The organism is Citrobacter sp. Cb080 (assembly GCF_030334745.1).
GTDB lineage: Bacteria > Pseudomonadota > Gammaproteobacteria > Enterobacterales > Enterobacteriaceae > Citrobacter > Citrobacter braakii.
In genome coordinates, this window is sequence record NZ_JAOWDG010000063.1 from 57,537 (window position 1) to 152,933 (window position 95,397).

Here is a 95,397-nt window from a genome sequence, read left to right on the forward strand (position 1 = left end):
GGTAACGTTTATCTATGGCGTTTTTTCAGTACAATCAGCATATATTTATAACCCTAAACCCGACGTTACCTTCCGATACAGTGAGGTAATCGGGGCGAGAAGCCCGGCTTTTGCGATGAATTTAGAAAAAATCAATGAGTTAACCGCGCAAGATATGGCGGGGGTCAATGCGACAATCCTTGAACAGCTCAATTCCGACGTGCAGCTGATCAATCAACTGGGGTACTACATCGTTAGCGGCGGCGGAAAACGCATTCGCCCAATGATCGCCGTACTCGCCGCGCGTGCAGTTGGCTACCAGGAAAATGCGCACGTTACGATTGCAGCCCTCATCGAGTTTATCCACACCGCGACCCTGTTGCACGACGATGTTGTGGATGAGTCCGACATGCGCCGCGGAAAAGCCACGGCGAATGCGGCGTTTGGCAATGCGGCCAGCGTGCTGGTCGGCGATTTTATCTATACCCGCGCTTTTCAGATGATGACCAGCCTCGGTTCGCTGAAAGTGCTGGAAGTCATGTCGAAAGCGGTCAACGTCATCGCCGAAGGTGAAGTCTTGCAGTTGATGAACGTCAACGACCCGGACATCACTGAAGAAAACTATATGCGCGTTATCTACAGTAAGACTGCGCGTTTGTTTGAAGCGGCTGCCCAATGCTCTGGCATTCTGGCTGGTTGCAGCGAAGAACAAGAGAAAGGGTTGCAGGATTATGGCCGTTATCTCGGTACTGCTTTCCAGTTAATTGACGATTTGCTGGATTACAACGCGGATGGTGAGCAACTGGGTAAAAACGTCGGTGATGACCTCAACGAGGGTAAACCAACGCTGCCGCTGCTGCATGCCATGCGCCACGGCACCCCTGAACAAGCACAAATGATCCGTCAGGCTATTGAGCAGGGTAATGGCCGTCACCTTCTGGAGCCTGTTCTGGAAGCGATGAACGCCTGTGGTTCCCTGGAGTGGACTCGCCAACGTGCAGAAGAAGAGGCTGATAAGGCCATCGCTGCGCTGCAGGTACTGCCTGATACACCGTGGAGAGAAGCGCTGATTGGTCTGGCGCATATCGCCGTACAGCGCGACCGTTAATACCCTGCGGCATCTTTCATCATCCCGTGCCCTGCACGGGATGCTTTTATAAATTCCAATAAACACTTTCCCCTCTCTAGCAACCCTCGCATAAACTTGGCATATTCTGAATATACTCACACTTTACATGAACATTTTAGAACATTCGTTCTCCGGGTGTTATAGTGTCTCCACAACCGATCGTGGAACCAAAAGTCGATAACCAAAGGAGAGATGAGTTTATGGAAAACAAGCTGATTGACTGGCATCCGGCCGATATCATCGCCGGACTGCGCAAGAAAGGGACCTCAATGGCCGCTGAATCACGTAAAAATGGATTAAGCTCATCAACGCTGGCCAATGCGTTAACACGCCCATGGCCAAAAGGTGAGTTGATTATCGCCCGATCGTTGGGAACCGACCCGTGGGTGATTTGGCCGTCACGCTATCACGATGCAAAAACACATGAGTTTATCGACAGAACGCGGATGATGAGGGGACGCAAAGAGAAACAGAATCCTGAATGAACACTGATGAGTAGTAACCCCCGGTTCACAGAACTGGGGGTTACAAGAGACGTAGACGATTACTCGCCTTTCACGCGCTCAATGTTTGCGCCCAGCGCGCGCAGTTTATCTTCGATGCGCTCATAGCCGCGATCGATGTGATAAATACGATCGACTACCGTCGTACCTTCAGCAATACACCCAGCCAGCACGAGGCTTGCAGATGCGCGCAGATCGGTCGCCATAACCTGTGCGCCGGAGAGCGTTTCCACGCCGTGGCAAATCACGGTATTGCTTTCGATTTCTGCGTGAGCGCCCATACGGCTCAGCTCAGGCACGTGCATAAAGCGGTTCTCAAACACGGTTTCCGTGATGAAGCCCGTACCTTCTGCCACCAGGTTCAGCAACGTGAACTGGGCCTGCATATCGGTAGGGAACGCCGGGTGCGGTGCCGTGCGCACATTGACCGCTTTCGGACGTTTACCGTGCATGTCCAGGCTGATCCAGTCGTCACCGACTTCGATATCCGCTCCCGCATCACGCAGCTTCGCCAGAACGGCATCCAGCGTGTCAGGTTGTGCATTACGACAGATAATTTTGCCGCGAGAAATTGCCGCTGCGACCAGGAAAGTACCGGTTTCGATGCGGTCAGGCAGAACGCGATACACACCGCCGCCGAGGCGCTCAACGCCTTCGATAGTAATACGATCGGTACCCTGGCCTGTGATTTTTGCGCCCAGCGCAATCAGGAAGTTCGCGGTATCCACGATCTCCGGCTCACGCGCGGCGTTTTCGATGATGGTAGTGCCTTCGGCAAGCGTTGCTGCGCACATGATAGTGACCGTCGCGCCGACGCTCACTTTGTCCATGACGATATGCGCGCCTTTCAGGCGGCCATCAACGGACGCTTTCACATAGCCTTCTTCAAGCTTAATAGTCGCGCCTAACTGCTCCAGACCAGTAATGTGCAGGTCAACCGGACGCGCGCCGATGGTGCAGCCGCCCGGCAGTGAAACCTGGCCCTGGCCAAAGCGGGCAACCAGTGGCCCAAGCGCCCAGATGGATGCACGCATGGTTTTGACCAGATCGTACGGCGCACAGAAGACGTTCACGTCACGCGCATCAATGTGCACAGAACCATTACGCTCAACTTTCGCCCCCAACTGGCTCAGCAGCTTCATTGAGGTGTCAACATCCTTCAGTTTCGGGACGTTCTGGATCTCTACAGGTTCTTCCGCCAGCAGCGCCGCAAACAGGATCGGCAGCGCGGCGTTTTTAGCGCCTGAAATTGTGACTTCGCCCTGGAGCTTGGTTGGCCCCTGAACACGAAATTTATCCATTATTCTGTTCTCTGTTAAGAATTTATCTTCGCTACCGGCATATCACCCGTAGCTCAAAAACCGTTAAGTTTGCGATCGCGCGCCCATTCCGCTGGAGTAAACGCCTTAATCGACACGGCATGAATGCGGTTGTCCGCAATGTACTCCATCAACGGGCCATAGACCGATTGCTGTTTCTTGACCCGGCTCATGCCTTCAAACATCTCACCCACGGCAATAACCTGAAAGTGACTGCCGTCGCCAGAAACGTGGACTTCCTGGAGGGAGAGTGCATTCATCAGCACGCTCTGAATTTCATTATTTTCCATGGGCTCTTCATTCGTCAGATAGTGAAAACAGCCCAACATCTTAGAGCAAAGTGGCGCTGTCATAAATAAGCAAAAAGCCCCGCTGATAAATCAGACAAGGCTTTAGTGGCAGATCCCCCGCAGAGGAGTTGCCGGATGGCGGCACAAGACCTTATCCGGCTTACAAAAATTAACGCGGAAGAACGTCGTCAGGCAAATTGTAAAGCTGCGCCAGCGTGTACACTTTATCGTTAACGCCAGCGAGCGAAACGCTGTTCCCCTGCTGCTTGCCCTCATTAATCAGGTGCAGCAGTAATGCCAGACCACCGGTATCCACCCGGGAAATCTGGTTCAGGTCGATGCAGGATCCCCCTTTCATCGCCTCAACTCGCGCATCCCATAATGGGTTTAACACGTCCTGATCCAGCTCTCCCACCAGCACCAGCTTGTCGCCTTCACGCATCCAGGTGAGTGACTGCGTCATTATTTTTTCTCTTCCAGCGTGATTTTCTGCTGAGAAATAGATTTCAGCTGTGCCGTCAGGCCATCAATACCTTTCGTACGCAGCAGGTCGCTCCACTCATTCTGTTTGGTGGTGATCATACTTACGCCTTCAGCAATCATGTCATACGCCTGCCAGTTACCCGTCTGGGAATTTTTACGCCACTGGAAATCCAGACGTACCGGAGGACGACCGTTTGGATCGATGATGGTTACGCGGATAGGCACGATGGTCGCATCACCCAGCGGCTGCTCAGGGGCAATCTGATAGGTCTGGCCGTGGTACATCGCCAGCGCCTGACCGTAAGCCTGCTTCAGATATTCACGGAATGCGGCGAAATAGGCGTCACGCTGAGCCGGTGTCGCATCTTTGTAGTAGCGGCCCAGTACCAGTGCGCCTGCATACTTAACCTGCACGTAAGGCAGCAGTTCCTGATCGACCACCTGACGCAGGTAATCCGGGTTGGAACGGATTTTAGGTTGCTCGTTCTTCAGACGGTCAAACGTCTTCTGCGCCGCCTCATCCATCAGTTTGTACGGGTTCGTCTGGTCCGCTGCGGTTGCCGCGCTAAGTGGAGCAATCACCAGCATAGCCACCATCATCAATCGTTTAAACATACGTCGATTCTCCTGAGATTATTTCGTTGCGCCCGCAGGCGTAGTGGCTTCATTATTGCCTTCAGTTGCGGCTGGCGCATCGCCAGAATTCTTATTGTCATCACCTTTACTGTTGCTGTTGTAAAGGAACTGACCAATCATATCTTCCAGCACCATCGCAGATTTCGTGTCCTGAATCGTACCGCCATCTTTGAGGATAGACGTTCCCAGCTCAGGATCTTCAAAACCTACGTTCAATGCCAGATACTGTTCGCCCAACAGACCGGAAGTACGGATGCTCAGAGAACTGGTGTCAGGAATATGGTTAAAACGCGATTCAATTTCCAGCGTCACGCGCGGCAGGTACGTTTTCTGATCTAACGAGATGTCCGATACGCGTCCTACCACGACCCCGCCAATCCGCACCGGAGAGCGCTCTCTCAGACCGCCGATATTATCAAAGGTCGCATAAATCGTATAAGTCGGTTCAGTACGCATTGAGGTGACGTTCGCCGCCTTCAGGCAGACAAACAGCGCGGCCAGCAGCGCAACCAGCAGGAATAACCCGACCCAAATTTCATTTTTTTTCGTTTGCATGAACTCAATTCCCAAACATCAGTGCGGTCAGCACAAAATCCAGCCCCAGAACGGCAAGAGAGGCGTGCACTACGGTGCGTGTCGTTGCCCGGCTAATCCCGGCAGAGGTCGGGATAGCATCATAACCATTGAACAATGCAATCCATGTGACCGTAATGGCAAACACCACGCTCTTAATCAGACAGTTGACCAGATCCAGACGCCAGTCGACGGCATTTTGCATAGCCGACCAGAAAAAGCCTGCATCAATACCTTTCCAGCTTACGCCAACCAACGACCCACCCCAGATCCCCACCGCGACAAATATAATCGTCAGCAGCGGCAATGAAATCACACCGGCCCAAAAACGTGGGGAGATCACTCGGCGCAGTGGGTCGACGGCCATCATTTCCAGGCTGGAAAGCTGCTCGGTCGCCCGCATCAGGCCAATCTCTGCGGTTAAGGCCGATCCGGCCCGCCCGGCAAACAACAGCGCCGCAACCACCGGCCCCAGCTCACGTAGCAATGACAGCGCCACCAGCATACCGAGGCTGGTTTCCGCACTGTAGGTCGTCAGCACCAGGTATCCCTGCAACCCCAGCACCATGCCGATGAACACGCCAGAAACAATAATGATCAGCATCGATAAGACACCGACATTATAGAGCTGGCGTATCAGCAGCGGCGCATGTTTGCGAAACTCCGGCTTGCCGACAACTGCATTGAACAACATTAATCCGGCTCGCCCGAACGTCCTGAGGGTTTTTATTCCCCGATGTCCGAGTGATGCCAGCGCATTTAACAACATGGGTGGCTTAACTCCCTGTTTTGAGTAAATCGATGTGGTAGTCGCCCGCCGGGTAACGGAACGGAACCGGTCCATCGGCAATGCCATCGAGGAACTGACGCACACGCGGATCGGCATTTTCTTGCAGCGCCTGAGCACTACCGTAGGCCACTATTTTTTTGTCCGCCATAATATAGGCGTAATCCGCAATACTCAGCACTTCTGGCACATCATGGGAAACCACCACGCAGGTGACGCCCAGCGCGCTGTTCAGTTCAGAAATCAGCTTCACCAGCACGCCCATGGTGATGGGATCCTGGCCGACGAACGGCTCATCAAACATAATAAGGTCTGGCTCCAGCGCGATAGCACGTGCTAACGCGGCACGACGCGCCATCCCACCGGATAATTCAGAAGGCATTAATTTTGCCGCGCCCCGCAGGCCAACGGCCTCGAGCTTCATCATTACCGTGCTTTTCAGCAGCGGCGCAGGCAGTGTTGTATGCTCGCGCAACGGGTATGCAACGTTGTCAAACACATTCATATCAGTAAACAGCGCACCAGACTGGAATAGCATGCTCATGCGCTTACGCACGGTAAATAAACGCGAACGGGACATGGCCGGGACATTTTCGCCGTCAAACAGGATCTCGCCCTTATCGGGGGAGATTTGTCCGCCGATCAGACGCAACAGCGTCGTTTTGCCGATGCCTGATGGCCCCATGATCGCCGTCACCTTACCACGCGGCACCGTCAGGGAAATATTATCAAAGATGCAGCGGTCGCCTCGGGAAAAGCTGACATCGCGCATATCGATTAGATTCGCCACAGACTGACCCATTGATTCATCCTTTACTATTGCCTCGTTGATCGAAGAGCTTGGCGCTCAATTTAGCCCTGAACCCAGCATATTTACAGATTATTACCTGTCCTGGTTAGCGAAAGCTGGCATTTGTTTTACTTTTTAGCCGCATAAAGTCAAAATTAAGAATTCGTGACGGCTTCCAGAAATCCTTCAAGTGGACCGGCGAGTATACCTGAAGAAAGGACTTTAGATGCTTTTAGCGACGGCGCTGTTAATAATTGGTTTACTTCTGGTGGTCTACGGTGCCGACCGACTGGTATTTGCCGCATCCATTTTATGTCGAAACTTCGGTATTCCCCCCATTATCATCGGGATGACCGTGGTCAGCATTGGTACATCGTTACCCGAGATAATTGTCTCCGTTGCCGCATCGATGAACGGGCAGCTTGATTTAGCCGTCGGTACCGCCATTGGCTCTAACATTACCAACATTCTGCTTATTTTAGGCCTGTCGGCGCTGATTCATCCTTTTACCGTGCATTCTGATGTTCTGCGTCGTGAATTACCGCTAATGTTGCTGGTAAGCATCTTAGCCGCATCGGTCCTGTATGACGGGCAATTGAGTCGCAGCGATGGTTTCTTTCTTCTGCTTCTGGCCGTGCTATGGCTGTTATTCATTGTTAAAATCGCCCGTCTGGCTGAGCGACAAGGTAACGACAGCCTGACCCGCGAGCAGATCGCGGAACTGCCGCGCGAAGGCGGGTTACCGGTCGCGTTTTTGTGGTTGGGTATTGCGCTAATTATTATGCCAATGGCAACGCGTATGGTGGTAGATAACGCAACCGTACTGGCGAACTACTTCGCCATGAGCGAACTCACCATCGGGCTGACGGTTGTCGCCATTGGTACCAGCCTGCCGGAGCTGGCAACGGCAATTGCGGGTCTGCGTAAAGGCGAAAACGATATTGCCGTCGGCAACATCATCGGCGCGAACATTTTTAATATTGTTATCGTCCTCGGACTGCCGGCGCTGATTACGCCGGGGGAAGTTAATCCGATGGCCTTCAGCCGTGACTATAGCGTCATGCTGCTGGTGAGCGTAATTTTTGCACTACTCTGCTGGCGACGTCCGCGCCAGATTGGTCGCGGCGCGGGTGCGCTGCTGACCGGCGGTTTTATCATATGGCTGGCGATGCTGTATTGGTTATCGCCACTTCTCGTTGGATAACTGGAAACGCATTATGTCGCACTTAGAGTTGCAACCGGGTTTTGACTTTCAGCAAGCAGGCAAGGAAGTCCTGGCAATTGAACGTGAAGGCCTGGCGGAGCTTGATCAGTACATCAACCAAAATTTTACTCTCGCCTGCGAGAAAATATTCAGCTGCCCGGGCAAAGTTGTGGTGATGGGGATGGGGAAATCCGGACACATCGGGCGGAAAATGGCGGCCACATTTGCCAGCACCGGCACCCCCTCATTTTTCGTGCATCCAGGCGAAGCCGCACATGGCGATCTGGGCATGGTCTCGCCGCAGGATGTAGTCATCGCCATCTCTAACTCCGGTGAATCCAATGAGATAGCGGCGTTAATCCCGGTGTTAAAACGTCTTCATGTACCGCTTATCTGCATGACCGGTCGTCCGGAAAGCAGCATGGCGCGTGCGGCAGATGTGCATCTGTGTGTTAAAGTGCCTAAGGAAGCTTGCCCGTTAGGCCTGGCGCCGACCAGCAGCACGACCGCAACGCTGGTGATGGGCGATGCGCTAGCCGTGGCATTATTAAAAGCGCGTGGCTTTACCGCGGAAGATTTTGCGTTATCTCATCCCGGTGGCGCACTAGGCCGTAAGCTTTTACTGCGCGTTAACGATATTATGCATACGGGCGATGAGATCCCGCATGTGACTAAAAGCGCCAGCCTGCGTGACGCCTTACTTGAGATCACGCGTAAAAATCTCGGCATGACCGTCATTTGCGATGATGACATGAAGATTGACGGTATTTTCACCGATGGCGATTTACGTCGCGTCTTCGATATGGGCGTTGATGTTCGCCAGTTAGGCATTGCCGATGTGATGACCCCTGGCGGCATTCGCGTGCGTCCGGGCATTCTTGCCGTCGATGCCCTGAATTTAATGCAGTCCCGCCATATCACCTCGGTAATGGTTGCTGATGGCGACCGGTTACTTGGTGTGTTACATATGCATGATCTGCTGCGTGCAGGTGTAGTGTAAGAAACTCAAGGATAAAGAAAATGAGTAAAGCAGGTGCGTCGCTTGCGACCTGTTATGGACCCGTCAGCACAGACGTTATCACCCGGGCAGAGAACATCCGTTTGCTGATCCTGGATGTGGATGGCGTACTGTCTGATGGTCTGATTTATATGGGCAACAACGGTGAAGAGCTAAAGGCTTTTAACGTCCGCGATGGTTACGGAATTCGCTGTGCGCTCACTTCCGGTATCGAGGTTGCCATTATTACCGGACGAAAGGCTAAACTTGTAGAAGATCGCTGTGCCACATTAGGGATCACGCATTTGTATCAGGGGCAGTCAGACAAACTGGTCGCCTTTAACGATCTCCTTAGCAAACTGGCGATCGCTCCTGAAAATGTTGCGTACGTTGGCGATGATCTGATCGACTGGCCGGTGATGGCACAAGTGGGATTAAGCGTGGCGGTGGCGGATGCTCATCCTTTGCTGATCCCGCGGGCCGATTATGTCACCCGCATCGATGGGGGACGCGGCGCGGTACGTGAAGTCTGCGATTTATTACTCCTGGCGCAGGGCAAACTGGACGAGGCCAAAGGGCAATCGATATGAGCAAAACCAGACGTTGGGTTATCATTCTACTGTCGCTGGCTGTCCTTGTGATGATTGGTATTAATCTGGCAGACAAAGACGACACCGCTGAGGTCGTCGTAAATAACAACGAGCCAACCTATAAGAGCGAACATACTGATACCGTTGTGTATAGTCCCGAAGGCGCACTGAGCTATCACTTGATCGCGCAAAACGTTGAATATTATTCGGAACAAGCGGTTTCGTGGTTTACTCAACCGGTATTAACCACATTTGATAAGGATAAAGTACCGACCTGGACGATCAAGGCTGATAAAGCCAAATTGACCAACGATCGGATGCTATATCTGTACGGCCATGTTGAGGTCAACGCCCTGGTGCCCGACTCTCAACTACGCAGAATTACGACCGATAACGCACAGATTAACCTGGTGACACAAGACGTCACTTCCGATGATCTCGTCACGTTATATGGCACAACATTTAACTCCAGCGGACTGAAGATGCGCGGCAACTTACGCAGCAAGAACGCCGAGCTGATTGAAAAGGTTAGAACCTCATATGAAATCCAAAACAAACAAACTCAGCCTTAATCTTGTGCTTGCCAGCGCACTTCTGGCCGCCAGCATCCCGGCATTCGCCGTCACCGGCGATACCGAGCAGCCGATTCACATTGAGTCGGACCAGCAGTCTCTTGATATGCAAGGCAACGTGGTGACCTTTACTGGCAACGTGATTGTGACTCAGGGCACCATCAAAATTAACGCCGATAAAGTCGTCGTAACCCGCCCTGGCGGTGAAGACGGTAAAGAAGTCATTGATGGCTACGGTAATCCTGCAACCTTTTACCAGATGCAGGACAACGGTAAACCGGTTAAAGGCCACGCCTCACACATGCATTATGAACTGGCGAAAGACTTCGTCGTTCTCACCGGTAAGGCTTACCTGGAACAGCTCGATAGCAACATCACGGGCGATAAGATCACCTATCTGGTGAAAGAGCAGAAAATGCAGGCCTTCAGCGATAAAGGCAAACGCGTCACCACCGTTCTGGTACCGTCGCAGTTGCAGGACAAAAACAAGGCTCCGGCAGAGAAAAAAGGTAACTGATTCGTTATGGCAACATTAACTGCAAAGAACCTTGCAAAAGCCTATAAGGGCCGCCGTGTGGTGGAAGATGTCAGTCTGACCGTCAACTCCGGGGAGATCGTCGGTCTGCTCGGTCCTAACGGTGCGGGCAAGACAACGACCTTTTACATGGTGGTCGGCATTGTCCCACGTGATGCGGGCAACATTATCATTGATGACGAAGACATCAGCCTGCTGCCTCTGCATGCGCGCGCGCGTCGCGGCATCGGCTACTTGCCGCAGGAAGCGTCTATTTTCCGTCGCCTGAGCGTGTTTGATAACCTGATGGCGGTGCTGCAAATTCGTGACGATCTTACCAGCGAGCAGCGGGAAGATCGCGCCAACGAGCTGATGGAAGAGTTCCACATCGAACACCTGCGTGACAGCATGGGACAGTCGCTCTCCGGTGGTGAACGACGCCGCGTGGAGATCGCCCGCGCACTGGCCGCGAATCCGAAATTTATCCTGCTGGATGAACCGTTTGCCGGTGTTGACCCGATTTCCGTTATTGATATCAAACGGATCATCGAACATCTGCGCGACAGCGGGCTTGGGGTGCTGATTACCGACCATAACGTTCGCGAAACGCTGGCAGTGTGTGAGCGCGCCTACATCGTGAGTCAGGGCCACCTGATCGCGCATGGCACGCCAACAGAAATACTGCAGGATGAGCACGTTAAACGCGTATACCTTGGGAAAGACTTCAGACTCTGATAGGGTAGAAGACTTCACGTCACCGCAGGAGAGAACAACTCTGAACATGAAGCAAGGTTTGCAACTCAGGCTTAGCCAACAACTGGCGATGACGCCTCAGCTACAACAGGCTATCCGTCTGTTGCAGCTGTCCACGCTGGAACTTCAGCAAGAACTTCAGCAAGCGCTGGAAAGTAACCCACTGCTCGAGCAAACCGATCTTCACGACGAAATTGATACCCAGGAAAAACAGGACAGCGAATCCCTCGACACCGCAGATGCTCTCGAACAAAAAGAGATGCCAGAGGAGCTGCCACTTGACGCCAGTTGGGATGAAATTTACACCGCCGGTACGCCTTCTGGCACCAGCGGGGATTACATCGACGACGAACTGCCTGTGTATCAGGGTGAGACCACGCAATCGCTGCAGGATTACCTGATGTGGCAAGTGGAGCTGACCCCGTTCTCGGATACCGATCGCGCAATTGCGACATCCATTGTTGATGCGGTAGACGAAACCGGTTATCTCACCGTAACCCTGGACGATATTCTCGAAAGCATGGGCGATGACGACGTCGGCATGGACGAAATCGAAGCCGTGCTTAAACGCATTCAGCGTTTTGATCCCGTGGGCGTGGCGGCCAAAGATCTCCGCGACTGCTTATTGATCCAACTTTCACAGTTTGATAAAGCCACGCCGTGGCTGGAAGAAGCGCGCCTGATCATCAGCGATCACCTCGATCTGTTAGCCAACCATGACTTCCGCACGCTGATGCGCGTAACCCGGCTGAAAGAAGATGTGCTGAAAGAAGCCGTCAATCTTATTCAGTCCCTGGACCCCAGACCTGGGCAGTCTATCCAGACCGGGGAGCCAGAATACGTTATTCCGGATGTACTGGTGCGTAAGCATAACGATCGCTGGGTGGTCGAACTCAACGGCGACAGCATTCCACGGTTGCAGATTAACCAGCACTACGCCGCCATGTGCAACAGCGCGCGCAACGACGCTGACAGCCAGTTTATTCGTAGCAATCTGCAGGATGCAAAGTGGCTGATTAAAAGCCTGGAAAGTCGCAATGATACGCTGCTGCGCGTCAGTCGCTGTATCGTTGAACAGCAGCAAGCCTTCTTTGATCAAGGCGAAGAGTTTATGAAACCGATGGTGCTGGCGGATATCGCCCAGGCCGTCGAGATGCACGAATCGACCATTTCCCGAGTGACCACGCAAAAGTATCTGCACAGTCCGCGCGGCATTTTTGAATTGAAGTATTTCTTTTCCAGTCACGTTAACACTGAAGGCGGAGGCGAAGCCTCATCCACAGCTATACGTGCACTGGTGAAGAAATTAATTGCTGCGGAAAACCCCGCGAAACCGCTGAGTGACAGCAAGTTAACCTCTATGCTGTCAGAACAGGGTATCATGGTGGCACGCCGCACTGTTGCGAAGTACCGAGAGTCTTTATCCATTCCGCCGTCGAACCAGCGCAAACAGCTGGTCTGACCCAACCGATAAGGAAGACACTATGCAGCTCAACATCACTGGAAACAACGTCGAAATCACTGAAGCCTTACGCGATTTTGTTAATACAAAATTCGCCAAGCTAGAACAATATTTCGACCGGATTAATCAGGTCTATATTGTGTTGAAAGTGGAGAAGGTGACACATATCTCGGATGCAACACTGCATGTGAACGGTGGCGAAATTCATGCCAGCGCGGAAGGTCAGGATATGTACGCCGCCATTGACGGTTTAATTGATAAACTGGCTCGGCAGTTAACAAAACATAAAGATAAACTGAAACAGCACTAACTTGTCCGGGCAGTTAGCGGGTGCAGGACGGCCTGTTGTGTCGCACAACGGGCCATTTGTACAGTTAGCGCTTAGGTGAAATTATGACAAATAACGATACGACTCTACAACTGAGCAATGTTCTTAACCAGGAATGTACACGCGCTGGCGTTCACTGCCAAAGCAAGAAACGCGCGCTGGAAATCATCAGCGAACTGGCGGCAAAACAGCTCAGCTTGCCCTCTCAGGTGGTATTTGAAGCCATTCTGACGCGTGAAAAAATGGGCAGTACCGGCATCGGTAATGGAATTGCTATCCCGCACGGAAAGCTGGAAGAAGACACGATGCGCGCAGTTGGCGTGTTTGTGCAACTTGAAACGCCAATTGCTTTCGACGCCATTGATAATCAACCCGTCGATCTGCTTTTCGCCCTGCTGGTTCCGGCAGACCAAACCAAGACGCATTTGCATACGTTGTCGCTGGTCGCCAAACGTCTGGCCGATAAAACCATCTGCCGCCGCCTGCGCGCAGCACAGAGTGACCAGGAGTTGTATCAAATCATCACGGACACCGAAGGTGGACTGGATGAAGCATAACAACCCAATGGCATCCTTTTTTGTCGTTGTGAGGAGAAACAGTACATGGTACTGATGATCGTCAGCGGTCGTTCGGGGTCAGGAAAATCTGTCGCCCTGCGAGCGCTGGAAGATATGGGTTTTTACTGCGTGGATAACCTTCCCGTAGTGCTGTTGCCCGATCTGGCTCGTACTCTGGCCGATCGCCAGATTTCTGCGGCCGTCAGCATTGATGTGCGCAACATGCCTGAGTCCCCAGAGATTTTCGAGCAGGCAATGAACAATCTGCCTGAAGGCTTCTCACCACAGTTGCTGTTCCTTGACGCCGATCGTAACACCCTGATTCGCCGCTACAGCGACACGCGTCGCCTGCATCCTCTTTCCAGCAAGAACTTATCTCTGGAGAGCGCTATCGATAAGGAAAGCGATTTGCTGGAGCCGCTGCGCTCTCGTGCTGACCTGATCGTGGATACCTCCGAAATGTCCGTGCACGAACTGGCGGAAATGTTGCGTACCCGCCTGCTGGGCAAGCGTGAACGCGAATTGACGATGGTATTCGAATCCTTTGGTTTCAAACACGGTATCCCAATTGACGCGGATTACGTCTTTGACGTGCGCTTCCTGCCTAACCCGCACTGGGATCCGAAGCTGCGCCCGATGACCGGTCTTGACCGCCCCGTCGCCGCCTTTCTTGACAGGCACACAGAAGTACACAATTTTATCTACCAGACTCGCAGCTATCTTGAGCTATGGTTACCCATGCTGGAGACCAACAACCGCAGCTACCTCACCGTAGCTATTGGCTGTACCGGCGGGAAACACCGTTCGGTGTATATTGCAGAGCAGCTGGCAGACTACTTCCGCTCACGCGGTAAAAACGTACAGTCACGCCATCGTACGCTGGAAAAACGTAAATCATGACCGTGAAGCAAACTGTTGAAATCACGAATAAGCTGGGTATGCATGCTCGCCCAGCCATGAAACTGTTTGAATTGATGCAGGGTTTTGAAGCAGAAGTTTTGCTGCGTAATGATGAAGGAACGGAAGCCGAGGCAAACAGTGTTATCGCTCTGCTGATGCTGGATTCCGCCAAAGGGCGTCAGATAGAAGTTGAAGCCACGGGTCCACAGGAAGTGGAAGCCCTGGCAGCGGTGATTGCCCTGTTTAATTCAGGATTTGATGAAGATTAGTCGAGTACCTGAAGCGCTGCGCTCATCAGGCCTACACGGCAACGTCACACTCCCGTAGGCCGGATCCGTATCCGGCAATAAACCCGTTAATACAGCTTATTTTCCCGCATAAACGACTCACCGCCTAGCTGGCGCATTTGGCGCATAATCCACGCCTGACGGCTACGTACATAACCAGAAGGCGCATTCGCTTTAAAACGCAAAGGATTGGGTAATACCGCCGCCAGCAAGGCCGCTTCAGACAGACTCAGCCGACTGGCTGGCTTATGGAAATAGCGCTGCGCCGCTGCCTCCACGCCGAAAACCCCATCACCAAACTCAGCAATATTCAGGTAAACGGTCAGAATACGCTTCTTGCTCCAGACGGTTTCCATACCCAGCGTCAGCCCTGCTTCGAGACCTTTACGCACCCAGCTACGTCCATCCCACAAAAAGAGGTTTTTTGCCGTCTGTTGCGATAACGTCGACGCCCCGCGAATACGGTTTTCATTACGTTCGTTGTGTGCCAGCGCTTTCTCTATAGCGGAAACATCGAATCCCCAGTGCTCGGGAAACTTCTGGTCCTCCGCGGCGATCACCGCCAGTCCCATCCACGGTGGGATCTCATCCATGCTCACCCAGTCTGAGTGCGCCACATAACCGAAATCACCGGACAGCCATGCGCTCAGTTGCCGCTCGACCATCACGGCAGAGAAAGGGACTGGCATCACGCTGAAAAGTGCGATGCCCCCGCCCCAAAATACGGCGAGGACAACGACCGCCCGCAGAAAGATACGTCGCAGAAAGGCGGTAACTCCTTTTCTCATTCAGCCAGCACCAGCACACGTGATACCAGTTTATCGATACCACTCGCGGCCTGAGCGATATCCTGCGCCAGCATATAGGCGGGAGTAGTGACGATTTTGTTGTCTTCATCAACGACAATGTCATCAACCGGACAAGGCACATGTTCTGCGCCCATCTCTTCCAGCACCTCTGCCGTATCAATATCAGTACCGATGGTCAGACGCAGCGGAAAGTCAAAAATTTTAGGTAACATGGCAGGCGCAATGCACATAAATCCCAGCGGCTTACCCGCCTGATGCATAGCCACCGCCAGCGCAGCTAAGTCGCTATCAACCCGACACTCACTGCCCTGGCTGGCAAAATTGCTCAGATTTTTGGCCGCGCCAAACCCGCCTGGCACGATCAACGCATCCAGTTCCGTTGAGACTGCCTGAGCAAGTGGGCGAATATCACCGCGTGTTATACGGGCGGCTTCAATCAGCACATTACGCGTTTCCTGCATCGGCTCGCCGGTCAGATGATTAATCACATCCGCTTGTTGTTTATCCGGTGCGAAACAGACGGCCTGAGCGCCGTTGCGGGCAATCGCCAGAAGCGTGAGAACAGTTTCATGGATCTCTGCGCCGTCATACACGCCGCATCCGCTGAGCACTACACCCACTTTTTTCATCGTGATACTCCTTTCTCAACTGGCTGAAACATATTAGTTATTATGATTTAAATGCTACGCTTCACACATTTAACTGATTCATGTAACAAATTATTTAAGATTTGCTATCTTAACTGCGTGCGGCCTGAAAATTAGGGCTGCGCCCTTGTAAACAATGATAATAATTTACGGCGCAGCCACGATTTCCCTGGTGTTGGCGCAGTATTCGCGCACCCCGGTCAAGCCGGGGTCATTTTTTTTCCACGCTCGCCACCCAGGCCTTCAATACCGCCACGTCGTGCTGCCACTCCTGCTTCATCTCTTCAATCCATTCAGCAACATTATCTTCCCAGGCTGGAAGATCTGGCGACTGGATTTGCTGACCTAACTGTTGCAGGTGGCGCAGCCCCACGGAACCTGCCGCGCCTTTAATTTTATGGCCTTCCTCAACAACGCCTTTTTTATCCCGTGCGGTCAGATTGGACTCCAGCACGCTCAAATATCCCGGCATCATCTTCTCAAACACCGCCAGCCCGTCGGTTATTAACTTCGGTCCCACCAGCTCGAGGTATTGTTCCAACATAGGAATATCTAACAGCGCTTGCGATTTACTGCTCTCTTCAGATGTCACAGTGCTCTCCTCTTTGTTTCGGGTATCCCAGTATTTTTTGATCATGGCGGTTAACGCCGGAACCGACAGCGGCTTACTCAGCACGTCGTCCATTCCCGCGTCCAGATACTCTTTTTTATCTTTCAGAACGTTGGCGGTAAGCGCAACCAGCGGCGGCAGGTCCTCACGGGCGTATTTTTGCGTCAGCTCGCGCGAGATATCCAGACCGGTCATATCCGGTAGCTGAATATCCAGCAGCACCAGGTCATATTCGCCCGGCGTGAACATTTCCAGCGCGGCTTTCCCGGTCATGGCGACATCCACGCTGTTGCCCAGTTTTTCCAGCACTGAACGCGCGACAATAACGTTCAGTTCGATATCTTCCACCAGCAGCACATTCAGGGCTGGCAGCGGCATGTCGTCGTCTTCAAAGGCGTCTTCAATCTCTTCCGCTACCGCAGGCGCATGCACGGTCAGCGTAAAGATGGAGCCTTTGCCAGCCTGGCTGGAGACCGTAATATCACCGCCCATGTTTTTCGCCAGACGCTTCGATACGGCCAGTCCAATCCCGGTTCCCGTTGCCGGTTTGCCGCCATTGCTGTCCTTCACCTGATAATACATGGCGAAGATTTTATCTTGCTCATCCTGCGGAATACCGATCCCGGAATCTTCAACTTCGAAATGCAGTATATTCCCCTGGTCATAGCGCGCCCGCACGGTTACCTGCCCCTGCTGGGTAAACTTCACGGCGTTGCTGATCAGATTCCACAGAATCTGGCGCAAACGCGTGCCGTCGGTAATGACCTTATGCGGCAGTGGTAACGTCGGCTCAAGTACAAAACGCAGCCCTTTTTGCTGCGCCTGCAGGCCAGAGAGGTTTTCCAGATCCGCCATAAAGCTGGTGAAATCGATCGGCTGGTTATCGAGCTGAACTTTACGTCGCTCCATTTTATCCATGTCGATAATATCGTTGAAAATATTCCCCAGCGTCACGGCAGAGACGTGGATTGTTTTCAGGTATTTTTCCTGCTCAGCGGTCAGATCCGTATCCAGCAGGATCCGGCTTAAGCCGACAATGCCGTTAAGCGGGGTGAGCAGTTCGTGGCTGATGGTAGAAATGAAGGTGGTCTTATCGCGGCTGGCGCGCTCTAACGCATCCTGATAACGCTTACGCTCGGTAATATCGCGCCCAAAACCCATCAGACCATGCCGCTTACCTACGCGGTCATAGTAAGGTACTTTGCGAATTTCAAAGCAGGCTTTGCGCCCGTCAGGATAGTCCAGCCACTGTTCGTAGGTGAGCGAGACGTTATGACGGAACACCTTCTCGTCGGTTTCAATGACCTTTTCTGCCGCCTCAGGGGAGTAAACATCAGCCGGTTTTAAATTCACCAACTGCTTTTCGCTCTTGCCGGTCAGCAGTTCCATGGCACGGTTACAGCCGGAAAATTCTTTATCTTCATTACGATAAAAAACCAGATCCGGCGAGGCATCAAGGAAAGAGCGTAAAAAGGAAGACTGCTGCTCAAGCTGAATCTGCGCTTCTTCGCGCTCTTTGATTTCAACCTTCAACTGCTCGAACGTATCCTGGCGCTCCGCTTCGGCTTTTTCGCGCTCAACAATTTCCTGATTAAGCTGGGCAATATTATCTTTTAACTGCACATTGAGCTTGAGATCGCGCTCGCGCATCTCTTCCAGCTTTTGTACCAGTCGTGACAAGCGTTGCCGGGACTCTTCCAGTTGCTCCACCACCACTGACAGAAAATAGACGGCCCAGGGGGTAATCAACAGACCAAAAAAGATAGAGCGGATAACATCAATGCTTTCTACCTGGCCATGCAGCACCATGGTGACAGCCATCTGCACCACAATCGCCAACACGACCAGCGCCAGCGCCAATAACAGCGAAAAGCGCACCAGACCCAATTTCATCATCAGGTCGACGTAATATTGCGCCAGCATACGGATTTGCTTCATAGAGGGTTCCTTCACGACAACTTGGCACAATAATACTCAATTCTCAGCGTGACGTTGAAGATTGTGCAAGAAATGCGGAGGTTATCGGTGAAATGACCGAGGAGAGATTCAACGTGGGCCTGATAAGCGTAGCGTCATCAGGCAAGCAGGCGCAGATTGCCGGATGGTTAGCTCCCAGGCTGAATCCACGGAGTGCCAAGCGCAGAGCCTTGAACACCATGAGCATTGAGATAGCGATCCAGTTCGACCATCCCGGTCCAGCGGTTTTCACACCATAGCGGAGCCAACAGCATTGGGCGACGCGCGCTGGCAGAGATTCGATGATAAATCACCTCTGGCGGCGTATGGCGGATCATCTCCCCGGCGGTAACCGTGTAGTCGTCCAGTTCAATTCCGTTCAGCCGTCCGGCTTCCCAGGCCTTTGCCATCGTACTGCCTTTCACAATATGCAGCGGATGCAGCTTAATACCGTCAACGCCCGTCTCCACCACACGTTCCATGGTTTGCAGACAGTCTGCCTGTCCTTCGCCCGGCAGGCCAACAATCAGGTGTGAGCACACTTTCAGCCCGCGCTCGCGCGCCAGCCGCGTAGTGTTCTGATAGCAGGCAAAATCATGGCCGCGGTTAATCCGGTGCAGAGTTTTGTCATGCGCGGTTTGCAGACCGAGCTCCAGCCATACCTCATAGCCGAGGTCTTTATACTCACAAAGCAGATCGAGTACCGCATCCGGCACGCAGTCGGGGCGCGTCCCAACGCATAACCCGACGATGTTGGCCTGGCTGACCGCCTGTTGATACATCGAGCGCAGCACCTGTACTTCCGCAAAGGTGCTGGTATAAGCCTGGAAATAGGCCAGATAGCGTCTGGCGCGATTGACCAACTGCGCCTGATGCTCAAGCTGCTCGGCAATTGAATGGTGCTGCTGTGCTTCATCGGCAAACGAGGCGACATTACAGAAAGTACATCCGCCGCGTCCGATGGTGCCATCACGGTTTGGACAGCTAAATCCGCCGTGCAGCGTGAGTTTATGAACCTTTTGCCCATAACGGCGAGAAAGATCCCCACCAAACATATTGACTAATTTCTGTAACTGCATAATCTGGTAGACCGCGCCTTGAAAAGAGGCCAAAGCCTGCCATTTTTTGCCCCAGTCGGCGATGACCTGGATCAATCGCCCTGGCGAGCCTTTATTTATTGCATAACAAATCAAAATAATCGAAATTCCATTCACTCAAAATATAATTACTTTTCCTTATATCCAGCTGTTTTTTTTATCTTCTTATACTCTCAGCGTAAAAACAGTATCTTTAAGACGCCAAAACTCTAAAAACCAGCATAAAATGCCAAGTATATCGATAAACAAAGGGAGGACGAGAGATATCCGGCCTCTCTTACAGTGAGACAGATCACACTTCCCAGGGCATCCTACTCAGGTTATATCAATGTATAAAACCCTTTTATTTCAATATTTTCATAAAGTTAATTACCCAATAGCACATTTTTGCATAAATAAGATTGCCATTTGACCTGTGTGTGGATTCCCGATAACTTGGAAATCCGCTGGAAGCTTTCTGGATGAGCAGTCTGCTCATCATATTTATGCAGTAATTGAGATTCCCTCTGAAGCAAGTCCTCAAACTTGTTTGACCTGTGCGAAAAGGATAAAGAGGGCGAATGCGAGGTAAGCGTATGACACGCAAACCCCGTCGCCATGCTCTTGGTGTGCCCGTGCGCAACGGTCCAGATGGGAATCCCGCAGAGCCTGGGGAGGTTCACTGATATGTTGTACGATAAATCCCTTGAGAGGGATAACTGTGGTTTCGGCCTGATCGCCCACATAGAAGGCGAACCTAGCCACAAGGTAGTGCGTACCGCCATACACGCACTGGCCCGCATGCAGCACCGTGGCGCAATTCTTGCCGATGGAAAAACCGGCGATGGTTGCGGCCTGCTGTTACAAAAACCTGACCGCTTTTTCCGCATCGTAGCGCAAGAGCGCGGCTGGCGTTTAGCCAAAAACTACGCCGTCGGCATGATCTTTTTAAATAAAGACGCTGAGCTGGCAGCGGCTTCCCGTCGCATTGTAGAAGAAGAATTACAGCAGGAGACCCTGTCGATTGTCGGCTGGCGCGACGTGCCGACTAACGAAGGTGTTCTCGGTGAAATTGCGCTCTCCTCCCTGCCTCGTATCGAGCAAATTTTTGTTAATGCCCCTGCGGGCTGGCGTCCGCGTGATATGGAGCGTCGCCTGTTCATCGCGCGCCGTCGTATCGAAAAACGCCTCCAGGAAGATAAAGACTTCTACGTCTGTAGCTTGTCGAACCTGGTCAATATCTATAAAGGTCTGTGTATGCCGGCGGATCTGCCGCGCTTTTACCTGGACCTGGCGGACCTGCGTCTGGAATCGGCCATCTGCCTGTTCCACCAGCGCTTCTCCACCAACACCGTACCACGCTGGCCGCTGGCGCAACCGTTTCGCTACCTGGCGCACAATGGTGAAATCAACACCATCACCGGCAACCGCCAGTGGGCGCGCGCCCGTACCTATAAATTCCAGACGCCGCTGATCCCTGATCTGCACGACGCCGCACCGTTCGTTAACGAAACCGGCTCCGACTCCAGCTCGATGGATAACATGCTGGAACTGCTGCTGGCTGGCGGGATGGATATCATCCGCGCCATGCGTTTACTGGTGCCGCCGGCCTGGCAGAACAACCCGGATATGGACCCGGAGCTGCGCGCGTTCTTCGACTTTAACTCCATGCACATGGAGCCGTGGGATGGTCCGGCGGGTATCGTTATGTCCGACGGTCGCTTTGCCGCCTGTAACCTTGACCGCAACGGCCTGCGTCCGGCGCGCTACGTCATCACCAAAGACAAGCTGATTACCTGCGCTTCTGAAGTCGGGATCTGGGATTATCAGCCGGATGAAGTGGTTGAGAAAGGTCGCGTCGGCCCTGGGGAGTTGATGGTTATCGATACCCGCAGCGGGCGCATTCTGCATTCGGCTGAAACCGATGACGATCTGAAAAGCCGCCACCCCTACAAAGAGTGGATGGAGAAGAACGTCCGCCGTCTGGTGCCTTTCGAAGACCTGGCTGACGATCAGGTCGGCAGCCGTGAACTGGACGATGACACCCTCGCCAGCTACCAGAAACAGTTTAACTACAGCGCTGAAGAGCTGGATTCCGTTATCCGCGTGCTCGGTGAAAATGGTCAGGAAGCGGTCGGTTCAATGGGTGATGATACCCCGTTTGCCGTGCTCTCCAGCCAGCCGCGCATCATTTATGACTACTTCCGCCAGCAGTTTGCCCAGGTCACCAACCCGCCGATCGACCCGCTGCGTGAAGCGCACGTCATGTCGCTGGCCACCAGCATCGGTCGTGAGATGAACGTCTTCTGCGAAGCCGAAGGTCAGGCGCACCGTCTGAGCTTTAAGTCGCCGATCCTGCTGTACTCCGATTTCACCCAGCTTACCACCATGAAAGAGGAGCATTATCGCGCTGACCGACTGGATATCACCTTCGACGTGACCGAAACCACGCTCGAAGAGACCGTCAAAGCATTGTGCGATAAGGCTGAACAGATGGTGCGTAACGGCACGGTGCTGCTGGTGCTCTCTGACCGTAATATCGCAAAAAACCGCTTGCCGGTTCCGGCACCGATGGCCGTTGGCGCAGTACAAACACGTCTGGTAGAACAAAGCCTGCGTTGCGATGCCAACATCATCGTTGAAACCGCCAGCGCCCGTGACCCGCACCATTTTGCCGTTCTGCTCGGTTTTGGCGCGACGGCCATTTATCCGTATCTGGCGTATGAAACGCTGGGACGTCTGATCGACACTCAGGCGATTGCCAAAGATTACCGGACAGTGATGCTGAACTACCGTAACGGCATCAACAAGGGTCTGTACAAAATCATGTCCAAAATGGGCATCTCGACCATCGCCTCTTACCGCTGCTCGAAGTTGTTTGAAGCCGTTGGTCTGCACGATGATGTTGTGGCTTTATGCTTCCAGGGCGTGGTCAGTCGCATCAGCGGCGCGGGTTTTACCGACTTCCAGCAGGATCTGCTGAACCTCTCCAAACATGCCTGGCTGGCGCGTAAGCCTATCAGCCAGGGCGGTTTGCTGAAGTACGTCCACGGCGGCGAATACCACGCCTACAACCCGGACGTGGTGCGCACGCTGCAACAGGCAGTACAAAGCGGCGAGTACAGCGACTATCAGGAATATGCAAAGCTGGTCAATGAGCGTCCGGCGGCCACGCTGCGCGATCTGCTGGCGATTACACCTGGCGATGAAGCCGTAAGCATTAGCGAAGTAGAACCCGCAACCGAACTGTTTAAACGCTTTGATACCGCAGCGATGTCTATCGGGGCATTAAGCCCGGAAGCACACGAGGCGCTGGCCGAAGCCATGAACAGCATCGGCGGTAACTCGAACTCCGGTGAAGGCGGCGAAGATCCGGCACGCTACGGCACTAACAAGGTGTCGCGCATTAAGCAGGTGGCTTCCGGTCGCTTTGGCGTAACCCCAGCGTACCTGGTCAATGCTGATGTCATTCAGATTAAAGTCGCTCAAGGCGCGAAGCCGGGCGAAGGCGGTCAGTTACCGGGTGATAAAGTCACCCCGTACATCGCCAAACTGCGTTATTCGGTGCCGGGCGTGACGCTGATCTCCCCACCGCCGCACCACGATATCTACTCTATCGAGGACTTAGCGCAGCTGATTTTCGACCTGAAACAGGTCAACCCGAAAGCGATGATCTCGGTGAAGCTGGTTTCCGAACCAGGCGTCGGCACTATTGCGACCGGCGTGGCGAAAGCCTATGCGGATCTGATTACTATTGCCGGCTACGATGGCGGTACCGGTGCAAGTCCGCTCTCATCCGTGAAGTATGCGGGCTGCCCGTGGGAACTCGGTCTGGTGGAAACCCAGCAGGCGCTGGTGGCTAACGGTCTGCGTCACAAGATCCGTCTGCAGGTCGATGGCGGTCTGAAAACCGGCGTCGATATCATTAAAGCGGCAATTTTGGGTGCAGAAAGCTTCGGTTTCGGCACCGGCCCCATGGTCGCGCTGGGCTGTAAATACCTGCGTATTTGCCATCTGAACAACTGCGCAACCGGCGTGGCAACTCAGGATGACAAACTGCGTAAGAACCACTATCACGGCCTGCCGTTCAAAGTGACTAACTACTTTGAATTTATCGCCCGCGAAACCCGCGAGCTGATGGCGCAACTGGGCGTGAAACGTCTGGTGGATCTGATTGGTCGTACCGACCTGCTCAAAGAGCTGGAAGGGTTTACCGCCAAGCAGCAGAAACTGGAGCTGTCTCGTCTGCTGGAAACCGCTGAACCGCATCCAGGTAAAGCGCTGCATTGCACTGAAAACAATCCGCCGTTTGATAACGGCGTGCTGAACGCCCAGCTGTTACAGCAGGCGAAACCGTTTGTCGACGAGCGCCAGAGCAAAACCTTCTGGTTCGATATCCGCAACACCGACCGTTCCGTCGGCGCATCGCTGTCGGGCTATATCGCTCAGACGCATGGCGATCAGGGGCTGGCATCTGACCCGATTAAAGCGCACTTCAGCGGTACCGCAGGCCAGAGCTTCGGCGTGTGGAACGCGGGCGGCGTGGAGCTGTATCTGACCGGCGATGCCAACGACTATGTCGGTAAAGGCATGGCGGGCGGCCTGCTGGCAGTGCGTCCTCCGGTTGGCTCTGCTTTCCGTAGCCATGAGGCGAGCATCATTGGTAACACCTGCCTGTATGGTGCTACCGGTGGCCGCCTGTTTGCTGCGGGTCGTGCGGGTGAGCGTTTTGCGGTGCGTAACTCCGGCGCTATTACCGTGGTTGAAGGTATTGGCGACAACGGCTGTGAATATATGACCGGCGGCATCGTGTGTATTCTCGGCAAAACCGGCGTCAACTTCGGTGCAGGCATGACCGGCGGATTCGCCTACGTGCTCGACGAAGACGGTGAATTCCGCAAACGCGTGAACCCGGAACTGGTAGAAGTACTGAGCGTGGACTCGCTGGCTATTCATGAGGAACACCTGCGCGGTCTGATTACCGAGCATGTACAACATACCGGTTCTTCACACGGCGAAGAGATCCTGGCGAACTGGCCAGCATTCTCGGCGAAATTCGCGCTGGTAAAACCGAAATCCAGTGATGTGAAAGCACTGTTGGGTCACCGTAGTCGTAGCGCAGCAGAGCTGCGTGTGCAGGCGCAGTAAGGGGTAGCAGCAATGAGTCAGAACGTATACCAATTTATCGACCTGCAGCGCGTTGATCCACCGAAGAAACCGCTGAAGATCCGTAAGATCGAATTTATCGAGATCTACGAGCCGTTTTCCGAAGGCCAGGCCAAAGCACAGGCTGATCGCTGTCTTTCCTGCGGCAACCCGTACTGCGAGTGGAAGTGCCCGGTACATAACTACATTCCGAACTGGCTTAAGCTGGCGAATGAGGGACGTATTTTTGAAGCGGCAGAACTGTCGCACCAGACTAACACTCTGCCGGAAGTCTGTGGCCGAGTGTGCCCGCAGGATCGTCTTTGTGAAGGATCCTGCACGCTAAACGATGAGTTCGGTGCGGTAACTATCGGCAACATCGAGCGCTATATCAACGATAAAGCGTTCGAGATGGGCTGGCGTCCGGATATGACTGGCGTTCGCCAGACGGACAAGCGCGTGGCGATCATCGGTGCAGGTCCGGCGGGCCTGGCCTGTGCTGATGTGCTGACCCGCAACGGCGTGAAGGCGGTGGTATTTGACCGCCACCCGGAAATCGGCGGTCTGCTGACCTTCGGGATCCCGGCATTCAAGCTGGAGAAAGAGGTCATGACCCGTCGCCGTGAAATCTTCACTGGTATGGGCATTGAGTTCAAACTAAACGTGGAAGTGGGCCGCGACGTGCAGCTTAACGATCTGCTGAAGGATTACGATGCCGTGTTCCTTGGTGTAGGTACCTATCAGTCGATGCGCGGTGGGCTGGAAAACGAAGACGCTTCCGGCGTATTTGATGCCCTGCCGTTCCTGATCGCCAATACCAAACAGTTGATGGGATTTGGCGAAAGCAGTGACGAGCCGTACATCAGCATGGAAGGCAAACGCGTCGTTGTTCTCGGCGGTGGCGATACCGCGATGGACTGCGTGCGGACCTCGGTTCGCCAGAACGCGGCACACGTAATCTGCGCCTATCGCCGCGACGAAGAGAACATGCCGGGTTCCAAACGCGAGGTGAAAAACGCGCGTGAAGAAGGCGTCGAGTTCCAGTTCAACGTCCAGCCTTTAGGCGTGGAAGTGAATGCCAACGGTAAAGTGTGCGGCGTGAAAATGGCGCGCACCGAAATGGGCGAACCGGATGCGAAGGGTCGTCGCCGCGCGGAGATCGTCGCTGGTTCCGAGCACGTTGTTCCAGCTGATGCGGTGGTACTGGCGTTTGGATTCCGCCCGCACAGTATGGAGTGGCTGAAAGAGCACAGCGTCGAGCTGGATTCTCAGGGCCGTATTATTGCTCCGGAACGCAGCGATAACGCCTTCCAGACCAGCAACCCAAAAATCTTCGCAGGTGGCGATATCGTGCGTGGTTCGGATCTTGTAGTCACCGCGATTGCCGAAGGTCGTAAAGCGGCAGACGGTATCCTGAACTACCTGGAAGTGTAAGTAAGCATCTTCTGGCATCTCATCTTCAAACGCTGATGAGATGCCAGATTCCTCGCAACCCCCCTGCCCCTCCCCTCTATCAACACCGTGAAAGAGAACTAAAAAACATACGGAAACGTTTGCTTTATTCTGAGAACTGTATATTATGCGGCGGATTTTTTGGGCAAAATTCATGGAGGCGTTGTGTCGCAGGACAACAATTATAGCCAGGGCCCCGTCCCTCTGGCGGCGCGGAAGGGCGTGATTCCACTAACGTTTGTCATGTTGGGACTCACATTTTTTTCCGCCAGTATGTGGACCGGTGGCACACTCGGTACCGGTCTTTCCTATAATGATTTCTTCCTTGCAGTTCTCTTCGGTAATCTTCTCCTCGGTATTTACACTGCATTTCTCGGTTTTATCGGCGCAAAAACAGGGCTCTCAACCCACCTTCTGGCACGTTACTCATTTGGTTTGAAAGGTTCATGGCTTCCCTCACTGCTCTTAGGCGGTACACAGGTAGGCTGGTTTGGCGTTGGTGTGGCCATGTTTGCTATCCCGGTTGGCAAAGCGACGGGGATTGACGTCAATGTTCTGATTGCGGTTTCCGGTCTGTTGATGACCCTGACTATCTTTTTTGGCATCTCGGCGCTGACCGTTTTATCTATCATCGCCGTACCTGCCATCGTCGTTCTTGGCAGCTACTCCGTCTGGCTGGCGGTGAGCGATGTTGGCGGTTTAGACCATTTAAAAGCGATAGTGCCGCAGACACCGCTGAATTTCTCCACCGCACTGGCGTTGGTGGTCGGCTCATTTATCAGCGCAGGCACGTTAACCGCCGACTTTGTCCGCTTTGGCCGCAACGCCAAAGGTGCGGTACTGATTGCCATGGTGGCATTTTTCCTTGGCAACTCGTTGATGTTTATCTTCGGCGCTGCGGGTGCCGCCGCTGTTGGACAGGCGGACATCTCTGACGTAATGATTGCTCAGGGCCTGCTGCTGCCCGCAATTGTGGTGCTCGGCCTGAATATCTGGACCACCAACGACAACGCGCTCTACGCTTCAGGTTTGGGATTTGCCAATATTACCGGCCTTTCCAGCCGTTCGCTGTCGGTGGCTAACGGTATTATCGGCACACTGTGCGCACTGTGGCTTTACAATAACTTTGTCGGTTGGCTGACATTTTTGTCGGCAGCGATTCCTCCAATTGGTGGAGTGATTATCGCCGACTATCTGCTGAACCATCGCCGATATGCCGACTTCAGCAAAGCACAATTTATTTCCGTAAACTGGATAGCTATCCTGTCCGTTGCACTGGGCATTGCCGCCGGTCACTATATTCCCGGTATCGTGCCCGTCAACGCCGTACTCGGCGGCGTATTCAGCTATATCCTGCTGAACCCACTTTTCAATCGCAGCCTTGCTAAATCACCAGAGGTCAGCCATGCAGAATAATAACATCACCATTCGTCAGGCGCGTTTACAGGGACGCGAAGGATTGTGGCAGCTCACGGTTGAAAACGGACGCTTCAGCCGAATTGAGGCTCAGGACGCCGCTACGTTGCCACAGGGTGAAGTGCTTGATGCCGAAGGTGGCCTGGCAATCCCACCGTTCGTAGAGCCACATATCCACCTGGATACCACGCAAACCGCGGGGGAGCCGAGCTGGAACCAGTCTGGTACGTTATTTGAAGGCATTGAGCGCTGGGCCGAACGTAAGGCAATGCTCACTCACGATGACGTGAAAGCGCGCGCCATGCAGACTCTTAAGTGGCAGATGGCCAACGGCATCCAGTATGTCCGCACTCACGTTGACGTTTCCGACCCAACGCTGACCGCGCTGAAAGCCATGCTGGAGGTGAAGCAAGAAGTCGCTCCGTGGGTAGAGCTACAGATTGTCGCGTTCCCGCAAGAGGGCATTCTTTCTTATCCCAACGGTGAAGCGTTATTAGAGGAAGCCGTGCGTTTGGGGGCCGACGTCATTGGCGCTATCCCCCACTTTGAATTTACGCGTGAATATGGCGTGGAGTCGTTGCACAAAATTTTCGCCCTCGCGCAAAAATACGACAGACTTATCGACGTGCACTGTGACGAAATTGACGATGAGCAATCACGCTTTGTTGAAACCGTCGCGGCGCTGGCCCATCGCGACAATATGGGCGAGCGCGTGACCGCCAGCCATACTACGGCAATGCACTCCTATAACGGCGCGTATGCTTCCCGTCTTTTCCGCCTGTTGAAAATGTCCGGCATTAACTTTGTCGCGAATCCACTGGTGAATATTCACCTGCAAGGGCGCTTTGACACGTATCCTAAACGCCGCGGCGTTACACGCGTCAAAGAGATGCTGGAGGCAGAGATCAACGTATGCTTCGGCCATGATGACGTCTTCGATCCGTGGTATCCGCTAGGCACCGCGAATATGCTGCAGGTACTGCACATGGGGTTACATGTGTGTCAGCTGATGGGATACGGACAAATTAACGATGGCCTGAATCTGATCACCACCCACAGCGCGAAAACCCTGCACCTGCAGGACTACGGTCTGAGCGTGGGGAATTCCGCGAACCTGGTGATTTTACCGGCAGAGAATGGGTTTGACGCGGTTCGTCGCCAGACGCCTGCACGTTATTCCATTCGTCACGGGCGAATCATTGCCGAGACTGTGCCGAGCCAAACGACGCTGCATCTGACGCAGCCGGAAGCGGTGACGTTTAAGCGCTAGGTTGTAATATCCGGTGTCGGATGGCGCAAGCCTTGCCATCCGACACCGTCACTCTCATCGTCAGGTGTGTAATAAACTGGCGCGCACCTTGATCACCACCTTTTTGATGTCCATCGGAGCCTGTACCACGCAGCCCGGCTTATGCGGCTCGCCCGGCATAAAAATCACAAATCTTCCCGGCTTCAGTACCATCGCCTGCTCATCGGCAATCTGGCTACACAGCTGATAATCATCCTCCACGTGCATCTCTTCGCACTGACGAGCAGAATCAGTCATCCCGAACAGAATGCGTTCTTCACCAGATAACAGCACCTGAATATCAATGTACTCCCTGTGCAGTTCCGCTTTCTTTTGCTCCGGGCTCTGCGTTGCAAATTGCATGACATTCATAAAAATATTATCGCCCTGCAACTCGTAGCGCCCTGGCGTTTTCTCCTGCAGATTCGCCGCAACAGCCAGCGTTAACGCCTGCTGCAAAACCGGATGTAATCCGGCAGAAGGCAATGAACGCAACTCAGCTGACATCATAATCAATCTCCCTGGGCCAACAGCGCGGCCCCCAGTAATCCAGCGTCATGACGGTAATGCGCCGCCCGTAATTCTACGTGGTAAGCCGAAGGCTCTTGTGCCAGATAGTTTTCCACCAGCGCCAGATACCCTTCTGCCAGCCCCACGCTGCCGCCAATCACCACAATCTGGCAATCGATCGTGGCCTTCACATCGGCGACAAGCCTTGCCAAAGTACGTGCCGAACGATGGATCAACCGACTGGCCTGCTCATCACCCTGCCCGGCGCGGCTAAAAATGGTTTTGGCGTCGCATCCAGCAAGCGTGCCTTCGGCAGCCGACGCGATCCCACGACCGGAAGCGATCGCCTCGACACAACCCACACGCCCGCAACCGCACACCGGCCCATGCGGATCAGCCAGCGTATGTCCCAGATGCCCGGCCAGACCGCCAATCCCGGTCAGCAGCTTCCCATCACTTACCACCCCGCCGCCTACACCGGTGGAGACGGTGATAAACACCATATCGCGGTACTCGCCGCCAAGCGCATGATACTCAGCCCACGCCGCTGCCTGCGCGTCATTGACTGCCAGCGTCGGCAAAGCGGTGAGATCTTTTAGCGTTTGCACCAGAGGAAAATGCAGCAGCCCGCCGAGGTTGTGCGGGTTCAGCGCCAGTAGAGAACCGTCGCGGATAATCCCCGTTGAGGCGATCGCCACCCGCGTTGCCTGCCCCTGTAGCGGCGCAACCAGTGCTTGTAACGCGGCACGCAGAGCATCCGGTGTTTTGCTGGCGGGCGTCGGCAATTCATGACGCTCTTGAATTTGCAGGCTGCTGTCTACCAGTGCGACAGCCAGTTTGGTGCCGCCAATATCAATCGACAGCGTGGTCATAGCACCGCCTTTTTAAGCGCTGTGTTGTACCACTGGCAAATGTGCTCCAGCCGGGTAATGGCTGAGCCGACTGTCACCGCCCAAGCGCCATGACGCATCGCCTCAGCGGCCTGCGCTGGCGTGTTGTAACGTCCTTCAGCAATCACCCGACAACCCGCGTCGCTTAAAGACTTCACCAGAGCCAGATCCGGTTCTTCGGGCGTTTCTGGCGTGGTATAACCAGAAAGGGTAGTGCCAATGATTTCGGCACCGAGTTTCTGGCAGGCCATGCCATCCGCCATGGACGAACAGTCAGCCATCGCAAGGCGTTGGTGATGATGAATACGTGCCAGTAAGGTTTCTACAGGTACCGGACGTACGCGATCGGTACCGTCGATGGCGATGATGTCAGCGCCTGCCTGCGCTAACGCATCAACATCCTCCAGATATGCGGTGATGCGGACCGGAAAGTCATCAAGGTCACGTTTGAGAATGCCGATAATCGGCACCGAAACTACCGCCCTGGTCGCTTTCAGGTTTTCCACCCCTTCAATGCGTAACGCCACCGCGCCAGCCTGTTCTGCGGCCAGCGCCATCGCCGCAACAATTTCCGGTTTATCTAACGGGCTGTCAGGAACAGGCTGGCAGGAGACAATCAGCCCGCCGTTCGCGGCAATCTTGATATCCAGTTGTTCAAGTAACGACATGCTTATTCCCTTATGACTATTGCCCGGCGCAGGACCGGGCAAACGGATTAACTTTTGGATTTCACCATGGTGCTTTTGTCGCCGCCGAACGGCACGGCCCCGCTAAACGGTTTGCCATCAATGGCATCATGCGTACGCAATGCTTCAGGCCGCAGCCAGCGCTGTACGCGAGACGGCATATCGAGACCAATCAGCAGGATCACCACAAATGTCAGACCGAAAGAGAGCGATCCCAACGCGGTGCCCAGATCCAGTCGTTGGGCAATCAGCGCACCGATGATCGGTGCCAGCGCCCCGCCCAGTGCACCCACGTTGTAGGTGAAGCCCAGACCCGCCGCACGCTGGTCGGTATCGAAATAGCCGCCAATCAGTTTGGGTAAGATCCCGGAGATCCCCTGACCGAGCATTTGCTGGAAAAACAGCAGTAAACCCAGTACCCAGACGTTTGAGCCGCCAATCGCAAACACTGGAATAATCAGCAACTGCGAAGCCAGCAGACTGCAGACATAGGCCTTACGCGTGCCCAGCCAGTCGCCAAGAAAACCACCGACGCAACAACCGACCGCCGCGCCAAAGCCGCTAAAGAAGAGCACCCTGGCGACAGTGGAAGGGTCATACAGCAATTCGGTTTTCAGATAGGTTGGCAGCAGCGCCTGAATCGGCCACGAGTAAAGGAAGGCAAACAGCACAACCACCATCAGCATGACGCCCGTCGGCCAGCGTTTCCCGCTGCTTTGCACCATAAAACTAATGAAGATAAACGCGCATATCAGGCCAAGGACCGCCACGATAGCCGCATTTTGCAGGTTGCCTGCAAAGCAGAACCACAGCGCGGTTGCGGCGGCGAGAGTCATCACAATATTGATAACCCGATGTTCGCCCCGGTAGAGAATGTCCACCATCGTGCGTACCGGCGCTTTGCCTTCGTGTTTCTCTTTCCAGTCTTCCGCTTCCGGAATATTTTTACGCAGCCAGAGGGCGAAGATAATCGGCAAAATGCCGATGAAGAACAGCGCGCGCCATCCCCAGACCGGGACCACCAGGCTGTAGACCTGGGCGGCGATCACTGCGCCTACAGAGAAGCCGGAAATCAGGAAGCCGCTGGCTTTGTTTCGCAGGTGCCTGGGCCAGCTTTCAATAACATAAGTTGCGCTGGAGCCGTACTCACCAGCCATCCCCATACCGATAACCAGGCGGGCGATAAACATGGTGGTGTAGCCCGGCGCGAAGCCGCAGGCCAGCGTCCCCACAGAGAACAGAATGATACTGGTGACCATCGCCAGGCGGCGTCCATAACGGTCGCCCATCGCTCCCAGCATTAACCCACCAAACCAGCGGGAGATAAAAGCAGCCGAAATCAGACTGGCCGCTTGTACCGTCGTCAGTCCGAATTCGCCTTGTACTTCCGTCAGCACAAGGGCGATTAATACAAAATCAAAACCATCAAGCAAATATCCCAGCCAGGCGGCAGAAAATGCCCGCCATTGTGCCCGATTGAGATGGCGATACCACGGGATGCTCTGGGTAGAAGTACTCATTTTACTCTCCCGACGATCTTTATTTTCGTTGTGGTGCCGGATGGCGGATTCGCCTTATCCGGCCTACGAGTCTTGTTTTTGCAGGCCGGATAAGCATTGTGCTATCCGGCGTCCGATCAGTCGCGTTCCAGCATTAATTGCTGGGCCAGCGCTTTCAGTTCCGGCAGATATTGTTCATCTACCGGGGCAAATGGTTTACGGCACAGCGGAACAGAAACCACGTCCATATAGTGCAATACCGTCTTCAGGCCGCGGAACACGCCAACCTTAATGAGCAGATCGATAACCTTATTGCACTCGGTTTGCAGCTTTTGCGCCGTCCGGATGTCGCCTTCTTTGAGCGCTTTCACAATTCCCAGATAACGCCATCCCATAATGTTGTAAGTGCTACCGATACCGCCATCAGCGCCCGCCAGCAGACCAGAAGCGAAGATCTCGTCATAACCGTTATAAAGCACCAGATCGGGGTGAGCGCGGCGGATCTGTTCCATCTGATAGAGATCGCCTGAGGTTTGCTTCAGCGCGCCAACGCCCGGCAACGTCACCAGCGTGTTGATTTGATCCAGCGTCAGTTTTACGCCGCTCAGCGCCGGGATGTTATAGACCACCATCGGCAAGCCATCAGCGGAATCAATAATTGCGCGGTAGTGATCGCAGTGCTCTTCAAAGCTGAACGGATAGTAAAACGGTGTGACGGCTGAAACCGCATCAAAGCCGTAGCGATGCGCGGCACTCGCCAGCTGTTGGCTCTCTTCGGTACTCACTGTGCCAACGTGAGCGATCAGCGTCACCTTGCCTTTCGCTTCTTCGGCAACAATTTCCAGTACCTGCTCTCTCTCAACGCGGTTTTGGACAAATGCCTCCCCCGTAGACCCACCGACATAGAGCCCGTCGATCCCTTGCCCAATGTTGAAACGCACCAGGCGGCGCAGGCTCTCAATGTCCAGTCGCTGTTGGCTATCGAATGGGGTTAACAACGCTGGCATTACGCCTTTTAAATCTCTTGCCATAGCTACCTCTGATGATGATTAGTGTTGTCTGACTGCATACCTTTATACCTGTTATACCAGATCAAATAAGCAGCAATACAATACAGAACGCTTATAGTGCGATCTGCCTCACTAAACGATCGTCAGGATCGCGATTACTTACGCAATTTTTTACTTTTGCTGAAGGCGTGCCAGGTAGCGGAAACGCTGTTGAGATGTTCTTGCAGTGCGCGGTCAGCTTCCTCAGGGTCGCGCTGACGAATCGCGTCGACAATAGCGATATGCTGCTGATAACTCACGTTATTGTGCTCATATAACTCTTGGTCGGCCACGGTCGGACGGGCGGCAATCAGCCAGTCTAACAGCGCAACATGGATAGCCATAAAGATGGGATTGCCCGGGATCTCCGCCAGTATGCGGTGAAAATCAACGTCCGAGCGAATGAACAGCGTATTGTCATCGAGTGACTGGCTGTTGATCTCCAGTGCTTTCGCCAGTCTGTCGATTTGCTCATCCGTCGCATGTTCTGCGGCGTATCGTACCAGGCTGGATTCAAAGAACAGTCGCAGCTGTTCGAAGTGGGCAATGCCGCCGGGATGCGCGAGGAAATCTTTCGCCATACCGGACAGCTCGCTGATAATGGTATCAGCTGAAGGACGCGAAACGCGGGCGCGCTCGCCATTGTTGATTTGCACCAGACCTTTGCGTTTTAACGCTGCCAGCGCTTCTCGTACAGAAGGACGGCCCACGTTAAAGAAGGCCATCAGCTCCCGCTCAGACGGCAACTGTTCGCCCTCGCCAAATTCCCGACGACGAATCATCTGCTCCAGTTCTTCTTCAACCATTTCAGACAGCTTTTTACGCGCCAGCGGGCGATTGCGTAAGCTACGGCCAATGGTGGATGGAGAGTCTTCAGCTTGCGAATCAAATGCGTTCATAGGGCCCATTCAGCTAAGTCGTGGTGACAAATAACAGCGGGTTTATCCTAACACAGGATCGAAAGCAGGGTGAAATGATGGTCAATCAGACTGTCGGGCTTATTGGCGGTCTAACCCATCCGGATATTTTGTTACGCTAAAACATTCAGCTTATCTTTAATTGAAAACAATCATATTCGCTTCGTGAAATTTATGAATATGAACGTGATAAATTATCATAACCATCTATTTTATAACGATAAATAATTTAAATATCGAATTAAAAATAAGATATTCACTCCATAAAAATCGCCCGAAAAAATATAACATCCGTTTGGACAACAGCGTTATTACCGGATTTATCTTCTTCTCTGGCATGGAGTGAAACAATGTTCGGCATCATTATCTCTGTCATCGTTTTATTAACGATGGGTTACCTGATCCTCAAAAACTACAAACCGCAGGTAGTGCTGGCAGCCGCGGGGATCTTCCTGATGCTCTGCGGCGTCTGGCTAGGCTACGGCGCGCTGGTCGCTGACGACAAGAGCAGCGGATATTTACTGGTCGATATTTACAACGAAATTCTGCGTATGCTTTCCAATCGGGCGGCCGGACTAGGGTTATCAATCATGGCGGTAGGTGGTTATGCCCGTTATATGGACAGGATGGGGGCCAGCAGAGCGATGGTTAGCCTGTTAAGCCGCCCGCTTAAGCTAATCCGCTCACCCTATGTTGTTCTTGCCGCCACCTATGTGATTGGTCAGATCATGGCGCAGTTCATCACCAGCGCTTCCGGGTTAGGCATGCTGCTGATGGTGACGCTGTTCCCGACGCTGGTCAGTCTTGGCGTGAGCCGTTTATCCGCGGTGGCGGTCATTGCCACTTCAATGTCAATTGAATGGGGCATTCTGGAAACCAACTCTATTTTTGCCGCGCAGGTGGCGGGCATGAAAATCGCTACCTACTTCTTTCACTATCAGTTACCCGTCGCATCGTGTGTTATCGTCGCCGTCGCTATTGCACATTTTTTCGTTCAGCGGCAGTTTGATAAAAAAGCATTCCCGGAAAGCAACGGATTCGCTGAACAAAAGACGCTGGAAAACGTGCCACCTCTCTATTACGCCATTCTACCCGTCATGCCGCTGCTTCTGATGTTGGGCTCGCTTGCCCTGGCACATATGGGGTTAATGAAAACAGAGCTGAATCTGGTGGTGGTCATGCTGATGAGCATGACGCTGACGATGTTTGTCGAGTTCCTGCATAAACATAATCTGCGCGAAACGATGGATGACGTGCAGGCCTTCTTTGACGGCATGGGAACCCAGTTTGCCAACGTTGTCACGCTGGTGGTCGCCGGTGAGATCTTTGCGAAAGGGTTGACGACTATCGGGACTGTCGACGCTGTAATAAAAGGTGCAGAGCATTCCGGCCTTGGCGGTATCGGCGTGATGATCATCATGGCCGTGGTCATTGCCGCCTGTGCGATTGTCATGGGGTCAGGTAACGCGCCGTTTATGTCTTTTGCCAGCCTGATTCCAGATATTGCCGCCGGACTACATATTCCTGCGGTAGTGATGATTATGCCGATGCATTTTGCTACTACGCTGGCCCGGGCGGTATCCCCCATTACAGCGGTCATTGTGGTGACATCAGGTATTGCGGGCGTATCGCCCTTTGAGGTGGTAAAACGTACGGCCATTCCGATGGCGGTGGGATTTGTGGTCAATATGATAGCCACCATCACGCTGTTTTACTGATCCCGAAGGCAGAAAACAGAACAGGCCCCAAAGGGCCTGTTTTTTTATTTCACTACGCGTAGCGCTGGACGCCCACCGCGAGGCGGCGGCGGAGTGTCATCCGGATCGTTGTCGTCGCCATTGTCAGGCTTATCGCCATCAATGACCGACATGACCGTTTCACTCTCAAAACCAGGTGCGTCGTTGTCGTCATCATTTAAGCTGGCGACATCTTCGTCGTAGGCGGCTTCCGGCTCAAACATAGTACCGGCGCCATTTTCACGAGCATAAATTGCCAGAACTGCCGCCAGCGGTACAGAAACCTGACGCGGCACACCACCGAAGCGCGCGTTAAAGCGCACTTCATCGTTAGCCAGTTCCAGGTTACCCACCGCACGCGGTGCGATATTCAGAACAATTTGCCCATCACGCGCATATTCCATAGGAACCTGCACGTCCTGAAGCGTCACATCCACCACCAGGTGCGGCGTAAGCTGGTTGTCTAACAACCACTCATAGAATGCGCGCAGCAGATACGGACGGCGTGGTGTTAGCTGTGGCAAATCCATACAGGTTAACCCCGGCCCAGACGCATTTCACGTTCAGGCTCAGTCAGAGAAGCCAGGAAAGAATCACGTTCAAAGACGCGAGTCATGTACCCTTTCAGTTCTTTCGAACCTGCACCGTTGAATTCAATGCCCAGCTGCGGTAAACGCCACAGCAGCGGCGCCAGGTAGCAGTCTACCAGGCTGAACTCATCGCTCAGGAAGTAAGGTTTCTGGCCAAATACTGGTGCAATTGCCAGCAGTTCTTCGCGCAGACGCTTACGCGCGACTTCGGCTTCAGAAGCAGAACCGTTCACGATGACGTTCATCAGCGTGTACCAGTCTTTTTCAATACGCTGCATGTACAGGCGGCTTTCACCACGCGCAACCGGGTAAACCGGCATCAGCGGCGGATGCGGGAAGCGCTCATCCAGGTATTCCATAATGATGCGAGATTCCCACAGGGTCAGCTCACGATCCACCAGTGTCGGTACGCTCTGATTCGGGTTGAGGTCGATCAGATCCTGCGGTGGATTGTCCTTCTCCACATGCTCAATCTCGAAACTAACACCTTTCTCAGCCAGCACAATGCGGACCTGATGGCTATAGATGTCAGTAGGACCAGAAAACAGCGTCATTACCGAACGTTTGTTGGCAGCGACAGCCATGAAAACCTCCAGGTATATTCAGAATTTTTACTGCTACCAGCCACTAAGTGGCCAGCCAGAAGTGATGTCACCCATATTCGGGAAAGCCATTACTGTTCAAAATACAAACAAAAAATGAACGATACCGGACATTTGGGCAGAAAATTGGATGATAGTTTACCAGATTTTGTGACCTTTGTGGTGAGTCGATTCTTGAAATGGGGAAAAAGAGGTGGCAATCAGCGGATTACCGTGGTTATACGGAGAGCAGTAACGATAAAAAAACCCGCCGAAGCGGGTTTTTTCGCAAATTGTTGTCTGCCGAAGCAGAGTACAATTAACGTTTGGAGAACTGAGGACGACGACGTGCTTTACGCAGACCGACTTTCTTACGTTCAACCTGACGAGCATCACGGGTAACGAAGCCAGCTTTACGCAGTTCGCCACGCAGGGATTCGTCGTACTCCATCAGAGCGCGGGTGATACCGTGACGGATCGCACCAGCCTGACCAGAGATACCACCACCTTTAACAGTGATGTACAGATCCAGTTTCTCAACCATGTCGACCAGTTCCAGCGGCTGACGAACTACCATGCGGGCAGTTTCACGACCGAAGTACTGTTCCAGAGAACGTTGGTTGATTACGATTTTACCACTGCCCGGTTTGATGAAAACGCGAGCTGCGGAACTTTTGCGGCGACCAGTGCCGTAGTATTGATTTTCAGCCATTGCCTATAATCCCGATTAGATGTCAAGAACTTGCGGTTGCTGTGCCGCGTGGTTGTGCTCGTTGCCAGCGTAAACTTTCAGTTTACGGAACATAGCACGACCCAGCGGGCCTTTTGGCAGCATGCCTTTAACCGCGATTTCAAGCACACGCTCAGGACGGCGAGCAATCATCTCTTCAAAGGTCGCTTGTTTGATACCGCCGATGTGACCGGTGTGGTGATAGTACACTTTGTCAGTACGCTTGTTGCCAGTTACAGCAACTTTGTCAGCGTTCAGAACGATGATGTAATCACCGGTATCTACGTGCGGAGTATATTCCGCTTTGTGCTTACCGCGCAGGCGCAGAGCCAGTTCGGAAGCCAGACGGCCCAGAGTTTTACCGGTCGCGTCAACAACATACCAGTCGCGTTTTACGGTTTCTGGTTTAGCTGTAAAAGTTTTCATTAAAAGCTTACCCAAATAAATAAGTTACACGTTGGTGAACACCCAAACGTTTTGTCAGTTGAGGTTCACACGACATTGTCCAGCAAACCTACCCCTTCGAATAGCCTATGCCGGCGCATAGAAAGTTTTGGGAAAAAACTCTCTCGTAACGTGGGGTCGCAAGATTATAGAGAAGTCAGGGTCAAAGATCGACCCCTTTATGTGATTTGCGGCAGGTTTAACCGGCTAAATGTTCCCGCTTCAGATACTCTTCGCTTTGCATCTCCTGCAAACGCGACAAACAACGCTGAAATTCAAACTTCAGACGCTCGCCCTGATAAATTTCATAAAGTGGTGAGGCCGCACTGACCACCAGCTTAACGTGGCGTTCGTAGAACTCATCCACCAGTGCGATAAAACGCCGCGCTTCGCTCTCCATCAGCGTCGTCATGACCGGCACATCAGACAACAGCACCGTATGAAAAAGACGCGATAGCGCAATGTAGTCATGCTGACTACGCGCATCGACACAGAGCGTAGTGAACGACACCGCCAGCGTTTGGTTTTCGACGGCCAGCGTCTGCATCGGACGATGATTGATCTCCAGCGTCGGCGCATGTTCACCTTTCGTTCCCGCTAATGCCAGCCAGAGCTTGTCCATCTGCTGGCGGGTTTCCTCATTCAGTGGCGACAACCACAAATGCGCCTGCGTTAAGGTGCGCAGACGATAATCGACGCCAGCATCGACATTCATGATGTCACAATGCTGTTTGATGGCATCAATGGCAGGAAGAAAGCGCGTGCGTTGCAAACCGTTGCGATACAGCTCATCAGGCGGAATATTGGAGGTTGCCACCAGCGTAATACCACGGGCAAACAGCGCCTTCATCAGACCGCCGAGCAGCATGGCGTCGGTGATGTCAGAAACAAAAAATTCGTCAAAGCACAGCACGTCCGTTTCGGCCTTAAAGCGGTCGGCAATGATTTCCAGCGGATCGCTCTGCCCCTGCAGGGCCGTAAGCTCTTCATGGACGCGCAGCATAAAACGATGAAAGTGCAAACGCTGTTTACGCCCGCCCGGCAGGCTATGGAAGAACAGATCCATCAGCCACGTTTTTCCTCGCCCGACTCCGCCCCACATATACAGACCACGCACTGGCGCGTTGGTCGGTGACTCACGCTTTCCCAGCAATTTGCCAAAACGCGCCATCAGTCCGCTCTCCTGCGGCGCAGGACGTGCTGGCGTCGAAAACGCCTGGAAAATTGTTTCCAGTCGATTCACTGCTTCTTGTTGTACGTTGTCGGGCTGATGACTGCCGTCTTTGAGGGCTTGCTGGTAACGCGATGTAGGGGAAAGGCTTTGCATGATGTTATTGTTATTCCTTGAGAATCGATGTGCCGTCGCTCACGGTTGACGAAAAAAAGGCCGTTCTACATTACGTGATATAAACACGGGATTCCACTTCTACGGGATTAGCGGTTATAGTGGCATAATCAGGCGCAGGCATGGAGCCTAAAGCCAACACCCTACGGAAACACAAGACAACGGGAGATGTTCATGACCTGGGAATATGCGCTAATTGGGTTAGTCGTCGGTATCATTATTGGTGCTGTAGCCATGCGTTTTGGTAATCGTAAATTACGCCAACAGCAGGCATTGCAGTACGAACTGGAAAAAAATAAAGCTGAGTTGGAAGAATACCGCGAAGAGCTGGTGAGCCACTTTGCCCGCAGCGCTGAACTGCTGGATAACATGGCGGACGATTATCGTCAGATCTATCAGCATATGGCGAAAAGCTCCAGCTACCTGCTGCCGGGTATGTCACCGGAAAATAATCCGTTCCGTAATCGTCTGGCAGAATCCGAAGCGGGTAACGATCAGGCGCCGGTTCAGATGCCGCGTGACTATTCTGAAGGCGCATCTGGCCTGCTGCGTAGTGGCGCAAAGCGCGACTAACTGCACATCGTTAAGAAATTTATTGGGCGCAGCAATTGCGCCCTCCGCTTCTCTTCCTGTCCCAGCTATTATTTAGTCGTTAGCCTCATTGTGACCAAACCGAAAATTCAATAACATCAAACTGTTTTGAATCATCTTCCGTTTACTCAAGGTACGAGAGCAGGATCCATGAAAAAACACACCCAGCTGTTGAGTGCATTAGCGTTAAGTGTCGGGTTAACTCTCTCGGCGCCATTCCCAGCCGTAGCGTCGATTCCCGGCCAGGTTCCCGGTCAGGCTGCGCTCCCCAGCCTCGCACCGATGCTGGAGAAAGTGTTACCTGCCGTGGTGAGCGTAAGGGTCGAAGGCACCGCCGCTCAGGGGCAGAAAGTCCCGGAAGAGTTCAAAAAGTTTTTTGGTGATGAACTTCCCGATCAACCTGCACAACCTTTTGAAGGGCTGGGTTCCGGGGTCATCATTGATGCCGCCAAAGGCTACGTCCTGACCAATAATCACGTCATCAATCAGGCGCAAAAAATCAGCGTTCAGCTTAATGATGGCCGTGAGTTCGACGCTAAGCTTATCGGCAGCGACGACCAGAGCGATATCGCTCTGCTGCAAATTCAACACCCCAGCAACCTGACGCAAATTGCCATTGCCGACTCCGACAAACTCCGCGTCGGTGATTTCGCGGTGGCCGTGGGTAACCCGTTTGGTTTGGGGCAAACGGCCACCTCCGGCATCGTATCGGCTTTAGGTCGCAGCGGGTTGAACCTGGAAGGTCTGGAAAACTTTATTCAGACCGACGCCTCCATCAACCGGGGTAACTCCGGCGGCGCGTTGCTTAACCTCAATGGTGAGCTGATTGGCATTAACACCGCGATTCTGGCCCCCGGCGGCGGTAGCATCGGTATTGGTTTTGCGATCCCGAGCAATATGGCACGCACGCTGGCGCAGCAACTGATGCAGTTTGGTGAAATCAAACGTGGTCTGCTGGGAATTAAAGGCACCGAAATGACCGCCGATATCGCCAAAGCGTTCAAACTGGACGTGCAGCGCGGCGCGTTTGTCAGCGAGGTTCTGCCTAACTCTGGCTCCGCAAAAGCAGGTGTGAAGTCTGGTGACGTCATTACCAGCCTCAACGGCAAACCGCTCAACAGCTTCGCCGAACTGCGTTCACGCATAGCGACAACCGAACCAGGGACCAAAGTCAAACTGGGCCTGCTGCGTAACGGTAAACCGCTGGAGGTTGAAGTAACCCTGGATACCAGTACATCATCGTCCGCCAGCGCGGAGATGATTGCTCCTGCGTTGCAAGGGGCTACGCTCAGTGACGGTCAGCTTAAAGACGGCACCAAAGGCATCAAAATTGATAACGTTGAAAAAAGCAGCCCAGCCGCGCAGGCCGGTCTGCATAAAGATGACGTTATCATTGGCGTTAACCGCGATCGTGTAAATTCGATCGCCGAAATGCGTAAAGTGCTGGAAACGAAACCGTCGATCATTGCTCTGCAGGTAGTTCGTGGTAACGAGAGTATTTACCTGCTCCTGCGTTAACGCATGCAACCGGACATCAGCCCCCCGTGTGATGTCCGGTAAACTCGTGATATGCTGCTGCCGTTCCCTTTATTAATGACGCCGCCATCATGTTTGTGAAGCTTTTACGTTCGGTCGCGATTGGTTTAATCGTCGGCGCTATTCTGCTGGCCGCGATGCCCTCTCTGCGAAAAATAAATACGCTTACCGCGCCACAGTTCGACAGTGCAGATGAAACGCCCGCCAGCTATAACCCGGCGGTTCGCCGTGCAGCGCCTGCCGTCGTTAACGTTTATAACCGTAGTATGAACAGCACAGCGCATAACCAGCTTGAGATCCGCACACTCGGCTCAGGTGTTATCATGGATCAGCGCGGCTATATCATTACCAATAAGCACGTCATTAATGATGCCGACCAAATCATCGTCGCGTTGCAGGATGGGCGTGTATTCGAAGCGCTGCTAGTGGGTTCTGATACGTTAACCGATCTTGCGGTGCTGAAAATCAACGCGACTGGCGGACTGCCGACAATTCCAATTAATAACAAACGCGTGCCGCACATCGGCGATGTCGTCCTCGCCATTGGTAACCCGTACAACCTTGGGCAAACCATCACTCAGGGGATTATCAGCGCCACCGGTCGTATTGGCCTGAACCCGACTGGACGGCAAAACTTCCTGCAAACGGATGCCTCCATCAACCACGGCAACTCCGGCGGCGCGTTGGTCAACTCGCTGGGCGAGTTAATGGGTATTAACACGCTGTCATTTGATAAGAGCAACGATGGTGAAACCCCGGAAGGGATCGGCTTTGCTATTCCGTTTCAGTTGGCAACCAAAATCATGGATAAGCTGATTCGTGACGGGCGCGTGATTCGTGGCTACATCGGCATCAGCGGTCGCGAAATTGCGCCACTGCACGCCCAGGGCGGCGGGATGGATCAAATTCAGGGGATTGTAGTTAACGAAGTAGCCCCAGACGGTCCGGCAGCACAGGCTGGAATTCAGGTTAACGATCTGATTATTTCGGTCAATAACAAACCGGCGGTATCTGCGCTGGAGACCATGGACCAGGTGGCAGAGATTCGCCCTGGTTCGGTTATCTCTGTTGTCGTGATGCGTGATGACAAGCAGTTGACGCTGCAGGTAACGATTCAGGAATACCCGGCTACAAACTAAATCACAAACGAAACGATGTAAAAAAACCGGAGATAGCTCCGGTTTTTTTATGCGTCAAATTCGCGATATTTGTAGGACGGATAAAGCGTTAAACACCGCCATCCGGCCTACATAAAGGCGTTATTTAACGAACTCTTCACCCAGGGTGATATCTTTCTTCAGCGTATCCAGCATACCTTCCAGCGAGCTCTGCTCAAATGCGCTCAGCTTGCCGATAGACTGGCGTTCTTCTACGCCGTTTTTACCCAACAGCAGCGGCTGAGAGAAGAAGCGAGCATACTGGCCGTCGCCTTCAACGTAAGCACATTCAACCACGCCTTTTTCGCCGCTCAGCGCGCGAACCAGTGACAGGCCGAAACGTGCTGCAGCCTGACCCATAGACAGGGTTGCAGATCCGCCACCGGCTTTAGCTTCCACAACTTCAGTACCCGCATTCTGGATACGTTTGGTCAGGTCAGCCGCTTCTTGCTCAGTGAAGCTCACGCCAGGGATTTGTGACAGCAGCGGGAGAATGGTCACGCCAGAGTGGCCGCCAATAACCGGGACTTCAACGTCACCAGGCTGCTTGCCTTTCAGTTCCGCAACAAAGGTGTTGGAGCGGATGATGTCCAGCGTGGTCACGCCAAACAGTTTGTTCTTATCGTATACGCCTGCTTTTTTCAGCACTTCTGCAGCGATAGCAACGGTCGTGTTCACCGGGTTGGTGATGATACCGATACATGCTTTCGGGCAGGTTTTAGCAACCTGCTGCACCAGGTTCTTCACGATACCGGCGTTAACGTTGAACAGGTCGGAACGATCCATACCCGGTTTACGTGCGACACCCGCAGAGATCAGTACCACATCAGCACCTTCCAGTGCAGGGGTAGCGTCTTCGCCGCTGAAGCCTTTGATTTTCACAGCAGTAGGGATATGGCTCAAATCAACGGCCACGCCAGGCGTTACTGGAGCGATGTCGTACAGGGAGAGTTCTGAACCTGAAGGCAGTTGGGTTTTTAACAGTAATGCTAGCGCCTGACCGATACCACCAGCAGCGCCGAGGACTGCAACTTTCATCCTAAACTCCTTATTATATTGATAAGCAAAGTGTCTATTGCTCCGCGGCGGCGACCTTAATTCACAAATCCAACGAATACAACAACCACGCGTCAAGAATGCGTAGTCACGCAAATTTGGCTTTTATGCATTTAACTTACGTAAAATAAAACCTAAGTTACGTAATTCAAAACCACCCGCACAGTAGAGCAACTTTCCAACAGGTGCTGACAATATACCCTACCCACCTCTCAAAACAACATCAATTTGATAACATTTAATTTACTTTTAACCTTATTTGCGAGCCGTGACACAGGCATGTTTCTTGATAACGAAATTTGATAAAATTCCGCTCTTTCATAACATTATTTCAGCCTTGAACAAGGCAGACTGTTTGCATAAAAATTCATCTGTATGCACAATAATGTTGTTTCTACCGCCATATTACGGGTGACTTATGCGAAGCTCGGCAAAACAAGAAGAATTAGTAAAGGCGTTTAAAGCGCTGCTTAAAGAAGAAAAGTTCAGCTCTCAGGGCGAAATCGTCCTCGCGTTGCAGGATCAGGGCTTTGATAATATCAATCAGTCCAAGGTTTCTCGCATGCTGACCAAGTTCGGCGCCGTGCGTACCCGCAATGCGAAAATGGAAATGGTGTACTGCCTGCCGGCAGAGTTAGGGGTACCTACAACATCCAGTCCACTGAAAAATCTGGTATTGGATATCGATTACAACGATGCAGTTGTGGTTATTCATACCAGCCCTGGCGCTGCTCAGTTGATTGCACGTCTGCTGGACTCATTAGGTAAAGCGGAAGGTATTCTGGGTACAATTGCCGGTGACGATACCATCTTCACCACCCCAGCTAAGGGTTTTACGGTAAAAGATTTGTACGAAGCCATTCTGGAACTGTTCGAACAAGAACTGTAATACTTCCTCCCCGTCGCCTCGCGGCGGGGGAAAAACCTCTGTATCCACCCTCCTCCCTCTATTATCCACTGTCATTGATTTAACAAATGGTGCGTTTAACCGTCAAAAGTCATTCACATAGCGAATATGAAGAGTTAAAAACGCACATTTTGCAAAAATACATATCTCAATGATTTAATTGAATTTATTATAAAACCGATGTTTAAAACCCTATTTTTAATTCTGTTTGGTTATAAAAAATATTTTTCTTAACACTTAATCCGCACAGAAACAATTAGCGTGGTATTAATTTATCGAGTGATTAGTGTATACTTGATTTTGTGATGAGGGTCACGAAACGCAGACCCCAATAAAAGAATTCGACGAGGTAAATATCATGAAAATCAAAACAACTATTGCAACCTTAAGCCTTCTTTCTGTTCTCTCTTTCGGTGCAAGCGCCGCAGTGACTCAGGTGAACTCACAAGAAGCACAGAACCTGCAATCCATGGGCAGCATCTCCGTATCTCAGATCGGTAGCTCACCAATGGACATGCGTCAGGCCATCGCCGCTAAAGCTGAAAAAGCGGGTGCCAGCAGCTATCGCGTCACCGAACTCCGTGAAGGCGCTCACTGGCACGCGACTGCAGAACTCTACAAATAAACCCTCGTCGTCTAGTCCGACGACTTGCCCCCGCCTGCCGGGGGCTTTTTTATGCCTTACATTGAGTGACGAACGTTAAAGCGCAGCTGTCCTTCCAGCTCTTCTTCCGCTTCATCGAACAGTAAAATCAGCGCGCCGTATCGCCTGCGTAGCTTGTCCGGCAAATGAACAAATTCAATCTCCAGCGGCAGCGGTAAAACGTCCCCGATAACCACCTCCCACAGAGAATCTAAATCAACCACCTTTTCCCGGGCGAGACCGAACGCGCGCGTAAACTCACGGTAGAAATCCCCCTGGTCTTCTATCTCGTCAAAATCAAATGTATAGATGTTCATCTATAGCCACCATCCCGACGCCAGTCACTCTACAGACCATCAATATGCAGGAACCTCCTGCATTTTCAGGTAAGTATAGCCATAAAAAAACCGACGCCTTTAGCGTCGGTTTCCAACTCTTAATTACTGGTTAGCGCATGCTGGTATTTGTGCAGCATCCCGCTAAGTCGTTTTACCGGCTCGGTCACCTGCGGTGGCGCTTGCCAGATGATTAATTTCTCCTGATAGATCTCAAGCTCTTCCAGCAACTGGCTAAAGTAGCGTCGGCGCTTGTCGTCGTTGCCTGCGGAAATCACGTGATCCGCAGTGCGACGAAGCTGGCGATGGAACGCGGATAGATCCTCGTTTACCGGTATCGGCGCATCGCGCAGGCGCTGATGCGCAATGATCATCGTCAGCGCCAGGCGAAACTTCGCCAGGTCACCGGGAAATTTGTTCATCAGCAAAAACAGCTGCTGATAAAGCGCCGGGAGATGGTTTTCTTTACGACGTACCACGTTGGTGGTCATCGCTGAAACCGCCGCCGAAACAAACTGGTTGAGCAACACGCGACCCGTTCTGTCACGAGAGTTATCGCGCACCAACAGAATGACGATAAATGCCAGCACGCAGCCAACAATTTGCCCCAGCGCACTGTCAAGGAACTGGCTAAAGTGGAAGGTCATCGGGTTATCCAGCACGATGATATTAATAGTGCTGGCCAGCGCCCCCATTGATCCCAGCCGTCGTTTCTGTACCTCTATACCCAGAAAGAACCCCAGCACCGCCAGGCTCAGGCACAGTAACAACATGCTTTGTTGCGTATTGGGGATAATCACCAGGAAATAGAGCGCCCCGAGCGGTAACGCCGCCAACGTACCGTAAATAAAGTCTATCGCCACCATGCGCGGGTTGGGCAAACGCATTGCCAGCGAAGTGACAACCGCAATCATCACCATTGCGCCGCTGCCGGAGGTCCATCCGGTCCACAGCCAGAATAAAGTTCCCAGCACACAAGAAAGCGTGGTGCGCCAGAAGTTGACCATCGCATGATGGCGCTCGGCAGACTCCACCTTCACTACTGGCTCACCTTGCAGGATCTCTTCTTCCGTGGCGCTAATTTTGGTATTACTCAGTACACCGCGTTTGAGCAACAGGTAGCGCGTCGCGGCGCCTGCCCAACTATATATCGTGATCGGCGTTTCGCGTTCGCCGGTCCAGGCAATCACCCGCCGCATCCGCTTCAACTGTTTATGAACATCCTGCACCGTTTCAACCGGCATATTGAACAACTCGCGGAAGGTATCAGTGATCAGTTCGGGTCGAGTGTTCTGAATAAGATAGATTTCGCAGGACTGCGTGATGAGCGTGAGTGACAGCGTGTTCAATGCTTTGAGTCTGCGGTTAGCCCGCCCCCAGCGTGAGGACTCCATATTCAGGTTACTTCGCATGCCTTCCAGTGCCGCCGTACGCCGGACTAAATCGCCCCAGGCTTTGTCCACTTCTTCACTGTCACCATGCTTAATGCACAACTGCATAAGCTGATACTGCGCCACCAGCAGGCTGTCCAGTTCGACATCAATCTCCTGTTTCACCGAACGGGGCGAAAAGAGCAGATCGGCCACAATAGCACAGACAATCCCCATCACTATTTCACTACAACGTTCGAGCGCAAATTGCGGCGTCAGCAGCGGTTCAGCCTGGATGGTAATGACGATGATCAGCGCCGTATAGCCCGAAAGTCCCCAGGCATAGGAGTTTTCGATCTTCACAAGCGACGAGATCCAGGTACAAAAACCGGCCCAGATACAACACACCAGGATCATCAATAACGGGGCGCGGATCATGCTGATGATAATGATCAGTGCAGCAATACAGCCGATAAATGTCCCGACAATACGCAGCATGCCGCGATAGCGTATAGCACCAGAATAGGGCTCTCCGCCAGCGGCAAAGGCCGGGCCAGCCGCCACAATGGCTGCGGTCAGCACCGCCCAGCGCGGGGTCTCAAGTTGGAAGTGAAAGCCAACGAACAGCGCCAGTACAATCGCGCACGCCAGTTTTACCGCAAAGCGGATATGCTGGTTGGCAATAGAGAAAATGCCCATCACGATTAGCCAAACTCGCGCAGGCGGTGCGCCATTTTACGGAAGAAGGATTCCCGGCTTGCATCGCGATCCTGCTTGCCGGTAATGACGACGGTAGCCGTAGTCCCCGCAGGCCACAGGGTTCCCTGCTGCTCATCAAGACGAATTCGCACCGGTACACGCTGCGCCAGACGCACCCATTCAAGATTGGAATCAATGGTCGCCATACCCTTTGCGTCCCGCGTGCTGCTGGCATTCGTTACACCAGCCGCCACGCTATCAACGGTGCCCTTCAGCACATGATTACTGCCCAGCGGGGTGATCTCTGCGCGATACCCAGGGCGGACGCCTTCCAGCTTGGTTTCTTCCATATAGGCCAGCACATAAAAAGAATGCTGTTTGACCAACGCCACCGCCGTAGAGCCGCGAGTAATAAATTCGCCGCTGTAGACGTTCAGGTTAGTCACCCAGCCATCTGCTGGAGCGCGAATGACGGTACGTTCCAGATCTAATTTCGCCAGGTCGCGGGTCGCCTGCGCCTTCGCAAGCTGGTGTAATACGGTTTGCAGGACATTGTTTGACTGGTCAATCTCTTCACGAGACATAGCCTGCACGCCCAGCCGATTACGACGGCTGGCCTCCTGGCGTTTTTCCTGCGATAACACCTGATAGTAGGCGACGTCTGCTTCCGCTTCTTCGAGCGCTTTTTTATAGCGCGGCTGATCGATGGTAAACAGGACCTGGTCTTTCTTCACCAGTTGATTATCATGAACGTTAACGTTAGTGATAAGCCCGGCGACATCCGGGGCTATTGCCACAACGTCGGCGCTGAAGCGCGCATCACGCGTCCACGGCGACTCGGTGTAGAACACCCATGCGCGGAAAATGGCGATGAAGGCCAGAATGACCAGTACGAGAGTCGTGGCCGTACGGGAGAGTTTTCTTGTTAGTGTTTTCACTTCAACCTCAAACGAACAGGCGCGTTATTAAATAGAACAGGCAGCAATACAGCGCGGTGTTAAACAGAGCCGGGTGCCAGACAAAATCATAGATGCCAGTTGGAACCAGTACCCGGCGCACCAGCCAGAAAATCGCCAGTGACAAAAGTAATTCGAAAAAAATCGGTGGGAAGGACAGACCAAACACCACGATAACGGGAAACAGACTCATGTTGACCTTGGTAGCTTAAGAGAGTGCAGGTGATAGATTTTCTAGCGTATGTCACCGCAGAGAAGGGCAAGGATGAGCCAGGCGAGAGCGACATAGCTGTTATTTGAATAATAATATATTAACGTAACTGTTATGCTGTTATCTATATTATGTGATCTAAATCACTTTTAAGTCAGAGTGAACAATGGAACGATTAAAACGTATGTCGGTGTTTGCCAAAGTTGTCGAACTGGGCTCCTTCACCGCCGCCGCAAGACAGTTACAAATGAGCGTTTCATCGATAAGCCAGACGGTCTCTAAACTGGAAGATGAGCTACAGGTCAAGCTGCTAAACCGCAGCACACGCAGCATTGGGCTAACTGAAGCCGGTAAAATTTATTATCAGGGCTGCCGCCGGATGCTGCACGAAGCACAGGATGTTCACGAACAGCTTTATGCCTTTAACAACACGCCCATCGGCACCTTGCGCATTGGTTGTTCTTCAACCATGGCACAAAATGTCCTCGCTGGGTTGACCGCAACGATGCTGAAAGAGTATCCAGGATTGACGGTAAATCTGGTAACAGGCATCCCGGCACCGGATTTAATCGCCGACGGTCTGGACGTGGTTATTCGCGTCGGCGCGTTGCAGGACTCCAGCCTGTTTTCACGTCGCCTGGGAACCATGCCGATGGTGGTCTGCGCCGCTAAAAGCTATCTCGCGCAGTTTGGCGTGCCGGAAAAACCCGCCGATCTCAGCAACCACTCGTGGCTGGAATACAGCGTGCGCCCGGATAATGAATTCGAACTTATCGCTCCGGAGGGGATCTCTACCCGCCTGATCCCAGAAGGGCGCTTCGTGACTAACGATCCGATGACGCTGGTGCGCTGGCTGGCCGCAGGCGCGGGTATTGCCTATGTGCCGCTGATGTGGGTGATCAATGAGATCAATCGTGGCGAAGTGGAGATCCTGCTGCCCCGCTACCAGTCGGATCCACGTCCGGTCTATGCGCTGTATACCGAAAAAGACAAACTACCGCTCAAGGTCCAGGTGGTGATTAACTATCTGACGGATTATTTTGTCGATGTAGCGCAGCTGTTTCAGGGGATGTACGGCCGGGGCAAAGAGAAATAAAAAAGCCCGGTAGCGCTTTGCTTACCGGGCCTACATTCAGTGCCAGCGCACATTCCAGGCCGGATACGCTGAGCGCTATCCGGCGACCGGGTCGTTACGCGGTGCCACCTACGGTCAAGTTATCCACCTTCAGCGTCGGCTGGCCCACGCCCACCGGCAAGCTCTGTCCTTCTTTACCGCAAACGCCAACCCCGTTATCCAGTTTCAGGTCGTTACCCACCATCGAAATCTGCTGCATCGCTTCGATACCGGAGCCAATCAGCGTTGCGCCTTTCACCGGTTTGGTCACTTTACCGTTTTCAATCAGATACGCTTCGGACGTCGAGAATACAAATTTCCCGGAGGTGATATCCACCTGACCGCCGCCAAAGTTAGGCGCATAAATACCGTATTCAACGGATTCGATGATTTCCTGCGGCGTGGATTTCCCTGGCAGCATATAGGTGTTGGTCATACGTGGCATCGGCAGGTGCGCGTAAGATTCACGGCGACCGTTACCCGTTGGCGCTACGCCCATCAGGCGCGCATTCAGTTTGTCCTGCATGTAGCCTTTCAGAATGCCGTTTTCGATCAGCACGTTGTACTGACCCGGTGTCCCTTCGTCATCGATAGCCACGGAACCACGACGGTCCGCCATTGTGCCATCATCCACAACGGTACACAGTTCTGATGCCACCAGTTCACCCATGTGACCGCTGAATACCGAGGTGCCACGGCGGTTAAAATCACCTTCCAGACCATGACCGACCGCTTCATGCAGCAGAACGCCAGGCCAGCCAGCGCCGAGTACCACCGGCAGCGTACCTGCAGGCGCTGCTACCGCGGACAGATTGACTAACGCCATGCGTACGGCCTCTTTCGCCCACGCGTCGGCACGGACTTCACCATCAAGGTCGCCAAGGAAATAGTCATAGCCAAAACGACCGCCGCCACCGCTGGCGCCGCGCTCACGCTTACCGTCCTCTTCGACCTGTACGCTTACGGACAAACGTACCAGCGGGCGGACGTCGGCGGCCAGCGTACCATCAGTCGCGGCCACCAGGATCAGTTCATAAACACCGGTCAGGCTGGCGGTCACTTCCTGGACGCGTTTGTCGGTGGCACGGGCCACGTTGTCTACGCGGCGCAGGATATCGAGTTTTTCTTCACGGCTCATGCTCTGCAACGGATCAACCGAGGTGTAAAGCGCCTGATGCTCCACGGCCCCCAGCGTTTTTACTTTGCCGTCACCGTTGTCACGCACGATAGTACGCGCGGCATGAGCGCTTTGTTCCAGCGCCAACAGGCTAATCTGGTCTGCATAGGCAAACCCTGTTTTCTCGCCGCTGATGGCGCGGACGCCAACGCCCTGATCGATATTGTAAGAACCATCTTTAATTATGCGGTCTTCTAAAACCCAGGATTCGTGATAGCTCGACTGAAAATAGAGATCGCCGTAATCAAGACGGCGTTCGGCCAGTTGGCCCAGGATGGCAAACAGATCCTGATGTTTCAGGCCATTTGCCGCTAGCAATTGTTCACTTACCAGGTTCAGACTCATCGTTTTGATTACTCATTTAATTCTGCCGGATAGCGGAAAAACGCCTTATCCGGCCTACGTTGTTAGGCTGCTGTAGGCCGGATAAGCGCTGCGCCATCCGGCAATACTATGTACTGAGATTGGGGCAATTACTCGCCCCCGTCAAATCATTGCTGGCTTTCTTTGCGCGGCTGACGCAGAACTTCGTTAATTTGCGGCTTATCGACCGGACCAGTGATGCGATAGCGCAGAATCGAGACTTTGCTCCACAGCGGCCCCAGCACCTTACTGGCGGCAAACACCGCCGCACCAACAATCGGGTTGACGGCAAACGCGGCGGCAACGCCTACGGTGGCAGATATTTCTGGTGCAACAATGGCTTCCATGTCCAGATCCCGGCGTACCAGGTTCACTGAACCTTTCATCGCAATGTCGGCTTCCAGACCGTCCACCAGCGTGTCGTCGGTATGCATCACGCCATCGTTGATCCACGCCGTGCTGCGAATCGAGTCGAAATAGAAGCCTTCGCTGAAGGTGTCGCTAAAATCAAAGCGCAGTTTACGCAGTAACGCATCGAAGCTTAGCAGACGTAACAGTTGCCCCGCATGTCCGGTACTGAGTTCGGTAAGTTCGCCTTTGCCCAGCCGGGTACGCAAAATACCATTCAGCGAGGCTACATCAGGATCCCACGGTGGATTACGCCAATGCAGATCATACTCCACGTTGAATGAAGAATTGCGAATCGGCGTTGATACGCCAAAGAAACCGGCTGCGGAGTCAATTTTATTGCCGCTCAGTTTACCCTTCAGCGACGTTCGCTCCTTGCCCGGCGCATTCACCCACACGCCGTCGGTGGTCAGTCTGGCAAAACCCGTATCCAACAGACCGTTACTCAAGGTGAGCGTGTCGCCTTTAATCGCTACATCGGCGTCAATGCGCCCGTATTTTTGTCCCCACATCCAGCACTCGGCACAGCGCAGCTGAAGGTCCGGCCAGCCACGGAAACTGACGTTGTCGATGGCTGAGAACGGCGAGGCTGACGTACTATTCTGTGACGGTATCGCCGCGCTTGGGTTGTAATAAAGATACTTAATATTGGCCAGCCACGGCGCATTATTGCGCATAGCCAGCGTGGCGTTAATTTCACGGCCCTGCGCCTGCACGCTGGAGCCATTGCTCGCAGGCTCAGAAACGATACTCAAATTATTCCACTGTTGACCGCCCAGGGATAACGATGGCGTACGCACCGTGATGCGCTGCGGGAAGTTAGCGTTGCTGCCCACGTTATCCACAGCGCCTTTCTGGAATAACGCCAGCCATTGCGCGCCATCCATAGGGGGAAGATTAAGCTCTATGCCTTGTTGATCGGGTAACGCGGGCACGGTGCGGCTTTCCGACGCCCAGTTTGCGCGGTCAAGCGTCAGTTTCTGATTCAGCAGCCAGCGGCTATTAAAATGATTTTTACTGCCAGCGTTGCCGGTCAGATCAAAGCTGCGCAGATTGCCGTTGGCCTTAACGTTCACCGGCAACGCCTCACCGGCCGCCTTATTCAGCGGAGAAGGTAAGTGACTACTTACATTCTTGAGGTCGCCCTTTAACTCAACGTTGTAGGTCGGCCCGGCATGATACGGAAGATCGATTCCTACCTTGCCATTCCACGCTATGCTGCCATTCAACGCGTCGTTGACCTGCGTCGGTAAAATCCCCATGCGGCTTGGCTGCCAGTCACCTTGCAGATTCACGGCTACCTGATAGGCTTTCGCCCCTTCGGTCGTGGAAAAGTCGACGTTCAGAGGCTGATTAAACCAGTTCGCGGTCATCGGCTCGCTCTTCAGATCGCCGTTGATAAAGCTGAATTTACCATTCAAATTCTTCAGCGTGCTGTCGAGCGGTTTAATAAACAGGCTGTTATTACGCAGGTTGACGTCACCTTTGGCGGTAACCAGCGAGCCGTCTAGCGGAATATCAAGATGTAAGCGAGCATTCACATCGCCGTCAATCTGCAACTGCTCAAGCGTAGCGCCGAGTGAATCCTTCAATGGCGTCTCATCAAAATAAGGTCCAACCGCCTTGCCCGGCCCGTTGATGTCGGCATCAATCAGCAGTTTTTCTTTGGCATAGTCGGGGATGTTAGCCGTCAGATTACTGGCCTTCACACCGCCCAGATTAACGCTATCGGTCTTCATCCACAGACCGTCGTTAATGAAGTTCAGTTCAATATTAAGGTCAGTCAGCGCGGGCCAGTCGGGCTGGAAAGCAAACTTCGCATTGCGAAGCGGCACCAGTACCTGGAACTGCCCTTCATTGTGTAGATACGGGAACAGATGCGGGTCGCCGCCATACACCAACGTGGCGTTATCCGCTTCGCCGCCCTGAATAGCGCCGCTGAGGTAATCAACCAGCTCTTTGCCCATCAGGTTTTCCGGGAAGTAACGCCAGGCCTGAGAGCCATCGTCGGTGCTGATACCTGCCAGAATGCCCAACCATGGCTCATCATTGGCGGGCTGCAGATAGCGAAAACCACCGCGTGCGTGTACCGCTTTCGCTTTAACATCAATGTTGCGCCCATCTAACTGGAAACCTTTATCATTCTTCAGCCAGCTTAGCGTCGCTACGCCGTCCTCTATTTCCAGCGGTGCGCGAAAGACGGTTTCATACGGCATTTTAGCTTGCTTCATGGAAGCAGTGAGCGCCCCGTTTTCAACGCTGCCCGCAAGCGTACCGGAGAAATGCTCTGCCCCTGGCAGCAGCTTCCACTGTTTCCAGGCCAGATTGGTCCACGAGGACTGGAAGCGGGTTTTTTCTGTTGCCTGTAACGGGATATCCAGCGCCAGCACATCTATTTTGCCGCTCGGCTGCGTGGCCCGCCAGATATCACCCAGCGCAGGCGATAACTTGGCCGCCATCGGACGCAGCCCTTCTAACCCGGCCAGCTCCAGATTGCTGGCGCGGATGCGTAGCTCGTCGCTGCGTTTGTTATTCTCGCCGCCGACTTCCTGTTCAGGGATCCAGGCCAGCGTTAACGCCCCGCTTGGCCAGGGTTTATCATCCATCGTGATACGGGTATCGGGAATGGAGAATTGCCAGCCCGACTGTTCGCGGCTGATGTGCGCCGTCAGGTTATCGACGGAGAGCGTGTGCGTACGACTCTCTCCCAGCCAACTTGCCCCACCTTTTTTCAGCCAGACATCGCCGCCGGAAACGACACCTTTTCTGATCGTCATCCATGCTTCCAGGCTAAAACGCGCGGTTTGCAACGCGACATTATCCTGCATCCATTTACCCAGCCACGGCTTGACGTCGATATCGTCGGCCTGCAACCAGACCCGACCGTTATTCAACAGCCCGTTGTCATCACGCAGATCCATTCGCACCTGCATAACACCGTGCTGCCCGGTCAGACTGGAGAGACTGACCTGCCCTTCAGCGCGATGTCGGTTTTTACCGTTAAGCCAGGTAAGCTGCGGGATCGCCAGTTCTGCACGCTGGCCTGAGAGGGTTAAAAAGCTAATCTGGCTGTCGCGTAGATCGAAATGATCAAACTGACGCAGGAAGAGATCGCTCAGGTGGCCGGCTTCAATTCCATCACCGCTTTCGCTGCGCTGGATGGGGGTATTGGTACGCAGTTGCAACTGCCAGAAGGTGAGATCGCGAAACTGCCAGCGCATGTGCAGCAAGCTTTGCCAGACATCCAGCGCTAATGTGACGCGCTTTACCGAAAATTCACCGCCATCTTTAAGCTGCGCATGGATATCGCGCGCTTCAAGAGTAGGACCGAAATTTTGCCAGCTAGCGGAAAGTTGGCTGGCGGAGACGGGCAGACCGGTGGCGGATTCAATCTTGCCAAGGATGGCCGGACGCCAGCTATCAAGATGAGGCAGCGCAAGGCGCAGCCCACTGACCAGCAGCGCTGCGATGACAACGAATGCGGCTCCAGTGAGCAGTAATATCCCCGGCAATCGCCTCACGCGCCTCTCCTTGTCTACCAAAAAATGTGACTCACAAAACCGTCTTGCCGGATGGCGGCGTGAACGCCTTCTCCGGCCTGCAAGGTATCGCCATTGGGCGTTTACCAGGCCAGATTACATCATGACAACGTCGAACTGCTCCTGGTTATACAGCGGTTCGACTTGTACTTTAACCTGTTTGCCGACAAAGATTTCCACTTCCGCCAACGCATGTGACTCTTCACCCTTCAGGGTTTCAGCCACTGCCGGAGATGCATAAACCAGGAAACGATCGGAGTCATATGCATGGTGTACCCGCACGATTTCGCGCATGATTTCATAGCATACAGTTTCCACGGTTTTCACCGTACCGCGCCCATGACAGGTCGGACACTCGTTGCACAGCACATGTTCCACGCTTTCACGTGTGCGTTTGCGCGTCATCTCCACCAGGCCCAGCTGAGAAAAACCGTTGATGCTGGTTTTTACGCGATCCTTGCTCAGCGCCTGTTCCAGAGAGTGCAGTACCCGTCGACGGTGATCTTCATTATTCATGTCGATAAAATCGATAATGATAATGCCGCCGAGGTTACGCAGACGCAGCTGACGAGCAATGGCCTGTGTTGCTTCAATATTAGTATTAAAGATAGTGTCGTCGAGATTACGATGCCCAACAAACGCTCCGGTATTGATATCGACGGTGGTCATTGCTTCAGTTTGATCGATGATCAGATAGCCGCCGGATTTCAGTTCAACCTTGCGTTCCAGCGCGCGCTGGATTTCATTCTCAACGTCAAAGAGATCAAAAATGGGCTGGCGCCCGCTGTAATGTTCCAGCTTGCTGGTCATCTCGGGGATATATTCCGCTGTGAACTCCAGCAACGCTTCATAAGTCAGACGAGAGTCAACGCGGATCCGGTCAAGCTGGGCATCGGCAAAATCACGCAACACGCGCTGCGCCAGCGCCAGTTCGCCGTACATCTGGTAGCGCGTTTGCGGGCGCTTTTTACGCTCCATAACTTTAGTCCAGACGCGCTTCAGGTAGGCAGCATCCGAGGCCAGATCCTCCTCGCAGACGCCTTCCGCCGCTGTGCGAATGATGAATCCGCCCTGTTCATCGCAGTAATCCGCCACCACTTTTTTCAGGCGTTCGCGTTCGGTTTCGCTTTCGATACGTTGGGAAACGCCAACGTGCGAAGCACCCGGCATAAAGACGAGGTAACGGGAAGGAAGCGTGATGTCCGTCGTCAGGCGTGCGCCCTTAGTACCCAACGGATCTTTTACCACCTGCACCATCAGATCCTGGCCCTGGCGCACCAGTTCAGAAATGTCGCGCACGGTGAACTGTTTTTGTTCTTCACCCGCCACGCATTCGGTGTGCGGCATGATGTCTGAAGCGTGAAGAAATGCGGCTTTATCCAGTCCAATATCTACAAAAGCCGCCTGCATACCCGGAAGTACACGACTTACACGACCTTTGTAGATATTGCCTACGATTCCGCGTCGCGCCTCACGTTCAATATGAATTTCCTGCAGAATACCGCCATCAATGTAAGCCACCCGAGTTTCCGATGGCGTTACGTTTACCAACAATTCAGCCGTCATGTTTATCCCTTTTCTCACGCAGTGCGTTAAAATTGGTCAGCAACTCATACGTTTCTACCAGCGGTAAGCCGACTACGGCGTGATAGCTGCCATTGATCTTCCTGACAAAACAGCCACCCAACCCTTGAATACCGTATGCACCTGCTTTATCCATTGGTTCACCGCTGGCAACATAGCCCGCGATGTCCTCATCGGTTAGTGCTCTGAACGTCACATCCGTCACCACCAGACAGTCCAGACTGTGCCGGCGGTCGGCCAATGCCACGGCGGTCATGACCTGATGCGTTTTACCCGACAGTTTGCGCAGCATTGCTGCGGCATGGGCGACGTCGTGTGGTTTTTCCAGCACTTCGCCATTAAGGATAACAATGGTATCCGCACCCAATACAGGCAAATCACGCTGCGCCAGCGCCACGCCAGCCTGCGCTTTTTCGCGTGCCAGACGCGAAACATACTGCTGCGCGCTCTCCTGCGGGTGTCGCTGTTCTTCAATCCCAGGCACCAGCCGTTCAAAGGTAACACCAAGCTGAGCGAGCAGCTCCTGACGACGTGGAGAACCAGAAGCAAGATACAGAGTATTCATATCAACCTTATTGCACCGCAAACTGCTGACGGACTTTACGCATCAGTAAGAATAGCCATGGCCAAAGCACACCATTCACTACACTACTCCAGAACACTTCGGGTCTGAAAGAGACATTGATCACTAAAAACTCGGCCCAGAAAACAATAATATCCACGACCAGTGATAACAACATGACCACCAGCGCCTGTTGCCAGAGCGCGAGGTTACGGAATAGCTGGAATTTCAGCGCGACCAGATAAGCAATGATACTCATCGACAATGCGCGCACGCCAAGCGTGGAGCCGCTGATGAGATCCAGTATGGCACCCACCACAAACCCCGTACCCACATTTACGCGATGCGGCAGCGCCAGGATCCAGTACAACAAGATGAGCAGTACCCAGTTTGGCCGGAAAACCAGAATATCGTCCGGCCAGGGCATGACTTGCAGCAACAGTGCAATAAGGAACGAGAGCCAAATCACCCAACGTCCCTGGCTACGATAGCTTGCCACTTACTGTCCTCCCGGCTTACGCGGAGCAGGTTGTGGCGGCGTGGTGCCCGCAGGCGCTGGAGTCACGCCTGTTGCGGGAGCTGGCACTGGCGCAGGCGGCCCCATGGCATCTGGTGCAGGCAGAACTTGCGGCATCATTTGCATCAGACGTTCATTGGCAACGCGGTGCACTTCCTCTGGCGTCATCGGATTTGCGCCGTTACGATCGGCGCCCCACAACAGCAGCAGATAACGCAGACGCTGCAGACCCGCGGTCGGGCGTGCCTGAATCACGGTATAAGCGCGCTGAGTGTCCAGCTTAACGGAAGAAACAACACCAACCGGATAGCCTTCAGGGAAACGTCCCCCCAGACCCGAGGTAACCAGCACATCGCCAACGCGAATGTCGGTGTTGGCCGGCAGGTGTTCGAGCTGAAGATCGTCGGTGCAGCCGTTACCGGCAGCGATCACGCGGATATCGTTACGCAGTACCTGAATGGGCAGAGCATGCGTCGCATCGCAAATCAGCAGCACGCGGCTGGTCAGTTTAGCCACCGCTACGACCTGACCCACAACGCCTTTGTCGCTAATAACCGGCTGACCTTCGTAGACACCGTTAACGCTCCCTTTGTCGATCACCACCTGATCGCTGTAAGGGTCATTAACCGTCGAGATGACCTGCGTCACCATCTTTTGTTCGTCCTGACGCAGCGGCGATCCCAGCAGCTCACGCAAACGCGCGTTCTCCTGTTTATATTGCCCCAGCATCAGCAGCTCGCTGTTTTTCAGCAGCAGTTCCTGACGCAACGCCCGATTTTCAAGTTCGAGTTGGTCACGAGAAGCCAGCGTTTGCGAAACGCCGTCGAGTAATTCACGAGGACCATTTGAGATAAAGTAGAAAGGACTGACGGCGGTATCCATGTACGTTCGTATTTGACTAAACGTACCCAGGCGGCTGTCGGCAATAATAACGCCGAGCGCCACCAGCACCGCCAGAATAAGGCGAATCTGTAGCGACGGGCCACGGCTAAAAATTGGCTTCATAGTCTATGCGTATTCTCGTATCAGAGCGGAAGGGCAACCCGCGGGCTACCCTACCTGCATCCGATTACTCTTCGCTGAACAGGTCGCCGCCGTGCATATCGATCATTTCCAGCGCCTTGCCGCCACCGCGCGCCACGCAGGTCAGCGGATCTTCAGCAACAACAACTGGAATACCGGTTTCTTCCATTAACAGACGGTCAAGGTTACGCAGCAGAGCACCGCCACCGGTCAGTACCATGCCGCGTTCGGAGATGTCAGACGCCAGTTCTGGCGGACACTGTTCCAGTGCAACCATCACCGCACTCACGATACCGGTCAGCGGTTCCTGCAGGGCTTCCAGAATCTCGTTGGAGTTCAGGGTAAAGCCACGTGGAACACCTTCTGCCAGGTTACGGCCGCGAACTTCGATCTCGCGCACTTCGTCGCCCGGATAAGCGGAACCGATTTCGTGTTTAATACGTTCTGCGGTGGCTTCACCGATCAGAGAACCGTAGTTACGACGAACATAATTAATGATGGCTTCGTCGAAGCGGTCGCCGCCAATACGTACAGAAGAGGAGTAAACCACGCCGTTCAGGGAGATAACGGCAACTTCAGTTGTACCACCACCGATATCCACAACCATAGAACCGGTTGCTTCAGAAACTGGCAGACCCGCCCCGATCGCAGCCGCCATCGGCTCTTCGATCAGGAATACTTCACGGGCACCTGCGCCCTGGGCGGATTCACGGATCGCGCGGCGTTCAACCTGAGTTGCTCCAACCGGTACACATACCAGTACGCGCGGGCTTGGGCGCATGAAGCTATTGCTGTGCACTTGTTTGATAAAGTGCTGGAGCATTTTTTCAGTCACGAAGAAGTCAGCGATAACGCCGTCTTTCATTGGGCGAATGGCAGCGATATTGCCCGGTGTACGACCCAGCATCTGCTTCGCGTCATGGCCCACTGCGGCTACGCTTTTTGGCGAGCCGGCACGATCCTGACGAATGGCCACAACAGAAGGCTCATTCAATACGATGCCTTGTCCTTTTACATAAATAAGGGTATTCGCGGTACCCAGGTCAATGGACAGGTCATTGGAAAACATGCCACGAAATTTTTTCAACATACTAAGGGATAATCCTGAAAGCTGGGGCGGAAAACAAAATCCGCTTACTTTACCAACCACACGCAGCAGCGACAAGGCGCAAAAATCATCTGCTACGGTGAAAATTAGTGCAGTTCGTTTCCTTTGTTACAAAATCGGCCTGAGTCCATCAGGGCTGAATAAATCAGCAGCACTCCTCGCTTTTGTTTGCAACCTGTCAAAGGTCATTCACCTGCATGTTTGCTGTTACAACCTGGCGAGCAGACAAGCACGCCCCCAGAAGGCACAGCGCGCGTTATTCTACGTGAAAACGAATTAAACGGCAGGTTAAACCGAGTATCTTTGCGAATATTTTTTCACGTTAGTGTCAAGTGGCTGTGATGCGGCAAAAAAATCCCCTTGCCCACCCGCAACTCCGCGTTCCGTCAGCGTATGCCACTCGCTACGCGAACGAACGCCCGTGGCGTAAACCTGCGTTGGTGTTCCAGAACAAGCCTCCACCAGGCTTTGCACCAGGAGCTGGTTTTCGGTTCGCTTATCAATATTCCTCACCAGGCTTGGATGCAGCTTCAATAACTCAACGTTAAGCTCTTTGATCCAACTGGTGCTCACCAGCGTTAAACCCGCCTGCGTAACGGCAATTCGCACACCCAGCGCATTCATCAATCTGATGACGGGCTGTAACCGGCTGATATGTTGACAGACATCTGCCTCAGCAAGTTCAATAATTATGCGTTTGCGTAATGATTTTTCGCACTGCATCAGCGTATCACGTAGCCAGCGCTGAAAACGTGGGCGAATTAGCGATTCAACCGTTGTCTGCATCGCCAGGTTTTCCTGCGGCCAATAGCCCAACAGTAAGATCAGACGGCTGATTTGCAGACGGTCATATTCTTCAGCCAGGCCAAACTGCAGGACCATCGGCATATATTCCGCCGAAATAACCTCTTCGCTGCCATCAAAAATACGGCACATCAGCTCCCGGTGGTGCACCCGTCCTTCACGGGTTACCGCAGGCTTTTGATAAATTCTGGGTCCACCCCGGCTGAGCATCTGTTCGATCAGCGTTCGCCAGCGTACGTTACCCCGACCTTTTTCCGGTAGTGAGTCATCATAGACCGACCAGCTGTTCCCACCCTGCAATACCGAGTTCCGCGTGGCGGCTTCGGCGTGATCCATCACTTGTTCCGTCGACTGACCGCTGCGGCAAACACAAATGCCAATATGAACCATATCGGCACGGTCGATCATTTTATTAGCCGGAAGCGCATCTACCGCTTTTAATAATTGCCCGGCAATACTTTCCGCCTCTTTCAGCGTGCGGTGTGGCAACAGGATGGCAAAATCGCTACGGTGGTAGCGCGCCAGCAACGCGCCCGGATAGCGCGTCATAAAAGTCGACAACAAATTGATTAGCGTTGAAATTTGTTCTTCAGCAAGGGTAATTCCCCAGCTATCGCGCAGCAGCGTAAAGTCCGGCAGGCGTACCATCATCACGACGCCATGCGATCCCACTTTTTCCTGATCTTCCAGCAGCGTTGCCAGTTGGTTATCAAAGAACAGGCGGTTGCTTAGCCCGGTTTTTGTATCCTGCGCCACATAGGAACGAATCAGCGTATCCAGTCGGCTACGTTGCTCGCGGGCACTTTGAATTTCGGTCAGCAGCATATCGAGCGCGCTACTGGTACGCGCAGGCCATTCATAAACAGTCCCCCGCACGTTCGGTCCACGTTCGCCGTTAAGAATGCGCGTTGAACGAATCTCCAGCAACTCTTGACCTGAAAGCTGACGCTGAAGCCAGCGCACAGACAAAAAGAGCATCAGTATAATGAAAGCAATCGCCAACGTGAGCGGCGCGGTAGTCATCAGCGAATGGAAATAGTTGCCCATTGGATCCTGATAAACCAGACGCAGCGACATGCCCGGGTGTTTGACCAACGGGACGGTAACATCACGATACAGATTGTTCGTCCCCGCCGGGCGGTAGCTGCTGGTTCGGGAGTGGTCATACACCACGTGTTCGCCCTGTAGCAGTTCGACGCGCACGATATCAACCGAAACCATCAGTTCATCGATTTGCGGGGTTAGCGCAACGACATCGCGGGAGACAAGGTGCGTATCAATCGCCGTCGCCACCGCCTGAACACGGGTGGTGAACTTATATTGAATCGCGTTATAGAAACTCAGCGAGCAGCCGATCAGAGTTACGAAGATCGTTAACCCTGTAAGCAGCGTCACAAAAGCTGAAAATTTCGTCGTTAATCGCATCCTTGTGTTAACTCCGACAGTTATGAAACAGGCATGAAAGTGATAAAGCGGCGCGAAAATGCAAAACTGAACGCAAAATCCGTCCATTTATACAAACAGTGTGGGCATACTACCAAATTAGGTATATCTGGCAATTTATTGCGCGGAATCGGCATCATGTTTTGATTAGCGAGTATAGTCTTCATTAATAATTTTCCAATCCACTATACGAATTGAGGACAGGTTATGCAGGCTTTGATCTTAGAACAGCAGGACGGAAAAACCCTCGCATCCGTTCAACCCCTCGACGAAAATCAGCTACCGGAAGGCGATGTGACGGTGGATGTCCACTGGTCAAGCCTGAACTATAAAGACGCCCTGGCTATCACCGGCAAGGGTAAAATCATTCGCAATTTTCCGATGATTCCTGGTATCGATTTCGCCGGTACCGTGCGCACAAGCGAAGATCCCCGTTTTCATGCCGGTCAGGAAGTTTTACTGACCGGCTGGGGCGTGGGTGAAAATCATTGGGGTGGACTGGCCGAACGCGCACGCGTGAAAGGCGACTGGCTGGTTGCGCTGCCACAAGGGCTGGACGGACGTAAAGCCATGGTCATCGGGACCGCTGGCTTTACCGCCATGCTGTGCGTCATGGCGCTTGAAGATGCAGGTATTCGCCCGCAAGACGGTGAGATTGTCGTCACCGGCGCCAGCGGCGGCGTGGGCAGCACGGCCGTGGCGTTACTGCATAAGCTGGGTTATCAGGTTGCGGCGGTTTCGGGTCGCGAAAGCACTCACGACTACCTGAAGAGCCTGGGCGCTGACCGTATCCTTAGCCGCGATGAATTTGCTGAATCTCGCCCGTTGGAAAAACAGCTGTGGGCTGGTGCGGTTGATACCGTTGGCGACAAAGTTCTGGCAAAAGTCCTGGCACAGATGAACTACGGTGGCTGCGTTGCTGCCTGCGGCCTGGCTGGCGGTTTCGCTCTGCCAACGACGGTGATGCCATTTATTCTGCGTAACGTTCGTTTGCAAGGGGTGGACTCGGTGATGACCCCGCCAGCACGCCGGGCAGAAGCCTGGGCGCGTCTGGTTAAGGATCTACCGGACTCTTTCTATGCTCAGGCCGCCACGGAGATTACGCTGGCAGATGCGCCGAAGTTTGCCGATGCCATCATCAATAACCAGGTGCAAGGTCGTACGCTGGTGAAGGTGAAGTAACAAGCTCTGGCGCAGAAATTTACACTTAATTAACGAAATTTCGCGGCATATCTACAGACTCCCTGCCATATTAACTACGCGTCCCCTGTCAGTTATGACGCGTAAGCCGGGAGTCTGTTATGAAGAAATTACGTCCATTTACAGAAGCCGACGTCACTGACGAGTCGGCTTTTTTTATGCAACGCCGCCAGGTACTGAAAGCATTAGGGATCAGCGCCGCCGCGTTGTCTTTCCCCCTCTCTGCGCAGGCTGACCTTCTTAGCTGGTTTAAGGGGAATGACCGCCCGCCCGCGCCCGCGGGTAAGCCGCTTGATTTCAGTAAACCCGCCGCCTGGCAAAATTCGCTTCCTTTAACGCCGGCGGATAAAGTTTCTGGCTACAACAACTTCTATGAGTTCGGTCTCGATAAAGCGGATCCGGCAGCCAATGCTGGCAGTCTGAAAACCGATCCGTGGACGTTAAAAATCAGTGGTGAGGTGGCAAAACCACTCACCCTCGATCACGATGCGCTGACTGCCCGTTTCCCACTGGAAGAACGGATTTACCGGATGCGCTGTGTGGAAGCCTGGTCAATGGTCGTGCCGTGGATTGGTTTTCCGTTACATAAACTGCTGGCGCAGGTTGAACCCACCAGCAACGCAAAATATGTCGCCTTCGAAACGATCTACGCACCGGATGAAATGCCCGGACAAAAAGATCGCTTTATTGGCGGCGGGCTGAAGTATCCCTATGTTGAAGGACTGCGTCTGGATGAAGCTATGCATCCGCTCACTCTGCTTACCGTGGGGGTTTATGGAAAAGCTCTTCCTCCACAAAATGGCGCGCCCATTCGCTTAATTGTGCCGTGGAAATACGGATTTAAAGGTATTAAGTCGATCGTGAGTATTAAACTAACCCGCGAACGCCCCCCGACAACCTGGAACCTGGCCGCCCCCAATGAATATGGATTTTATGCCAACGTAAATCCGCATGTCGATCACCCGCGCTGGTCCCAGGCCACTGAGCGTTTTATTGGCGCAGGCGGTATTCTGGACGTTCAGCGCCAACCCACGCTGCTGTTTAATGGTTACGCCGACGAGGTCGCTTCGCTGTACCGTGGTCTTAATCTGCAGGAGAATTTTTAAGTGCGCCTGACTGCAAAGCACATTACCGGACTGAAAGTTTGCCTGCATCTTGCCGGTTTTTTACCGTTTGTCTGGCTATTTTGGGCGGTGAATCACGGTGGTCTGAGCGCAGACCCGGTCAAAGATATCCAGCACTTTACCGGTAGGACAGCTCTGAAATTCTTGCTGGCGACCTTGCTGGTCTCTCCCCTTGCGCGCTACGCTAAACAGCCATTATTGATACGCACACGGCGCCTGTTAGGGCTATGGTGTTTCGCCTGGGCAACGTTGCATTTAACCAGCTACGCACTCCTGGAACTGGGCATTCATAATCTGGCGCTGTTAGGACGGGAATTAATCACGCGACCTTATTTGATGCTGGGCATTACCAGTTGGGGCATATTATTCGCCCTCACGTTAACCTCCACCCAGTCGGCTCAGCGAAAACTGGGCAAAAATTGGCAGTATTTGCACAACTTCGTCTATCTTGTGGCGATCCTGGCACCCATACATTATCTGTGGTCGGTAAAAATTATCTCCCCTCAACCGATTATTTATGCAGCACTCGCTGTGGTGTTGTTAGCCTGCCGTTACAAGAAGTTTCGCCAGTGGTGGCGGTAGTTTCACGTTATGTGCAGTGCGTTACAAAATGTGGACGATCCGATTTTCTTTACATGTTAACGGTTGATTATCTTCCCTGATAAGACCAGTATTTAGCTGCCAATTGCTACGAAATAGTTATAATGTGCGACTTTGCTATCCCCGGTAGCGTTTTTAGAGCGCTGAAAGGGTGACATTCGCATGTTGAAGGTATATTTTGTCTTTTACCCGAAAATGGCAGAAGATAGCCGCACAATGACTAACAAGTCTGGCAATCTCACTTAATGGCAACCGCACCCAGTGCAATGCCTGAGATGCGTGGCATCTTGTCACTCACTGTTATAAAAATGCTATACAGACGGCGGTAAAACGCTTGTCACAATCTCACTAAACAAAGAGTACGGAACCCACTCATGGATATTCGTAAGATTAAAAAACTGATCGAGCTGGTTGAAGAATCAGGCATCTCCGAACTGGAAATTTCTGAAGGCGAAGAGTCTGTACGCATCAGCCGTGCGGCGCCAGCTGCAAGTTTTCCAATGATGCAACAGGCTTATGCTGCACCAGTGATGCAGCAGCCAGCTTTGTCTAACGCTGTCGCACAAACTGCCTCTCCAAGTATGGAAGCTCCGGCAGCAGCGGAAATCAGTGGTCACATCGTACGCTCCCCAATGGTTGGTACGTTCTACCGCACCCCGAGCCCAGATGCGAAAGCGTTCATCGAAATCGGCCAGAAAGTGAATGCGGGCGATACCCTGTGCATCGTTGAAGCCATGAAAATGATGAACCAGATCGAAGCCGACAAATCCGGCGTAGTGAAAGCGATTCTGGTAGAAAGCGGTCAACCGGTAGAATTTGACGAGCCGCTGGTCGTCATCGAATAACGAGGCGAACATGTTGGATAAAATTGTTATCGCCAACCGCGGTGAGATCGCCCTGCGTATTCTGCGTGCCTGTAAAGAGCTGGGCATCAAGACTGTCGCTGTGCATTCAAGCGCGGATCGCGATTTAAAACACGTATTGCTGGCGGATGAGACGGTCTGTATTGGCCCGGCTCCGTCCGTAAAAAGCTATCTGAACATCCCGGCTATCATTAGCGCTGCTGAAATCACTGGCGCAGTGGCAATTCACCCGGGCTATGGCTTCCTCTCTGAGAATGCCAACTTTGCTGAACAGGTAGAACGTTCCGGCTTTATCTTCATCGGCCCGAAAGCCGACACCATCCGCCTGATGGGCGACAAAGTGTCCGCAATTACCGCGATGAAGAAAGCTGGCGTACCAACAGTCCCAGGCTCTGACGGCCCGCTGGGCGACGACATGGACGCTAACCGCGCTCATGCGAAGCGCATCGGTTATCCAGTTATTATCAAAGCCTCCGGCGGCGGCGGCGGTCGCGGTATGCGCGTCGTGCGCAGCGATGCCGAACTGGCACAATCCATCTCCATGACCAAAGCGGAAGCGAAAGCGGCTTTCAACAACGACATGGTTTACATGGAGAAGTACCTGGAAAACCCACGCCACATCGAAATTCAGGTGCTGGCGGACGGTCAGGGTAACGCGATTTATCTGGCAGAACGTGACTGCTCCATGCAACGTCGTCACCAGAAAGTCGTCGAAGAAGCACCAGCACCGGGCATTACTCCGGAACTGCGTCGCTACATCGGCGAGCGTTGCGCCAAAGCGTGCGTTGATATCGGCTATCGCGGGGCAGGTACTTTCGAGTTCCTGTTCGAAAACGGCGAGTTCTACTTCATTGAAATGAACACCCGTATTCAGGTTGAACACCCGGTAACCGAAATGATCACCGGCGTTGACCTGATCAAAGAGCAGCTGCGCATCGCTGCGGGACAACCGCTGTCCATCAAGCAGGATGAAGTTGTGGTTAAAGGCCATGCGGTAGAATGCCGTATCAACGCCGAAGACCCGAACACCTTCCTGCCAAGCCCGGGTAAAATCACGCGTTTCCACGCGCCGGGTGGCTTTGGTGTGCGCTGGGAGTCTCATATTTACGCAGGCTACACCGTACCTCCGTACTATGACTCAATGATCGGTAAGCTGATCTGCTATGGCGAAAACCGCGACGTAGCGATCGCCCGTATGAAAAACGCATTGCAGGAACTGATCATCGACGGTATCAAAACCAACGTTGATCTGCAGATCCGCATCATGAATGACGAGCATTTCCAGCACGGTGGAACCAATATCCACTATCTGGAGAAAAAACTCGGACTTCAGGAAAAGTAAGCGTGCGTTAACTGAAAAGGCCGGAAATTCCGGCCTTTTGTTTTTCTCCCCTCCCGCACGTGCCATAAGGTACAATCCCCGCTTTCTTTATCCACAAGGGACAAAAAATGGACGCTCGTTTTGTTCAGGCCCATAAAGAGGCGCGCTGGGCGCTGTGGCTGACCCTTTTATATCTTGCCACATGGTTAGTGGCCGCTTACTTACCAGATTCCACGCTCGGTTTTACCGGCTTACCACACTGGTTCGAAATGGCCTGCCTGCTAACGCCGCTGGTTTTCATCGTGCTGTGCTGGGCGATGGTGAAGTTTATCTATCGCGACATTCCGTTGGAGGATGACGATGCAGCTTGAAGTTATTTTGCCGCTGGTCGCCTATCTGTTGGTGGTCTTCGGTCTTTCCGTTTACGCCATGCGTAAGAGATCGACCGGCACTTTCCTGAATGAATATTTCCTCGGCAGCCGCTCGATGGGCGGGGTCGTATTAGCCATGACGCTAACGGCAACCTACATTAGCGCCAGCTCGTTTATTGGCGGTCCTGGCGCCGCTTACAAATACGGGCTGGGATGGGTGCTGCTGGCGATGATCCAGTTGCCCGCCGTTTGGCTTTCTCTGGGGATTCTTGGTAAGAAATTCGCGATTCTGGCGCGCCGTTATAATGCCGTTACCCTCAACGATATGCTGTTTGCCCGCTACCAGAGTCGCCTGCTTGTGTGGCTGGCAAGCCTTAGCCTGCTGGTCGCGTTTGTCGGAGCAATGACCGTACAGTTTATTGGCGGCGCACGTTTGCTTGAAACCGCTGCAGGTATACCTTACGAAACCGGTCTGCTTATTTTTGGCGTCAGTATCGCATTGTATACGGCGTTCGGCGGTTTTCGCGCCAGCGTACTGAACGACACCATGCAGGGTATGGTGATGCTGATTGGTACTATTGTTCTGCTGGTCGGCGTCGTTCATGCTGCCGGTGGCCTCAGCAATGCGGTGGTAACCCTGCAAACTATCGACCCTAAACTGGTCTCGCCGCAAGGCGCGGATGACATTCTGTCACCCACGTTCATGACCTCATTCTGGGTACTGGTGTGCTTTGGCGTAATTGGGCTGCCGCATACAGCAGTACGCTGCATCTCTTATAAAGACAGCAAAGCTGTACACCGCGGCATTATCATCGGCACCATCGTAGTGGCAATCCTGATGTTTGGTATGCATCTGGCGGGTGCGTTGGGGCGTGCGGTGATCCCTGATCTGACAGTGCCGGATCTGGTTATCCCTACGCTAATGGTCAAAGTGTTGCCGCCGGTAGCTGCTGGGATCTTCCTCGCGGCCCCCATGGCCGCGATCATGTCGACGATCAATGCCCAATTGCTGCAAAGTTCCGCTACGATCATTAAGGATCTGTACCTGAACCTGCGTCCGGAACAGCTGAAAAACGAAACCCGGCTGAAGCGCATGTCGGCAGTGATTACCCTGTTGCTCGGCGCGTTACTGCTACTGGCCGCCTGGAAACCGCCAGAAATGATTATCTGGCTTAACCTGCTGGCGTTTGGCGGGCTGGAAGCTGTCTTCCTGTGGCCGCTGGTACTGGGCCTGTACTGGGAGCGGGCAAACGCGGCGGGCGCTTTGAGCGCGATGATTATCGGCGGCGTTCTTTATGCCGTACTCGCTACATTTAACATTCAGTACCTGGGTTTCCACCCGATTGTGCCCTCGTTACTGATAAGCTTGCTGGCTTTCCTGATCGGCAACCGTTTCGGTTCTGCCGTCCCGCAAGCCGCCATATTGACTACTGATAAATAAAAGAGTTTTGCCATGCCATGGATCCAACTGAAACTGAACACGACCGGTGCCAACGCTGAAGAGTTGAGCGATGCGCTGATGGAAGCGGGCTCCGTTTCCATTACTTTCCAGGACACGCATGATACGCCGGTATTTGAGCCTCTGCCGGGCGAGACTCGCCTGTGGGGAGATACCGACGTTATCGGCTTGTTCGATGCAGAAACCGACATGAAAGAAGTGGTTGCCATCCTGGAGCAGCATCCGCTGCTGGGTGCAGGCTTCGCGCATAAAATCGAACAGCTCGAAGACAAAGACTGGGAACGCGAATGGATGGATAACTTCCACCCGATGCGCTTTGGTGAACGTTTGTGGATTTGCCCAAGCTGGCGCGATGTCCCGGATGAGAATGCCGTCAACGTGATGCTGGACCCGGGTCTGGCGTTTGGTACCGGCACTCACCCCACCACCTCCCTATGTCTGCAATGGCTGGACGGTCTCGATCTTAACGGCAAAACGGTTATCGACTTTGGCTGCGGCTCCGGCATTCTTGCCATTGCGGCACTGAAGCTGGGTGCGGCAAAAGCCATCGGCGTAGACATCGATCCGCAAGCAATTCAGGCCAGCCGTGATAACGCCCAGCGTAATGGCGTTTCTGAGCGTCTGGAGCTTTATCTGCCGAAAGACCAGCCAGAGGCGATGAAAGCCGACGTGGTGGTCGCAAACATCCTCGCAGGCCCATTACGTGAACTGGCACCGTTAATCAGCGTACTGCCCGTTGAGGGCGGTTTACTGGGGCTTTCTGGCATTCTTGCCAGCCAGGCGGAAAGCGTCTGTGAGGCCTATGCCGAACTCTTTACGCTCGATCCGGTTATCGAGAAAGAAGAGTGGTGCCGCATTACCGGTCAGAAAAAATAATCCCCTCTCGTTACCGTTGGTAACGCAATAATCGCTCTTTTTTTCGCAAAAGGATTTGCGGAAATGAGAGCGAGATCGCATTACAAAGCCACTATTTGCTCACAAAAACAGCTTTTTATCCTGATAACCTGAGGCTGGCCGTAATAAAAAAAGAGAAGTTTTCGGAATTTATAAACGGATGAAAAATTAGCACAACCACGTATCAAACTGATTATTAAAGATTTTAATTTGAAACTGTGTACTTAACCAGCAATTCATTGATCCACCTCAGTGGATTGGTCAAAGTTTGGCCTTTCATCTCGTGCGAAAAATGCGTAATATACGCCGCCTTGCAGTCACAGTATGGTCATTTCTTAACTCATGCGCATCGGACAATACCAGCTCAGAAATCGCCTGATCGCAGCACCTATGGCTGGCATCACTGACAGACCATTCAGGACGCTGTGCTATGAGATGGGAGCAGGATTGACGGTATCCGAGATGATGTCTTCTAACCCGCAGGTTTGGGAAAGTGACAAGTCTCGTTTACGGATGGTGCACGTTGATGAGCCAGGAATTCGCACGGTGCAAATTGCCGGTAGCGACCCTGTTGAGATGGCCGATGCCGCACGTATTAACGTGGAAAGCGGCGCCCAGATTATTGATATCAATATGGGGTGTCCGGCTAAAAAAGTGAATCGCAAGCTCGCAGGTTCAGCCCTCTTGCAGTACCCGGATCTAGTGAAATCAATACTAACCGAGGTCGTCAATGCAGTGGACGTTCCTGTCACACTCAAGATTCGCACCGGCTGGGCTCCGGAACACCGTAACTGCGTAGAGATTGCCCAACTGGCTGAAGACTGTGGCATTCAGGCTCTGACCATTCATGGACGCACCCGCGCCTGTTTGTTCAATGGAGATGCTGAGTACGACAGTATTCGGGCAGTTAAGCAGAAAGTTTCCATTCCGATTATCGCGAATGGCGACATTACTGACCCGCATAAAGCCAGAGCTGTACTCGACTATACGGGGGCGGATGCCCTGATGATAGGACGTGCAGCTCAGGGAAGACCCTGGATCTTTCGGGAAATCCAGCATTATCTGGACACTGGGGAGCTGCTGCCCCCGCTGCCTCTGGCAGAGGTGAAGCGCTTGCTTTGTGCGCACGTTCGGGAACTGCACGACTTTTATGGTCAGGCAAAAGGGTACCGAATTGCGCGTAAACACGTATCCTGGTATCTCCAGGAACACGCTCCGGATGACCAGTTTCGGCGCACATTCAACGCCATTGAAGATTCCAGCGAACAGCTGGCGGCGTTGGAGGCATACTTCGAAAATTTTGCGTAAACAGAAATAAAGAGCTGACAGAACTATGTTCGAACAACGCGTAAATTCTGACGTACTGACCGTTTCTACCGTTAACTCTCAGGATCAGGTAACTCAAAAGCCCCTGCGTGACTCGGTTAAACAGGCACTGAAGAACTATTTTGCTCAATTGAATGGTCAGGATGTTAACGATCTCTATGAGCTGGTACTGGCTGAAGTAGAACAGCCCCTGTTGGACATGGTGATGCAATACACCCGCGGTAACCAGACCCGTGCTGCCCTGATGATGGGCATCAACCGTGGTACGCTGCGTAAAAAACTGAAAAAATACGGCATGAACTGATACTAATCAGTTAAATGTTTGTTTTAAAAGGCGCTACTCGGCATGGGGAAGCGCCTTTTTTATTAAACTGACTGCACCACTGACTGCACCAAAGCACGAACAACAATGAACACTATCATGCAATAACAGGCTTTGACTGAGGGATTTATGGAAGAGACAAAAAGTAAAATGCTAAGGCTGGCTATCTTGAAGTAAAAAAGCCCGGTATAAACCAGGCTCATTTTTCCTATTCCTATCATTTTTCACAAACAGGCCATTGCCATCTTGCCCCATGGATTTCCATACCCAGCAGTAAAGGCGTGCATTTTGACCTCAGAACCATCACCATCAGCATTCACAAGGGCAACAACTGAAGCTCCAACATCAGAAACGGTTACCACTATTCTGTAGCCCGTTTCAGTCTCCATCGTTGTAGCTGATGGGTTCAAATCTGACATCTTTGGTGCTAAACAGCGAACCACCTCAGCTGGTTTTTTTTGACTTTTTCCAGTAAAAATTGGTGGTTTATTTGTAATCGTTTCGACTGAACAACCAGCCAGCAAAATAGATGCAACAAACAAGGTTATTATCTTTCTCACTTCATCCCCTACTTAATATTTGAATCCAACCGTATAACGAGTTTGCAGGCTTAATTGATAGTGTTTGGCGAATGGATAAATGACTCTTGATTTTTCTCCAGTAGCGACTTCATATGCTCACCCCAACCTGCAAAAATAGCTTCATCTGTACCCGGGTAAGCTGTCAGAAAGCACATTAGCATTTCGTCGGTGAGTTTGTCCTGCTTATCCCAGTCAACAATGAACTGTCTAAACAGAGCGTAAGCCTTCTCCGGGTCTTTATTCTGCCATGTCTCGACAACATTATCGAAAGGAGGAACGATGTAAGTTACCTCTACCGGAAATGGCTCGTATTTTGTCGGTATCAATACCTCTCGGGTAAATACCTCACCTTCTGGCCAGAGTTGCACCTGATTTGTCAAAGCTGATCCTCCACATAGATGCCCGCCGAAATGATGGCACCACCGATACGGCGTTTTCCATAAGCCAGCGGAACGGGATTACCCTGGGCGGTTGTGTTCGTTACGCCACCAAAAGCATATGAAGCGCGGTTATCTGCACTTTGCTTACTGGCAAGCCCCGACGGTTGAGGTGATAACATCTGAGCAACACCACCCACCATCATTGCTGCCCCAATCTTCCATGCTGCCGGCCCCCATACACCACCGCCCCATGCTTGCCCTATCGTTGACCCAAGAACACCAACAACCACCAGGACGGCGCCAAGAATGGTTTGCAGAACACCAGCACGCTTACTCCCCATAATGACCGGAACAATTCGAATAGTTCGGCCACAGCTTGGGAAATCGAGATCGTCTTCAGTAATATTTTTCTTATCAACGAAGATTGCGAATGTCTGTCCTCTGGCTTTACTGGTGTTCATGTATTTTTCAAAGCCGGGGAGTGTAACTGACAGCGCTCGAAATACCTCTCGCGGTGTGCTAATCACTCGCTGGTGCTCCCGGCCAAATAATCTGATCAGAGGACCACTCAGTTTGATAGTTGTCATGACTTCTGCACATGGATTCATAGCCGCCTCAGTTAATTTTGGAGAAAGGAAACGGTTAGGCTTTTTTTAGCTCAAAATAGCGCTTACCATTTCCTTTCTTTTTAGATGGTGTTTTCATTAAAAACATATAGTTACACCGAAGAAGAACAGAAACGGCAAATCGCAGAAAATTTTCATAAATAGCAAGAATCTGCGAGGTCGCCGCCCCGTAGCAGGCCGAATTGCCCGAAAGGACCCGCGCCGATCCGCCGGGTCATTCGGGCCTGTCGGTCAGCCAATCAACGTGCTTTTCCCGCCGCGAGCCTGCTGGCGCACACGCTCGGCCTTAAGGCAAAGAGATGCTTCAGGCTTAGCAGGTACAGGAACATGGCAGGTTTCAGAGGTCCGGGGAATGTTATTGATCCATTCAATAACTTCACTCAGATACCACGCCTTGCGCCCCTCAGTGACCTGGACGCGTACTGGAAACTCACCTCGCGCTTCGAGATTCAGCAATGTACGGCGGCTCAGCGTGGTGAGTTCTATGACCTGATTCATATCAACCAGGCGCTCACTGACGTTCATTTTGTCTGCCATCTCCAGCAGTTCACCCACCACTGGATCCGGATAGAGAGCATTGGCGGTGGCCATCAGGCTGTTATTTTTATCTTGCATCATAATCTCCTTACACCAGTGCCAGTGGCTGAACAGAAATACCAGAGCCAACGAACGCTGCTACTTTTGCAGAAAGCGTGGTTACATCATCAGGCCAGTTAAGGGCATCAACATTCAGCACGCCAGCTTTGTAGACCTGAGCATGTGTCTGGCTTGCGGTATCAACAGCAAAGCAAGATACATAGACAACCTGCCCGGCATGCGCCCCATCCCAGACCACCAAAGCCCCATTGGTAGCATCCTGCATAAGTGGAGTCAGCGCGGGAATAACGCCCTTTGCTCCAGCGAAGATACCCAGAGTTGTCACCAGCGCTTCAGTACCGGCCGCCAGTTCAGTGTAATGCGTCGTCATGATTACTCCTTAGGCCACGCGAACGGTGACAAAACGGTTGATACGGGCCGGGATAGGCTGCGGTGCGGAGTGGGTCTGAACGTACTCAATAGCTGGGTCGCCTGGAACAATGTAGTTCTTCGGTGCCAGCTCAGCTTTGGTAATACCCATGCGGATAAGTTCTGGATCCTGAATGCCGCCGTAGGCCACAATGCCCTGCAAGGCAGTGTTTCCCAGCACCATCAAATCAGGATCGAGAAAATGTTTTTCGGTGCCGTCTTCGTCGGTATAGCGACCGCTATAAACCACAATTGCCACATCGCCCATATAGCCTTTAAAGCTCACTGAATCGCCCAGGTCTTTAAGTGCTGTTTCAAGCTGTGCGTTGGAGCCGCGGCGCGTGTCGAGTGCATCTTTAATCGCTTTGAAAGAACGATATTTTTTCCAGACGTTCCCGCCCATAATGATGATATTAGTTACGCCTTCACTCAGCTCTGAATAGGTTTCAATATCGTCATTTGGATCAAACGTCGTTTTATCTTTACCTGACCAGGCAGCGCCACCAGCCTGAGTGATTATATTCTGGGATTTAATATTCCAGTCCAGCTCGTAACGCTCGATCCCCTCCCCCTCAATAATATTTTTCCCGGTAGTGACAGCCTGAACGGCCAGCCATTCAATACGCGCACGAATAGCAATAGACTGTTTGAGGATGGACTGTTTTACCTTGATATTGCGGGTATCAAGCGTGCTGTATTGCTCAGGAGTAACACCCGCCGGACGAACAGCTAGTTTGTTCGGGTCAATGCTGCTCTTTGGCTTCATGTAACCCGGACGGATAGACTTGGACTCGTAGCCCTCATCACGCGCCACCTTACTGCCCACCATTGGCGAACAGAACGCCGCGATCGGAATATTTGGATCGTCGATAGTGTCCAGGATGATATCGCGCGTTTCAAAAGTAACTGCACGGGTAAAGAATAAATCAGTGAACAGGGTTTTTAGTTGTTTCTGAATGTCCTCAGCGCTAACAACCCGAACCAGCGCCGCAGGTGAATATAAATCTGGCATATATTACCTCATTAAAATGAATACAAAGTTCATCACAGAAATAATGGTATCACTGAAAAACGCATAATGATTGAATGCGGCCATGTGCAATAGAGTGCAATAATGTATAAAGTTAATTCCCAGTGATATGGCCCACTAAATATCTGTTATCGTTCTCACTGTTATTTCCTCCAAATAACATCGTTCGTTAAAAATCCATGTTTTCCCAAGCGGGTCTGGTTGCAGCCCGCTTTTTTTTCGTCTTTCGCAAAATTATGGCTCGGCAAAATGAGTGGTGAAAATCACCCTACCCACAGCTTTAAAATTAAAAAATATCCTTTTAAGTGTTCACCCGTTCACCTTTGCGAATTTCTTAATTAAATTCATGTAGTTATATGGTGAATACTACTCTTTCAGGTATTCACTAGTGTTCACCATACCCTTCACCCTTTAGGGCAAAAAACAATCAAAAGGTGAACAGGTGAATACTTGGTGAATACTTAATAAATAAGTGTTCACCCCTTAACACTCTGTTATTAATAGAATTTTAAACAGGGTGAATACTGGTGAACACTTTATCTATAACTTTACTCTACCCCTTCATTCTCAGTAGTGATTGCACATGATGGCATCCAGTCGCCAGAATCATCATGCAGGGTTACGTTAGAGCGTATGCCATGTTTGGTTTTCCGCTTCTGGTATTCCTTCCCATACTCAGCCATTGCGCCAGGCATATCTGTACCGAACCGCATCAGTGAGACAGGCTTACTCAGGCCATTGGCTCTCATGTATGCCAGATAGGCGTGATACAGGTACTTGCGCGGGCTGAATGGCACCATCTCGGCATTACCGATAAACATCCCGTCACACACTACCGACGCCATCAGGTAGCCGCAGAAGTCCACCAGCGAATCACCTTCACGCTTGATCGCCAGAGCCTCCTCTGATTTCTGCTGCTCATACAATAACCGTCTGGCTTCGTCCTGATCTGCAAAACGTGTAAGCAGATGGCGGATAACTACAGCCAGTTCCCCTTCTATTTTCTCTGCCAGCATCGAGTCTCGCTCGTTTTCTGGTACAACCTCCGAGAAATTGAAAATAACCCGGCGCCGCGAAATCCCCCCGCTACGGTCGCTGAATGTCATAGCATTGTTGTTTACCGCCAGCACCACCGCCGGAATACGGGTTGAATATGGTGCTTTATGTTTAGGATCGATAGACACCTTGTCACCACCAGTTATGGCCTTAATACCTGCACCATCACCAGCGTACCGGGTCATATCCGGCATAATGATCAACGAGTAACCAACCACCAGCGCCCTGTCCCTTGCATCCTCTAGCGCTTTCATACTGGCTGATACCGTATTAGCCTTACCCGCCAGCATGGTACAGATCTCCGCCATCACGCTTTTACCGCTACCACCCGGCCCCGTTACTTCAAGGAACAATTGCCAGTCGTACCTGTTCGCCAGCACCATAAATAACGCAGCCAGTACACGATCTGTTTTGCGGTCGTTGCTGGCCACAGAGCGGCGAAGCCACTTCCAGAAGTTCGGCGCGTGGCTGGCCAGCGTTTCCCCTTCGGCTGGTGGGCTGAACGGTAGTTCGCTGGCGATCAACAACCAGTCTGTTTTGCTGTGCTGCCTGAATTGCCCCGTACGGGTATCAAATACCCCATTACTAAAGCCAATCAGATTCCGCGCTGTCACTCCCATGACCGGAAGGCTCAGTTTCATAGTTTCCACTGCCGATTTGACAGCGTTCTGCGAATAGGCCACCTCAGCATCAATGTAAATCTGCGCCATTTCACGCTGCAGCTCTTTGTCCGGAAGCGGGTTCCACACCACGCCGTTATAGTGGTGCACCGTGTCCGAGTCGGCATGGATTGCCAGATCTCCGTCATAATGAGCCAGTAAGACTTCTCCGCGCTGGCTGGCCCCCATCTGATTTAATGCCGGTGATACTCCGCTATGGGCTGGTTCGCGTTTCGTTACCGGGAGATCGACAACAACACTATCCGCCCTGATCCTCTCCAGATAATCATGCCAGTCCTCTGGCTGGCGATCCGGAATGCCCTTATACAATTTGGCATCCTGCACTCCGGCCCGCGCCAGCTTCTCACCAATGACGTTAATCAGTATCGGCTCAATGTTTCCGGCCAGATACACACGGGCACTACGGCGCCCTTTATCGATAATTTGCAGGTTATCCAGCTCTGCCAGTTGCTTTGGCCCCAGATAGATAGGCGGCGTTGTGTCTTCGGCAATTTGCTTACCCAGCCCCTCTTCCCATCCCTTAGCGTGGGCGTAGGCATCAGCACCGGCAAAAATAACCGCCTCTGTAAATTTTTCTTTTGGCAGATGTTTCAGGTTAGGTGCATTTTTCATTCTGGGATCCCCCCGCTCATCTGGAACTTCCCGATCAAAGGATGGAACCAGTACGCCGAACCGTATTTGCGTTTGGCGCTGCGGAGCACCAGTCGGGCCGCTTCCCTGAATTTTTCATCAGGCGCGACAAAGCCGCCAGATTTCAGTTTGACCAGCATCACACCTGTATTTTTCGCCAGTTCCTCGGCCTTTTTGGTGGAAATGCCATACTCTGCGGCCAGCGTAGCGACGGGAGTCATGCCGGGAGGGATTTCACCGCCCTGGGTATCGGTGAGAACCCTTACCTTTTCTTCAAGAACGGTGACTTTCTCCACCAGCAGATCGAAGCGTTTTTCCAGCTCATTGAAATTGAAGTTGCTGATCATGACTGTTTCCCCTTATTACGCTCACCACGTACATAACTCGCAGTGTCACTACTTTGACTGAGTGCCGTAGCCATTCGTGGCAGGTGCCGAAGGGCCGCGCTAACCAGCAATAAATCGCGGCGGGCATCTTCGTCGGAATAGTCTTCGGCATTGACTGCATCCATCGCCAGGTTGCCGATCAGCGTAAGGGCGCTGTTAATGGCGAATGCGCCAGCGGCGTACAAATCAATGTCCTCTGATAGTTGCTCATTGGTATGGTTCTTAAACTCAGGGGAAGACTTTGTGAGCAGATGGTAGATATCACGCATGATCGCCACCTTTCGAACCATGTTCGAGCATATTCGCTGCTAAACTGTCAGAGATACGCCTTGCCAGACTAATAAGGTTCTCACGCCCCACGGAATCAACTTCACATTCTTCGACAACCATCAGCAAAGCCGCCAGTTCACAATCGAGAGAGAGGGTAGGTTGGTTTGACATGTTATGCATGGCGTACCTCCTGAGAGGCGGCGCTATCAAACTCCCAACCACGGCGAGTGGAGTAATCGAAGAACGAAACACGGCATGGAGCCTGTGCGCGGATCTTTGCTGCAAAGACCAACTCCCAACCGGGAAAAGCGGCGCGGGCGTTGGCTTCCGTGTCGGCATCAAAGCGGAGAACTACCGGGGCGCATTCTGGGTAATGCTTCGGGGTAGCCAAGAATAGCCATGTAAATTCAGGGCGAGTTTGGGTATGCTGTTGATCAGCCATAACTGTTACTCCAATTAACGGTTTGGTTAGAGACCCGGTTAGTGGTGGTACACTGCCGGGTTTCGCACTTACAAGGTGAATCGCACCTTTGCATTTAAAGCTACATTTAAGTGAATCGCACTTCAAGTCTTTTATTGTCATTTTTTTTGCGTATACTGAATCGCACCTATCGCAAGGAGACTCAGTAATGGCAACGGGTTCAACTAATAATAAATCACAGCAGCTTAATGCTCGCTTTCCACATGATGTTGTCGCGGACTTAGAAAAAAACCTTGAAGATGGAGAGACAAAAGCACAATTCATTGTCACGGCAGTTAAAGGCGAGATCAAACGCCGACAGCGTAAGAAGACTAAACCCGCTTTGAATGAGGCAACATGATGGCAATAGCTCATAACGAATCCGCGTCCAGCTACCAAGACGCAGAGAAAGCTTTGAACCAAGTAAAAGAGCACTTCTCTAATTATGATTGCGTTGTTAAAACTGACGATCATGGGAACGAAATTGTTGTACGTTTCCCCGAAACTAAATCTCATAATCCACTTGCTGTCACTATCGACAAAAAAAACTTCAATCATAAAAGCCGGTTGAAAGAACACCTCGAGTTCATTGAACGCCAATTGAAAGAAAACGGCAGAATATAGGCTAAATATCTTTTTTGAGCTTTGGTGCTGACCGTTGTGATTTTCTTCGCATCGGTCCCCACCATCCAGATAACGGGGTTTTGCACTTTTTGTGTAGTACTGAAAGCGTCTACCGTTACTTACCTTTTTTGTGTAGGTCCCACACCCAACATCTTGGTTTCCCCAGTTCTGGCGGGATGTACCGAGTTGCAATTGTGCAACTCTAAATGAGGTGCGCAAAATCACTGTACCCTCTACCGGCTCACACTCCCCCCATTGGGGGAAGTATTGGGTATGCTGCAATGCAGTACCCCCTACTCTGAAAATGTAACCAACTATCTTTGAGATGGTCGCTACCGAAAACTCAGGAGATTGGTTATTCCGTATTAACTGCGCCATTGCCGCAGTTCCTGAAGTTTCAGGAGATGAAGCGATTATTTTCGCATCGCTCGACCTTTGACCACCAGCGACAGGCCTGGTATGCTGATTCTGTTCTTTGTTTTCGGTACTACACTGGCGGCCCGGCATGGTCGCCTTTGTTTTTTGTGCCATACCTCCCCCTAAGCTGCTTTACAGCGGCTTTGTTGCCACTCAGAGACTTCAGAAAGAAGCCAACCAACAGCGCGGCCACCCAGTTTACGGCGGGCAGGGAATTGACCTTCCTTTTCCATCATGTAGCGGGTAGTGCGGCAAATCCCTGTAAGCTGACGGCACTCAGCCTCTCGGATCACTCGCTCTGCCTGCGGGGATGATTGTTTGATATAACTCATATAAAAACGCCCTCGTTCATTAATGTTCGAGGGCATTTTTCACTGTATTAATATTGAAAACACCTATACCAAAAAGCCTTAATTTCTACTGAGAATCGGATACTCAAACTGCGTTATTGAGATATTTCACGCTTGAGTTTTTCTAAAGAATCATACGACATGATTTTCTCTATAAATGGCTTAATGGTTTGATAAATGCCAAAATCGCCTCTCTCGCCGTAGGGCCATAATGCAACAGTGAGAACGCTGCTTGGGATAGAAACGCTCTTAACTTTTGACCAGTGCATTAAATCTATGTAAGGAAGCACCTTATATTCTATTATTTTTCGCCTGACGACCTGCCAGTAATTATTTAAAGGTGCATCAATCGGTTCCATTTCCATTTCTTCACGCCAAATTGGCAATAGCTTTTTAAAATCATCAATCAAAATGTCATCAGGAACATTTAGATCAACACTGATGTATAAGCTGCTATCTGTAACCAAACTGACTGAATCGGAGCCTCTCGCCATAAGCAACCCATGATTAACATCACTTTCAGCCATGAGAGACTGCTGTTCTTCTTTGCTTATAGTGAAAGGCATCCCCGCCCTTAGCCCTTTAGAGTCCTGCCCTTGAGCCAGAAACATAACCTCCATCCTCGACAAATATCCGATTCCGTAGCCAGTAGAAAGCGCGTTTGTCGTTTTTGTAAACGACCGATATTTATCAACAAACTCCTCTCCACCTTTAAACTGTTCAGCTGCCCAATCAGGAGTTTCCACTTTCATTTCGTTGAATGGATCACTTTCGGCAAGTGGCGTATTAGCTCCATGTTCTAAATAATACGTCGCCAAGCTCTCATCCCATGAGCACTCATCAAAAATCGACATTCGCCAATATAATTGCCTAAATAAATCTTTGTCAGACATTGACTCAATACATTCATATTTTTTTAAGTTGAATTCTTTTGGCAGATCAAGTGTGCTTTTAATTCTTTTACTCATTTAGCCATCTCCAAAATAGCAACATTAGGATAATCAGAGGAAATAACCTCTAAACGCTCCATCCATTTATTCAGTGCGTCCAGCTTTTCAGGTAAATACTGGCTACGGTTGTAGACGGCCATCACCCCGCCGAGTGAGTGGCCCAGCAGTTGCTCAACAACGTGCGGCGCAATCCCCATGTTGTTTAGTGTGGTGGAGAACGTCCGGCGCAGATCGTGAAGCGTCCAGGGCTCAGAATGCCCCAGGCGTTTATAGATACCTCTTCCCCACTGGCTGACGGCTTCGGGTTTCTTCAACTCCCCCAACAACAGGCCAGTATCCTTATTTCGTGCGACCAGGCTTTTGACGAATGGCCTCATAGCAAAGGGAATTGGCCGCAGTATCTTTTCACCACCCTTGCTGTGCTCTTTCGGCACCGTCCAGATCCAGTCATGTAAATCCCATTCACCGATAGTAGATAGCCTCAGTTCCTGAGTACGGCAACCGAACGCCACCAGCAAATGAAGCAATGCGGTATAGTACGGCTTAAACTTCATCCCGGCACTTTCCCGCCAGATATCTACTAACTCCTGCCGTGTATGCTCCCTGTCCCGCTTATTCTGCTTGCGGCCGACATCATCAATAGTCAGGTCGTCGAGAACGTTGCTCACGGCATAACGATGTACCCGGCAGAACTTCATCGCCTGTTTACACATCTGCAGGAGATAGCCGGCGGCCACTGGCGCTTCATCCCGTACCCGGGCGAAACACTCAAGCCAGTGCCTGGTTTCGCACATTGAAAGCGGGAACGCCCCAATATATGGGTAGATGTGCTTATTAAGCTGCTCGATGTGTTTTTCTACATTAGCCCGCTTATGGGTTGCGTACTCCCTGATCCAGTAATCCATAGCATCTTTCACCGTCACCGGCTTCAGGGTTTCCTGAGTGGTGAAGCTCAGTTGATGTTTTGGGTTCTTGCCTTCTGCCAGCCAAGCGCGGCATTGCTCACGCTTTTCTCTTGCAGATTTCAGAGAAAGATCTGGATAGTTGCCTAACTTTATACGTTGGGAGGTCGTTTCACGGCCGCCGGTTCGAAACGTGAAATACCATGTCATGACACCAATCTTGGAAACCTTGATACTCAGCCCATCACCATCAGCATAAAAGCTGTCTCCGGGACTCTCCCGGCCATTCATTTTACGCAGCGCGGTATCGCTCAGTTTGTTCGTTCCACCAGCCATAAAAACCTCAGTTCATTATTGAGAGTGGGCAGGACTGACTGCACCACTGACTGCACATTTCGATGTTACTCTATGAACGACAATGAACAAAGACAAACCGAAAATGTAACTTTCCCTTTTGTATTCAATACATTGAATGAACATTAACGAACCATGATAAACTGCAAAAAACGTAGGTTTTGAAAATACGGCATGAACTGATACTAATCAGCGAAATGTTTGTTTTAAAAGGCGCTACTCGGCATGGGGAAGCGCCTTTTTTATTAACGTCACACGGGAGGCTTTGGCGATGAACGCAAGATGTGAACCTGTCTATTTTGGCGATGAATCTAAAAAGATAATCCTGGGTGATGCTCTGACCGAACTGAAAAAGCTGCCGTCAGAAAGCGTCGATCTCATTTTCGCCGACCCACCTTATAACATCGGTAAAGACTTTGACGGGATGGTGGAATCCTGGGACGAAGAGGCATTTTTGGCATGGCTGTTTGAGTGCATTGACGAGTGCCATCGCATTCTCAAATCACACGGCACCATGTACATCATGAACAGTACGGAGAACATGCCGTACATCGATCTCAAATGCCGCCAGCTCTTTACCATCAAGAGCCGTATCGTGTGGTCATACGATAGCTCCGGGGTGCAGGCCAAAAATCACTTTGGTTCGATGTATGAACCGCTTCTGATGATGGTAAAAGATCAGAAAAACTACACGTTTAATCGTGATGATATTTTGGTTGAAGCCAAAACGGGCGCTAAACGTGCACTGATAGACTACAGAAAGAACCCGCCTCAACCTTACAACCAGAAAAAAGTACCAGGCAATGTCTGGGAGTTTCCACGCGTTCGTTATCTGATGGACGAATACGAAAATCACCCGACTCAAAAACCCAAAGCCCTCCTTGAACGCATCATTCTGGCTTCCTCCAGTCCAGATGACAGCGTGCTGGATCCGTTTGCCGGTAGCTTCACTACCGGTGCCACTGCCGTGGAATTAGGTCGCAAGTTTGTCGGGATTGAAATCAATGCCGAGTACGTAAAAATGGGGCTCAGAAGAATGAGCATTGGTTCGCATTTTTCAGAGAATGAACTTGCAAAGGTGAAAAAGCGGAAGACAAAAAATCTGTCTAAAAAGAGTCGATTAACAGCAAAGAGCGGCGATCTTTCAGCAAAGTAAAGGCATTGTAAGTCTGCTTTTCAGCTTGCAGATTTCGTGTATATTCCCTGCACGCTTGGGCATGAATACACAGGGTTTGGTAATGATTCGCAAGTATTGGTGGCTGGTTGTTTTTGCGGTCTTCGTTTTTCTCTTTGATGCGCTGCTCATTCAGTGGATAGAGCTGATGACAACGGAGCACGATAAGTGCCGGAATATGAATTCTGTAAACCCCCTCAAGCTGGTCAACTGCGTCGACCTCGAATAGCACGACGAAAAATACGTCGACAGCCGTCAGGCCCTGGCGGCTAAAACTACCCTGGCTGATTTTCACTCTGCATTAATTGCATTACACAGCCGTCTGGGCTTAACATTTTTAATACGTTATCAACTAATACTGGCGCTTGCCCATACAAATCATAACTCACTGGATTCATTAACCAGTTTTTTATTATCCCGCTAAAGCTACCATGCAGAATAATGATGATGACATCTAAATCCAGACTGGTAGCAATCAGATTTTCATCCACGCACTTTTGCAGTGAATCACGAATGCTTTGATGACTGAGACCTATTTTATCGCGAATGGTCTGTTCTGATATCATATCGTTATGAAATTCACATTTATGATATAAAATTTGCATTAATGCCTGCTGGCGAGGATTCTGTGCAATATATTGCAATCCCACTACAAACTTTTCACGCAGTCGCTGTAAAGGATTATCCCCCCAACGACCAATAAGCTTATCCTGAATAAGATCGCGTAATGAAGGTTGTTGTAACCATAGCGCATTGAACAATTGCGTCTTATTTTCAAAATGCCAATAGAGCGCCCCCCGCGTCACGCTGGCGGCATCCGCAATGTCGTTTAACGTCGTATTGCTAACACCACGCACGGCAAACTGCATAATCGCTGTTTCTATCAGGTGCTGTCGTGTTTTGAGGGCATCAGCTTTCGTTTTTCTGGCCATGGTTTCGACTGTCTGAGGTAAGGTAGAGAATGATTAACTTTCTTATGTAATATTTGCTAAACGGAACAAATGTATCACTTAGCGTTTATTTAGACGAGTTCTAAAACAGTTAATTATGGATATTGCACACGAATAAACAAAACAAATAACAACCACCAATATATTCACCAATCAAATACTTATTTCAATATGTGTTTATGCGCATCATAGCATTACTATTAAAACCATAATGAAACAACCGAAGATAAATCCTTTTTTGTTTTTACGTGCCGTGTATCGCGCCCATAAATAAGTATTGCTTACATCGCAAGCTAATAATTTGTAGGATAGCCAACCATTATTTTCACTTGTGCGCGTTATCGCCTCTGCGTTACCCGGTTAATAACGAGCGTTCGGTTTTTTAAGGAATAGAAATGACGAAAAATGCCAGGTTTTCACTCCTGCCCTCATTCATCATCATGTCCGCTGTATTACTCGCCGGTTGTAACGATCAGGGAGAAACACAAGCTCACCCCGCAGAGCCGCAGGTGACTGTCCATGTCGTCGAAAAGGCGCCTTTAGCCGTGACGACCGAATTACCTGGGCGCACAACAGCATTTCGTATTGCTGAAGTCCGTCCTCAGGTCAGCGGGATTGTACTTAAACGGAATTTCACCGAGGGAAGCGATGTTGAAGCCGGTCAGTCGCTTTATCAGATCGATCCTGCGACTTACCAGGCCGACTACGACAGCGCCAAAGGCGAACTGGCAAAGAGTGAAGCGGCAGCAGCTATCGCACATTTAACGGTAAAACGTTATGTCCCGCTGGTTGGCACTAAGTACATCAGCCAGCAAGAGTACGATCAGGCCATTGCTGATGCTCGCCAGGCCGATGCCTCCGTTATCGCGGCAAAAGCGGCGGTCGAAAGCGCTCGTATCAACCTGGCCTACACCAAAGTGACATCGCCCATTAGCGGACGTATCGGTAAATCTAACGTCACCGAAGGCGCATTAGTCACGAATGGCCAGGCAACTGAGCTTGCTACCGTGCAACAACTTGATCCTATTTACGTCGACGTAACACAGTCCAGTAATGACTTTATGCGCCTTAAACAGTCCGTTGAGCAAGGGAGCCTGCATAAAGACAGCGCCAGCAGTACCGTCGAACTGGTGATGGAAAATGGTCAGTCGTACCCGCTGAAAGGTGCGTTGCAGTTCTCTGATGTCACCGTTGATGAAAGTACCGGATCCATCACCCTCAGGGCCGTATTCCCTAACCCACAGCACACGCTGCTGCCGGGCATGTTTGTGCGTGCTCGTATTGATGAAGGCGTCCAGCCGAATGCCATTCTCGTTCCCCAACAAGGGGTAACGCGTACGCCACGCGGTGATGCAACGGTGATGGTTGTCAATGACAAGAGTCAGGTCGAGGCTCGCACCGTCATTGCTACTCAGGCGATAGGTGATAAGTGGTTAATCAGCGAGGGCTTACAGCCTGGCGATAAGGTTATCGTCAGCGGATTGCAGAAAGCGCGTCCCGGCATAAAGGTTAAAGCAACCACCGATACCGAAACTCCAGCCGCAAAAACTGCGCAATAAGGTAACCGGACATGGCTAACTTTTTTATCAATCGCCCTATTTTTGCCTGGGTTCTGGCCATCATTCTGATGATGGCAGGGGCTCTGGCAATCATGCAACTGCCCGTTGCACAGTATCCGACCATTGCACCTCCTGCGGTCGCTATTTCTGCCACCTACCCAGGTGCGGATGCGCAGACAGTACAAGACACGGTTACGCAGGTTATCGAACAGAATATGAACGGTATCGATAACCTGATGTATATGTCCTCCACCAGCGATTCCTCCGGGAGCGTCACCATTACTCTGACTTTCGAGTCGGGTACTGACCCGGATATCGCACAGGTCCAGGTGCAAAACAAATTACAGTTAGCGATGCCCTTACTGCCACAGGAAGTACAGCAGCAGGGGATCAGCGTCGAGAAATCCAGTAGCGGTTTCCTGATGGTGGCGGGTTTTGTCTCCGATAATAACAATCTGACGCAGGATGATATTTCCGACTATGTGGCGTCTAACGTTAAAGACGCAATAAGCCGAACAGCAGGTGTCGGCGATGTCCAGATGTTTGGTGCACAGTACGCAATGCGCATCTGGCTCGACAGCAATGCAATGAACAAATATCAGTTGACTCCGCTGGACGTTATCAATCAACTGAGAACGCAAAACAATCAGATTGCCGCAGGCCAACTGGGAGGCGCACCATCCGTCCAGGGTCAACAACTTAATGCCTCCATTATTGCTCAGACACGCCTGAAAACGCCGGAAGAGTTTGGTCGCATAACGCTGAAGGTGGGCCAGGATGGCTCAATGGTTCACCTCAGAGATGTAGCCCGCATCGAACTGGGCGGCGAAAACTATAACATGGTGACGAAAATTAATGGTCAGCCCGCAACAGGTCTGGGCATTAAGCTGGCGACCGGTGCAAATGCGCTGGATACTGCCGCAGGCGTCAAAGCAAAGCTGGCTGAGTTACAACCTTTCTTCCCGCAAGGTTTGCAAGTGGTTTACCCCTATGACACTACACCATTTGTAAAAATCTCGATTAACGAGGTGGTGAAAACGCTGTTTGAAGCCATCATCCTCGTCTTCCTGGTGATGTACCTGTTCCTGCAAAATCTACGCGCCACGCTAATTCCAACTATCGCAGTGCCTGTCGTGCTGTTGGGAACATTCGCGATCCTCGCCGCATTCGGATTCTCCATCAACACGCTAACGATGTTCGGAATGGTGCTGGCCATCGGCCTGCTGGTCGATGACGCCATCGTGGTAGTAGAAAACGTCGAACGCGTCATGGCGGAAGAGAAACTGCCGCCCAAAGAGGCGACGCAGAAATCCATGGTCCAGATCCAGGGCGCACTGGTCGGGATCGCGATGGTGCTCTCGGCGGTATTTATCCCCATGGCGTTCTTTGGCGGCTCGACCGGCGCCATTTACCGCCAGTTCTCTCTGACCATTGTTTCAGCGATGGCGCTTTCTGTTCTGGTCGCCCTCATTCTTACGCCAGCGCTTTGTGCAACGCTGCTAAAACCCGTTTCCGCCGGACATGTTGAAAAGAAAGGCGGTTTTTTCGGATGGTTTAACGCCCTGTTCGATAAAAGCGTCGGGCATTACAGCAATAGTATCAGCGGTATTCTGCGCAAAACCGGACGCTACTTGTTGCTATATGTTCTTATCGTCGGCGGAATGGCTGTTCTGTTTTTACGCCTCCCTACCTCCTTCTTGCCCGATGAGGATCAGGGGGTCTTTATGACAATGGTGCAACTTCCTGCCGGTGCGACACAGACGCGCACACAGCAGGTGCTGGATCAGATTCAGAATTACTACCTGAACCAGGAAAAAGCGAACGTAAAATCGGTGTTCACCGTTAATGGCTTCAGCTTTAGCGGCCAGGGACAGAACTCCGGTATCGTCTTTATTAGCCTCAAACCATGGGAAGAGCGTTCGGGCGATGAAAACGGCGTGACGGCTATCGTCGAACGTGCGACCAGGGCGTTCAGCCAGATTAAAGATGGACTGGTGTTCCCGTTCAACATGCCTGCCATTCTTGAACTGGGTACCGCGACCGGCTTTGATTTTCAGTTAATTGATCAGGCTAACCTCGGTCATACAGAACTGACTAAAGCCCGGAACCAGTTGCTGGGTATGGTGAGAGAGCATCCAGATTTACTGGTGCGCGTGCGCCCTAACGGTCTGGAAGATACCCCGCAATTTAAGCTGGATATTGATCAGGAAAAAGCCCAGGCGTTAGGCGTAAGTCTGTCGGATATAAACCAAACGATTTCCACGGCCCTTGGCGGCACCTATGTGAACGATTTTATCGATCATGGCCGAGTGAAAAAGGTATACGTTCAGGCTGACGCGCCGTTCCGTATGTTACCCAACGACATCAACAATCTCTACGTACGTAGTGGGAATGGTGAAATGGTGCCATTCTCTGCGTTCAGTTCGTCGCATTGGATTTATGGTTCACCCCGCCTGGAGCGTTACAACGGTATGCCATCAATGGAAATACTGGGAGAGGCCGCGCCGGGTCGAAGCACCGGTGAAGCCATGGCGCTCATGGAAAACCTGGCAGCACAGCTGCCAACCGGTATCGGCTATGACTGGACGGGGATGTCATATCAGGAACGGCTCTCCGGCAATCAGGCACCTGCGTTATACGCTATTTCGTTAATCGTCGTCTTCCTGTGTCTCGCCGCATTGTATGAGAGCTGGTCTATTCCATTTTCAGTCATGTTGGTTGTACCGCTCGGCGTGGTCGGTGCGCTTCTGGCGGCGTCCATACGCGGTCTGAATAACGACGTTTACTTCCAGGTAGGTCTGCTGACTACCATCGGTCTTTCCGCCAAAAACGCTATCCTTATCGTGGAGTTTGCCAAAGACCTGATGGATAAAGAAGGTAAAGGGTTGATTGAAGCCACACTGGAGGCGTCACGCATGCGTCTTCGTCCAATCCTGATGACATCCCTGGCGTTTATTCTGGGGGTTATGCCTCTGGTTATCAGCCACGGAGCAGGTAGCGGGGCGCAGAATGCGGTCGGTACAGGCGTAATGGGAGGCATGCTGACCGCGACATTGTTAGCAATCTTCTTCGTCCCCGTCTTCTTCGTTGTCGTCAGACGGCGTTTTAGTCGACGCAACGTTTAATTTGTAAAATAAAGGCGTCTTCGGACGCCTTTTTCACCTAAGATGCCCCTCTTTATTTATTAATAAGATAGCCATTTATTTCTAATAAACCCTTCCTGAAAAAATCGCGAATCACCTTTCTTTTTATCCATTATTTTTACAATCCACATGAATTGAGATTATTCCTCATGTCAGTATTTTTTTAAGAAGTGGTAAAATAATCGCCGAGTTCGCAGATGGCTTAGCGTTTGTCTTTGCTCAATTAGCGAAACGCTTATTTTTGAGGTAACACCATGAAAAGATTAATATCCGTTGCATTGCTTACCGCATTCCTGGCCGGCTGTGCACACGATTCTCCTTGCGTACCTGTATACGACGATCAGGGGCGCCTGGTTCATACCAATACCTGTATGAAAGGCACCACGCAGGATAACTGGGAAACAGCCGGTGCCATCGCCGGTGGCGCAGCAGCCGTTGCCGGGCTGACGCTTGGGATAGTCGCCCTGACCAAATAAATCTTCTTAAAAGCGCGGTGGGTACCGCGCTTTTTGCAATAAGAATTAAATCTTCATATAAGACAAAACGTTGGTATATAGCACTCAACGTATAATAAAATTATTATAGATTTTCCTCACATATCCACGATTTGAAATTAGCATTTTTTCAGTTCTTCGTAACAGCGCGCTTTCTTTTCATTATTCTCACGTCATCAATATTAACGTACGAAATCGTTATCACGCGTCCGGTTTGATTTTTAAATTTTTTGCGCCGAAATGTGGCTTACGTTTCAATTTTGCACCACTTCAGGGCGCTGCATTTATTTTTTCCTGTCTACACTCTGGATATTGCGTCGAATAATCGTGCGCAAAAACCTGGCACTACCTTTGCTTAAAAGAGTATGGCCATAGCCACAGACAGGTAAAAGACGTTTTCAGAACGTTTCCATAACAATAATTCCTCCACACAGGATGCTCTATGAAAAAGATGATAATAGCCAGCCTGGCTGCGGCCGGCGTGCTGCTTGCGGTTGCAAATCAGGCACATGCCGGCGCAACACTTGATGCCGTAAAGAAAAAAGGTTTTGTGCAGTGTGGGATCAGTGACGGGTTGCCTGGCTTTTCTTATGCCGATGCAAGCGGTAAGTTCTCAGGTATTGATGTCGACGTATGTCGTGGCGTTGCCTCCGCCGTATTTGGCGATGATAGCAAAGTAAAATATACCCCGCTCACCGCCAAGGAACGCTTTACCGCACTACAATCAGGTGAAGTCGACATGCTCTCTCGTAATACCACCTGGACCTCCTCTCGTGACGCAGGAATGGGAATGTCTTTCACTGGCGTAACGTATTACGACGGCATTGGTTTTCTTACCCACAATAAAGCGGGTCTCAAGAGTGCTAAAGAGCTGGATGGCGCAACGGTTTGTATCCAGGCAGGAACAGATACCGAACTGAACGTGGCTGACTACTTTAAAGCCAACAACATGAAGTACACCCCTGTCACTTTTGACCGCTCGGATGAATCAGCTAAAGCTCTGGAATCTGGACGCTGCGACACGCTGGCTTCCGACCAGTCTCAATTGTACGCCCTGCGAATCAAGCTGAGTAATCCTGCGGAATGGATTGTCCTGCCAGAAGTTATTTCTAAAGAACCGCTGGGACCTGTTGTACGTCGTGGAGACGATGAGTGGTTCTCCATTGTTCGCTGGACGCTGTTCGCCATGCTGAATGCGGAAGAAATGGGCGTTAACTCGAAAAACGTCGATGAAAAAGCGGCTAATCCTGCAACGCCGGATATGGCACACCTGTTAGGCAAAGAAGGGGATTATGGTAAGGATCTGAAGCTTGATAACAAATGGGCTTACAACATTATCAAGCAGGTAGGTAACTACTCGGAGATCTTTGAGCGTAACGTGGGATCGGAAAGCCCACTGAAGATCAAACGTGGACAGAACAACCTCTGGAATAACGGTGGCATTCAATATGCGCCACCGGTGCGCTAATACGTAGTGATGTAACGGGCGCCGCGACTGCGGCGCTCAGTCCAGAGTCATAGTTACCGAGGTTTTCTTATGTTCCATCGCCGCTCAATCGTAAAAGGATCGTTATCCTTTTCTAACCCTGCGGTCCGCGCCTGGTTATTTCAAATACTTGCCGTCATTGCAGTCATCAGCATTGCGGTCTATCTCATCCATAACACGATAAATAACCTGAATAATAGCGGTATTACCTCGGGATTCTCTTTTCTCGATCGCAGCGCCGGATTTGGTATTGTCCAGCATCTGATCGATTACGAGCAAGGCGATACGTATGGCCGTGTTTTTATCGTTGGCCTGCTCAATACGCTATTGGTTTCTGCACTGTGCATTGTTTTTGCATCAATTCTCGGTTTCTTTCTCGGACTGGCACGCCTGTCAGATAACTGGTTATTACGAAAGCTCTCGACGATCTACATCGAAACGTTCCGCAATATACCGCCGCTGCTGCAGATCTTCTTTTGGTATTTCGCCGTATTACGTAACCTGCCCGGCCCACGTCAGGCCGTTAACGCGCTGGACTTGATGTTTCTGAGTAACCGGGGACTCTATATTCCGGCACCGCAAATGGGAGAAGGATTTTTTGCCTTTTGCGGCGCTGTAATTATCACTATCGTCGTCACTATCGGGCTATTTCGCTACAACAGAATGCACCAGACTAAAACCGGTCAGCTACGCCGGACCTGGCCCACGGCTCTGGCGCTGATCGTGCTTTTACCGATGATCTCACAGTGGCTGTTTGGCGCAGCGCTTCACTGGGATATCCCCGCCCTTCGCGGTTTTAACTTCCGTGGCGGTATGGTGCTTATTCCCGAACTGGCTGCCCTGACGCTGGCGCTTTCAGTGTATACCTCGGCGTTTATTGCAGAAATTATTCGAGCGGGAATCCAGGCCGTTCCTTATGGGCAACATGAAGCAGCACGCTCGTTGGGTCTACCAAATCCGGTGACACTGCGCCAGGTGATCATCCCACAGGCGCTACGCGTCATCATTCCCCCATTAACCAGCCAGTATCTGAATATCGTCAAAAACTCCTCACTTGCGGCCGCTATTGGCTACCCGGATATGGTTTCACTGTTTGCCGGCACGGTACTCAATCAAACAGGGCAAGCCATTGAAACTATTGCTATCACGATGTCGGTGTACCTGATCATCAGCCTGAGCATTTCTCTGCTGATGAATATTTATAACCGCCGTATTGCACTGATTGAGCGCTAAGGAGCCATGATGACAAAAGCACTGCTGTCTCACCCCTCGCGTCAGAATAGTAACCCGGCAAGCCGCAGTCTACTCTGGATGCGTAAAAACCTGTTCTCCAGTTGGTCAAATAGCCTGCTCACGCTGCTGTGCGTTTGGCTGATTTGGTCATTTCTTCCGCCACTGCTGAACTGGGTATTCTTTCAGGCCAACTGGGTCGGTTCAACCCGCGCAGACTGCACCAAAGCTGGGGCTTGCTGGGTGTTCATTCATGAACGCTTTGGGCAATTCATGTATGGACTTTATCCCCACGATCAGCGCTGGCGCGTAAATCTGGCCCTGATCATTGGCCTGGCCTCTATCGTCCCTATGTTCTGGAAATCTATTCCCCACCGTGGCCGCTATATCGCCGTCTGGGCCGTCGTTTATCCCGTGGTGGTCTGGTGGTTGATGTACGGTGGTTTTTTCGGACTTGAGCGCGTAGAAACCCGACAGTGGGGCGGATTAACACTGACGCTTATCATTGCATCCGTGGGGATTGCGGGCGCGCTTCCGTGGGGTATTTTACTGGCGCTTGGACGTCGGTCTCATATGCCAGTCGTGCGGATTTTATCCGTCATTTTCATTGAGTTCTGGCGCGGTGTGCCGTTGATTACCGTCCTTTTTATGTCCTCGGTCATGCTTCCTCTGTTTATGTCCGAAGGGACCAGTATCGACAAACTTATCCGGGCGCTGGTCGGCGTGATTCTTTTCCAGTCGGCGTATGTCGCAGAAGTGGTTCGCGGAGGGTTACAGGCCCTACCAAAAGGTCAGTATGAAGCCGCTGAATCACTGGCGTTAGGGTATTGGAAAACGCAAGGGCTGGTCATTCTTCCGCAAGCCCTCAAGCTGGTTATTCCGGGTCTGGTTAACACGATTATCGCCCTGTTTAAGGATACCAGTCTGGTCATCATCATCGGCCTGTTTGATCTCTTCAGTAGCGTGCAGCAGGCAACTGTGGACCCTGCATGGTTGGGTATGTCGACGGAAGGATATGTTTTCGCTGCACTGATTTACTGGATCTTCTGTTTTAGCATGTCGCGTTACAGCCAACATCTGGAAAAACGTTTTAACACCGGGCGTACACCGCACTGAGGAATTTATGAGCCAATTATTAATGCCGTCTACCGACGCGATGATTACGCTGGAAAACGTCAACAAATGGTACGGACAGTTTCACGTCCTGAAAAACATCAACCTGAAGGTAAAGCAGGGAGAACGCATCGTATTATGCGGACCTTCCGGTTCGGGTAAATCGACAACTATCCGCTGTATCAACCATCTTGAAGAGCATCAGCAAGGACGTATTGTGGTGGATGGGATCGAACTCAATGAAGATATCCGCAATATTGAGCGCGTCAGACAAGAAGTTGGCATGGTTTTTCAGCACTTTAATCTCTTTCCTCATTTGACGGTCCTGCAAAACTGCACGCTGGCACCGATCTGGGTGCAAAAGATGCCAAAAAAAGAGGCTGAAGCTCTGGCAATGCACTACCTTGAGCGAGTTCGCATTGCTGAACATGCGCATAAATATCCCGGGCAAATCTCTGGTGGGCAGCAACAGCGCGTAGCCATTGCACGCTCACTGTGCATGAAACCTAAAATTATGTTATTCGATGAACCTACATCAGCGTTGGATCCTGAAATGGTAAAAGAAGTACTTGATACCATGATAGGTCTGGCGCAATCAGGTATGACCATGCTGTGTGTTACCCATGAAATGGGCTTTGCCCGCACAGTGGCCGACCGGGTGATCTTTATGGATCTTGGCGAGATTGTTGAACAGGCAGCACCGGATGAGTTTTTTGCTCACCCCAAATCTGAACGCACTCGTGCGTTTTTATCGCAGGTTATTCATTAAAGTCATGCGCCGGATACAGCCCGGCGTTTAACAGATAAAACAAAAGACCCAGTCTTTCGACTGGGCCTTTTGTTTTTATTTGATGTCTGGCAGTTCCCTACTCTCGCATGGGGAGACCCCACACTACCATCGGCGCTACGGCGTTTCACTTCTGAGTTCGGCATGG

The 95,397-nt window shown here is 52.0% G+C and carries 95 protein-coding genes and 1 rRNA gene; 45 read left to right on the forward strand and 51 right to left on the reverse strand.

Going from position 1 to position 95,397, the window contains the following annotated elements; genetic code table 11:
* Positions 1 to 115 precede the first annotated feature (115 nt).
* Positions 116 to 1,087 (forward strand): octaprenyl diphosphate synthase, encoded by a 972-nt coding sequence (gene ispB, locus OGV38_RS11485; protein WP_019077785.1) that lies wholly within the window; start codon positions 116 to 118, stop codon positions 1,085 to 1,087.
* Positions 1,088 to 1,308: 221 nt separating this feature from the next.
* Positions 1,309 to 1,593, forward strand: a complete 285-nt coding sequence (gene sfsB / locus OGV38_RS11490) for a DNA-binding transcriptional regulator SfsB (RefSeq protein ID WP_016154679.1) — start codon at positions 1,309 to 1,311, stop codon at positions 1,591 to 1,593.
* A gap of 59 nt (positions 1,594 to 1,652) precedes the next feature.
* On the opposite strand, the gene murA is transcribed toward sfsB, so the two are convergent.
* The 7 genes from murA to mlaF all read right to left on the reverse strand — a co-directional run bounded on the left by murA (position 1,653) and on the right by mlaF (position 6,501).
* Positions 1,653 to 2,912 (reverse strand): UDP-N-acetylglucosamine 1-carboxyvinyltransferase, encoded by a 1,260-nt coding sequence (murA, locus tag OGV38_RS11495; RefSeq protein WP_003839949.1) that lies wholly within the window; start codon positions 2,910 to 2,912, stop codon positions 1,653 to 1,655.
* Positions 2,913 to 2,965: 53 nt separating this feature from the next.
* Positions 2,966 to 3,220 carry a BolA family iron metabolism protein IbaG gene (gene ibaG / locus OGV38_RS11500; protein WP_003025040.1) on the reverse strand — a complete coding sequence of 85 codons (255 nt, stop codon included), beginning with the start codon at positions 3,218 to 3,220 and terminating at the stop codon, positions 2,966 to 2,968.
* A 169-nt stretch (positions 3,221 to 3,389) separates the two neighbouring features.
* Positions 3,390 to 3,683, reverse strand: a complete 294-nt coding sequence (gene mlaB / locus OGV38_RS11505; protein WP_286473326.1) for a lipid asymmetry maintenance protein MlaB — start codon at positions 3,681 to 3,683, stop codon at positions 3,390 to 3,392.
* Positions 3,683 to 4,318: a phospholipid-binding protein MlaC gene (mlaC, locus tag OGV38_RS11510; RefSeq protein ID WP_016154681.1), complete on the reverse strand. Its 636-nt coding sequence runs from the start codon at positions 4,316 to 4,318 to the stop codon at positions 3,683 to 3,685. The genes mlaB and mlaC overlap by 1 nt, the downstream gene beginning before the upstream one ends.
* 18 nt (positions 4,319 to 4,336) lie before the next feature.
* Positions 4,337 to 4,894: an outer membrane lipid asymmetry maintenance protein MlaD gene (mlaD, locus tag OGV38_RS11515; RefSeq protein WP_016154682.1), complete on the reverse strand. Its 558-nt coding sequence runs from the start codon at positions 4,892 to 4,894 to the stop codon at positions 4,337 to 4,339.
* Positions 4,895 to 4,898: 4 nt separating this feature from the next.
* The gene (gene mlaE / locus OGV38_RS11520) at positions 4,899 to 5,681 is read right to left on the reverse strand and encodes a lipid asymmetry maintenance ABC transporter permease subunit MlaE (protein WP_003025053.1); all 783 of its coding nucleotides are present in this window, start codon (positions 5,679 to 5,681) and stop codon (positions 4,899 to 4,901) included.
* Positions 5,682 to 5,688: 7 nt separating this feature from the next.
* The gene (gene mlaF / locus OGV38_RS11525; protein ID WP_016154683.1) at positions 5,689 to 6,501 is read right to left on the reverse strand and encodes a phospholipid ABC transporter ATP-binding protein MlaF; all 813 of its coding nucleotides are present in this window, start codon (positions 6,499 to 6,501) and stop codon (positions 5,689 to 5,691) included.
* Positions 6,502 to 6,715: 214 nt separating this feature from the next.
* Here mlaF and OGV38_RS11530 point away from each other — a divergent pair, with 214 nt between their 5' ends.
* The 11 genes from OGV38_RS11530 to npr all read left to right on the forward strand — a co-directional run bounded on the left by OGV38_RS11530 (position 6,716) and on the right by npr (position 14,635).
* Positions 6,716 to 7,693: a calcium/sodium antiporter gene (locus OGV38_RS11530; RefSeq protein ID WP_016157573.1), complete on the forward strand. Its 978-nt coding sequence runs from the start codon at positions 6,716 to 6,718 to the stop codon at positions 7,691 to 7,693.
* 13 nt (positions 7,694 to 7,706) lie between these two features.
* The gene (kdsD, locus tag OGV38_RS11535; protein ID WP_016154685.1) at positions 7,707 to 8,693 is read left to right on the forward strand and encodes an arabinose-5-phosphate isomerase KdsD; all 987 of its coding nucleotides are present in this window, start codon (positions 7,707 to 7,709) and stop codon (positions 8,691 to 8,693) included.
* Between the two features lie 20 nt (positions 8,694 to 8,713).
* Positions 8,714 to 9,280: a 3-deoxy-manno-octulosonate-8-phosphatase KdsC gene (kdsC, locus tag OGV38_RS11540; RefSeq protein WP_046276014.1), complete on the forward strand. Its 567-nt coding sequence runs from the start codon at positions 8,714 to 8,716 to the stop codon at positions 9,278 to 9,280.
* The gene (gene lptC, locus OGV38_RS11545) at positions 9,277 to 9,852 is read left to right on the forward strand and encodes an LPS export ABC transporter periplasmic protein LptC (RefSeq protein WP_016154687.1); all 576 of its coding nucleotides are present in this window, start codon (positions 9,277 to 9,279) and stop codon (positions 9,850 to 9,852) included. The genes kdsC and lptC overlap by 4 nt, the downstream gene beginning before the upstream one ends.
* Positions 9,821 to 10,369 (forward strand): lipopolysaccharide ABC transporter substrate-binding protein LptA, encoded by a 549-nt coding sequence (gene lptA, locus OGV38_RS11550; protein ID WP_016154688.1) that lies wholly within the window; start codon positions 9,821 to 9,823, stop codon positions 10,367 to 10,369. The genes lptC and lptA overlap by 32 nt, the downstream gene beginning before the upstream one ends.
* A gap of 6 nt (positions 10,370 to 10,375) precedes the next feature.
* Complete coding sequence (gene lptB, locus OGV38_RS11555; RefSeq protein WP_286473327.1) at positions 10,376 to 11,101, forward strand: LPS export ABC transporter ATP-binding protein; 726 nt, start codon at positions 10,376 to 10,378, stop codon at positions 11,099 to 11,101.
* Between the two features lie 46 nt (positions 11,102 to 11,147).
* Positions 11,148 to 12,581 (forward strand): RNA polymerase factor sigma-54, encoded by a 1,434-nt coding sequence (rpoN, locus tag OGV38_RS11560; protein ID WP_016154689.1) that lies wholly within the window; start codon positions 11,148 to 11,150, stop codon positions 12,579 to 12,581.
* A gap of 22 nt (positions 12,582 to 12,603) precedes the next feature.
* Complete coding sequence (hpf, locus tag OGV38_RS11565) at positions 12,604 to 12,891, forward strand: ribosome hibernation promoting factor (RefSeq protein WP_003025078.1); 288 nt, start codon at positions 12,604 to 12,606, stop codon at positions 12,889 to 12,891.
* An 83-nt stretch (positions 12,892 to 12,974) separates the two neighbouring features.
* The gene (gene ptsN, locus OGV38_RS11570) at positions 12,975 to 13,466 is read left to right on the forward strand and encodes a PTS IIA-like nitrogen regulatory protein PtsN (protein ID WP_016154690.1); all 492 of its coding nucleotides are present in this window, start codon (positions 12,975 to 12,977) and stop codon (positions 13,464 to 13,466) included.
* Positions 13,467 to 13,511: 45 nt separating this feature from the next.
* A complete protein-coding gene (gene rapZ, locus OGV38_RS11575) occupies positions 13,512 to 14,366 on the forward strand; it encodes an RNase adapter RapZ (protein WP_003025085.1) in 855 nt (284 codons plus the stop codon).
* Positions 14,363 to 14,635 (forward strand): PTS phosphocarrier protein NPr, encoded by a 273-nt coding sequence (npr, locus tag OGV38_RS11580; protein WP_003828770.1) that lies wholly within the window; start codon positions 14,363 to 14,365, stop codon positions 14,633 to 14,635. The genes rapZ and npr overlap by 4 nt, the downstream gene beginning before the upstream one ends.
* Before the next feature lie 86 nt (positions 14,636 to 14,721).
* Here the strand turns inward: npr and mtgA are convergent, their stop codons facing one another.
* From mtgA to mnmL, 4 genes are all read right to left on the reverse strand, one after another.
* The gene (gene mtgA, locus OGV38_RS11585) at positions 14,722 to 15,441 is read right to left on the reverse strand and encodes a monofunctional biosynthetic peptidoglycan transglycosylase (RefSeq protein ID WP_286473328.1); all 720 of its coding nucleotides are present in this window, start codon (positions 15,439 to 15,441) and stop codon (positions 14,722 to 14,724) included.
* Entirely contained in the window at positions 15,438 to 16,091 is a 654-nt protein-coding gene (gene elbB / locus OGV38_RS11590; protein ID WP_016154692.1) for an isoprenoid biosynthesis glyoxalase ElbB, read from the reverse strand. Before elbB ends, mtgA begins: the two co-directional genes overlap by 4 nt.
* A gap of 229 nt (positions 16,092 to 16,320) precedes the next feature.
* Complete coding sequence (arcB, locus tag OGV38_RS11595) at positions 16,321 to 18,657, reverse strand: aerobic respiration two-component sensor histidine kinase ArcB (protein WP_286473329.1); 2,337 nt, start codon at positions 18,655 to 18,657, stop codon at positions 16,321 to 16,323.
* 167 nt (positions 18,658 to 18,824) lie between these two features.
* Positions 18,825 to 19,754, reverse strand: a complete 930-nt coding sequence (mnmL, locus tag OGV38_RS11600; RefSeq protein WP_049040958.1) for a tRNA modification radical SAM protein MnmL/YtqA — start codon at positions 19,752 to 19,754, stop codon at positions 18,825 to 18,827.
* Positions 19,755 to 20,438: 684 nt separating this feature from the next.
* Between mnmL and gltB the strand changes: the two genes are divergently transcribed.
* The 4 genes from gltB (at position 20,439) to OGV38_RS11620 (ending at position 29,034) form a co-directional block, all read left to right on the forward strand.
* On the forward strand, positions 20,439 to 24,899 hold the full coding sequence (gene gltB / locus OGV38_RS11605; RefSeq protein WP_049040924.1) for a glutamate synthase large subunit: 4,461 nt from the start codon (positions 20,439 to 20,441) through the stop codon (positions 24,897 to 24,899).
* Positions 24,900 to 24,911: 12 nt separating this feature from the next.
* Complete coding sequence (locus OGV38_RS11610) at positions 24,912 to 26,330, forward strand: glutamate synthase small subunit (RefSeq protein ID WP_016154696.1); 1,419 nt, start codon at positions 24,912 to 24,914, stop codon at positions 26,328 to 26,330.
* A 183-nt stretch (positions 26,331 to 26,513) separates the two neighbouring features.
* Complete coding sequence (codB, locus tag OGV38_RS11615; RefSeq protein ID WP_016154697.1) at positions 26,514 to 27,764, forward strand: cytosine permease; 1,251 nt, start codon at positions 26,514 to 26,516, stop codon at positions 27,762 to 27,764.
* Positions 27,754 to 29,034, forward strand: coding sequence for a cytosine deaminase (locus OGV38_RS11620; protein WP_016157577.1), 1,281 nt, complete (start codon positions 27,754 to 27,756; stop codon positions 29,032 to 29,034). The genes codB and OGV38_RS11620 overlap by 11 nt, the downstream gene beginning before the upstream one ends.
* A gap of 60 nt (positions 29,035 to 29,094) precedes the next feature.
* On the opposite strand, the gene nanQ is transcribed toward OGV38_RS11620, so the two are convergent.
* The 6 genes from nanQ to nanR all read right to left on the reverse strand — a co-directional run bounded on the left by nanQ (position 29,095) and on the right by nanR (position 34,594).
* Positions 29,095 to 29,562: an N-acetylneuraminate anomerase gene (gene nanQ, locus OGV38_RS11625; protein WP_016157578.1), complete on the reverse strand. Its 468-nt coding sequence runs from the start codon at positions 29,560 to 29,562 to the stop codon at positions 29,095 to 29,097.
* Between the two features lie 2 nt (positions 29,563 to 29,564).
* Positions 29,565 to 30,434 carry an N-acetylmannosamine kinase gene (gene nanK / locus OGV38_RS11630; protein ID WP_104651723.1) on the reverse strand — a complete coding sequence of 290 codons (870 nt, stop codon included), beginning with the start codon at positions 30,432 to 30,434 and terminating at the stop codon, positions 29,565 to 29,567.
* Positions 30,431 to 31,120 (reverse strand): N-acetylmannosamine-6-phosphate 2-epimerase, encoded by a 690-nt coding sequence (locus OGV38_RS11635; RefSeq protein WP_104651724.1) that lies wholly within the window; start codon positions 31,118 to 31,120, stop codon positions 30,431 to 30,433. Before OGV38_RS11635 ends, nanK begins: the two co-directional genes overlap by 4 nt.
* Positions 31,121 to 31,167: 47 nt before the next feature.
* Positions 31,168 to 32,658, reverse strand: a complete 1,491-nt coding sequence (nanT, locus tag OGV38_RS11640; RefSeq protein WP_016154702.1) for a sialic acid transporter NanT — start codon at positions 32,656 to 32,658, stop codon at positions 31,168 to 31,170.
* A gap of 116 nt (positions 32,659 to 32,774) precedes the next feature.
* Positions 32,775 to 33,668, reverse strand: a complete 894-nt coding sequence (nanA, locus tag OGV38_RS11645) for an N-acetylneuraminate lyase (RefSeq protein ID WP_104651725.1) — start codon at positions 33,666 to 33,668, stop codon at positions 32,775 to 32,777.
* 134 nt (positions 33,669 to 33,802) lie between these two features.
* A complete protein-coding gene (nanR, locus tag OGV38_RS11650; RefSeq protein WP_016154704.1) occupies positions 33,803 to 34,594 on the reverse strand; it encodes a transcriptional regulator NanR in 792 nt (263 codons plus the stop codon).
* Between the two features lie 359 nt (positions 34,595 to 34,953).
* Here nanR and dcuC point away from each other — a divergent pair, with 359 nt between their 5' ends.
* The gene (dcuC, locus tag OGV38_RS11655; RefSeq protein ID WP_047413944.1) at positions 34,954 to 36,321 is read left to right on the forward strand and encodes an anaerobic C4-dicarboxylate transporter DcuC; all 1,368 of its coding nucleotides are present in this window, start codon (positions 34,954 to 34,956) and stop codon (positions 36,319 to 36,321) included.
* A 44-nt stretch (positions 36,322 to 36,365) separates the two neighbouring features.
* On the opposite strand, the gene sspB is transcribed toward dcuC, so the two are convergent.
* From sspB to zapE, 5 genes are all read right to left on the reverse strand, one after another.
* Positions 36,366 to 36,869 (reverse strand): ClpXP protease specificity-enhancing factor, encoded by a 504-nt coding sequence (sspB, locus tag OGV38_RS11660; protein ID WP_016154706.1) that lies wholly within the window; start codon positions 36,867 to 36,869, stop codon positions 36,366 to 36,368.
* A gap of 5 nt (positions 36,870 to 36,874) precedes the next feature.
* A complete protein-coding gene (gene sspA, locus OGV38_RS11665) occupies positions 36,875 to 37,513 on the reverse strand; it encodes a stringent starvation protein SspA (protein ID WP_003025132.1) in 639 nt (212 codons plus the stop codon).
* Positions 37,514 to 37,829: 316 nt separating this feature from the next.
* Positions 37,830 to 38,222, reverse strand: coding sequence for a 30S ribosomal protein S9 (rpsI, locus tag OGV38_RS11670; RefSeq protein WP_003025138.1), 393 nt, complete (start codon positions 38,220 to 38,222; stop codon positions 37,830 to 37,832).
* A 15-nt stretch (positions 38,223 to 38,237) separates the two neighbouring features.
* Complete coding sequence (gene rplM, locus OGV38_RS11675) at positions 38,238 to 38,666, reverse strand: 50S ribosomal protein L13 (protein WP_003025141.1); 429 nt, start codon at positions 38,664 to 38,666, stop codon at positions 38,238 to 38,240.
* A gap of 217 nt (positions 38,667 to 38,883) precedes the next feature.
* The gene (gene zapE / locus OGV38_RS11680) at positions 38,884 to 40,011 is read right to left on the reverse strand and encodes a cell division protein ZapE (protein ID WP_286473331.1); all 1,128 of its coding nucleotides are present in this window, start codon (positions 40,009 to 40,011) and stop codon (positions 38,884 to 38,886) included.
* Between the two features lie 192 nt (positions 40,012 to 40,203).
* Between zapE and zapG the strand changes: the two genes are divergently transcribed.
* From zapG to degS, 3 genes are all read left to right on the forward strand, one after another.
* Positions 40,204 to 40,602, forward strand: coding sequence for a Z-ring associated protein ZapG (gene zapG, locus OGV38_RS11685; protein ID WP_286473332.1), 399 nt, complete (start codon positions 40,204 to 40,206; stop codon positions 40,600 to 40,602).
* Positions 40,603 to 40,770: 168 nt separating this feature from the next.
* Positions 40,771 to 42,138, forward strand: a complete 1,368-nt coding sequence (gene degQ, locus OGV38_RS11690; protein ID WP_049268664.1) for a serine endoprotease DegQ — start codon at positions 40,771 to 40,773, stop codon at positions 42,136 to 42,138.
* Between the two features lie 89 nt (positions 42,139 to 42,227).
* Positions 42,228 to 43,295, forward strand: coding sequence for an outer membrane-stress sensor serine endopeptidase DegS (gene degS / locus OGV38_RS11695; protein ID WP_003025154.1), 1,068 nt, complete (start codon positions 42,228 to 42,230; stop codon positions 43,293 to 43,295).
* A gap of 120 nt (positions 43,296 to 43,415) precedes the next feature.
* On the opposite strand, the gene mdh is transcribed toward degS, so the two are convergent.
* Complete coding sequence (gene mdh / locus OGV38_RS11700) at positions 43,416 to 44,351, reverse strand: malate dehydrogenase (protein ID WP_008785953.1); 936 nt, start codon at positions 44,349 to 44,351, stop codon at positions 43,416 to 43,418.
* 436 nt (positions 44,352 to 44,787) lie between these two features.
* Here mdh and argR point away from each other — a divergent pair, with 436 nt between their 5' ends.
* Positions 44,788 to 45,258, forward strand: coding sequence for a transcriptional regulator ArgR (gene argR / locus OGV38_RS11705; protein ID WP_003025162.1), 471 nt, complete (start codon positions 44,788 to 44,790; stop codon positions 45,256 to 45,258).
* Between the two features lie 376 nt (positions 45,259 to 45,634).
* Positions 45,635 to 45,901: a peroxide/acid stress response protein YhcN gene (gene yhcN, locus OGV38_RS11710; protein WP_003025165.1), complete on the forward strand. Its 267-nt coding sequence runs from the start codon at positions 45,635 to 45,637 to the stop codon at positions 45,899 to 45,901.
* 56 nt (positions 45,902 to 45,957) lie between these two features.
* Here the strand turns inward: yhcN and OGV38_RS11715 are convergent, their stop codons facing one another.
* The 4 genes from OGV38_RS11715 to aaeX form a co-directional block, all read right to left on the reverse strand.
* On the reverse strand, positions 45,958 to 46,236 hold the full coding sequence (locus tag OGV38_RS11715; protein ID WP_016154709.1) for a barstar family protein: 279 nt from the start codon (positions 46,234 to 46,236) through the stop codon (positions 45,958 to 45,960).
* A gap of 119 nt (positions 46,237 to 46,355) precedes the next feature.
* Positions 46,356 to 48,323, reverse strand: coding sequence for a p-hydroxybenzoic acid efflux pump subunit AaeB (gene aaeB / locus OGV38_RS11720; protein WP_286473333.1), 1,968 nt, complete (start codon positions 48,321 to 48,323; stop codon positions 46,356 to 46,358).
* 5 nt (positions 48,324 to 48,328) lie between these two features.
* Positions 48,329 to 49,261, reverse strand: coding sequence for a p-hydroxybenzoic acid efflux pump subunit AaeA (gene aaeA, locus OGV38_RS11725; RefSeq protein WP_016154711.1), 933 nt, complete (start codon positions 49,259 to 49,261; stop codon positions 48,329 to 48,331).
* 7 nt (positions 49,262 to 49,268) lie between these two features.
* On the reverse strand, positions 49,269 to 49,472 hold the full coding sequence (gene aaeX / locus OGV38_RS11730) for a p-hydroxybenzoic acid efflux pump operon protein AaeX (RefSeq protein ID WP_003025177.1): 204 nt from the start codon (positions 49,470 to 49,472) through the stop codon (positions 49,269 to 49,271).
* Positions 49,473 to 49,656: 184 nt separating this feature from the next.
* On the opposite strand from aaeX, the gene aaeR reads away from it, so the two are divergent.
* A complete protein-coding gene (gene aaeR, locus OGV38_RS11735) occupies positions 49,657 to 50,586 on the forward strand; it encodes an HTH-type transcriptional activator AaeR (RefSeq protein WP_016157586.1) in 930 nt (309 codons plus the stop codon).
* A 94-nt stretch (positions 50,587 to 50,680) separates the two neighbouring features.
* On the opposite strand, the gene tldD is transcribed toward aaeR, so the two are convergent.
* From tldD to csrD, 8 genes are all read right to left on the reverse strand, one after another.
* Entirely contained in the window at positions 50,681 to 52,126 is a 1,446-nt protein-coding gene (tldD, locus tag OGV38_RS11740) for a metalloprotease TldD (protein WP_019077799.1), read from the reverse strand.
* Positions 52,127 to 52,272: 146 nt separating this feature from the next.
* Positions 52,273 to 56,073 carry an AsmA2 domain-containing protein YhdP gene (gene yhdP, locus OGV38_RS11745; RefSeq protein WP_269519066.1) on the reverse strand — a complete coding sequence of 1,267 codons (3,801 nt, stop codon included), beginning with the start codon at positions 56,071 to 56,073 and terminating at the stop codon, positions 52,273 to 52,275.
* Positions 56,074 to 56,187: 114 nt separating this feature from the next.
* Positions 56,188 to 57,657, reverse strand: coding sequence for a ribonuclease G (gene rng, locus OGV38_RS11750; protein ID WP_003828822.1), 1,470 nt, complete (start codon positions 57,655 to 57,657; stop codon positions 56,188 to 56,190).
* Positions 57,647 to 58,240, reverse strand: coding sequence for a Maf family protein (locus tag OGV38_RS11755; protein WP_016154715.1), 594 nt, complete (start codon positions 58,238 to 58,240; stop codon positions 57,647 to 57,649). The genes rng and OGV38_RS11755 overlap by 11 nt, the downstream gene beginning before the upstream one ends.
* Before the next feature lie 7 nt (positions 58,241 to 58,247).
* Entirely contained in the window at positions 58,248 to 58,736 is a 489-nt protein-coding gene (gene mreD, locus OGV38_RS11760; RefSeq protein WP_003025196.1) for a rod shape-determining protein MreD, read from the reverse strand.
* Positions 58,737 to 59,759 (reverse strand): rod shape-determining protein MreC, encoded by a 1,023-nt coding sequence (mreC, locus tag OGV38_RS11765; protein WP_016154716.1) that lies wholly within the window; start codon positions 59,757 to 59,759, stop codon positions 58,737 to 58,739.
* Between the two features lie 64 nt (positions 59,760 to 59,823).
* Entirely contained in the window at positions 59,824 to 60,867 is a 1,044-nt protein-coding gene (mreB, locus tag OGV38_RS11770) for a rod shape-determining protein MreB (protein ID WP_000913396.1), read from the reverse strand.
* 306 nt (positions 60,868 to 61,173) lie between these two features.
* On the reverse strand, positions 61,174 to 63,114 hold the full coding sequence (csrD, locus tag OGV38_RS11775; protein ID WP_016154717.1) for an RNase E specificity factor CsrD: 1,941 nt from the start codon (positions 63,112 to 63,114) through the stop codon (positions 61,174 to 61,176).
* Positions 63,115 to 63,339: 225 nt separating this feature from the next.
* Here csrD and acuI point away from each other — a divergent pair, with 225 nt between their 5' ends.
* The 10 genes from acuI (at position 63,340) to fis (ending at position 72,594) form a co-directional block, all read left to right on the forward strand.
* Complete coding sequence (acuI, locus tag OGV38_RS11780; protein ID WP_047413938.1) at positions 63,340 to 64,314, forward strand: acrylyl-CoA reductase (NADPH); 975 nt, start codon at positions 63,340 to 63,342, stop codon at positions 64,312 to 64,314.
* A gap of 119 nt (positions 64,315 to 64,433) precedes the next feature.
* Positions 64,434 to 65,438, forward strand: a complete 1,005-nt coding sequence (gene msrP, locus OGV38_RS11785) for a protein-methionine-sulfoxide reductase catalytic subunit MsrP (protein ID WP_016157591.1) — start codon at positions 64,434 to 64,436, stop codon at positions 65,436 to 65,438.
* The gene (gene msrQ / locus OGV38_RS11790; protein WP_103284294.1) at positions 65,439 to 66,038 is read left to right on the forward strand and encodes a protein-methionine-sulfoxide reductase heme-binding subunit MsrQ; all 600 of its coding nucleotides are present in this window, start codon (positions 65,439 to 65,441) and stop codon (positions 66,036 to 66,038) included.
* Between the two features lie 392 nt (positions 66,039 to 66,430).
* Entirely contained in the window at positions 66,431 to 66,901 is a 471-nt protein-coding gene (gene accB, locus OGV38_RS11795) for an acetyl-CoA carboxylase biotin carboxyl carrier protein (protein WP_003025210.1), read from the forward strand.
* A gap of 10 nt (positions 66,902 to 66,911) precedes the next feature.
* Positions 66,912 to 68,261, forward strand: coding sequence for an acetyl-CoA carboxylase biotin carboxylase subunit (gene accC / locus OGV38_RS11800; protein ID WP_003828838.1), 1,350 nt, complete (start codon positions 66,912 to 66,914; stop codon positions 68,259 to 68,261).
* Positions 68,262 to 68,368: 107 nt separating this feature from the next.
* Positions 68,369 to 68,611, forward strand: a complete 243-nt coding sequence (locus tag OGV38_RS11805; RefSeq protein WP_016154721.1) for a YhdT family protein — start codon at positions 68,369 to 68,371, stop codon at positions 68,609 to 68,611.
* Entirely contained in the window at positions 68,601 to 70,052 is a 1,452-nt protein-coding gene (gene panF / locus OGV38_RS11810) for a sodium/pantothenate symporter (RefSeq protein WP_016157593.1), read from the forward strand. The genes OGV38_RS11805 and panF overlap by 11 nt, the downstream gene beginning before the upstream one ends.
* A gap of 12 nt (positions 70,053 to 70,064) precedes the next feature.
* Entirely contained in the window at positions 70,065 to 70,946 is an 882-nt protein-coding gene (gene prmA / locus OGV38_RS11815; RefSeq protein ID WP_016154723.1) for a 50S ribosomal protein L11 methyltransferase, read from the forward strand.
* 360 nt (positions 70,947 to 71,306) lie between these two features.
* The gene (gene dusB, locus OGV38_RS11820) at positions 71,307 to 72,272 is read left to right on the forward strand and encodes a tRNA dihydrouridine synthase DusB (RefSeq protein WP_003025224.1); all 966 of its coding nucleotides are present in this window, start codon (positions 71,307 to 71,309) and stop codon (positions 72,270 to 72,272) included.
* Between the two features lie 25 nt (positions 72,273 to 72,297).
* The gene (gene fis / locus OGV38_RS11825) at positions 72,298 to 72,594 is read left to right on the forward strand and encodes a DNA-binding transcriptional regulator Fis (RefSeq protein ID WP_000462905.1); all 297 of its coding nucleotides are present in this window, start codon (positions 72,298 to 72,300) and stop codon (positions 72,592 to 72,594) included.
* 242 nt (positions 72,595 to 72,836) lie between these two features.
* On the opposite strand, the gene OGV38_RS11830 is transcribed toward fis, so the two are convergent.
* The 11 genes from OGV38_RS11830 to OGV38_RS11880 form a co-directional block, all read right to left on the reverse strand.
* Positions 72,837 to 73,172, reverse strand: coding sequence for a lipoprotein (locus OGV38_RS11830; protein ID WP_071698762.1), 336 nt, complete (start codon positions 73,170 to 73,172; stop codon positions 72,837 to 72,839).
* A 50-nt stretch (positions 73,173 to 73,222) separates the two neighbouring features.
* The gene (locus OGV38_RS11835; RefSeq protein WP_286473335.1) at positions 73,223 to 73,573 is read right to left on the reverse strand and encodes a hypothetical protein; all 351 of its coding nucleotides are present in this window, start codon (positions 73,571 to 73,573) and stop codon (positions 73,223 to 73,225) included.
* Entirely contained in the window at positions 73,570 to 74,181 is a 612-nt protein-coding gene (locus OGV38_RS11840; RefSeq protein WP_275143810.1) for a tail assembly protein, read from the reverse strand. Before OGV38_RS11840 ends, OGV38_RS11835 begins: the two co-directional genes overlap by 4 nt.
* A 249-nt stretch (positions 74,182 to 74,430) precedes the next feature.
* Entirely contained in the window at positions 74,431 to 74,814 is a 384-nt protein-coding gene (locus tag OGV38_RS11845) for a helix-turn-helix transcriptional regulator (protein ID WP_053388741.1), read from the reverse strand.
* 10 nt (positions 74,815 to 74,824) lie between these two features.
* On the reverse strand, positions 74,825 to 75,166 hold the full coding sequence (locus OGV38_RS11850) for a head decoration protein (RefSeq protein WP_286473337.1): 342 nt from the start codon (positions 75,164 to 75,166) through the stop codon (positions 74,825 to 74,827).
* Between the two features lie 9 nt (positions 75,167 to 75,175).
* Positions 75,176 to 76,216, reverse strand: coding sequence for a major capsid protein (locus OGV38_RS11855; protein ID WP_172729378.1), 1,041 nt, complete (start codon positions 76,214 to 76,216; stop codon positions 75,176 to 75,178).
* Between the two features lie 566 nt (positions 76,217 to 76,782).
* Positions 76,783 to 78,582, reverse strand: a complete 1,800-nt coding sequence (locus tag OGV38_RS11860; protein WP_286473339.1) for a DNA primase family protein — start codon at positions 78,580 to 78,582, stop codon at positions 76,783 to 76,785.
* Positions 78,579 to 78,947: a hypothetical protein gene (locus OGV38_RS11865; RefSeq protein ID WP_275143814.1), complete on the reverse strand. Its 369-nt coding sequence runs from the start codon at positions 78,945 to 78,947 to the stop codon at positions 78,579 to 78,581. The genes OGV38_RS11860 and OGV38_RS11865 overlap by 4 nt, the downstream gene beginning before the upstream one ends.
* Positions 78,944 to 79,255: a hypothetical protein gene (locus OGV38_RS11870; protein ID WP_182936580.1), complete on the reverse strand. Its 312-nt coding sequence runs from the start codon at positions 79,253 to 79,255 to the stop codon at positions 78,944 to 78,946. The genes OGV38_RS11865 and OGV38_RS11870 overlap by 4 nt, the downstream gene beginning before the upstream one ends.
* Positions 79,248 to 79,436 carry a hypothetical protein gene (locus OGV38_RS11875; protein ID WP_286473342.1) on the reverse strand — a complete coding sequence of 63 codons (189 nt, stop codon included), beginning with the start codon at positions 79,434 to 79,436 and terminating at the stop codon, positions 79,248 to 79,250. Before OGV38_RS11875 ends, OGV38_RS11870 begins: the two co-directional genes overlap by 8 nt.
* A complete protein-coding gene (locus OGV38_RS11880; protein WP_275143818.1) occupies positions 79,429 to 79,698 on the reverse strand; it encodes a host cell division inhibitor Icd-like protein in 270 nt (89 codons plus the stop codon). The genes OGV38_RS11875 and OGV38_RS11880 overlap by 8 nt, the downstream gene beginning before the upstream one ends.
* Before the next feature lie 187 nt (positions 79,699 to 79,885).
* On the opposite strand from OGV38_RS11880, the gene OGV38_RS11885 reads away from it, so the two are divergent.
* The gene (locus OGV38_RS11885; protein ID WP_047715940.1) at positions 79,886 to 80,077 is read left to right on the forward strand and encodes a YlcI/YnfO family protein; all 192 of its coding nucleotides are present in this window, start codon (positions 79,886 to 79,888) and stop codon (positions 80,075 to 80,077) included.
* Positions 80,074 to 80,340 (forward strand): hypothetical protein, encoded by a 267-nt coding sequence (locus tag OGV38_RS11890; protein WP_127768427.1) that lies wholly within the window; start codon positions 80,074 to 80,076, stop codon positions 80,338 to 80,340. Before OGV38_RS11885 ends, OGV38_RS11890 begins: the two co-directional genes overlap by 4 nt.
* 539 nt (positions 80,341 to 80,879) lie before the next feature.
* On the opposite strand, the gene OGV38_RS11895 is transcribed toward OGV38_RS11890, so the two are convergent.
* From OGV38_RS11895 to OGV38_RS11905, 3 genes are all read right to left on the reverse strand, one after another.
* The gene (locus tag OGV38_RS11895) at positions 80,880 to 81,089 is read right to left on the reverse strand and encodes a helix-turn-helix transcriptional regulator (RefSeq protein WP_069219458.1); all 210 of its coding nucleotides are present in this window, start codon (positions 81,087 to 81,089) and stop codon (positions 80,880 to 80,882) included.
* A gap of 113 nt (positions 81,090 to 81,202) precedes the next feature.
* On the reverse strand, positions 81,203 to 82,075 hold the full coding sequence (locus tag OGV38_RS11900; protein WP_275143821.1) for a DUF6387 family protein: 873 nt from the start codon (positions 82,073 to 82,075) through the stop codon (positions 81,203 to 81,205).
* Positions 82,072 to 83,295 carry a tyrosine-type recombinase/integrase gene (locus OGV38_RS11905; RefSeq protein ID WP_275143823.1) on the reverse strand — a complete coding sequence of 408 codons (1,224 nt, stop codon included), beginning with the start codon at positions 83,293 to 83,295 and terminating at the stop codon, positions 82,072 to 82,074. The genes OGV38_RS11900 and OGV38_RS11905 overlap by 4 nt, the downstream gene beginning before the upstream one ends.
* Positions 83,296 to 83,584: 289 nt before the next feature.
* Between OGV38_RS11905 and yhdJ the strand changes: the two genes are divergently transcribed.
* Together yhdJ and OGV38_RS11915 are read left to right on the forward strand one after the other, a co-directional pair.
* A complete protein-coding gene (gene yhdJ / locus OGV38_RS11910; RefSeq protein ID WP_016157595.1) occupies positions 83,585 to 84,469 on the forward strand; it encodes an adenine-specific DNA-methyltransferase in 885 nt (294 codons plus the stop codon).
* Between the two features lie 82 nt (positions 84,470 to 84,551).
* Positions 84,552 to 84,716, forward strand: coding sequence for a DUF2556 family protein (locus OGV38_RS11915; protein WP_003025279.1), 165 nt, complete (start codon positions 84,552 to 84,554; stop codon positions 84,714 to 84,716).
* A gap of 46 nt (positions 84,717 to 84,762) precedes the next feature.
* Here OGV38_RS11915 and envR read toward each other — a convergent pair whose 3' ends face one another.
* Positions 84,763 to 85,419 carry an acrEF/envCD operon transcriptional regulator gene (gene envR, locus OGV38_RS11920; RefSeq protein WP_047359095.1) on the reverse strand — a complete coding sequence of 219 codons (657 nt, stop codon included), beginning with the start codon at positions 85,417 to 85,419 and terminating at the stop codon, positions 84,763 to 84,765.
* A 413-nt stretch (positions 85,420 to 85,832) separates the two neighbouring features.
* Here envR and OGV38_RS11925 point away from each other — a divergent pair, with 413 nt between their 5' ends.
* From OGV38_RS11925 to OGV38_RS11955, 7 genes are all read left to right on the forward strand, one after another.
* Complete coding sequence (locus OGV38_RS11925; protein ID WP_075848814.1) at positions 85,833 to 86,996, forward strand: efflux RND transporter periplasmic adaptor subunit; 1,164 nt, start codon at positions 85,833 to 85,835, stop codon at positions 86,994 to 86,996.
* 11 nt (positions 86,997 to 87,007) lie between these two features.
* The gene (locus OGV38_RS11930; protein WP_142418145.1) at positions 87,008 to 90,121 is read left to right on the forward strand and encodes an efflux RND transporter permease subunit; all 3,114 of its coding nucleotides are present in this window, start codon (positions 87,008 to 87,010) and stop codon (positions 90,119 to 90,121) included.
* A 272-nt stretch (positions 90,122 to 90,393) separates the two neighbouring features.
* A complete protein-coding gene (locus OGV38_RS11935; protein WP_003025292.1) occupies positions 90,394 to 90,615 on the forward strand; it encodes a lipoprotein in 222 nt (73 codons plus the stop codon).
* Positions 90,616 to 91,075: 460 nt separating this feature from the next.
* Complete coding sequence (locus OGV38_RS11940) at positions 91,076 to 92,101, forward strand: amino acid ABC transporter substrate-binding protein (RefSeq protein ID WP_003025295.1); 1,026 nt, start codon at positions 91,076 to 91,078, stop codon at positions 92,099 to 92,101.
* A 69-nt stretch (positions 92,102 to 92,170) separates the two neighbouring features.
* Positions 92,171 to 93,352 carry an amino acid ABC transporter permease gene (locus tag OGV38_RS11945; RefSeq protein WP_049040272.1) on the forward strand — a complete coding sequence of 394 codons (1,182 nt, stop codon included), beginning with the start codon at positions 92,171 to 92,173 and terminating at the stop codon, positions 93,350 to 93,352.
* A 9-nt stretch (positions 93,353 to 93,361) separates the two neighbouring features.
* Positions 93,362 to 94,465 carry an amino acid ABC transporter permease gene (locus tag OGV38_RS11950; RefSeq protein WP_016157600.1) on the forward strand — a complete coding sequence of 368 codons (1,104 nt, stop codon included), beginning with the start codon at positions 93,362 to 93,364 and terminating at the stop codon, positions 94,463 to 94,465.
* A gap of 7 nt (positions 94,466 to 94,472) precedes the next feature.
* Positions 94,473 to 95,231 (forward strand): amino acid ABC transporter ATP-binding protein, encoded by a 759-nt coding sequence (locus tag OGV38_RS11955; RefSeq protein WP_016154732.1) that lies wholly within the window; start codon positions 94,473 to 94,475, stop codon positions 95,229 to 95,231.
* Positions 95,232 to 95,315: 84 nt separating this feature from the next.
* On the opposite strand, the gene rrf is transcribed toward OGV38_RS11955, so the two are convergent.
* Positions 95,316 to 95,397 (reverse strand): 5S ribosomal RNA (rrf, locus tag OGV38_RS25120); the annotation flags it as partial.

What these genes read in the sequence shown, in the direction of transcription:
- zapG (WP_286473332.1), top strand. Translation starts at nt 40,204, where the DNA reads ATGACCTGGGAATATGCGCTAATTGGGTTAGTCGTCGGTATCATTATT.
- msrP (WP_016157591.1), top strand. Translation starts at nt 64,434, where the DNA reads ATGAAGAAATTACGTCCATTTACAGAAGCCGACGTCACTGACGAGTCG.
- OGV38_RS11845 (WP_053388741.1), bottom strand. Translation starts at nt 74,814, where the DNA reads ATGCAAGATAAAAATAACAGCCTGATGGCCACCGCCAATGCTCTCTAT.
- mnmL (WP_049040958.1), bottom strand. Translation starts at nt 19,754, where the DNA reads ATGCAGTTACAGAAATTAGTCAATATGTTTGGTGGGGATCTTTCTCGC.
- mreB (WP_000913396.1), bottom strand. Translation starts at nt 60,867, where the DNA reads ATGTTGAAAAAATTTCGTGGCATGTTTTCCAATGACCTGTCCATTGAC.
- kdsD (WP_016154685.1), top strand. Translation starts at nt 7,707, where the DNA reads ATGTCGCACTTAGAGTTGCAACCGGGTTTTGACTTTCAGCAAGCAGGC.
- mdh (WP_008785953.1), bottom strand. Translation starts at nt 44,351, where the DNA reads ATGAAAGTTGCAGTCCTCGGCGCTGCTGGTGGTATCGGTCAGGCGCTA.
- hpf (WP_003025078.1), top strand. Translation starts at nt 12,604, where the DNA reads ATGCAGCTCAACATCACTGGAAACAACGTCGAAATCACTGAAGCCTTA.
- sspA (WP_003025132.1), bottom strand. Translation starts at nt 37,513, where the DNA reads ATGGCTGTCGCTGCCAACAAACGTTCGGTAATGACGCTGTTTTCTGGT.
- aaeR (WP_016157586.1), top strand. Translation starts at nt 49,657, where the DNA reads ATGGAACGATTAAAACGTATGTCGGTGTTTGCCAAAGTTGTCGAACTG.
- OGV38_RS11955 (WP_016154732.1), top strand. Translation starts at nt 94,473, where the DNA reads ATGAGCCAATTATTAATGCCGTCTACCGACGCGATGATTACGCTGGAA.
- acuI (WP_047413938.1), top strand. Translation starts at nt 63,340, where the DNA reads ATGCAGGCTTTGATCTTAGAACAGCAGGACGGAAAAACCCTCGCATCC.
- OGV38_RS11905 (WP_275143823.1), bottom strand. Translation starts at nt 83,295, where the DNA reads ATGGCTGGTGGAACGAACAAACTGAGCGATACCGCGCTGCGTAAAATG.
- murA (WP_003839949.1), bottom strand. Translation starts at nt 2,912, where the DNA reads ATGGATAAATTTCGTGTTCAGGGGCCAACCAAGCTCCAGGGCGAAGTC.
- arcB (WP_286473329.1), bottom strand. Translation starts at nt 18,657, where the DNA reads ATGAAGCAAATCCGTATGCTGGCGCAATATTACGTCGACCTGATGATG.
- OGV38_RS11870 (WP_182936580.1), bottom strand. Translation starts at nt 79,255, where the DNA reads ATGCGTGATATCTACCATCTGCTCACAAAGTCTTCCCCTGAGTTTAAG.
- kdsC (WP_046276014.1), top strand. Translation starts at nt 8,714, where the DNA reads ATGAGTAAAGCAGGTGCGTCGCTTGCGACCTGTTATGGACCCGTCAGC.
- mreC (WP_016154716.1), bottom strand. Translation starts at nt 59,759, where the DNA reads ATGAAGCCAATTTTTAGCCGTGGCCCGTCGCTACAGATTCGCCTTATT.
- OGV38_RS11930 (WP_142418145.1), top strand. Translation starts at nt 87,008, where the DNA reads ATGGCTAACTTTTTTATCAATCGCCCTATTTTTGCCTGGGTTCTGGCC.
- OGV38_RS11855 (WP_172729378.1), bottom strand. Translation starts at nt 76,216, where the DNA reads ATGCCAGATTTATATTCACCTGCGGCGCTGGTTCGGGTTGTTAGCGCT.
- aaeX (WP_003025177.1), bottom strand. Translation starts at nt 49,472, where the DNA reads ATGAGTCTGTTTCCCGTTATCGTGGTGTTTGGTCTGTCCTTCCCACCG.
- csrD (WP_016154717.1), bottom strand. Translation starts at nt 63,114, where the DNA reads ATGCGATTAACGACGAAATTTTCAGCTTTTGTGACGCTGCTTACAGGG.
- rpsI (WP_003025138.1), bottom strand. Translation starts at nt 38,222, where the DNA reads ATGGCTGAAAATCAATACTACGGCACTGGTCGCCGCAAAAGTTCCGCA.
- prmA (WP_016154723.1), top strand. Translation starts at nt 70,065, where the DNA reads ATGCCATGGATCCAACTGAAACTGAACACGACCGGTGCCAACGCTGAA.
- OGV38_RS11620 (WP_016157577.1), top strand. Translation starts at nt 27,754, where the DNA reads ATGCAGAATAATAACATCACCATTCGTCAGGCGCGTTTACAGGGACGC.
- rapZ (WP_003025085.1), top strand. Translation starts at nt 13,512, where the DNA reads ATGGTACTGATGATCGTCAGCGGTCGTTCGGGGTCAGGAAAATCTGTC.
- nanR (WP_016154704.1), bottom strand. Translation starts at nt 34,594, where the DNA reads ATGGGCCCTATGAACGCATTTGATTCGCAAGCTGAAGACTCTCCATCC.
- aaeB (WP_286473333.1), bottom strand. Translation starts at nt 48,323, where the DNA reads ATGGGCATTTTCTCTATTGCCAACCAGCATATCCGCTTTGCGGTAAAA.
- rng (WP_003828822.1), bottom strand. Translation starts at nt 57,657, where the DNA reads ATGACGGCTGAATTGTTGGTAAACGTAACGCCATCGGAAACTCGGGTG.
- ispB (WP_019077785.1), top strand. Translation starts at nt 116, where the DNA reads ATGAATTTAGAAAAAATCAATGAGTTAACCGCGCAAGATATGGCGGGG.
- ptsN (WP_016154690.1), top strand. Translation starts at nt 12,975, where the DNA reads ATGACAAATAACGATACGACTCTACAACTGAGCAATGTTCTTAACCAG.
- argR (WP_003025162.1), top strand. Translation starts at nt 44,788, where the DNA reads ATGCGAAGCTCGGCAAAACAAGAAGAATTAGTAAAGGCGTTTAAAGCG.
- OGV38_RS11715 (WP_016154709.1), bottom strand. Translation starts at nt 46,236, where the DNA reads ATGAACATCTATACATTTGATTTTGACGAGATAGAAGACCAGGGGGAT.
- dusB (WP_003025224.1), top strand. Translation starts at nt 71,307, where the DNA reads ATGCGCATCGGACAATACCAGCTCAGAAATCGCCTGATCGCAGCACCT.
- OGV38_RS11925 (WP_075848814.1), top strand. Translation starts at nt 85,833, where the DNA reads ATGACGAAAAATGCCAGGTTTTCACTCCTGCCCTCATTCATCATCATG.
- OGV38_RS11610 (WP_016154696.1), top strand. Translation starts at nt 24,912, where the DNA reads ATGAGTCAGAACGTATACCAATTTATCGACCTGCAGCGCGTTGATCCA.
- rpoN (WP_016154689.1), top strand. Translation starts at nt 11,148, where the DNA reads ATGAAGCAAGGTTTGCAACTCAGGCTTAGCCAACAACTGGCGATGACG.
- lptC (WP_016154687.1), top strand. Translation starts at nt 9,277, where the DNA reads ATGAGCAAAACCAGACGTTGGGTTATCATTCTACTGTCGCTGGCTGTC.
- degS (WP_003025154.1), top strand. Translation starts at nt 42,228, where the DNA reads ATGTTTGTGAAGCTTTTACGTTCGGTCGCGATTGGTTTAATCGTCGGC.
- OGV38_RS11880 (WP_275143818.1), bottom strand. Translation starts at nt 79,698, where the DNA reads ATGGCTGATCAACAGCATACCCAAACTCGCCCTGAATTTACATGGCTA.
- dcuC (WP_047413944.1), top strand. Translation starts at nt 34,954, where the DNA reads ATGTTCGGCATCATTATCTCTGTCATCGTTTTATTAACGATGGGTTAC.
- OGV38_RS11895 (WP_069219458.1), bottom strand. Translation starts at nt 81,089, where the DNA reads ATGAGTTATATCAAACAATCATCCCCGCAGGCAGAGCGAGTGATCCGA.
- nanQ (WP_016157578.1), bottom strand. Translation starts at nt 29,562, where the DNA reads ATGATGTCAGCTGAGTTGCGTTCATTGCCTTCTGCCGGATTACATCCG.
- ibaG (WP_003025040.1), bottom strand. Translation starts at nt 3,220, where the DNA reads ATGGAAAATAATGAAATTCAGAGCGTGCTGATGAATGCACTCTCCCTC.
- OGV38_RS11865 (WP_275143814.1), bottom strand. Translation starts at nt 78,947, where the DNA reads ATGATCAGCAACTTCAATTTCAATGAGCTGGAAAAACGCTTCGATCTG.
- envR (WP_047359095.1), bottom strand. Translation starts at nt 85,419, where the DNA reads ATGGCCAGAAAAACGAAAGCTGATGCCCTCAAAACACGACAGCACCTG.
- panF (WP_016157593.1), top strand. Translation starts at nt 68,601, where the DNA reads ATGCAGCTTGAAGTTATTTTGCCGCTGGTCGCCTATCTGTTGGTGGTC.
- OGV38_RS11755 (WP_016154715.1), bottom strand. Translation starts at nt 58,240, where the DNA reads ATGAATACTCTGTATCTTGCTTCTGGTTCTCCACGTCGTCAGGAGCTG.
- OGV38_RS11890 (WP_127768427.1), top strand. Translation starts at nt 80,074, where the DNA reads ATGATGGCAATAGCTCATAACGAATCCGCGTCCAGCTACCAAGACGCA.
- sspB (WP_016154706.1), bottom strand. Translation starts at nt 36,869, where the DNA reads ATGGATTTGCCACAGCTAACACCACGCCGTCCGTATCTGCTGCGCGCA.
- yhcN (WP_003025165.1), top strand. Translation starts at nt 45,635, where the DNA reads ATGAAAATCAAAACAACTATTGCAACCTTAAGCCTTCTTTCTGTTCTC.
- tldD (WP_019077799.1), bottom strand. Translation starts at nt 52,126, where the DNA reads ATGAGTCTGAACCTGGTAAGTGAACAATTGCTAGCGGCAAATGGCCTG.
- mlaD (WP_016154682.1), bottom strand. Translation starts at nt 4,894, where the DNA reads ATGCAAACGAAAAAAAATGAAATTTGGGTCGGGTTATTCCTGCTGGTT.
- OGV38_RS11850 (WP_286473337.1), bottom strand. Translation starts at nt 75,166, where the DNA reads ATGACGACGCATTACACTGAACTGGCGGCCGGTACTGAAGCGCTGGTG.
- npr (WP_003828770.1), top strand. Translation starts at nt 14,363, where the DNA reads ATGACCGTGAAGCAAACTGTTGAAATCACGAATAAGCTGGGTATGCAT.
- OGV38_RS11840 (WP_275143810.1), bottom strand. Translation starts at nt 74,181, where the DNA reads ATGAATCCATGTGCAGAAGTCATGACAACTATCAAACTGAGTGGTCCT.
- zapE (WP_286473331.1), bottom strand. Translation starts at nt 40,011, where the DNA reads ATGCAAAGCCTTTCCCCTACATCGCGTTACCAGCAAGCCCTCAAAGAC.
- OGV38_RS11875 (WP_286473342.1), bottom strand. Translation starts at nt 79,436, where the DNA reads ATGCATAACATGTCAAACCAACCTACCCTCTCTCTCGATTGTGAACTG.
- lptA (WP_016154688.1), top strand. Translation starts at nt 9,821, where the DNA reads ATGAAATCCAAAACAAACAAACTCAGCCTTAATCTTGTGCTTGCCAGC.
- degQ (WP_049268664.1), top strand. Translation starts at nt 40,771, where the DNA reads ATGAAAAAACACACCCAGCTGTTGAGTGCATTAGCGTTAAGTGTCGGG.
- OGV38_RS11935 (WP_003025292.1), top strand. Translation starts at nt 90,394, where the DNA reads ATGAAAAGATTAATATCCGTTGCATTGCTTACCGCATTCCTGGCCGGC.
- accB (WP_003025210.1), top strand. Translation starts at nt 66,431, where the DNA reads ATGGATATTCGTAAGATTAAAAAACTGATCGAGCTGGTTGAAGAATCA.
- OGV38_RS11885 (WP_047715940.1), top strand. Translation starts at nt 79,886, where the DNA reads ATGGCAACGGGTTCAACTAATAATAAATCACAGCAGCTTAATGCTCGC.
- OGV38_RS11945 (WP_049040272.1), top strand. Translation starts at nt 92,171, where the DNA reads ATGTTCCATCGCCGCTCAATCGTAAAAGGATCGTTATCCTTTTCTAAC.
- accC (WP_003828838.1), top strand. Translation starts at nt 66,912, where the DNA reads ATGTTGGATAAAATTGTTATCGCCAACCGCGGTGAGATCGCCCTGCGT.
- gltB (WP_049040924.1), top strand. Translation starts at nt 20,439, where the DNA reads ATGTTGTACGATAAATCCCTTGAGAGGGATAACTGTGGTTTCGGCCTG.
- mlaF (WP_016154683.1), bottom strand. Translation starts at nt 6,501, where the DNA reads ATGGGTCAGTCTGTGGCGAATCTAATCGATATGCGCGATGTCAGCTTT.
- mlaC (WP_016154681.1), bottom strand. Translation starts at nt 4,318, where the DNA reads ATGTTTAAACGATTGATGATGGTGGCTATGCTGGTGATTGCTCCACTT.
- nanA (WP_104651725.1), bottom strand. Translation starts at nt 33,668, where the DNA reads ATGGCAAGAGATTTAAAAGGCGTAATGCCAGCGTTGTTAACCCCATTC.
- mlaE (WP_003025053.1), bottom strand. Translation starts at nt 5,681, where the DNA reads ATGTTGTTAAATGCGCTGGCATCACTCGGACATCGGGGAATAAAAACC.
- lptB (WP_286473327.1), top strand. Translation starts at nt 10,376, where the DNA reads ATGGCAACATTAACTGCAAAGAACCTTGCAAAAGCCTATAAGGGCCGC.
- OGV38_RS11530 (WP_016157573.1), top strand. Translation starts at nt 6,716, where the DNA reads ATGCTTTTAGCGACGGCGCTGTTAATAATTGGTTTACTTCTGGTGGTC.
- sfsB (WP_016154679.1), top strand. Translation starts at nt 1,309, where the DNA reads ATGGAAAACAAGCTGATTGACTGGCATCCGGCCGATATCATCGCCGGA.
- OGV38_RS11860 (WP_286473339.1), bottom strand. Translation starts at nt 78,582, where the DNA reads ATGAAAAATGCACCTAACCTGAAACATCTGCCAAAAGAAAAATTTACA.
- OGV38_RS11940 (WP_003025295.1), top strand. Translation starts at nt 91,076, where the DNA reads ATGAAAAAGATGATAATAGCCAGCCTGGCTGCGGCCGGCGTGCTGCTT.
- OGV38_RS11805 (WP_016154721.1), top strand. Translation starts at nt 68,369, where the DNA reads ATGGACGCTCGTTTTGTTCAGGCCCATAAAGAGGCGCGCTGGGCGCTG.
- OGV38_RS11635 (WP_104651724.1), bottom strand. Translation starts at nt 31,120, where the DNA reads ATGTCGTTACTTGAACAACTGGATATCAAGATTGCCGCGAACGGCGGG.
- yhdJ (WP_016157595.1), top strand. Translation starts at nt 83,585, where the DNA reads ATGAACGCAAGATGTGAACCTGTCTATTTTGGCGATGAATCTAAAAAG.
- mtgA (WP_286473328.1), bottom strand. Translation starts at nt 15,441, where the DNA reads ATGAGAAAAGGAGTTACCGCCTTTCTGCGACGTATCTTTCTGCGGGCG.
- OGV38_RS11900 (WP_275143821.1), bottom strand. Translation starts at nt 82,075, where the DNA reads ATGAGTAAAAGAATTAAAAGCACACTTGATCTGCCAAAAGAATTCAAC.
- OGV38_RS11915 (WP_003025279.1), top strand. Translation starts at nt 84,552, where the DNA reads ATGATTCGCAAGTATTGGTGGCTGGTTGTTTTTGCGGTCTTCGTTTTT.
- nanK (WP_104651723.1), bottom strand. Translation starts at nt 30,434, where the DNA reads ATGACCACGCTGTCGATTGATATTGGCGGCACCAAACTGGCTGTCGCA.
- mlaB (WP_286473326.1), bottom strand. Translation starts at nt 3,683, where the DNA reads ATGACGCAGTCACTCACCTGGATGCGTGAAGGCGACAAGCTGGTGCTG.
- elbB (WP_016154692.1), bottom strand. Translation starts at nt 16,091, where the DNA reads ATGAAAAAAGTGGGTGTAGTGCTCAGCGGATGCGGCGTGTATGACGGC.
- OGV38_RS11950 (WP_016157600.1), top strand. Translation starts at nt 93,362, where the DNA reads ATGACAAAAGCACTGCTGTCTCACCCCTCGCGTCAGAATAGTAACCCG.
- nanT (WP_016154702.1), bottom strand. Translation starts at nt 32,658, where the DNA reads ATGAGTACTTCTACCCAGAGCATCCCGTGGTATCGCCATCTCAATCGG.
- rplM (WP_003025141.1), bottom strand. Translation starts at nt 38,666, where the DNA reads ATGAAAACTTTTACAGCTAAACCAGAAACCGTAAAACGCGACTGGTAT.
- fis (WP_000462905.1), top strand. Translation starts at nt 72,298, where the DNA reads ATGTTCGAACAACGCGTAAATTCTGACGTACTGACCGTTTCTACCGTT.